Origin of the sequence: Romboutsia sp. 1001713B170207_170306_H8 (assembly GCF_015550495.1) — a bacterium.
In the GTDB taxonomy this organism is placed as follows: domain Bacteria; phylum Bacillota; class Clostridia; order Peptostreptococcales; family Peptostreptococcaceae; genus Romboutsia_E.
Genome location: NZ_JADNAX010000009.1, coordinates 1 through 92,205, shown reverse-complemented (window position 1 = coordinate 92,205; position 92,205 = coordinate 1). Strand labels below are relative to the sequence as shown.

Annotated in this window: 89 protein-coding genes, 2 rRNA genes, 2 riboswitches and 1 other annotated feature; of the genes, 6 read left to right on the top strand and 85 right to left on the bottom strand. The window is 28.6% G+C overall.

The window, feature by feature from the left end; translation table 11 throughout:
* Window positions 1–245: ribosomal RNA gene (locus tag I2A66_RS13950) — 16S ribosomal RNA — on the bottom strand; the annotation flags it as partial.
* A 334-nt stretch (window positions 246–579) separates the two neighbouring features.
* Between I2A66_RS13950 and I2A66_RS13945 the strand changes: the two genes are divergently transcribed.
* The gene (locus I2A66_RS13945) at window positions 580–771 is read left to right on the top strand and encodes a hypothetical protein (protein WP_122640575.1); all 192 of its coding nucleotides are present in this window, start codon (window positions 580–582) and stop codon (window positions 769–771) included.
* Between the two features lie 453 nt (window positions 772–1,224).
* On the opposite strand, the gene I2A66_RS13940 is transcribed toward I2A66_RS13945, so the two are convergent.
* Window positions 1,225–2,376 (bottom strand): S41 family peptidase, encoded by a 1,152-nt coding sequence (locus I2A66_RS13940; RefSeq protein ID WP_195251887.1) that lies wholly within the window; start codon window positions 2,374–2,376, stop codon window positions 1,225–1,227.
* 172 nt (window positions 2,377–2,548) lie between these two features.
* Between I2A66_RS13940 and I2A66_RS13935 the strand changes: the two genes are divergently transcribed.
* Complete coding sequence (locus I2A66_RS13935) at window positions 2,549–3,121, top strand: 5-formyltetrahydrofolate cyclo-ligase (protein WP_122640577.1); 573 nt, start codon at window positions 2,549–2,551, stop codon at window positions 3,119–3,121.
* Window positions 3,122–3,180: 59 nt separating this feature from the next.
* On the opposite strand, the gene I2A66_RS13930 is transcribed toward I2A66_RS13935, so the two are convergent.
* The 64 genes from I2A66_RS13930 to purR form a co-directional block, all read right to left on the bottom strand.
* A complete protein-coding gene (locus I2A66_RS13930) occupies window positions 3,181–5,625 on the bottom strand; it encodes an AAA family ATPase (protein ID WP_195251886.1) in 2,445 nt (814 codons plus the stop codon).
* A gap of 150 nt (window positions 5,626–5,775) precedes the next feature.
* Window positions 5,776–6,204, bottom strand: a complete 429-nt coding sequence (locus I2A66_RS13925; RefSeq protein ID WP_195251885.1) for a hypothetical protein — start codon at window positions 6,202–6,204, stop codon at window positions 5,776–5,778.
* A gap of 119 nt (window positions 6,205–6,323) precedes the next feature.
* Complete coding sequence (locus I2A66_RS13920; protein WP_122640580.1) at window positions 6,324–7,253, bottom strand: transketolase family protein; 930 nt, start codon at window positions 7,251–7,253, stop codon at window positions 6,324–6,326.
* On the bottom strand, window positions 7,246–8,073 hold the full coding sequence (locus tag I2A66_RS13915) for a transketolase (protein WP_122640581.1): 828 nt from the start codon (window positions 8,071–8,073) through the stop codon (window positions 7,246–7,248). Before I2A66_RS13915 ends, I2A66_RS13920 begins: the two co-directional genes overlap by 8 nt.
* 195 nt (window positions 8,074–8,268) lie before the next feature.
* The gene (locus I2A66_RS13910; RefSeq protein WP_122640582.1) at window positions 8,269–8,634 is read right to left on the bottom strand and encodes a type II toxin-antitoxin system PemK/MazF family toxin; all 366 of its coding nucleotides are present in this window, start codon (window positions 8,632–8,634) and stop codon (window positions 8,269–8,271) included.
* On the bottom strand, window positions 8,627–8,908 hold the full coding sequence (locus I2A66_RS13905; protein WP_122640583.1) for a ribbon-helix-helix protein, CopG family: 282 nt from the start codon (window positions 8,906–8,908) through the stop codon (window positions 8,627–8,629). Before I2A66_RS13905 ends, I2A66_RS13910 begins: the two co-directional genes overlap by 8 nt.
* 30 nt (window positions 8,909–8,938) lie before the next feature.
* Window positions 8,939–10,099: an alanine racemase gene (alr, locus tag I2A66_RS13900; RefSeq protein ID WP_122640584.1), complete on the bottom strand. Its 1,161-nt coding sequence runs from the start codon at window positions 10,097–10,099 to the stop codon at window positions 8,939–8,941.
* 12 nt (window positions 10,100–10,111) lie between these two features.
* The gene (gerS, locus tag I2A66_RS13895) at window positions 10,112–10,711 is read right to left on the bottom strand and encodes a germination lipoprotein GerS (protein ID WP_122640585.1); all 600 of its coding nucleotides are present in this window, start codon (window positions 10,709–10,711) and stop codon (window positions 10,112–10,114) included.
* 20 nt (window positions 10,712–10,731) lie between these two features.
* The gene (locus tag I2A66_RS13890) at window positions 10,732–11,193 is read right to left on the bottom strand and encodes a CBS domain-containing protein (RefSeq protein ID WP_122640587.1); all 462 of its coding nucleotides are present in this window, start codon (window positions 11,191–11,193) and stop codon (window positions 10,732–10,734) included.
* A gap of 4 nt (window positions 11,194–11,197) precedes the next feature.
* A complete protein-coding gene (acpS, locus tag I2A66_RS13885) occupies window positions 11,198–11,578 on the bottom strand; it encodes a holo-ACP synthase (protein ID WP_122640588.1) in 381 nt (126 codons plus the stop codon).
* 266 nt (window positions 11,579–11,844) lie between these two features.
* Window positions 11,845–12,105 (bottom strand): ATP synthase F1 subunit epsilon, encoded by a 261-nt coding sequence (gene atpC / locus I2A66_RS13880; protein WP_122640589.1) that lies wholly within the window; start codon window positions 12,103–12,105, stop codon window positions 11,845–11,847.
* Between the two features lie 2 nt (window positions 12,106–12,107).
* Window positions 12,108–13,502, bottom strand: coding sequence for a F0F1 ATP synthase subunit beta (gene atpD, locus I2A66_RS13875; RefSeq protein ID WP_122640590.1), 1,395 nt, complete (start codon window positions 13,500–13,502; stop codon window positions 12,108–12,110).
* Window positions 13,503–13,514: 12 nt separating this feature from the next.
* The gene (atpG, locus tag I2A66_RS13870) at window positions 13,515–14,378 is read right to left on the bottom strand and encodes an ATP synthase F1 subunit gamma (protein ID WP_122640592.1); all 864 of its coding nucleotides are present in this window, start codon (window positions 14,376–14,378) and stop codon (window positions 13,515–13,517) included.
* 26 nt (window positions 14,379–14,404) lie between these two features.
* Window positions 14,405–15,907: a F0F1 ATP synthase subunit alpha gene (gene atpA, locus I2A66_RS13865; protein WP_122640593.1), complete on the bottom strand. Its 1,503-nt coding sequence runs from the start codon at window positions 15,905–15,907 to the stop codon at window positions 14,405–14,407.
* Between the two features lie 15 nt (window positions 15,908–15,922).
* A complete protein-coding gene (locus I2A66_RS13860; RefSeq protein WP_122640595.1) occupies window positions 15,923–16,465 on the bottom strand; it encodes a F0F1 ATP synthase subunit delta in 543 nt (180 codons plus the stop codon).
* Window positions 16,462–16,962, bottom strand: a complete 501-nt coding sequence (atpF, locus tag I2A66_RS13855) for a F0F1 ATP synthase subunit B (RefSeq protein WP_147516787.1) — start codon at window positions 16,960–16,962, stop codon at window positions 16,462–16,464. The genes I2A66_RS13860 and atpF overlap by 4 nt, the downstream gene beginning before the upstream one ends.
* Window positions 16,963–17,065: 103 nt before the next feature.
* Entirely contained in the window at window positions 17,066–17,311 is a 246-nt protein-coding gene (gene atpE / locus I2A66_RS13850; RefSeq protein ID WP_122640707.1) for an ATP synthase F0 subunit C, read from the bottom strand.
* A gap of 94 nt (window positions 17,312–17,405) precedes the next feature.
* On the bottom strand, window positions 17,406–18,107 hold the full coding sequence (gene atpB, locus I2A66_RS13845) for a F0F1 ATP synthase subunit A (protein ID WP_122640599.1): 702 nt from the start codon (window positions 18,105–18,107) through the stop codon (window positions 17,406–17,408).
* 1 nt (window position 18,108) lies between these two features.
* A complete protein-coding gene (locus I2A66_RS13840) occupies window positions 18,109–18,498 on the bottom strand; it encodes an ATP synthase subunit I (RefSeq protein ID WP_122640601.1) in 390 nt (129 codons plus the stop codon).
* 4 nt (window positions 18,499–18,502) lie between these two features.
* The gene (locus I2A66_RS13835; protein ID WP_122640603.1) at window positions 18,503–18,730 is read right to left on the bottom strand and encodes an AtpZ/AtpI family protein; all 228 of its coding nucleotides are present in this window, start codon (window positions 18,728–18,730) and stop codon (window positions 18,503–18,505) included.
* A 417-nt stretch (window positions 18,731–19,147) separates the two neighbouring features.
* Window positions 19,148–19,777, bottom strand: coding sequence for a uracil phosphoribosyltransferase (upp, locus tag I2A66_RS13830; protein WP_122640605.1), 630 nt, complete (start codon window positions 19,775–19,777; stop codon window positions 19,148–19,150).
* Between the two features lie 13 nt (window positions 19,778–19,790).
* The gene (gene rpiB, locus I2A66_RS13825; protein WP_122640607.1) at window positions 19,791–20,243 is read right to left on the bottom strand and encodes a ribose 5-phosphate isomerase B; all 453 of its coding nucleotides are present in this window, start codon (window positions 20,241–20,243) and stop codon (window positions 19,791–19,793) included.
* Window positions 20,244–20,412: 169 nt separating this feature from the next.
* Window positions 20,413–21,453: an L-threonylcarbamoyladenylate synthase gene (locus tag I2A66_RS13820; RefSeq protein ID WP_122640609.1), complete on the bottom strand. Its 1,041-nt coding sequence runs from the start codon at window positions 21,451–21,453 to the stop codon at window positions 20,413–20,415.
* Between the two features lie 25 nt (window positions 21,454–21,478).
* Entirely contained in the window at window positions 21,479–22,159 is a 681-nt protein-coding gene (locus I2A66_RS13815; protein ID WP_122640611.1) for a ZIP family metal transporter, read from the bottom strand.
* Between the two features lie 98 nt (window positions 22,160–22,257).
* Window positions 22,258–23,322: a peptide chain release factor 1 gene (gene prfA / locus I2A66_RS13810; protein WP_122640613.1), complete on the bottom strand. Its 1,065-nt coding sequence runs from the start codon at window positions 23,320–23,322 to the stop codon at window positions 22,258–22,260.
* A 42-nt stretch (window positions 23,323–23,364) separates the two neighbouring features.
* Window positions 23,365–24,216, bottom strand: coding sequence for a peptide chain release factor N(5)-glutamine methyltransferase (gene prmC, locus I2A66_RS13805; protein ID WP_122640615.1), 852 nt, complete (start codon window positions 24,214–24,216; stop codon window positions 23,365–23,367).
* 12 nt (window positions 24,217–24,228) lie between these two features.
* Window positions 24,229–25,131 (bottom strand): DUF1385 domain-containing protein, encoded by a 903-nt coding sequence (locus I2A66_RS13800; protein ID WP_122640617.1) that lies wholly within the window; start codon window positions 25,129–25,131, stop codon window positions 24,229–24,231.
* A 112-nt stretch (window positions 25,132–25,243) separates the two neighbouring features.
* A complete protein-coding gene (locus tag I2A66_RS13795) occupies window positions 25,244–25,819 on the bottom strand; it encodes a thymidine kinase (RefSeq protein ID WP_122640618.1) in 576 nt (191 codons plus the stop codon).
* 63 nt (window positions 25,820–25,882) lie between these two features.
* Window positions 25,883–26,083 carry a 50S ribosomal protein L31 gene (gene rpmE, locus I2A66_RS13790; RefSeq protein WP_122640708.1) on the bottom strand — a complete coding sequence of 67 codons (201 nt, stop codon included), beginning with the start codon at window positions 26,081–26,083 and terminating at the stop codon, window positions 25,883–25,885.
* Between the two features lie 116 nt (window positions 26,084–26,199).
* Window positions 26,200–27,765 (bottom strand): transcription termination factor Rho, encoded by a 1,566-nt coding sequence (gene rho, locus I2A66_RS13785; protein WP_122640620.1) that lies wholly within the window; start codon window positions 27,763–27,765, stop codon window positions 26,200–26,202.
* A gap of 296 nt (window positions 27,766–28,061) precedes the next feature.
* Window positions 28,062–29,063 (bottom strand): class II fructose-bisphosphatase, encoded by a 1,002-nt coding sequence (gene glpX / locus I2A66_RS13780; RefSeq protein WP_122640622.1) that lies wholly within the window; start codon window positions 29,061–29,063, stop codon window positions 28,062–28,064.
* Window positions 29,064–29,435: 372 nt separating this feature from the next.
* Window positions 29,436–30,329, bottom strand: coding sequence for a UTP--glucose-1-phosphate uridylyltransferase GalU (gene galU, locus I2A66_RS13775; RefSeq protein WP_147516789.1), 894 nt, complete (start codon window positions 30,327–30,329; stop codon window positions 29,436–29,438).
* Window positions 30,330–30,403: 74 nt separating this feature from the next.
* On the bottom strand, window positions 30,404–32,305 hold the full coding sequence (pepF, locus tag I2A66_RS13770) for an oligoendopeptidase F (protein WP_122640626.1): 1,902 nt from the start codon (window positions 32,303–32,305) through the stop codon (window positions 30,404–30,406).
* A 437-nt stretch (window positions 32,306–32,742) separates the two neighbouring features.
* On the bottom strand, window positions 32,743–35,106 hold the full coding sequence (gene spoIIE, locus I2A66_RS13765; RefSeq protein WP_147516790.1) for a stage II sporulation protein E: 2,364 nt from the start codon (window positions 35,104–35,106) through the stop codon (window positions 32,743–32,745).
* An 89-nt stretch (window positions 35,107–35,195) separates the two neighbouring features.
* Window positions 35,196–36,116, bottom strand: coding sequence for a Ppx/GppA phosphatase family protein (locus I2A66_RS13760; RefSeq protein ID WP_122640630.1), 921 nt, complete (start codon window positions 36,114–36,116; stop codon window positions 35,196–35,198).
* Between the two features lie 119 nt (window positions 36,117–36,235).
* A complete protein-coding gene (locus I2A66_RS13755; protein WP_147516792.1) occupies window positions 36,236–36,535 on the bottom strand; it encodes an FtsB family cell division protein in 300 nt (99 codons plus the stop codon).
* 4 nt (window positions 36,536–36,539) lie between these two features.
* Window positions 36,540–37,034 carry a spore cortex biosynthesis protein YabQ gene (gene yabQ / locus I2A66_RS13750; RefSeq protein WP_195251884.1) on the bottom strand — a complete coding sequence of 165 codons (495 nt, stop codon included), beginning with the start codon at window positions 37,032–37,034 and terminating at the stop codon, window positions 36,540–36,542.
* Window positions 37,035–37,289, bottom strand: a complete 255-nt coding sequence (gene yabP / locus I2A66_RS13745; protein ID WP_122640633.1) for a sporulation protein YabP — start codon at window positions 37,287–37,289, stop codon at window positions 37,035–37,037.
* Between the two features lie 61 nt (window positions 37,290–37,350).
* Entirely contained in the window at window positions 37,351–37,593 is a 243-nt protein-coding gene (locus tag I2A66_RS13740; RefSeq protein WP_122640634.1) for an RNA-binding S4 domain-containing protein, read from the bottom strand.
* A gap of 113 nt (window positions 37,594–37,706) precedes the next feature.
* Window positions 37,707–37,985, bottom strand: a complete 279-nt coding sequence (locus I2A66_RS13735) for an HU family DNA-binding protein (RefSeq protein WP_122640635.1) — start codon at window positions 37,983–37,985, stop codon at window positions 37,707–37,709.
* An 89-nt stretch (window positions 37,986–38,074) separates the two neighbouring features.
* A complete protein-coding gene (gene mazG, locus I2A66_RS13730) occupies window positions 38,075–39,523 on the bottom strand; it encodes a nucleoside triphosphate pyrophosphohydrolase (protein WP_147516794.1) in 1,449 nt (482 codons plus the stop codon).
* Window positions 39,524–39,589: 66 nt separating this feature from the next.
* The gene (locus I2A66_RS13725) at window positions 39,590–41,209 is read right to left on the bottom strand and encodes a putative polysaccharide biosynthesis protein (protein ID WP_147516795.1); all 1,620 of its coding nucleotides are present in this window, start codon (window positions 41,207–41,209) and stop codon (window positions 39,590–39,592) included.
* Window positions 41,210–41,336: 127 nt separating this feature from the next.
* Complete coding sequence (locus I2A66_RS13720; RefSeq protein ID WP_122640641.1) at window positions 41,337–41,876, bottom strand: stage V sporulation T C-terminal domain-containing protein; 540 nt, start codon at window positions 41,874–41,876, stop codon at window positions 41,337–41,339.
* Between the two features lie 156 nt (window positions 41,877–42,032).
* Window positions 42,033–43,025 (bottom strand): peptidylprolyl isomerase, encoded by a 993-nt coding sequence (locus I2A66_RS13715; RefSeq protein ID WP_279265929.1) that lies wholly within the window; start codon window positions 43,023–43,025, stop codon window positions 42,033–42,035.
* Between the two features lie 39 nt (window positions 43,026–43,064).
* Entirely contained in the window at window positions 43,065–46,463 is a 3,399-nt protein-coding gene (mfd, locus tag I2A66_RS13710; protein ID WP_195251883.1) for a transcription-repair coupling factor, read from the bottom strand.
* A gap of 17 nt (window positions 46,464–46,480) precedes the next feature.
* Window positions 46,481–47,041: an aminoacyl-tRNA hydrolase gene (pth, locus tag I2A66_RS13705; RefSeq protein WP_195251882.1), complete on the bottom strand. Its 561-nt coding sequence runs from the start codon at window positions 47,039–47,041 to the stop codon at window positions 46,481–46,483.
* Between the two features lie 14 nt (window positions 47,042–47,055).
* Window positions 47,056–47,694, bottom strand: a complete 639-nt coding sequence (locus tag I2A66_RS13700) for a prepilin peptidase (RefSeq protein WP_195251881.1) — start codon at window positions 47,692–47,694, stop codon at window positions 47,056–47,058.
* A gap of 111 nt (window positions 47,695–47,805) precedes the next feature.
* Window positions 47,806–49,137 carry a glycosyltransferase family 2 protein gene (locus tag I2A66_RS13695; protein ID WP_195251880.1) on the bottom strand — a complete coding sequence of 444 codons (1,332 nt, stop codon included), beginning with the start codon at window positions 49,135–49,137 and terminating at the stop codon, window positions 47,806–47,808.
* A 197-nt stretch (window positions 49,138–49,334) separates the two neighbouring features.
* Complete coding sequence (locus tag I2A66_RS13690; RefSeq protein ID WP_147516799.1) at window positions 49,335–50,114, bottom strand: prepilin peptidase; 780 nt, start codon at window positions 50,112–50,114, stop codon at window positions 49,335–49,337.
* Window positions 50,115–50,141: 27 nt separating this feature from the next.
* Complete coding sequence (locus I2A66_RS13685) at window positions 50,142–51,203, bottom strand: type IV pilus twitching motility protein PilT (protein WP_147516800.1); 1,062 nt, start codon at window positions 51,201–51,203, stop codon at window positions 50,142–50,144.
* A gap of 143 nt (window positions 51,204–51,346) precedes the next feature.
* Window positions 51,347–51,856 carry a type II secretion system protein gene (locus tag I2A66_RS13680; RefSeq protein ID WP_122640653.1) on the bottom strand — a complete coding sequence of 170 codons (510 nt, stop codon included), beginning with the start codon at window positions 51,854–51,856 and terminating at the stop codon, window positions 51,347–51,349.
* An 89-nt stretch (window positions 51,857–51,945) separates the two neighbouring features.
* A riboswitch (cyclic di-GMP riboswitch) is annotated at window positions 51,946–52,029 on the bottom strand.
* 161 nt (window positions 52,030–52,190) lie between these two features.
* On the bottom strand, window positions 52,191–56,957 hold the full coding sequence (locus I2A66_RS13675; protein WP_195251879.1) for a DUF5057 domain-containing protein: 4,767 nt from the start codon (window positions 56,955–56,957) through the stop codon (window positions 52,191–52,193).
* Between the two features lie 73 nt (window positions 56,958–57,030).
* Window positions 57,031–57,576: a prepilin-type N-terminal cleavage/methylation domain-containing protein gene (locus I2A66_RS13670; protein ID WP_122640656.1), complete on the bottom strand. Its 546-nt coding sequence runs from the start codon at window positions 57,574–57,576 to the stop codon at window positions 57,031–57,033.
* Between the two features lie 12 nt (window positions 57,577–57,588).
* The gene (locus tag I2A66_RS13665; RefSeq protein WP_122640658.1) at window positions 57,589–59,739 is read right to left on the bottom strand and encodes a DUF2572 family protein; all 2,151 of its coding nucleotides are present in this window, start codon (window positions 59,737–59,739) and stop codon (window positions 57,589–57,591) included.
* A gap of 20 nt (window positions 59,740–59,759) precedes the next feature.
* Window positions 59,760–60,590: a type IV pilus modification PilV family protein gene (locus I2A66_RS13660; RefSeq protein WP_147516803.1), complete on the bottom strand. Its 831-nt coding sequence runs from the start codon at window positions 60,588–60,590 to the stop codon at window positions 59,760–59,762.
* A gap of 6 nt (window positions 60,591–60,596) precedes the next feature.
* Window positions 60,597–61,859, bottom strand: coding sequence for a hypothetical protein (locus tag I2A66_RS13655; RefSeq protein WP_147516804.1), 1,263 nt, complete (start codon window positions 61,857–61,859; stop codon window positions 60,597–60,599).
* Window positions 61,860–61,861: 2 nt separating this feature from the next.
* Window positions 61,862–62,413 (bottom strand): PilN domain-containing protein, encoded by a 552-nt coding sequence (locus I2A66_RS13650; protein ID WP_122640661.1) that lies wholly within the window; start codon window positions 62,411–62,413, stop codon window positions 61,862–61,864.
* Between the two features lie 12 nt (window positions 62,414–62,425).
* Window positions 62,426–63,466, bottom strand: coding sequence for a type IV pilus biogenesis protein PilM (gene pilM, locus I2A66_RS13645; protein WP_122640663.1), 1,041 nt, complete (start codon window positions 63,464–63,466; stop codon window positions 62,426–62,428).
* Window positions 63,467–63,493: 27 nt separating this feature from the next.
* On the bottom strand, window positions 63,494–64,696 hold the full coding sequence (locus tag I2A66_RS13640; protein ID WP_147516806.1) for a type II secretion system F family protein: 1,203 nt from the start codon (window positions 64,694–64,696) through the stop codon (window positions 63,494–63,496).
* A gap of 17 nt (window positions 64,697–64,713) precedes the next feature.
* Window positions 64,714–66,405, bottom strand: a complete 1,692-nt coding sequence (locus I2A66_RS13635; RefSeq protein ID WP_122640666.1) for a GspE/PulE family protein — start codon at window positions 66,403–66,405, stop codon at window positions 64,714–64,716.
* A 149-nt stretch (window positions 66,406–66,554) separates the two neighbouring features.
* Window positions 66,555–66,639, bottom strand: a riboswitch (cyclic di-GMP riboswitch).
* Window positions 66,640–66,792: 153 nt separating this feature from the next.
* Window positions 66,793–67,743, bottom strand: coding sequence for a ribose-phosphate diphosphokinase (locus I2A66_RS13630; protein ID WP_122640667.1), 951 nt, complete (start codon window positions 67,741–67,743; stop codon window positions 66,793–66,795).
* A 90-nt stretch (window positions 67,744–67,833) separates the two neighbouring features.
* A complete protein-coding gene (gene glmU, locus I2A66_RS13625) occupies window positions 67,834–69,207 on the bottom strand; it encodes a bifunctional UDP-N-acetylglucosamine diphosphorylase/glucosamine-1-phosphate N-acetyltransferase GlmU (protein WP_122640669.1) in 1,374 nt (457 codons plus the stop codon).
* 204 nt (window positions 69,208–69,411) lie between these two features.
* Window positions 69,412–69,690, bottom strand: coding sequence for a septation regulator SpoVG (gene spoVG / locus I2A66_RS13620; protein WP_122640671.1), 279 nt, complete (start codon window positions 69,688–69,690; stop codon window positions 69,412–69,414).
* 136 nt (window positions 69,691–69,826) lie between these two features.
* A complete protein-coding gene (gene purR, locus I2A66_RS13615) occupies window positions 69,827–70,708 on the bottom strand; it encodes a pur operon repressor (RefSeq protein ID WP_122640673.1) in 882 nt (293 codons plus the stop codon).
* Window positions 70,709–70,929: 221 nt separating this feature from the next.
* Here purR and murC point away from each other — a divergent pair, with 221 nt between their 5' ends.
* Entirely contained in the window at window positions 70,930–72,285 is a 1,356-nt protein-coding gene (gene murC, locus I2A66_RS13610; protein WP_122640675.1) for a UDP-N-acetylmuramate--L-alanine ligase, read from the top strand.
* A 63-nt stretch (window positions 72,286–72,348) separates the two neighbouring features.
* Here murC and I2A66_RS13605 read toward each other — a convergent pair whose 3' ends face one another.
* The 6 genes from I2A66_RS13605 to rnmV all read right to left on the bottom strand — a co-directional run bounded on the left by I2A66_RS13605 (window position 72,349) and on the right by rnmV (window position 78,212).
* A complete protein-coding gene (locus tag I2A66_RS13605) occupies window positions 72,349–73,149 on the bottom strand; it encodes a hypothetical protein (protein ID WP_122640677.1) in 801 nt (266 codons plus the stop codon).
* Between the two features lie 70 nt (window positions 73,150–73,219).
* On the bottom strand, window positions 73,220–74,116 hold the full coding sequence (locus I2A66_RS13600) for a cation diffusion facilitator family transporter (RefSeq protein WP_195251878.1): 897 nt from the start codon (window positions 74,114–74,116) through the stop codon (window positions 73,220–73,222).
* Between the two features lie 170 nt (window positions 74,117–74,286).
* Window positions 74,287–75,402, bottom strand: a complete 1,116-nt coding sequence (locus I2A66_RS13595) for a M20/M25/M40 family metallo-hydrolase (RefSeq protein ID WP_195251877.1) — start codon at window positions 75,400–75,402, stop codon at window positions 74,287–74,289.
* Between the two features lie 82 nt (window positions 75,403–75,484).
* Window positions 75,485–76,678 carry a hypothetical protein gene (locus tag I2A66_RS13590; RefSeq protein WP_195251876.1) on the bottom strand — a complete coding sequence of 398 codons (1,194 nt, stop codon included), beginning with the start codon at window positions 76,676–76,678 and terminating at the stop codon, window positions 75,485–75,487.
* 68 nt (window positions 76,679–76,746) lie between these two features.
* Entirely contained in the window at window positions 76,747–77,616 is an 870-nt protein-coding gene (gene rsmA, locus I2A66_RS13585; RefSeq protein WP_147516809.1) for a 16S rRNA (adenine(1518)-N(6)/adenine(1519)-N(6))-dimethyltransferase RsmA, read from the bottom strand.
* Between the two features lie 53 nt (window positions 77,617–77,669).
* On the bottom strand, window positions 77,670–78,212 hold the full coding sequence (rnmV, locus tag I2A66_RS13580) for a ribonuclease M5 (RefSeq protein WP_122640685.1): 543 nt from the start codon (window positions 78,210–78,212) through the stop codon (window positions 77,670–77,672).
* A gap of 214 nt (window positions 78,213–78,426) precedes the next feature.
* Here rnmV and I2A66_RS13575 point away from each other — a divergent pair, with 214 nt between their 5' ends.
* On the top strand, window positions 78,427–78,807 hold the full coding sequence (locus I2A66_RS13575; RefSeq protein ID WP_147516810.1) for a VOC family protein: 381 nt from the start codon (window positions 78,427–78,429) through the stop codon (window positions 78,805–78,807).
* A 93-nt stretch (window positions 78,808–78,900) separates the two neighbouring features.
* On the opposite strand, the gene I2A66_RS13570 is transcribed toward I2A66_RS13575, so the two are convergent.
* The 4 genes from I2A66_RS13570 to I2A66_RS13555 all read right to left on the bottom strand — a co-directional run bounded on the left by I2A66_RS13570 (window position 78,901) and on the right by I2A66_RS13555 (window position 83,117).
* On the bottom strand, window positions 78,901–79,671 hold the full coding sequence (locus tag I2A66_RS13570) for a TatD family hydrolase (protein WP_147516811.1): 771 nt from the start codon (window positions 79,669–79,671) through the stop codon (window positions 78,901–78,903).
* 13 nt (window positions 79,672–79,684) lie between these two features.
* The gene (metG, locus tag I2A66_RS13565; protein WP_122640689.1) at window positions 79,685–81,634 is read right to left on the bottom strand and encodes a methionine--tRNA ligase; all 1,950 of its coding nucleotides are present in this window, start codon (window positions 81,632–81,634) and stop codon (window positions 79,685–79,687) included.
* 59 nt (window positions 81,635–81,693) lie between these two features.
* Window positions 81,694–81,907: a binding site (T-box leader), on the bottom strand.
* A gap of 128 nt (window positions 81,908–82,035) precedes the next feature.
* Window positions 82,036–82,560 carry a spore maturation protein gene (locus tag I2A66_RS13560; RefSeq protein WP_243113407.1) on the bottom strand — a complete coding sequence of 175 codons (525 nt, stop codon included), beginning with the start codon at window positions 82,558–82,560 and terminating at the stop codon, window positions 82,036–82,038.
* On the bottom strand, window positions 82,560–83,117 hold the full coding sequence (locus tag I2A66_RS13555) for a nucleoside recognition domain-containing protein (protein WP_122640691.1): 558 nt from the start codon (window positions 83,115–83,117) through the stop codon (window positions 82,560–82,562). The genes I2A66_RS13560 and I2A66_RS13555 overlap by 1 nt, the downstream gene beginning before the upstream one ends.
* 153 nt (window positions 83,118–83,270) lie before the next feature.
* Here I2A66_RS13555 and I2A66_RS13550 point away from each other — a divergent pair, with 153 nt between their 5' ends.
* Window positions 83,271–84,704 (top strand): nicotinate phosphoribosyltransferase, encoded by a 1,434-nt coding sequence (locus I2A66_RS13550; protein WP_122640692.1) that lies wholly within the window; start codon window positions 83,271–83,273, stop codon window positions 84,702–84,704.
* Between the two features lie 26 nt (window positions 84,705–84,730).
* A complete protein-coding gene (locus I2A66_RS13545; protein ID WP_122640693.1) occupies window positions 84,731–85,162 on the top strand; it encodes an Lrp/AsnC family transcriptional regulator in 432 nt (143 codons plus the stop codon).
* Window positions 85,163–85,220: 58 nt separating this feature from the next.
* Here I2A66_RS13545 and I2A66_RS13540 read toward each other — a convergent pair whose 3' ends face one another.
* The 9 genes from I2A66_RS13540 to rrf all read right to left on the bottom strand — a co-directional run bounded on the left by I2A66_RS13540 (window position 85,221) and on the right by rrf (window position 92,102).
* Entirely contained in the window at window positions 85,221–85,919 is a 699-nt protein-coding gene (locus I2A66_RS13540; RefSeq protein ID WP_122640695.1) for an HD domain-containing protein, read from the bottom strand.
* A 25-nt stretch (window positions 85,920–85,944) separates the two neighbouring features.
* Entirely contained in the window at window positions 85,945–86,778 is an 834-nt protein-coding gene (rsmI, locus tag I2A66_RS13535; protein ID WP_122640697.1) for a 16S rRNA (cytidine(1402)-2'-O)-methyltransferase, read from the bottom strand.
* 5 nt (window positions 86,779–86,783) lie between these two features.
* Window positions 86,784–87,533: a tRNA1(Val) (adenine(37)-N6)-methyltransferase gene (locus tag I2A66_RS13530; protein ID WP_164489076.1), complete on the bottom strand. Its 750-nt coding sequence runs from the start codon at window positions 87,531–87,533 to the stop codon at window positions 86,784–86,786.
* A gap of 46 nt (window positions 87,534–87,579) precedes the next feature.
* Complete coding sequence (locus I2A66_RS13525) at window positions 87,580–88,467, bottom strand: PSP1 domain-containing protein (RefSeq protein ID WP_147516813.1); 888 nt, start codon at window positions 88,465–88,467, stop codon at window positions 87,580–87,582.
* Window positions 88,464–89,399: a DNA polymerase III subunit gene (locus I2A66_RS13520; RefSeq protein ID WP_122640700.1), complete on the bottom strand. Its 936-nt coding sequence runs from the start codon at window positions 89,397–89,399 to the stop codon at window positions 88,464–88,466. Before I2A66_RS13520 ends, I2A66_RS13525 begins: the two co-directional genes overlap by 4 nt.
* Window positions 89,400–89,418: 19 nt before the next feature.
* Window positions 89,419–90,093, bottom strand: coding sequence for a dTMP kinase (locus I2A66_RS13515; protein ID WP_147516814.1), 675 nt, complete (start codon window positions 90,091–90,093; stop codon window positions 89,419–89,421).
* Window positions 90,094–90,113: 20 nt separating this feature from the next.
* On the bottom strand, window positions 90,114–91,523 hold the full coding sequence (locus tag I2A66_RS13510) for an aminotransferase class I/II-fold pyridoxal phosphate-dependent enzyme (protein WP_195251875.1): 1,410 nt from the start codon (window positions 91,521–91,523) through the stop codon (window positions 90,114–90,116).
* 155 nt (window positions 91,524–91,678) lie between these two features.
* A complete protein-coding gene (locus I2A66_RS13505) occupies window positions 91,679–91,885 on the bottom strand; it encodes a DUF378 domain-containing protein (protein WP_306666835.1) in 207 nt (68 codons plus the stop codon).
* Between the two features lie 100 nt (window positions 91,886–91,985).
* Window positions 91,986–92,102: ribosomal RNA gene (gene rrf / locus I2A66_RS13500) — 5S ribosomal RNA — on the bottom strand.
* Window positions 92,103–92,205 lie beyond the last annotated feature (103 nt).

The window sequence follows — 92,205 nt, the reverse complement described above, 5'->3', positions numbered from 1 at the left end:
TTACCAACTAGCTAATCAGACGCGGGTCCATCCTATACCGCCGGAGCTTTGATATTTCTACCATGCGATAAAAATATGTTATCTCGTATTAGCGTACCTTTCGGTACGTTATCCGTGTGTATAGGGCAGGTTACCCACGCGTTACTCACCCGTCCGCCGCTCACTTCCGAAGAAGTTCGCTCGACTTGCATGTGTTAGGCACGCCGCCAGCGTTCATCCTGAGCCAGGATCAAACTCTCAAATAAAAGTTGTCCATCGCTCAGCTAATCATTATCTGAATATCTGGCTTGGTTGTTTGTGTTTAATTCTTAAATAAGAATTAGTTATATAAATTAACCTACTGTTTAATTTTCAAAGTTCATTGTTTCGACTTACTTATCTTAACAAGTTATTTCAATCTTGTCAACATTTTCTTTCGTTTTATTTTTCGTCCCTATCTCTTGGACAAGTAATACTTTACCATCATATCCTTTATTGGTCAATACCTTTTTTTATTTTCTATGTTAAATAATAAAAATTTGAATACTTAAAGATATATTTTGTAAAAATATATATAAGTATTTTAAGGAGATGAATAATATGGCCAAATTCAATCATATTAAAGATTTATACGAAGACGGATATAGATGTATATACTACGACTGTGCCCAAAATAATCATACCGTCTATTTAAAAAACTTTGATACAGAGAGTTCTGAAGTAATTGAATTAGATGATGATCAAGATTTTTCTGAATTTAAAAGCTATATTGGTGGCCTTAGAATGTCTTAAAAATAAAATAGAGAGCTAAGTGCTCTCTATTTTGTCATTACAATTTGCTTTATAAGTTTCAAAAGTTCTACTCTATTAATCTCAGAATTTGATTTTTTATTTTTATACTCTACAAAATCGATAACCTTACCTATGTTTTCTTTCATAAACTCACATCCCATTAATATTACTCACTTAATTTTAATCTAAATAATAATTCTATATATTTTCTGCTTTTCCTTCTAAATTTAATACAAATTTTGTTAAATATATTCACTATTCTATTATTACTTATCAAAATAGCATAAAATATTTCATATATATTTTTTTTTAAAATTAAATTTTAATTTATTTTATATATATTTTTACCTCTAATAAAAATTATTATCATAGATTATAAGTTTATACATAATTTATAAAATTCTTATGAAAAAATGGCATAATCTATATAAATAAATTATGCCATTCTCACTTTTACTTAAGTTGTTGTTTTATCCACTCCACTGCTACATCTAATTGTTTTCTTTCATCTTCTTCTACTATTTTAGGCTCAATTCCTTTTCCATTTATATAATCTCCATTTGGAGTAAAATATTGAGCTGTTGTTAACTTATATCCTGTTCCATCTTTTAGTTCTCTAACACTTTGAACTAATCCTTTACCAAATGTAGTAGTTCCTATAGCTATACCTTCATTATTATCAACTATTGCTGCTGTAAGTATCTCTGATGCAGATGCACTTCCTCCATTAACCAATACAGCTATTGGTAAACCTAGTTTATTTTTATCAGATTTCAAATATTCTTTATCATCTTTATTATCTTTTGTATATACTATTGTTCCTTCTCCAATTAGATCATCTGCTATATCAGCACATATGTCTAATAATCCTCCTGGGTTGTTTCTAAGATCAAGAACTAATCCTTTTATATTTTTTTCTTTTAATGATTCTAAATCTTCTTTAAATTCATCATAAGTATTTTCATTAAATGATGTTATCTTTAAATATCCCATATTATCATCTAACACTTTACTTTCAACACTCTTAGAAACTATTTCTTCTCTTTTAATTGTTAATTCGAACTCTTCTTCTCCTCTTTTCACAGTCAATTTAACACTAGTTCCAGCTTTCCCTTTTATCATACTAATAGCTTTATCAGACTCATTAGCATATACATTTTGGTCATCAACCTTTATAATTTTATCTCCTGACTTAATTCCACCCTTTTCTGCCGGAGAACCTTCAATAGGAGCTATTATTGTTATGTAATCATCATCAGATGTAGCACTTATGTAAACACCTATTCCAACAAATGACCCACTTGTCTGCTCTTTTAATTGTTCGAATTCCTCTTTCGTATAATATTGAGAGTATATATCGTCTAAACCTGAAAACATACCCTTTATAGCACCTTGTACTAAATCATCTTCTGAAACTTCTTGATAAAAGTCTTCTCCTACTATTTGTTGCAATCCAATCAACTTATTGTACTTTTTGTAACTTTCATATAAATCTTTAGATATTACAACCTTATTTCCTAATGCCAACTGAACCGTAGATGTAAGTATAGCCGTAACCACAACTAGTACAATAGAACCTATAATGGCCTTTTTTTTAGATATCATTCAACGCATCTCCTTTAAATAATCTACTATTTATTATATGACTAGCTATCCATTTTATTACCCATTTATCAATTATGTTGCCCACACCATATCTATATACTAGAATTTATGTAGGCATACAATATTAATTTGTATATCCACATTATACCATAATATAAAGGGGTAGATTTTAATGAAAAAAGATTTTCGAAAAAAGGTTATATTAGATAGAAAAAATCAAACAAAAGAATTCATTTCAAAAAACTCATCAATTATAACAGAAAAAGTATTGCAAATGGAATGTATAAAGGAAGCTAAGACTATTATGCTTTACTTAGACTTTAATAACGAAGTACAAACAGATGACTTAATCAATAAGTTAATAACTTTAAGAAAAACAGTAGCTTCTCCTATAACATTAAAAGAAGAACGAAAATTAATTCCTGCTCAAATTACAGATTTAAAAAATGGAATTAAATTTGGTGCTTATAATATAAGAGAACCTAAACCAGAATATTCCCCTACTATAGATATTAAAAACTTAGATATTGTTATAGTCCCAGCTGTTGCTTATGATAAAAACTGTTATAGACTCGGATATGGAGGTGGATTTTATGATAGATTTTTAGAAAATTTAAGACCAGATGCAAAAACAATAGGTATTGCATTTGATATGCAGATTTTTGATGAAATACCCAGAGAGCCACATGATGCTCAACTAGATTTTATAGTAACAGAATCTAAGATAATAACAGCTTATAACTAATTTATACTTAAAAATAGTAAAGCTGTAGCGATATATATAACTACAGCTTTACTAAATAACTAAATACCATTTACTTTATCTCGTTTTATATTATCTTTTTCACTTTTTAGATACTTACGTTCCTTATTATTCTCTTCTTCCTTATCTAATTTTCTATACTTATCCAAAACTTTATTAACTTCTAAATCTATTTCTTCTTTATTTTTATTTGTAAGTATTTCTAACCCTTCATCAATACTTGAAATAGCATATATATTAAATACACCTTCTTTTACAGCTTCTACTACTTCATCTTTTAATACTAAATTTCTTACATTTTGTATAGGTATTATTACCCCTTGTTTTCCTGTAAGACCTTTTATTTTACAAACATCAAAAAAACCTTCTATTTTTTCATTAACCCCACCTATAGGCTGTATCTCACCTTTTTGACTAACTGATCCAGTTACGGCTATATACTGTTTTATTGGTATATTTGCTATACTCGATATTACAGAATAGAGTTCTGTACTAGATGCACTATCTCCATCTATTCCGTTATAGTTTTGTTCAAATGTTATAGATGTTGATATTGATAACGGTCTTTCTTTTCCATATCTAGCACCTAAATAACCACTTAAAATTAATACACCTTTATCATGTATACTTCCGCTTTTCTTTATTTCTCTCTCTATATTTATAATACCTCTTCTACCTCTATATGTAGAAGCTGTTATTTTAGAAGGTTTTCCAAATGAATATTCTCCAGTACCCATTACTGCAAGTCCATTTATCTGACCAATCTTTTCACCTTCTAAGTCAATTAATAATGTTCCTTCTTTAAACATCTCATTTAATTTTTCTTCATATTTATTGTTTCTATATCTTCTTTGATTTATAGCTTTATCTACATCATCTCTTGTTACATATGGTTTATCATCATCTGTAACGGCATCTGATTCATATATCATATCTATTATTTTATTAAACCTAGCACTTAGTTTTTCTTTATCATCACTTATCCTTGTACTATATTCTATCAATCTCTCTACAGCTGATTTATCAAAATGTTTTAAATTTGATTCCTTGCATATATTTGATATAAGTTGAATAGTCTTATAAATATTTTCTTTATTTTTATATATTTCAACATCAAAATCGGCCATTATTTTAAATAAATTTCTAAAATCATCCTCATATGAATAAAGCATACTATAGTAATAATAATTTCCAATCAATATTACTTTTAAGTCTAAATCTATAGGTTCTGGTTTCAATGTTGATGTAACTAAATATCCATACTGTTTATTTAAAGATTCTATAGTTATCTTTCCTGTTTTAAGTGTTCTCTTTAAGCACTCCCAAGAAAAAGCATTAGATAATAAATCTCTTGCATTTATTATTAAAAATCCACCATTAGCTTTATGTAATGCTCCTGGTTTTATCTCCATAAAGCTGGTAGTTAGTGATCCCATTTCATTTTTATACTCTATAGAACCAGTTAAATTATAATAAGTCGGATTACTTTCTACTATAATTTTACAATCTTTACACTCACTATTATCTATAAATAAATTAACCTTATACTTATTTAAAAATTTCTCATCCTTTTTACTTGATACTATGCCAAATAAAGCCATAGCATTTTTCTTTTCATCTTCAGGCTCCTTTTTAAATTTAGATATATTATTTACAATATCATTACATAAAGCATTTATATAATTACTTACCTTTTCATCATCTCCATATTTTTCTAACAAATATTGACCATAAAATCCAACTAAGCTTCTCCCAACATTTCTATCTAGTTCATTACATTTATTTTTATACATATCTTCAGATAACTTTATTTTATCTATATATTCTTTACTATCCTGATTTAATTTTAATCCTCGCTCTCTTAAATCTCGTACTTGTGATGCTGTAAGGTTTCCTAGTTCAGATTCATCTAAAACACTCCCATCTTCTTTAGTAGGAATACTCATTAAACCTCTTTCTGTTATTTGAAATTTAAATCCTCTCGGTTTTGCAAATTCATTTAATTCTTCAACTATATTATGTATATTATTTTCAAGCTCTGTCATTAGAAGCCTATTATGGCTTTCATATTCTTTAGAATCAAATATTTTAGGTATCTCAACTTTTAATTTATCAATAATATCATCCACATCATTCTTAAATTCTCTTCCTATACCAGCTTTAAAAGATAATGCTACTGGTTCATTCGCATTTTTAAAATTATTTACATATATCCAATCTTTAAGATTGTCATTAAGTTTAACATTTTTTTTTATTAAAGATTTTGCATAACTCGTTCTTCCTATTCCACTATCTCCTGCTATATATATGTTATATCCCTTATGTTTCATTTTTAGTCCAAATTCGATAGAACTAACAGCTCTTTCTTGTCCTATAATACCACCTATTGGTTGTACATCTTCTGTCGTGTTAAAATCCATATCATCTAAGCAACATTTATACTTTAATTTATCTATATCTACTTTATATTTATCTATATTTATCATATGTTCACCTCAAAGTTATATTTGAAATATATTTTTCCCTACTTCTTATTAAATAACCAAAATAAGCGATTGTTTTCATATAATTTTCACTAAAAACAATCGCTTATTAATATTCCATATTATTTAATTCATAAACTATGTAAGTAATATTTACTTTTCTTCTTCAAGAGAGTTTAATTCTATTCTATCTGGCAAGTCAGTTAAGTTCGTCTCAGCTATAACAAAAGGATATGATTTCATCTTGTCTTTATAAGTTGCACTAACCTTCATTATATTTTTATCTTCTTCTTTAACTATACTTATTTTATCTATCTGTATTCCCTCTTCTTTCCCTTGTGTTCTAGTTACTATAACATATATTTTATTGTCCAATTTTACCGCTAAAGCTCTTTCTTCATTTGTATATTTATCCATTATATTTAATATTTTTTCTGGAATAGCATCCCTTTGTAGCATAGTATAGTCTACTGGTGTAGAATCTTCCATGAACATTTTAGGTAAAACTAAAAAGCCTCCAATAACTAAAAATAATAATACTACCCCTATAATTACACCCTTCATGTTAAACTTTATATTCACAATATCACCCCCATATATTTTAATATATGAAAGTAATCCAAGCATTAGAAGATTATTATTATAATAAATTTACAATAAAAAAGACTTTGCATATAATTTTATATACAAAGTCTTTTTTATTATTTTAAAGAATCCTTTACTGATTCTACTATATCTTTTGATGTTAATCCATATTTCTTTAATAATTCAGATGGTGTTCCAGACTCTCCAAATACATCTTTAACCCCAACTCTTTTTACCTTAACTGGATATTCTTCAGATACTACCTCACTTACTGCAGACCCTAATCCACCCATTATACTATGTTCTTCAGCAGTTATTATCGCCTTAGTTTCTTTAGCTGCTGATATTATCAATTCTTTATCTATAGGTTTAATTGTAGACATATTTATTACTCTAACATTTATACCTTCAGACTTTAGCTCTTCATGAGCTAATATCGCTTCATTAACCATAATACCGCAAGCTATTATTGTAGCATCATTTCCTTCTCTAAGAACTGTTCCTTTTCCTATTTCAAACTTATAATCCTCATTGAATAAAGTTGGAACTGCACTTCTTCCAAGACGAACATACATTGGTCCATTAAACTTAGCCGCTTCTAATATAACCTTCTCTGTTTCTATTCCATCAGCAGGAACAACTACAGTCATATTAGGTATTGCTCTCATTATAGCTATATCTTCTATACTTTCATGAGATGCTCCATCTTCTCCTACTGTTATACCAGCATGAGTAGCACATATTTTCACGTTTAATTTAGGATAGCATACTGAGTTTCTTATAACTTCAAATGCTCTACCTGTAGCAAACATTGCAAATGTACTTGCAAAAGGAATTTTTCCAGCTGTAGCTAAACCACAAGCTGCTCCTATTAAATTTTGCTCTGCTATCCCCATGTTGAAAAATCTATTTGGGAATGTTTTAGAAAAATCATTTGTCTTTGTTGATTTAGATAAATCAGCATCTAAAACAACAACATTATCATATATTTCCCCTAACTTTAATAATGTTTTTCCATATGCATCTCTAGTAGCAATCTTACTCATGGAAAGCACCTCCTAATTCCTCTAAAGCAATTCTTAAATGTTCATCACTAGGAGCATTTCCATGCCATCCAGCTTGGTTCTCCATAAATGATACACCTTTTCCTTTTATAGTTTTAGCAACTATCATAGTCGGTTGACCTACAGTTGATTTAGCCATATCAAGTGCAGCAAATATTTGATCAAAATCGTGTCCATCTATTTCTATAACATTCCATCCAAAAGCTTTGAACTTGTCTACTATAGATCCTAGACTCATTACATTATCAGTGTTTCCATCTATTTGAAGTCCATTATAATCTAAAAAGGCTACCATATTATCTAATTTATAATGAGCAGCACTCATTGCAGCTTCCCAAATTATCCCTTCTTGACACTCCCCATCTCCAAGTAATGCATATACTCTCCATGGAGCATTGTCTAATTTAGATGCCATAGCCATTCCACATGCTACTGAGAATCCTTGACCTAATGATCCTGTTGACATTTCAATACCTGGAGTTCCCTTCATATCTGGATGTCCTTGTAACATTCTTCCTGTTTTTCTTAAACCCTTTAACTCTTCTCTATCAAAATATCCTTTTTGAGCTAAAGTTGCATATAAAACTGGAGCAGCGTGTCCTTTAGATAAAACAAATCTATCTCTATCTTCCATCTTTGGATTCGTTGAATCTATATTCATTTCATCAAAGTAAAGTGCAGTCAATATTTCAACTGCTGATAAAGATCCTCCTGGATGTCCTGATTTTGCTCCGTGTATCATAGAGACTATATCTGTTCTTATTCTACGCGTAATTTCATTTAATCCTTTATGGTCTCTCATGTAATTACCTCCCTGGTTTGTAAACATTTTTATACCAATCTCATATTATTATACCACTTCTCACCAATTTTTTACTCTATTTTTAAAATAAAATCTATGTTTATATAATAAATTTATTTTTTACTTGGTGCTAAAAAACTAATTATCTCATATAAATAAAAAAAATTATTGATATTTAAACTAATATCAATAATTTTAAATATTAAATAGCCCTAAACTTATTTGAAGACCATTATCTACTTTTAACATTACGTTATTATCTAGACAACCTATTTTTTCTCTTATTCTCTTTTTATCAATAGTTCTTATTTGTTCTAAGAGAATTACAGAGTCCTTGTTAAGCCCATATTCATTGGCACTTATCTCTATATGAGTCGGTAATTTAGCTTTATTGATTTGAGATGTAATTGCAGCTATAATAACTGTCGGGCTATATTTATTCCCTATATCATTTTGTATTATCAAAACCGGCCTCACTCCGCCTTGTTCTGAACCTACAACTGGGCTTAAATCTGCATAATACAAGTCTCCTCTTTTTATTTCTAAGTTTGAATTACTCAACTTTAGCTATATTCCCTTCAGAATCGACATCAGAAGATACTTCATTCGTCATACCTAGTTCAGCTAATGATAAGTTTATTTGACCCATTTCTTTATAACCCTTAATCATACACTCTTTTAAGTCAATTTTTTTCTTTTGAGTTATATAGAATTGAAAAGCAGCTTTTGCAAAATCTTCTCTATTACTATTTTCCATCTGAACAATATGATCTACTTCAGATATAAGAGAGTCAGGTAAAGTAAACACAATTTTTTCCTTGCTCTTATTATGCACAAAATCGCCTCCCAGAGTATCCTATCCCTTTTATTTTACCAAATAACTGGTTGAATGTAAAATTGCATTTCTTTCCATATATACACGTTCAATACGCCTTGATATCATACATAGAATCTCATAATTTATGGTATCTATATCTTTCGCAATTGCTTCTACCGTTGCATCGCCTTCTCCAAATATTATAACCTCATCACCAATTTTTATGTCTATATCTTTATCTATTTTTACCATACATTGATCCATACATATTCTTCCTACTACATCAAAAGCAATATTTTTTATATATACCTTAGGATTTCTTTGTATTCTAGTAAACCCGTCGGCATATCCAATAGGTATAGTTGCTATTTTTTCTTTTCCATTGGTTTTATATTTCCATCCGTAACTTATTCCAACTCCAGAATCCACTTCTTTCAAATATGCAATTCTAGATTTTAACTTCATAGATGGTTTAAGTTCTATATTTTTTTTATTAACTTCATCAGATGGGTAATGTCCATATAGTATTATTCCACATCTAACCATATTAAATTCTAAATCAAGCAACTCCATTATAGCGGCACTATTAGAAGTATGTTTTATAGGTATATTTACATTCCTTTTATCAAGCTCATTTACAATATAGTTATATCTTTTTGCTTGAAGATAAGTATACTCTTTATCTTCTTCATCAGCTTTTGCAAAGTGAGTATATATTCCTTCTATTCTTATATACCTCATCTTACTAATAGATTCGATTTCACTAATAGATATTTCATCAGGTTTAAATCCTATACGCGACATACCCGTATCTATCTTTATATGAATGTTCGCTTGTATATCCATACTTTTAGCTATCTCATTTATTTTTTTAGCCATATCTAAGGAATACACAGTCATATAGATTTTATTTTTTAAAGCAAAATCTATACACTCTTCTGGAATATATCCTAAGCAAAGTATAGGTAGCTTTATATCATTTTGTCTAAGCTCTATACCTTCTTCTAATCTAGCAACCGCTAAGTAATCTACCTTCTCTCTTTGTAATAATTTTGCAACTTCCACTGCACCATGACCATATGCATTAGCTTTAACTACTCCACAAATTTTAGTATCTTCATTTAATATTTTTTTTATATTATTTAAGTTAAATTTTATGTTATCTAGATTTATCTCCGCCCATGTAGGGGCAATAGTTTGTTTACTCATACCTTCGTCCCCTTATTTTTTATATTCGAAATTTTTATACTCAACTGTAAATCTAATATTTCCTTCTTTGTCTATAATTTCCATTTTATCAGGGTTTTTATCCTTTAAATTTATATAAAGTTTTTGTTTATTAAAGTATTTATCGTCTCCTTTTATTTTACTTTCTAACTCTAAATACTCATTTGACATATTAATAGCTAACTCTTCATTATTTTCAGATTGTAAATAACTTTTTATAAAATCACCTATAAATAAATATTGCATATTTTTACTTTTGTTTGGAAAATCTATAGAATCATTAACATCTACATTTTTAATAGTAATTTTTTTATCGTTATATTCTATAGTTTGGCCTTTCAAATTTTTAGGAGATATTATTTCTAACCTATAATTATCTGGTTTATTATAACTTTCCTTTATAGTATAACTACTCTCACCTTTGTTTCCTACAACTTTAAGTTCAGCTGTACATGTATAAGATTCTATCTTTAAAACTTGCTCTTGAAACTTCTCATAGATTTCTTCCTTTGTATACTCTTTATCTTGGCAACCTATGCAACTTATAAGTACACAACCTGTTAATAAAATTAATGTCATCCATTTGCGTCTCACAAAATCACTCCTATTAAAGTTTATTCATTATACATGGCTCTTATTATATCGTATCTGCAAATTATTCCTTTTAATTTATTTTCTTTATCAACTACAGGCACTCTATTGATAGATTTATTTATCATTAGATTTGCTATATTATCGAAAGTATCATCCTCATTTACAGTTATTATATTAGTAGACATTAAATCTTCTACTTTATATGCTGAAATTTCCTTTAAATCTTTTTCCATCTTATTAAAATTATCTAAAAAGATGATACCTTCTAATACGTTTATAAAAGGAGTAGAGTGTGCCTTTTTCTCTTTTTTAATTATATCTGTCTCAGAAATAACACCGATTACTTTGTTATCATCATCAACTACTGGCATTCCTCCAATTTTACCCGATATAAGTATATTTGCCACTTTAGATATAGTATCACCCTTTTTTGCAACAATTACATCAGTTGTCATAATATCTTTTGCTTTTTTATTATTCATCTTATCACTCCTTAGCTATAACAATAGCATTTGCCACTGCATATTTTTCACTATGAGATATTGATACTTTTATTTCTAAAACATTATAATCTATGCAAATCTGCTGTAAATTATTATATGTTTTTACTATAGGTTTTCCTAAAGAATCTCTAACTATTTCAATATCTTTAAATTTAAAATTTCTAATTCCAGTACCTATAGATTTACTTACTGCTTCCTTAGCTGAAAAATTGCCAGCAATAGTTTCCATCTTTAAATTTTTACTTTTGAAATACTCTATTTCTTTATCTGTAAATAATCTATCTAAGAATTTATCATTCTTATCGATAGCTTCTTTAATTCTATCTATTTCAACTATATCCACACCAATACCTAATATGTTCATAATGTCCTCCAAACCTCATCTTAATATTATTGTATTACGATTATATTATTATATACAAATACTTATATTAAAAATTTAAATCCGTTCATTCATTATACGATAAATTATATTTGTTTTATTTATAAATAAAAAGAACCACAGTATATAAGTTTTATTATTAGTGTGGTTCAAGATTATATACTTTTATAAAAACAAAAAACTACTACTGATTATGAGAATTTAACTTACTGGGGTGTAATAATTCTCATGTCAGTAGTAGCTTTATATTATAACCACTCGGCCGATTCAGTTAATATAGTAGTTTTTTCTTTATCTACTGTAATAAATCCACCTGATATTTTAGCTTCTTTAAAATTTCCATTCTTCTTAACACGAAGAGTACCTTCAACTAATCCTGCTACAAATGGTCTATGATTTTTTAATATCCCTCTATCACCTTGTGTAGTTCTTGTTATAACCATTTCTACATTATCATGATAGAATATTTTCTCAGGAGTTACAACTTCTAGTGAAAATTCACTTGCCATAGTTATCTACTCTCCTTCGCCTTTGCAACAGCCTCTTCTATAGTTCCTACGAATAAGAATGCTGATTCTGGTAAATTATCATGCTTACCTTCAAGTATCTCCTTGAAACCTCTAACAGTTTCTTTTACTGGTACATAAGTACCTGGTATACCTGTAAATTGCTCTGCAACCGTAAATGATTGAGAAAGGAATCTTTGTATCTTTCTAGCACGAGCAACTATTACCTTATCTTCATCAGATAATTCATCCATACCAAGTATCGCTATTATATCTTGAAGTTCATTGTATCTTTGAAGTATTGATTGTACTCCTCTTGCAACTTCATAATGATCTTTACCTACTATACCTGGATCAAGAACTCTTGAAGTAGACTCTAATGGATCAACTGCTGGATATATACCAAGTGATGCTATTTGTCTTGATAAAACTGTCTTAGCATCTAAGTGTGTGAATGTTGTAGCTGGTGCTGGGTCAGTTAAGTCATCCGCTGGTACATAAACTGCTTGAACAGATGTTATAGACCCCTTCTTAGTTGATGTTATTCTTTCTTGTAAGTTACCCATTTCTGTAGCAAGTGTTGGTTGATATCCAACTGCTGATGGCATACGTCCAAGAAGTGCTGAAACTTCTGAACCTGCTTGTGTGAAACGGAATATATTATCTACGAATAATAAAACATCTTGACCTTGCTCATCTCTAAAGTGTTCAGCCATTGTAAGACCACTAAGTGCAACCCTCATTCTTGCTCCTGGTGGCTCATTCATTTGTCCGAATACTAGAGCTGTTTTATTTATAACCCCAGAGTCAGCCATTTCATGGTAAAGGTCATTACCTTCTCTTGTTCTTTCTCCAACACCTGCGAATACTGATATACCACCGTGTTGCTTAGCTATATTGTTGATAAGCTCTTGTATAAGAACTGTTTTACCAACTCCAGCTCCTCCGAACAGACCTATTTTACCACCTTTTAAGTATGGGCATAATAAGTCAACAACTTTTATACCTGTTTCAAGTATTTCTGCACTACTTTCTATTTCATCAAAGCTTGGCGCTTGTCTATGTATAGGAAGCTCCGGTGCATCTTTTGGTGCCGGTTTATTATCAACTGGTTGACCTAAAACATTGAATATTCTTCCTAAAGTAGCATCTCCAACAGGAACACTTATAGGTTTTCCTGTATCTACAGCTTCCATACCTCTTACTAATCCATCTGTAGCACTCATGGCAATACATCTAACTGTATCATCACCTATATGTTGTGCAACTTCTGCAACTATTTCTTTATCTCCTAACTTTATAACTAACGCGTTTAATAAGTTAGGTAGGCTATTTTCACTATCAAACTTAACATCAAGTACAACCCCTACGATTGATACTATTTTACCTACATTTGCCATTTCCTAACCTCCTTATTTTAGAGCTTCAACTCCACCTACTATCTCTGTTATTTCTTGAGTTACTGCTGATTGTCTCGCTCTGTTGTATTTCAACTCTAAATCAGATAGCATTTCATCTGCATTGTCTGTAGCTGATTCCATTGCCGTTCTTCTAGCACCATTTTCAGATGCAAAAGATTCTATAACTCCACCATATATCGTTCCAGAGATATACTTAGGTATTATATAGCCTAAAACAGCTTCTGCTGATGGCAAATACTGTACACTACCTTTTCTTACAGTTTTTTCTTTGTCATTTGTTTCATTATCAAATACTAATGGCAGTAATTTTACTATCTTTACATTTTGAACTAAAGGAGATACAAATTCTGTATAAGACATATATACTTCATCAATTTCTCCTTTTTGATATAATTCCATTACATTATTTGATATTTTTAAAGCGTCTTCATATTCACAATGTTCAACACTTCCTACTGATGAAACTAAATCATATCCTCTTTTTTCAAAGAATTCATGTGATTTTTTTCCTATAGAAATAACTTTTTCTTGTTTGCCATCCATATGAGCAACTGTAGCCTTTAATACATTTGAATTGTATCCTCCAGCTAATCCTCTATCTCCTGCAACAACTATATAACATCTATTTTTAACGTCTCTTTGTTTTAAAAAGTCACTTTTTATACCTCTACTACCTTGAGATATATCTTTTACAGTATTATATAATGTTGTAAAGTACGGTCTTGAACTTTCAGCTCTTTCCTTAGCTTTTCTTAACTTAGACGATGCAACAAGTTCCATCGCCTTAGTTATTTGCTTAGTACTTCCAACACTAATCATACGAGTCTTGATTTCTTTAATACCTGCTCCTGCCAATTAAATTACCTCCTTTTAAAAAAGGATTACGCTTCAACTACAAACTTTTTCTTAAATTGATTTATAGCGTTTGTTAAGTCAGAAGAGAAATCTTCTCCAGCTAATATCTTTGTAGAAACATCTGGGTAGTTATTATCTACGAAAGAATATAGTTCTTTTTCAAATCTAGATATATTATTTACTGGTATATCTTCTAAGAAGTTATTTATAACAGCAAATATTATCATAACTTGATGTTCAACCTTTATCGGATCATGTTCTCCTTGTTTTAGAACTTCAACGATTCTTTCACCTTGAGCAAGTCTCTTTTTAGTATCTTCATCTAAGTCAGAACCAAATTGAGAGAATGCTGCAAGTTCTCTATATTGAGAGTATGCAAGTTTTAATGTACCTGCAACTTTTTTCATTGCTTTTATTTGTGCACTACCACCAACCCTTGAAACAGATATACCAGGGTCAACTGCTGGTCTTATTCCTGAGTAGAATAATTCAGGTTGTAAGTATATTTGTCCATCTGTTATAGATATAACGTTAGTTGGTATATATGCAGAAACGTCTCCTGCTTGAGTTTCTATAACTGGTAAAGCAGTCATAGATCCTCCACCTAAATCATCAGAAAGCTTAGCTGCTCTTTCAAGTAGTCTTGAATGTAAGTAGAATACATCCCCTGGATAAGCTTCACGACCTGGTGGTCTTCTAAGTAATAATGACATTTCTCTATATGCAACTGCTTGCTTACTTAAGTCATCATATACTATAAGTACATGTTTTCCATTGAACATGAACTCTTCACCCATTGCAGCTCCTGCATAAGGTGCTAAGTATTGAAGTGGTGCAGATTCAGATGCTGTAGCTGAAACTACTATTGTATAATCCATAGCTCCACCTTTTTCAAGAGTAGAAACTAATTGAGCAACTGTAGAACGTTTTTGTCCTATTGCTACGTATATACATATAACATCTTTACCTTTTTGATTTAATATTGTATCTATAAGTATAGAAGTTTTACCTGTTTGTCTATCTCCTATTACAAGCTCTCTTTGACCTCTACCTATTGGTATCATTGAGTCTATAGCTTTTATACCAGTTTGTAATGGTTCACAAACTGATTTTCTTTCCATTATACCAGGAGCTGGAGATTCAACAGGTCTAGTTTTATTAGTGTTTATAGGTCCTTTACCATCTATAGGTAATCCTAATGGACTTACAACTCTACCTATCATAGCTTCACCAACTGGAACTTCAACTATTTTTCCAGTTCTCTTAACTATGTCACCTTCTTTTATTCCTGTATCATCACCAAATATAACGGCACCAACTACACCTTCTTCAAGGTTAAGAGCCATACCATATACTTGACCTGGGAACTCTAAAAGTTCACTTGACATAACTTTATCTAATCCATATACAGTTGCGATACCATCTCCTACTTTTAATACGCTACCTGTATCTGTTAATTCAATTTTATTTTCATAATTTTTTATTTGTTGCTTTATTATAGAACTTATTTCTTCGGGTCTTAAGTTCATGGGTTCACCGCCCTCCTAAGATATTACTTGAGATAGTTGTTCTTTAACTTTATTTAAACGAGTTTTTACAGTTCCATCTATTTCTTCATTTCCAAGTCTTACTAAGACTCCACCTAAAATAGATTTATCAACTTGATTCTCTAAAGTAACATTTTTATTATATTTTTGAGAAAGCTTTTCTTCTAGCTTTTTAATTTCTTCTTTACTCATTTGAATTGCAGTTATTGCAACTCCCTCTAACACGTTATTCTTTTCATTTAATAGCTCTTTATACGAAGAAGCTATATCTTTTACAAATGAAATTCTATTTTTTTCTACAAGTATCTTTAAAAAGTTTTTAACATTGATATTTATTTTATTTTCAAATATATTTTCAATAATACTTATCTTTTCATTCTTTGAAATTACAGGAGATTTTAAAATTGAAAATAATTCAGAGTTACTTTCAAATAAATTCACAATTTCGCTTAATTCTGTATAAAGCTTATCTGTTAATTTTTCTTCTTCTCCTACTTGAAATAAGGCTTCAGCATATCTACTTGCTATTACATTTATCATTTAGATTCGCCCACCTCTTTTATAAAATCATTGATTAACTCTTCATGCTTATTTTTATCTATATCTTTTTCAATAACTTTAGATGCAGCAAGTAAAGCTATGTTAGAGATATCATCTTTAATTTCATTCATAACTTTTTGTCTTTCTTGTTCAATATCCTTAGTAGCCTTCTCTTTTATGCTAGTCGCTTCAGATTTAGCTTCAGATATTATTTCTGTAGACTTTTGCTCTGCTCTTAAAGTTGCTTGTCTTATTATTTCTTGACCTTCATCTTTGGCACGACTTACTTTTTCTTCGTACTCTGTTTTTAAAGCTATACCTTGATTTTTAGCTAATTCACCTTTTGCTAAATTATCTTGTATATCTTTTTCTCTCGCCTCAATTATTCCTAATACAGGCTTAAATAATAGTTTTCTTAATAAGATGAATACTAAACCTGTATTTATAAGTTGAAATACAAGGTCACTCGTTATTCCTATCAAGTCCTTATCTGCCATTTTTCAATTCCTCCTTTCTGCTAATCAGAATTTTTAATTAGGAGATGGTTAACCATCTCCTAATTAAAAATGTAAAATCATATCTTCTGCTTGAAGATTTACCTTATAACCATGGATTAGCAAATATAAGAATTATAGCTATAACTAGCCCATATATACCTGTAGACTCTGCTACCGCACATCCTAAAAGCATTGTAGACATTATGTCACCTTTTGCTTCTGGTTGATTTCCTACTGCTTCAGTACCTTTACCAGCTGCGAATCCTTGTCCTATCCCTGGTCCTATCCCTGCTATAGCAGCTAAACCTGCACCTACTGCACACCCTGCTGCTATTATTGCTTGTGCCATTGTATAATCTTGCATTATAAATACCTCCTAAAATTATCCTTTATTATTTTTTATTTTTAAATAAAACTTTTTAATAAAACTTTATTGTTGTTAATTAAGCTTCTGCTGCATTTCCAACAAATACCATAGTTAACATTACAAATATGAATGCTTGTAATACACCTGAGAATAAATCAAAGTACAGATGTAGTGGAACTGGTATAGCAAATTGGAACACTGATATTGTTATACCAGGTATTAAACCTGATAAAAATCCTAAGAATTGATATACAAGAGACATTATAACTGCCCCACCTAATATATTACCGAATGGACGGAATGATAATGAAATAGGTCTTGCTATTTCACTGACAATGTTCATAGGTAACATTATAGCAACCGGCTCAGCTAATCCCTTGAAATATGCTATTCCTTTTGCCTTAACTCCACTATAGTAAATTAGAAATACTGTTATTAATGAAAATGCTATTGTTGTGTCTAAATCAGTTGTAGGTGATCTAAATCCTAGCAAACCTATTAGATTCGAACATACAAAAAATATAAACAAACTTCCTATGTAAGGAACCATATTAGGCATCTTTCTAACTGCTTCTTCACCCATAGTAGACTTTACTAAGTTTAAAAGAGTTGTAACGGCATACTCTAGAAATATTTGTACTTTACTAGTTGGAACTTTTTTAAGATTTCTAGTTAAAAAATATGATGTTATAGCTAATAATACTATTATTAACCAACTAGTTGTAACTGTAGTACTTATTCTGAAGTTACCAAACTCTATCCATCTTGCATAATTCATCCTATAACTCCTTTCTTTTTAATTTATTAAATAGTATATTCCTTGATAAGATTACTATCTTTGGTCCTATTAGACCTAACAGAACACCTATTAAATGTAATTTTTGAGACTTTACTGTTACAAATAGCACTATTGCTATTATAATCATTCTCACAAAATACTGACTTGATGCATAAAGTTTAGCACCATTAGGAGACATCTCAACTGACTTTTCAATAGTTTTTGCTAACATTGTAAAGTTCATCAATGCCACTATAGTACCTAGTATCAAACCAAGCATCATACTACCATTAAGCATAGACGTCAGTATTAACCCTATAGTTATTACAACATCATATATAATAACTCCTTTATTTATGTTTTTTATTTCTTCTTGTAACCTAATATCCAAATGATCACTTCCTTTTTGTGTATCCAATAACTGTTTTGTATACAGATAAAAACGCTCCACCAACACCTATCACTAAAAATATTAATGTAAATATTGGTTTGGTATTAATTAAGTTATCTATAAATCTACCAACAAAAAAAGTACCCAATATAGATATTATCATCATAATACCTAACTGACTTATTAAGGATAGCATTTTTGCAACTTCTATATATGTATTTTTCTTACCCATTAAATCTTCCTCTTTCTAATACACATTTCCATTGACTTTATCAACATTATACGACAATTATTGACATCATCAACATACTATTGCAATTCTACTATTTCTTTAACAATTTGTATCAAATTTCATCAATTGACTCAGTCAATTAAAATCGCTTTTAAAGATTTAATAGATTTTTAATTGTATAATTATCATTTTGTTAATTTTTTTGCAAATGTTTTCGTTAAATTAATTTTACCATATTTTTTACAAAATACAATTCTTTTTGCAAATTAACTATTTTTTTATAGCAATTTGTTTTATTTGTTTTATTTTTAAAACTCTTATATCCATTGTACTTAATATAATACAAGTACACATAAAAAACACTATAAAAAGGGCAGGTTTAAATTTAATTTATACCTCCCCCCTATATTAAAATTATTATTTAGTACCGAATAATCTATCCCCAGCATCACCTAATCCTGGAACTATATATCCATGATCATTTAACTTTTCATCTATAGCTGCTACATATATGTCTACATCAGGATGATATTTTTTAACTTCTTCTATACCTTCTGGAGCTGCAACTAAGTTAACTAACTTTATATTATTTGCACCTTTTGCTTTTAATACATCTATAGCCGCAACAGCAGAACCACCTGTAGCTAGCATAGGATCTACAACTAACATTTCCCTCTCATTTATATCTTGAGGAAGTTTACAGTAGTACTCAACTGGCTGTAAAGTTTCAGGATCTCTGTATAACCCAACATGACCTATCTTAGCTGCTGGCATTAAACTTACTAATCCATCTACCATCCCAAGTCCTGCTCTTAGTATAGGCACTATTCCCAACTTCTTACCTTGTAAAGATTTAAATGTAGCTTTAGTTACTGGAGTTTCTACTTCTACATCTTCTAATGGTAAGTTTCTTGTTATTTCATATCCCATTAGCATTGTTATTTCTGTTAGAAGTTGTCTAAAATCCTTTGACCCTGTGTTTACATCTCTCATTAAAGTTAATTTATGTTGTATTAATGGATGATCTGTTACTATTACTTTACTCATTTTATAATGCCTCCTATTTATTATGCTTTTCTTCTATCTTATTTATCATATCAACTCTTCTAGAGTGTCTATCACCTTCAAACTCTGTATTAATCCAAGCATCTACTATTTCTATAGCAAGTCCCCTACCTAAAACTCTTTCACCTAAAGATAACATATTTGCATTGTTATGAGCTTTTGACATTTTTGCTGAAAATACATCTGATACAACTGCACATCTTATACCAGGAACTTTGTTTGCCGCTAGTGATATTCCTATACCTGTACCACAACAAACTATTCCATAATCTACATCTTTATTTACTACTGCATTGGCAACTTCTTCTCCATAGAATGGATAGTCTACTGATTCAGTGTCATTATTTGTGCCATAGTCTATACATTCTATCCCTTTTGATTCTAAATGATTCTTAATTTCTATTTTTAGGTTATATCCTCCATGATCACACCCTAATCCAATTTTCATGTTATATTATCCTCCGCATTATGTATTATGTATATTTTGTATTATGTATCAAAATAGCGAATTTATTTTTATTCAAAATTTAAAACATTCACCATTTTTTGTTCTTATGATATTATATTAAATAAAGCTAAATTTTACTAGTATTTTTCATATAGTTTTAATATTGAAACTATACTTTTATAACTTTATATCCGGCTGATTTAAGCAACCTGTTCATGATAGCTCTTCCTACCCCGCTATTAGGAAATTCTTCAGAATAAATTTTATCTACATTATTCTTATCCATTTCTATTAAAGTACTAAATAAGTTAGTTCCAACCTCATCTAAGTTATCACCTAAACCTATCACTATTCCTCTATATTTAGACTTATTTTTATTTAAACACATGACTCCAGTTCTTAATTCATTATTCGTGTTTTCTTCAATTAAATCGTTAATTTTTTTTACTACATCTTCTTCTTTTCCTGACACTATATAAACATCTGCATTAGGAGAGTAATGAGTATACTTCATTCCTGGAGCTTTCGCTTTATCATTATCTTCTTTCTTTTCTAAAGATGGATCTAAATCTACTTCTCCAATTAATTTTTCCAATTCTTCTTTTGTTATACTTCCAGGTCTAAGAATCATAGGTATTCTTTCAGTCATATCTAAAACAGTAGATTCTAGTCCAAAATCACAATCTCCTCCTAATATTATCCCACTTACTCTACCATACATCTCCTCTTTTACATGATTTCCTTTTGTAGGAGATGGTCTACCTGATATATTAGCTGAAGGTGCTGCTATCGGTACTCCAGCTTCTTTTATTATAGCTTGAGCTATTTTATGAGATGGCATCCTTATAGCAACAGTTTCTAATCCACCACTAGTAGTTTTAGGTACTATATCCTTCTTATTTAAAACTATAGTTATTGGACCTGGCCAAAAAGCATCCATTACTATTTTAGCTTTCTCACTTACATTATCCGCTAAATCATATACATCTTTCTTATCACAAATATGTACTATAAGAGGATTATCACTAGGTCTTCCTTTTGCTTCATATATTTTTTTTACAGCACTATCGTCTAATGCATTTGCTCCTAGACCATAAACTGTCTCTGTAGGAAATATTACTGTTTTTCCTTGTTTTAAAAATTTTGCTTGTTTTCTTATTTCATTAATATCTATATTATTTTCGTCAATTTCACTTATGATAGTTTTCATTTAGCATACCTACCTTTGTCTTAATTTAGATGCAATATACAATTAGTGTACCTACTAAAAATCCAATTATACAATACAGGCTTCTTGATTTAGGAAATATCTCTTCTAAAACAACATACATCATTGTACCTGCTGCTGTTGCAAGAAACACACCTATAAGAGAACTAAATATTCCTCCAAAATAAGCACCTAAAAAACTTCCTACCCCCATAGGTATTCCGGCTATTACAGTAAATAAAATCACCTTTGTAATTTTCATTTTACTTCCAACCAAACTCAATGCTGTAGCTAATCCTTCTGGTACATTATGTATTCCAATAACAATCGCTAGTGTCATTCCAAGAGATTCTTTTGACATAAATGAAGAACCTATTGCTAACCCTTCCGGTAAGTTATGTAGTAATATACTAAAAAAGATTAAATAACCAGACTTCATATCACTAGATACATCTAATTTAGATTTAATTATCATAGTTATTATTACACCTAAGAATGTAAAAATAACAGTTTGAATAACCCCCATAACTTCCATAGATTCTTTCATAAGGTCAAATACAACAACAGCAAGCATTATTCCACCAGATAACCCCATAAAAAAATCTATATATTTGTCCACTTTTTTCTTAAAAATCGCCGAGATTAAACCACCAAGGCCAGTCCCCATAACTCCTGCAAGTAAACCAATTAAAGTTATTTTTAATATCAATTCTCTATCCCCCTTGTACTGTTATATAATAATTATATACAGTACACCCCTATAACATAACTAAAGTAGCTATAGAAAAATCCCTAAATATTAGGGATTTATATTGCAGACATTTTTTCAGTTTGATCAACTGTTATAAGAGCATCTATCATTTCATCTATGTCTCCATCTAAGAATTGATCTAACTTATATAATGTTAAATTTATTCTATGATCACTTACTCTACCTTGAGGGAAGTTGTAAGTTCTTATTCTTTCAGATCTGTCTCCTGTACCTACCTGACTCTTTCTTTCAGCTGATATTTCTTTATTTTGTTCAGCTATTGCTTTATCATTAAGTCTTGCGACTAATATTTTTAAAGCTTGTTCTTTATTCTTTAATTGTGACTTACCATCTTGACAAGATACTACTTCACCTGTAGGTATATGAGTTATTCTAACTGCAGAGTCAGTAGTATTAACACTTTGCCCACCATTTCCTGATGAACGGAACACGTCTATTCTTAAATCATTTGGATTTATATTTACTTCTACTGTTTCAACCTCTGGTAATACAGCAACAGTTGCTGTTGATGTATGTATTCTTCCTCCAGATTCAGTTGCAGGTATTCTTTGAACTCTATGAACTCCTGATTCATATTTTAATCTTGAATATGCTCCTTTACCTTTTATTAAGAAAGATACTTCTTTATATCCACCAACACCAGTATCACTAGCACTTAATAATTCAATTTTCCATCTTCTTCTTTCAGCGTATCTTGAATACATTCTGAATAAATCTCCAGCAAATAGAGCTGCCTCATCTCCACCTGCTCCACCTCTAACCTCAACTATAACGTTCTTTTCATCATTAGGGTCCTTAGGTAATAATAATATTTTTAATTCAGCTTCTAATGGTTCTACTTGAGCTTCCATCTCTGATAATTCCATTTTAGCTAATTCTCTTAATTCTTCATCTGATTCTTCTTGTAATATTTCCTTAGACTCTTTTATAGTGTTTAAAACTGATTGGTACTCTCTGAATTTCATTATAATCGGCTCTAAGTCTGAATGTTCCTTCATATACTTTTGCCAAACTTTTTGATCATTGATTATCTCTGGATCACTTATCTTTTCAGTTAATTCTTTATATTTATCTTCTAGTACTGCTAATTTCTGTAACATACTTTCACCTCTTTAATTGTAGCATATCAATTTTTCATTATATCATAGTTTATAACCTATAACAACTCTCTCGATACCTTGTAAGTCTTTCTTTGTATATATTTTATTATACCCATTATCTCTCATAATTTCTGAAACAGCCTGAGCTTGATCATGCCCTACCTCATATGCAAGGATCCCATTTTCTTTTAAATACTTTCTTGACTGCTCTGTTATTTCTCTATAAAAATCTAAACCATCTTCTCCTCCTTCTAGGGCAGTATATGGTTCATAGTCTTTTACTTGTATATGTAGAGTTTCTATATCCTTCTTTGGTATATATGGTGGATTTGATACGATTACATCAAACTGAGTATCTGTATTTTCTATAGCGCTAAATAAATCTGATTTAATAAATGTTACTCTATCATCAACATTATTATTTATAGCATTTATCTTTCCAACCTCTAATGGTACATCATACATATCAAATGATGTGACATTTGAACTAGGCAAGTATTTAGCTAAACTTATAGTTATTGCACCAGATCCAGTCCCTATATCCAATATGTTTAATTGTTTTTCATCACTACAAAGCTCTATTAACTCTTCTACTAATGGTTCTGTATCTGGTCTAGGTATTAACACTCCTTCTTTTACATAAAAGTCTAATCCCATAAACTCTCTATTCCCAACTATATAAGCAATCGGTCTTCCTTTTATTCTATCTTCTACAAGATTTTTAAATAATTCTTCTTCGTCTTTAGTAACTTCTTTATTTAAATTTAATCTTATATAAAGATTATCTACATTACCAAGTGCTTTTTCTAATAATATTTCGACATCTAGTCTAGGTGTATCACTTATAGTTTCTAATTCCTTTGAGTACTTTATAATTATATCTTTTATTGTCATAACTGCTCCCTCTTACTTTACAACAGCTTTTAATGCCGCAAGTGCAACCTCTAGTTGTAAATCATCTGGTTCTTTTGTTGTAAATTTTTGTAACATCATTCCTGGATAAGCAACAAATTTAGTTAATTTATTATTATATTTCCCAAGAAATCTTATTATTTCATAAGATATTCCTGCTACTATTGGTATACATATTATTCTCATAATCACTCTTATTAATGGATTTGGCCATCCAAAAAATGAAAATAAAATTATCGATGTAGACATCACTATAAATAAAAAGTTAGTTCCACACCTAGGATGTAATGTTGTAAATTTTCTTGCATTTTCTACTGTAAGTTCTAAGTTATTCTCATAACAATATACAGCCTTATGTTCTGCTCCATGATACTGAAAAGTTCTTTCTATATCCTTATTTTTTGAAATTATAACAATATAAGCAAACAGTATCAGTATTCTAATTATTCCCTCTATTAAATTTAAAATAACCTTATTCGAAATAATATTGGAAAATAACCCTCCTAAAAATGTAGGAGTTAATACAAATAACCCTACTGATAATATTAGTGCTAATATCATAGATATTCCTACAATTACATCATTTACTTTATCCTTAAATATTCTTTTTAAAAATAAATCAAATTTATCTTCCTCTTCATCTTCATCTTCATCCATAAAAAATTCAGAAGAATAATTTAAACTATTTATACCTTCAATCATATTTTCAATCAATATAAATGTACCTCTAATAAATGGAATTTTATCTATTTTTTTTTCACTTATCCAACTTTTTATTTTATTTTTCTTTATTACAATTTCTCCATCTGCTTTTCTAACAGCTATAGCTCTTTTTTGTTTTGATTGCATCATTACGCCTTCAATTAAAGCTTGACCCCCAACAGTCTGATTACTCATAGTTCACCTCTTAACTAATTTAAAGTTTTTTCTTATAATTTATTATAATATAAAAACACCCTTTAAAGTAAATTTTATATTACTCTAAAGGGATATATTGTTAAATTAGTATTTACTTATATACTACGTGACACTTTCTACATCTAGCCTCATAACTTTCAACTGCTCCAACTTGAATGATTGGATCATCATACTTAGCAGGCTCTCCATTTATTAATCTTTGAGATCTAGTGGCTGGTTGGCCACAAACTGAGCATACAGCTTGTATCTTATCAACAAATTCAGCTACAGCTAATAATCTTGGAGTCGGTCCAAAAGGCTCACCTTTGAAATCCATATCTAAGCCAGCTGCTATAACTCTAATACCTTTATTAGCTAAATCTACAGCTATATTTACTATTTCTGCATCAAAGAACTGAACTTCATCAATTCCTACAACTTGAACTTTATCATCTATATAATCATAAATTTCACTAGCTTTATTTATAGGTGTTGCATCTATACTTTCTCCACTATGCGAAACTACGTCTTCTTTGCTATATCTATCATCTATTTTAGGTTTAAATACTAAAACATTTTGTTTTGCTATTCTAGCTCTTTTTAATCTTCTTATAAGCTCTTCACTTTTCCCGCTGTACATTGGTCCAATTACAGCTTCTATATAACCATGATTTATCGGTCTATACATTCTTAGAACCCCCTATTACAATAAAATAGGAGTTGGCTATTCCCAACTCCATTTTTATAAAAATTAGTCCATTTTGAATCTCTTCTTGAATTTGTCGATTCTTCCACCTTTTTCTATATTCTTTTGCTTTCCTGTATAGAATGGATGGCATTCTGAACATATTTCAACTTTTATTTCATCGTTAGTTGAACCAGCCATGAACTTGTTTCCACATGCACAGCTTACTTCGATAACATCGTATTTTGGTTGTATATCTTTTTGCATCATTGTCACCTCTTCTCTTAATTTTTAAAATTAATTATATTAATTTTTCATTTACATTATCAACTACACCATTATAACACAAGTTTTTTTGTGGTACAAGGAGTTTTTGAATTACTTTAAAGTGCTTTTATTGATTTAACAAACTCATCATTATTCTTTGTTCTTTTTAGTAATTCTATAACTTTATCTGTAACTTCCATAACAGAATTATTACTCATTTCTCTTCTTAATCTCCAAAGAGCTGTCTTTTCTTCTTCTGTAAGTAATAAGTCTTCTCTTCTAGTTCCTGACTTGTATATATCCACTGCTGGGAATATTCTCTTCTCAGCAAGTTTTCTATCTAAATGTAGTTCCATATTACCCGTACCTTTGAATTCTTCAAATATTACATCATCCATTCTAGATCCAGTTTCTACTAAAGCAGTTGCAAGTATTGTCAATGAACCACCTTGTCTTATATTTCTTGCTGCACCAAAGAATTTTTTCGGACCATGTAATGCTCCAGGGTCAATACCTCCTGATAAAGTTCTTCCTGTAGGAGATATTGTTAAGTTATATGCTCTAGCAAGTCTAGTTATACTATCTAGTAATATTACAACATCTTTTCCATGCTCGACTAATCTTTGTGCTCTATTTAATACCATTTCTGCAACCTTAACATGATGACTTGATACTTGATCAAAAGTAGAATAAATAACATCCCCATTAATTGATTCCTTCATGTCTGTAACTTCTTCAGGCCTTTCATCTATAAGAAGAACTATTAACTCTACATTTGGATGATTTTTAACTATGCTATTTGCTACATTTTTAAGAAGCATAGTTTTACCAGCCTTTGGTGGAGCAACTATTAATCCTCTTTGTCCTTTACCTATTGGTGATATTAAATCTATAAGTCTTGTTGCTATTTCACTTTGGCTTTTTTCTAAAGTTAGCTTTTCTTCAGGATATATTGGAGTTAGAGTTTCGAAAGACTTTCTTTGTATAGCAGTCTCTGGTTTTTCATCATTTATTTTTTGAACATATAAAAGAGCTCTAAACTTTTCACCGCTTTTAGGATGTCTAGTTATTCCCTTTACTTTATCTCCCGTTTTCATATTAAATCTTCTTATCTGAGATGGTGAAACATAAACATCATCTTCTGTAGATAAATAGTTTGAACCCCTTAAGAATCCAAATCCATCTGGTAATATTTCAAGTACTCCCATTACTTCGTCTTCCTTAGATGTATTGAATTCATCTATTATCTTTGATTCTTCAACTACTTTAGGAGTATAGTAAGACTTATTATTGCTATAACTTCTAGATTGTCTATTATCAACACCTTGAACTCTAGTATACTCATTATTTTGAGTTCTATTTTCCGTTCTTAGATTTTTAGAATCTACATATCTTCCACTACTTTGATTTTCAACTTTAGTATATGGCTTAACATAAGTTTTTTCAGATTTGTTTGCTATTTCAGAAGTATCTTGACTCTTTACATTTGTATATTTATATTCAGACTTAATTTCATCCTTTTTTTCACTCTTGATTGTATCTTTTATTACATTTTCATTTATAATTTCAACTAATTCACCTTTTTTGTATTTACTAACTGATTTTATATCTAGTTCTTTAGCTATCTCTCTTAATTGTGTTAGAGTTTTACTATTTAATTCTTCTATCGTTAAATTATTCAAGTTAAAAAAATCCTCCTCATGTATAACTTATATTTCATTTTGTTTTTTTAATTTATATTCAATCGGAAATTAAAGGTGTGAAAAAGAAAAGTTCATTAAAATAATTAAATTAATAATATCATTATTGTTATATTATGGTCAATAAATAATATTAGAATACCTATTTTAATAAATTTTATTATTTATTTACCTTCATGTTAAAATTAATACATAATAATATTATATTCTATTTTTCTTAAATATGCTACAAATTAAAAAGGTTAAGATATCTATATAAGACATCCTAACCTATAATTTTAGTCCATATTATATTTTTTCATTAAATCAACTAGTATATCATTTTTATCTAAGTTATGAATTGCATCTACAAACCTTATAGTACCTGTTTTTCCTCTCATAACTACAGATTGAGTTTTAGCTTTATTATTACCTATAGGAGTTACTCCCTTTAATAAATCTCCTTGAGTAATACCTGTAGCAGCGAAGAATAAATCATCTCCCTTTGCTAAATCATCTATATATAATACTCTATTTATATCATCATCAGAGAATCCCATCTCATAACATCTATTTATTTCTTGATCACTTAGAGGATATATTTGCCCTTGCATATCTCCTCCCATACATTTAACAGCAGCTGCTGTTATTACACCTTCTGGACCTCCACCGATTCCCATAAGCATATCTATTCCTGTATCTTCAAAACAAGTTGCTATTCCTGCTGCAACATCACCATCACTAAATACCTTTATTCTTGCTCCTAACTTTCTAGCTGCTTGAACTATATAATCATGTCTTTCTCTATCTTGAGTTATTATAGTCATTTCAGAAGTCTTCTTACCTAAAGCATTTGCAACAGATATTATATTTTCCTCTGCACTTTTATTTAAGTCTATAGCTCCTTTTGCTCTTGGCCCAACTATAATCTTTTTCATATACGTATCAGGTGCATTTAGTAAACTGCCTTTCGCACCCATAGCTATTACCGATATTGCATTAGGAAGCCCCTTAGCTATTAGAGTTGTTCCCTCCAATGGATCAACAGCTATATCTACTTCCTTACAGTCGTCAGTTTGTAAACCAACTTTCTCCCCTATATAAAGCATAGGTGCTTCATCGAGCTCACCTTCACCTATAACAACTTCACCACTTATTTTTATAGATTCAAAAGCTCTTCTCATAGCTTCAACAGCTGCACCATCTGCACCATTTTTGTCTCCTCTTCCCATAAATTTAGAAGAAACTAAAGCCGCAGCTTCTGTTACTCTTACTAACTCCAACGCCAAATTTCTATCCATAATACGACACTCCTTAGTTATATTCACTAAAAATTATACATTATATTCATATTTTAGTAAATATACATCATTTTTTCTTTGTTTTTGTCATACTATTGTTAAAATTTTTTAAAATATATAACACACTAATCATTTTTATCAAACTAAAAGTAGCTATATATATAATTTAAATAAAATTATATATATATAGCTACTTTTAGTTATTTATAACACTAATGCTAGAATCCAGCTATCATACCTATTACACTTACTACACTCGTAGATACTAAAGCCACTACTATTGTTATTGCTATTATTTTATTTCTTTTTTTAGTTTTTTGTGCTGACATCTATAAACCACCTCTCTAACTAAAAACTATATTTTATAGAGTTCTACTTACTTTTATTTTTTTCTACACTTAATTTATCGCTTAAGTATTTCATAAATTCATTTTTAAGTTCAGGTCTTTTTAAAGCAAAATCTACAGTAGCCTCTAAAAAACCTAACTTATCTCCAACATCATATCTTTTACCTTCAAAAACATACGCATACATAGCTTCTTTTTTACTTAATACTTTTAAAGCATCAGTTAATTGCACTTCTCCGTTTTTACCTGGAGGTAACATCTCTAATATGGTAAAAATTTCTGGAGTTATTATATATCTACCTAAAATCCCAATATTTGATGGAGCTTTATCTTTTTCTGGCTTTTCTACCAAATCCTTAACTTTATAAACTCTATCCTCAATATGTTTCGCAGATATTATACCATATTTATTAACTTCTTGTTCATCAACTTTTTGAACGCCAATTACAGTAGTTCTATATTCATTATAAATATCTATAATTTGCTTTAAACACGGAACTTTACTATCTACGATATCATCACCAAGCATTACAGCAAAAGGCTCATTTCCAATAAAACTTTTCGCACAATAAATAGCATCTCCTAGTCCTTTTGGCTCTTTTTGTCTAATATAATAAATATTACTCATATTAGATATATTTTGAACAACATCTAATAATTCTGTTTTACCTTTTTTCTCTAAATCTAGTTCAAGCTCAACAGATTTATCAAAGTGATCTTCTATAGATTTTTTATTTTTACCTGTTATAATTAAAATTTCTTCTATTCCTGAACTCACAGCTTCTTCTATTATATATTGTAACGTTGGCTTATCTACTATAGGTAGCATTTCTTTAGGTTGTGCCTTTGTTGCTGGCAAAAACCTAGTTCCTAATCCCGCTGCTGGTATTATAGCTTTTCTTATTTTTTGGGCAGACATTATATATACCTCCATATTAAAATGGGCTGTTTTAATATTAATAAAACAAGCCCTTTGTATTTTTAAATAAAATTTTATTGTTTAGCTAAGATATCTTCTAATTCTCCTACTAAGTCATCAAATCTTTTAATAGTACTTTGTATTGGTTTTGTACTAGTTAAATTTACTCCACTATCTTTTAATATGTTTATAGGATAGTCTGAACTTCCTCTCTTTAAGAAATACATATAGTTTTCAGCTCCATTTTCATTTAAAATGGATTGAGCAAATGTAACACCTGCACAACATCCTGTTGCATACTTATATACATAAAAACTATTATAAAAATGTGGTATTCTAGACCATCCAACCATAGATAGCGGATCTACCTCATAACTATTTCCATAGTATTTTTTAAGAAGTTGTCCCCATATATCGTTTAATACTAAAGCATTTACACTTTTATTATCTTCTACCATTTCATGTATAGTCTTTTCAAATTCGGCATACATAGTTTGAGTATATAAAGTGTTCTTTATCAAATCTAAGTATTCTGAAATATAATAAGCTTTTTCTTTATCATCTCTTGCACCTTTTATTAATCCCTCATAAAGTAATGCTTCATTTGTAGTTGAGGCCACCTCATGGGTAAATATAGATGGACTTGAGTTAAAGTAATTTTGATTTTTAGAGCTTAGATATTCATATATAGCATGTCCTAATTCATGAGATAATGTCGACACTGCTCCTAATGAGTTATTATAATTTAGTAAAACATAAGGATGATTGTCATATACAGATAAGCAATACCCTCCACTTACCTTGTTATCATTAGAGTAAACATCTACCCATCTTTCATTAAATGCTTTGTATACTATATCAGCGTACTCCTCACCTAATGGTGACATTGCTGAATATACCATAGTTTGTGCTTTATCATAAGTTATATTACCATCTACAGGCTCTACTATAGGAACAAACATATCATAATAGTATACCTTATCTAGGTTTAATACTTTTTTTCTTAAGTCTATATACTTATGTAAACTCTTAGTATTTTTACTTACTGTATCTATTAAACTATCATATACCTTTGTATCTATATCATCTGACTTTAAATACATATCCAATGATGATTTATATCCTCTTGCTGATGAATAAAAAATGTTTTTCTTAACTTGTCCTATTAGCAATGCTGATAGTGTATTTACATTATCATTATAAGGAATAAACTCACTTTTATATGCAGACTTTCTTTCTTCTCTATTAATAGAACCTATTTCAGTTGCATATTGACCTGGAGTAAGATTAGTTTTTTTATCCATATTTTTGAAAAGCTCATACGCATTACCTGGTAAACTCGCAAGAGCAGATGCATTATTTAATAAATTTTCCTCTTTATCTTCTAAATAATGATCTTTATTTCTTCTAATATCATTTATATACATTCCATATTTTTTATTTATCTTATTATTCCTCATAAATTTATCATAATCTTTATCTGATAACTTTAATATTTCAAGCTCTAAATCAGAGCATATAGATGAATATTCTTTATACGCTTTATTTACTTCTTCATTCATATCAAGATATTTATATGAGTTCTTATTAGTATCTTGTTTTAATTTAGGGTAAGCGCATAATTTATTTAATCTTATATCTAACTTTTCTTTTATATCTAAAGCAAAGGCTAGATGCGTTTCTGATTTCGTTACTTTGCCTATATAGTTTTTAAGTTCTTTTATATCTTTTCTAAAAGATTTTAACTCACTTTTCCACTGCTCATCGTTTTTGAATAATGATTCTAAATTCCATGTTACCTTTGTGTAATCAATCTTAGTTTTATCTGATTCAGATTCATTATCTTTTTCATCTTTTGTATACATAACAGTAAGATAGTTATCTTCTTGTGATTGCGCGGCTTCACTAGTTATGAATACACTGGAAAAAATCATCAATAAAGACATTAAAATTATTTTTGTAAACTTTATCCCCATAAAAATCCATCCTTTCACTAAGTATACTTAATATTAGGATGGCTTCTTTTAGCTATATTATTCAAAGTTTACCATTTATTCAAATTTATCTACAAAACTTATCCACATACTTATCAACATATTAACAGTTAATGATTTATTCTATAAGTTAGTTATTTCAGTTATTTATACTTATAGTTAATTATTTTATTTATTCTTTTCTACTTATTTATTCACACTTTTTAAATATTTATCAACAAATTACAACGAAAAATCGTGCAATTTTGTTGATAATTGTCCAAAATTCATAGTTAATGAAACTAAATATTTTTATTTTAATTTTGTTGAAGTTTGTCGAAGTTTGGAATTTCAACATTTATATATATTTACACTTACTTTTATAAGTTATCCACATTTTATTAACATTTACTTAACTTAATATATTTTTACTTTAATTTCTACGAAATTACCCTTGTAACTAAAACTGTCATATCATCTTCCACTTCTCCTAACTGTAATTCTAACGCTCTATCTAATATTTTATTAGCTATTTCTTTTGGATTCGTAGAATCAATTTTTTGTAAGAAGTATATTAACCAGTTATCACCAAAATTATTACTCTTACCTGCATCAATAATTCCATCTGAAACCATAATTATATAATCGCCATTATTAATTTTGGTTCTATGTCTATCCATTTTTACATCTGATAATATCCCTACAGGTAGAGATGAAGATGAAATTAAGTCAACATCACCGTTATCTCGTTTTATATAAGAAGGGCAAGCTCCCATTTTTACAGTTTCCATTACACCTTTTTTCAAATCAATCATACCTAAATCTAAAGTTGAAAACATCTCATCTGAAGATTTAAGTAATAGCATATTATTTATTGTATTTATTACTATTTCATTCTCAATTCTGGCTTCAATCATTTTTTCTAATATGTCTATAGTAACCGATGATTCATCATATGCTCTCTTTCCTTTTCCCATACCATCACTAATAGCCATTATATATTTTCCATCACTAACTTCCATATATGTATAATTATCACCAGAAAGAACATACCCATCTCTAGACATATATGCAACTTCAGTTATTGCTTTATAGACTTGAGCTTTAGTTAATTTAATTGTACAGTTTGAACCTAAAGTATGACATCCAACCTTTTGAATGGATAACTTCTCATCTAAACAATTTTCTACTATACTTTTTAGTTTTTTATCACAAAGATATCCATTACTACAAGTTCTTTTCTCTATAGTTATTTCAAAATCATCACCTTTAGTTAAATAATTTATTTTATTTATATCAATATTATTTCTTTCAAACTCATCACAAAGTCCTTTTTCTTTTTCTAAATCTATACTTATATTAGTTTCCAAATCCTTAGATAAATTCTCTATTGATTTTGATATATTCCTAATTTGATTAGCTATTAATTTTCTACTTTCTGCAAACTTAGCATTCCAATCATAATCTAATGCAAATAATTTATAATAATAATTAGCAACTTTAGCTATTACTTCAGGTTTCATGCACTCTTTTCTAAATGCATCTGGTATAACTTGAGGTGTTGCCTCACCATAATCCTCTATATTTTCAATTAACCTATACATTAATTTATAAGTATGATTAAATCTAGTTTCCCAACACATTCTTTTCATACTACAGTTTGCACATTCATCATTATGTATCATATCTATTAAGTTAGTTATATCTTTTTCTTCTATAACTTTATCTCTTTCTCTTATCTTATCGAATGTATTAGCAAGCTCACTATAAGTCTTTTGAATATCCATAAGTCTACTATTAGTAAGTTTCTTACTTCTATTTATATAATCATAAACTATTTCATTTGAACTTATATTACTTTTTACAAGCTTATCTATTTTATCAAAGAATGATTTCGGTAATAAAATTACTATTAGAGATGAAATTAATATGTCTCTTATTTCCATGATATTTGAACTTATTCCAGAAGTATAAGAGTACATAATTATCCAACTTAATATATATCCTAAAATACAAAAATATTTATTTAACCTAGTAAAAGCTCCTCCTACTAATCCTGCAAAAGAATATATCCCCATGTATACTGCTGAGGTTATATTATTTATTATAAAAGCAACTCCTACTACTACCCCACTAGTAGCACCCATAGCTGATCCTCCAACTATAGCTGCTATTAAAATTAACATGGTAGAAAGAACTGATCTAATTGATACACCGAATGCTGATATACTACCAATCCCCATTATACTAAATGTGACTAATAGACTTATAGATATTGCTTCCTCAAGTCTCACGGACGCCCGATTATTACAATTAATAATAAGAGAAACACCAAATGTAAATGTATATATAAAAATAAATAATAGAACAGCTTCCATACCTATTAGCAACAAGTCATAAATATATTTGCTACCGATTAAAGCTTGTCCAATAGAAATTGCTAGAAGTATAAACATTCCTACTATGCTTACTTTTAAAATAGACGGAACTTTTTTTAACTGGCTACTTATAAGTAACACCGTTACTAAGGCAATCGAATATTTAAATATACTTCCTGTATCATTTCCTGATGATATTATTCCTAATAATGTAGACACAAAAACTGGATATTTATATCTATCAAACTTACTTATACATATGAAAAATGCTAAACCTAAAGGAGCTATCGAATCGATTAATATCGAACGACTTAGTAAAAACCCCATTATTATAAATACAATTGTATTAGCATCAACGAATCTACTTATTCCTAGATTATTCAAACTCATATGTTTTCGCTTTAAAGAACTTAAAGTTTTTTCCATAACAAAACCTCCTCATTTGTTTATACAAGAAATTGTAACAAAGAGGAGTTTTCTTTTTTGTCATATTAAGTTATCAGTCAATGAAAAAATTAAGACATCTTTTTTGATTTTAGACATATTAGGCCTTCCAAATTATCGTATTCACTTACCATAATCTCACTTAATTCTAATTTTTTCATTATTATATGTAAAATTTCTACACCTGCTGTTATAATATCAGCACGCTTACTTTGTAGCCCTTTTAAAGTTTTTTTATCATTTAATGTCATCTTTTTTAATTTTTGTAGAATATTTTCTATATCATTAATATTCACTATACTATTATGTATTTTTTCCATAGAATACACTTCTAATTCTTGATTCATAGCAGATAAAGATGTTATTGTTCCACCAATACCAACAAGCTTATTTATATCTTTAGATTTTAGAATACTTATAGTTCCGTTAATTTCTTTTTCAATAAACTCAATCATCATATCATATTCATAATCATCAATTACATCTGTTGTTAAAAACTTCTCAGTCATTCTTAGTGCTCCTACATTTTCACTTTTTGCAAAATCAATACCATTATCATTTCCAAGAATAAATTCTGTAGATCCTCCACCTATATCAATAACTAATGTATTATTCTCTGCATTTGCTCCCTTAATAACTCCCAAGAATCCTAAATTAGATTCCTCATTCCCACTTATAATCTCAACATCTACCCCAGCTTCTACTTTTGCTCTTTTTATAAAGTCATCACTATTTTTGCTATCTCTAAGAGCTGATGTTCCTATACAATAAATATGTTCACACAATTCTTCATCACTTATACTCTTAAATTCTTTCAAAGCATCTATATTTCTTTTCATTGCCTCTTCAGTAATAAATCCATTTTCATCAACACCCTTTCCTATTCTTGTAGTGTTAACGAACTTCTTTCTATTAAAAAGTTCTCCATCTATATAATCACAAACTAAAAGTCTCATAGAATTAGTTCCAATATCAATAGCTGATAATCTCATAAAATCCCTAACCTCCTAAAATATATTCTAAATATAAAGATATTATTCCATACTTATCGTATATATTATACACTCTATAGTAACCTATAAACATATAAAAATAGACTGATGATAAATTTCTATTTATCATCAGTCTCAGCTTCTGTCATGTATACAATTTCATTAGGCTTAACCATGTTTAATCTTCTTCTTGCTACATCTTCTAAATCACTTTCATCTTGACTAGATGAGATTGCTTTAAGATTATTAATTTCTCTATCAGCATCTTCTAACTTTTTATTAAGAGTTGATATTTTTAAGCTATACTCCTTATATTTTACAAGTTGAAATCCAAATCCACCTATCATTGTAAGACCTATAAATCCTAAAAATATACATAATCCTAAGTATTGTCCAGAAAATCTCTTTTGTATTTTCATATCCTTACACCCTTTTTTTCTTCTTTAATCTACCTACAGACTTTCTCTTTACAAATTTTCTAGTAGCTAAAAACATATTAGGTATATAAAATATGATATCAAATAATAGATGTACTGAATAGATTATAACGTAATACAAATTACTCAATATATCGACTATGTAATGCACTGTTTTTTTGATTAAATTTGTTATAAAATATATTACCTTATTTAATCCTGTTAAAATAAACTTACTTATAGTTCCATAGTATATAAAAAAACCTATAAATAAGGCTACAATATGATAATATCTTAAATCAAAATTCTCTACAGCATTTATTGTTATAAATGTTAGCATTGTAACAATAAGCCAAAATAAAGTATCAAAAAACAAGGATAGAGTTCTTACTATTTTAAAATTATGTCTAAGGCTTCTATAAATATCGAATAATATTCCTACGGCAATTCCACCGTAAATGGTTGCGTAAAAGGCGCTTACATCTTGTGTGAAAGGTAACATCTATTTAAATACCTTCTTAAATATATTTTCTTGAGGTTTTTTAGGTTTTGCATATACTATTGAATTTATAGTTCCATCAATACTTATTATACTTTCCTCTAAGTTTAACTTACTCATATCCAGTTCTTCGCCTTCTATAACCATCTCACCAGCAGAAGTCTTTATTTCTACTTTCTTGTCATTAAAAGAGTATATATGCTCTACCCCAGAAATAACTAAATTACTTCTATCTTTCAAGCTTATACTATGTTCCATATTATCCCCCCAGTAATATTTCAATTCATACTACTATAAATATACTTAAGGGGATGAGATTTTATTCTATTATATCGTACATTTCTTTAGCATCATTTTTTAAAACATGCTCTTTAATCTCATTTATCTTAAATTTCATTTTCTTTTCACCGAATTGTATTTCTAATATATCACCTATATTAACTTCTGAAGAAGATTTTGCAGATTTTCCATTTATAGTTACGATACCTTTATCACAAGCTTCCTTTGCAACAGTTCTTCTTTTTATTATTCTAGATACCTTTAAGTATTTATCTAATCTCATATTATACCTCCTTTGTTTCTAACCTTCTGAAACGATTTATATTTATTTTAAAAAATGCCTACAGTTATATAACTATAGGCACCTTCTATGTAATTCATATTTCTATGTATTTATTACTTGTTTATAACTTCTTTTAAAGATTTTCCAGCTTTGAATACTGGAGCTTTAGAAGCTGGTATTTCTATAACTTCTTCTGGGTTTCTTGGGTTTCTACCTTGTCTAGCAGCTCTTTCTCTAGTTTCGAAAGTACCAAATCCTACTAATTGAACTTTGTCACCTTCAACTAAAGCTTCTTCTACTGATTGCATAAATGCGTTTAATGCAGCTTCTGCTTCTTTCTTAGTTAATTCACTTTTTTCTGCCATTTTTGTTACTAATTCAGCTTTGTTCACGGTTCTTACCTCCTAAAATGTTTATAATATAGAATATTTATTATTATATTTTTACTATTCTATATATTTGGCGATTTTCCTTCTTTAAACTACTGTAATTTAGCTTTTTCCCAAAGTTTATCCATTTCTTCTAGTGTCATATCCTCTAGATTTTTATCTAAATTTATTGCACTATCTTCAATGAATTTAAATCTCTTTATAAATTTATTATTCGTAAGATTCAAAGACTCTTCTGGATCTACCTTTAAAAATCTTGCTAAGTTTACAATAGAGAACAGCAAATCTCCTAGTTCTTCCTTTATGTATTTTATATTTCCTTCTTTACATTCGTCAAGTAATTCTTTATATTCTTCTTCAATTTTTTTATATACATTGCTTATATCATCCCAATCAAAGCCTACAAGTGCCGCTTTTTTTTGTATTTTTTCAGCTTTTATAAGTGCTGGAAGATGATTTGGAATTCTAGATAAACCTTCAGTTACTGTCGATTCGCCTTTTTCTTTCTTTTTCAAATCTTCCCAAGTTTTATCAAAATTATTCATATCTACTTCAATATTTTTAAAAACATGTGGATGTCTATATATAAGCTTATTACATATACCATTTACTACTTCTGATAGATCAAAGAATCCAGTTTCTTTACCTATTTGACAATGGAAAATAACTTGTAGAAGAATGTCTCCTAATTCTTCAATAATTTCATCTATATCATCATTATCTATAGCTTGACAAAGTTCATAAGCTTCTTCAATGATATATTTTTTTAAAGTTTCATGATTTTGTTTCTTATCCCAATCACAACCATTAGGACCTCTAAGTTCTGACATTATTTCTTCTAAATCATGTACTGTATTATACATTTTTTTAGAACTTTTCGGTATGTATACACTAGTTAAGTAATTAAATAAATTATCTCCTCTGTCTAATTCATGTAATGGTACATACTTCTTACTCTCTAGAGTCTTAACACCTGCGCCATTTACTATACATACTTCTTGATCATAATCATAACATTCCATTAATCTCAACTTAACATTAGATGCTATAAATTGATCATAGACTTGAGTTATTATCATACTCGTATTTGTATCAATATATGAATTTTCTATTTCAAAAGCATCTACTAACTTAAATCCATCAGCTGGATCTATTGCTAAGTAATTAAACATTGCATCTACAAAACTCATAGAAGCTATTACTTCAACTTCTATATTTTTTATCTTTGCAATTTCTTCTATTTGACTCACTGTTCTTTCTGCAACTCTTGGATGACCTGGCACTGCATATACTAAGTCACCTTCGTTAGATTTTTCTATAATAAACTCTGCAATTTCTCTATATACATTTTCAAAATTATCTTCATTTTCATAAAAATAATCTAAGTTGGTATATGTTATATTTTCTTTTAGTTTATCTACAGTTGGATGTTTTTCAGTTCTTAGATAAATTCTAGAACTTGATTTTAAAATATCTAATGCACCTTGGCTGATAAGAGATATATCTCCTGGTCCAAGCCCTACGATACTTATCTTGCCCATAATACCACTCCTATAGCACTTTTTATGTTTTAAGTATTTCCTTGTATTTTCAGATCTATACTTTTATTATCTTATAAGATGAAGTTTTCTTAAAACTTTATAAAGTTTTTCACCTTTTGGCATAATTAAAATTTCTTCTTTAGTTATTCCGCCTATACCTAATAATACTAGTACATATACAACTGCACCTATAACTATTGATATTACTGTAGCTAAAGAGTTTCCTAATCCAACACTATTAGTTATAAGACCATATGATAATTTAACCGCTGCGAACATAGTTACAACAGTTATTAATGGCTTTATTACAAATTCATTTATACCGAATTTTACGCCCATATATTTTTTTACAAAATGTATTTCTATTAATGAAGCTACTGCATATGCTGTAACTGTTCCTAACCCAGAACCTAATACATTAATATCAGGGTCTACAGTTAACGTATAACTTATTGCTATTTTAAATATCATACCTACACTTAGAGCTAGTACTGGTACCATTGGTTTTCCCATACCTTGAAGAATCCCATTTAAACTGAATATTAACCCTAAGAATATAATGGCTGGTGATATTGTAAATAATATAGTTCCTAAAGATGCTGGTTCTTTAGGATATAATAATTGCATTATAGGTCCAGCTAAAGATGCTATACCAAATGCACAAGGCAGTACAACTAATAAAGTAACCTTTATAGCACTTCTAGTTTCTTTTCTAGCTTTCTCTACTTTACCTAAGGCAAATGATTCTGATATAGATGGAACTAAACTCATTCCTATAGCAGAAGTTATAACCGATGGTAAGTTTACTATAGCCATTGCCATACCTGTTAATTGACCAAATAGCGATACTGCCTCTGTTCTTGTAAATCCACCTTCTACAAGTCGTCTTATAACTACTATATTATCTATCATGTTTACTAAAGGCATTACAGAAGCACCTATTGTAATAGGTATAGCTACTAATAATATTTTCTTTAATATTTTAGATACACTTTCATCTTTAAATCTTTTACTAGCTTTTATATCAGCCTTACGTTGTTTACTTTCTTTTAGGTAAACAATTATTAAATATGTAATTGATCCTATTGATCCTATTGTGGCACCTACTATAGCACCTGCTGCTCCCATTTTAGGTCCACTTTGTTGCATAAAGTAATAAGCCATTGCTATACCTAATATAACTCTGAAAAACTGTTCAGTAACTTGAGAAATAGCAATCTTACTCATATCTCTTTTTCCTTGGAAGTATCCTCTATAAGAAGACATTGCTGGAACAAATAATAATGCAGGTGCTATTGCTAGCATTGCATAATATGCATCTGGATTTTTCATTAAATCAGTTACTATATAATCTGCTCCAAAGAATAATAAACAGAATGATAGCACACCTGTTATTAATAGAACTGTGTATGCTACTTTAAATATTTTATTGGCTCCTTTATGGTCACCTATTGCTGTTTTTTCTGATACTAGTTTAGCTAATGCTGTTGGGAAACCCGCTGTTGCTAGTGTCAAAAATAAAGTATAAACTGGATATGCTGCTTGGTAATATCCCATACCCTTTGACCCTATTAAGTTTCCAAGAGGTATTCTAAAAAATGCACCCATTATTTTAACAACTATACCTGCAACTCCAAGTATAATTGCCCCCTTTAGGAAAGAGTCTTTACTTTTGTTACTTTCCATAACTCAACCTCCATAAATTTTATAACAAATTTTAATATATCATATATTTATTAATGTATTCAAGATTTTAGTCATTAATAATTCCCACAAAGTAGAAAAGATCCTAATATTAGGATCTTTTTCTCTTTTATTGAACTTGTTTTCCTAAGAAATTAGAAGCAATCTTTAAGATTTTTTCTATTCCTTCCGGAAGTGTTTCATTATCTTTAGAAACTACTGTTATAGATCCGATACAATCCCCAGAAGTACTTACTATAGGCATTATTATCTGATTTGTATAATCTAGTGAATCATCTTTATATAGCGGTAATATTTTATTATCTTTAAGAGACTTAGTTTCTCTATTTTCTATTAATTGCTCTAATTCTTTACTTATACTTTTTTCTTTATAATCTTTTTTAGGTAATTTACATACAGCAATTATTGAGTCTAAATCCGTTACTACTATACCACAACCAAGTACTTCTCCTAAAGTCTCCGAATACTCTTGTGAAAATTCACTTAATTCTCCTATTGGAGAGTATTTTTTTAATATTACTTCTCCATCTTTTGCAGTAAATATTTCTAATGGATCTCCTTCTCTTATTCTTAATGTCTTTCTTATTTCTTTTGGAATAACTACTCTTCCAAGATCATCTATTCTTCTAACTATTCCTGTAGCTCTCATTATATTTTTAATCCCTCCATTGATAACTTTTAAGTTTATTTTTACCAATCATAAGAAAAATATGCAAAAAAGGATACGATGATAGTTTTTTGTACCTTCGATACAAATCCCTTATTAACGTATCCTTTTAGGATGGATAAAATAAATTCTAAAACTTTATATTTCTATTTTACCTAATATATCTTTGTTTATTTCTACTTTTGAATCTGATTTTAGTTTTTCAACTTGTTCATTATACTTTTCACTAATTAAGTTTGTTTTTATCGTATCTTTTACATCTTCAAACGGTTGTTGTTCATCTACTTTGTCTGTAACTTTTATTATGTGATACCCATAACTTGTTTCTACTATATCCGATATCTCTCCAACATTTAATTTCCATGCTGCATCTTCAAATTCTTTTACCATTTTTCCTTTTGCAAAGAATCCTAATTCTCCTCCATTTTCTGCAGTTCCTGCATCTTGTGAGTATTCTTTAGCTAATGCTGAGAACTCTTCTCCAGATTTTAATTTCTCCAATACTTCTTCAGCCTTTTTCTTAGCCTCAGCTTTCTTTTTATCACTTAAAGCATTTCCCTGATCATCCATTGTTTTTATTAGTATATGTGATGCTTCTACCTCATCAGTATGGAATTCTTCTTTATTTTCGTCGTAGTATGTTTTCATTTCATCTTCTGTTATATCAATATTTTTTTCAAAGTTTGCTTTATAATTTTCACTTGCTAAATCTCTTTCAAACTGATATTTTAAGAAATTATCATCTACTCCCAATTCATCTAATTCTTTTTGATAATCTTCATTTTCTTTTATGCTTGTTTTGAAATCTTCGATTGCTTTATTTACTTCATCTTCTGTTGCAAGTAATTTTTCATCTTTAGCTTTTTGATATATTGATTCTGTATATACCATTTGGTCTAATATCATTTCTTTGAATTTTTCTCTGTATGTAACTCCATCTTCAACTTCTTGATCCCAAATAGTATCTCCATAATAAGCTTGTATAGATTGCTTATTTAATTCTAATACTATTTGATAATTTCCTACAGTTATTCCATTTCCATTTACAGTGGCTATATTCTCCTCTTTATCAATTTTACTACTGCTACACCCTATCATGCTCAATCCTAAGATTGACGACATAATTAACATCCCTAGTTTTTTCAAAATACAACATCCTCTCTTTTTGTTTTATTGTTCCTCTTTCACATCACACATTTTTTCTAAAAGTTCCTCTAGCTCTGTAACAATTTTATATCCAACCTTTTCTTTAGTTTTATATTTTGTTAGAGGAAGTAACCATATTTCATCTTTGACTTGTCTTACTTTTTCTATTTTCATTTTTTTACATAGAGATTTTATATATGATATTTTTAGTAAAGTTTGTACAGATTTTGGTAAGTCTGAGAATCTATCTTCTAACTCTTCTTCAACTTCGTGCATATCTTCTTTACTTTCAATAGATGCTATTTTTTTATACATCTCTATCTTAGTAAGCTCATCTTGTATATAAGTGTCTGGTATATATGCATTAACACTTAAATCTATTTCTACATCTATTTCTTCTACTATAGGTTCACCCTTTACTTTTCTTATAGCATCATTTAACATTTTCACGTATAAATCATACCCTATAACAGCCATATGTCCATGTTGCTGTGAACCTAATATGTTACCAGCACCTCTTATTTCAAGGTCCCTCATAGCTATTTTAAACCCTGATCCAAATTCTGTAAACTCTCTTATGGCTTTTAATCTTTTTTCTGCTATTTCACTTAATACCTTGTCCTTTTCATACATAAGATATGCATAACCTTGTCTAGAACTCCTTCCAACTCTACCTCTTAACTGATAAAGCTGAGCAAGTCCCATCTTATCTGCATCATATACTATCATAGTATTTGCATTGGATATATCCATTCCTGTCTCAATAATTGTGGTGCAAACTAAAACATCATATTCTTTATTCAAGAAACCTAGAATTATATCTTCTAAAACTTTAGATGTCATTCTACCATGTGCCACAGCTACATTTGCATCTGGTACTAATCTTTTTATTCTACTAGCCATTTCATCTATATGTTCAACTCTGTTATATACAAAGAATACTTGACCACCCCTAGCTAATTCTCTTTCAATTTCATCTTGAATTACACTATCTTTGGATTCTGTTACGTAAGTAATAACAGGATGTCTCTCTTGTGGTGGTTCTTCTATTACACTCATATCTCTTATTCCACTTAGTGACATATGAAGCGTTCTTGGTATTGGAGTTGCAGATAATGTAAGTACATCAACTGTTGATTTAATTTGCTTTAAAGATTCTTTGTGCTTAACTCCAAATCTTTGTTCTTCATCTATAACCACTAGACCTAAATTAGGTAAATTTATGTCCTTGGAAATAATTCTATGAGTTCCTATTAAAACATCTACTAATCCTTTTTTAGCATCATTTATTATTTCCTTTTGTTGTTTAGCTGTTTTAAATCTACTAAGAACTTCTACCCTTATTGGATAATTTTCAAATCTTTCCTTAAATGTATTGTAATGTTGTTGTGCAAGTATTGTTGTAGGAACAAGAACTGCAACTTGCTTTTGATCCATACAAGCTTTAAATACGGCCCTTATAGCTACCTCTGTTTTTCCATAACCAACATCACCACATATAAGTCTATCCATTACCTTACTTGATTCCATATCTTTTTTAGTTTCTTTAATAGCTTTTAGTTGATCTTCTGTCTCCTCATGAGGGAATAATGATTCAAACTCATGTTGCCATGGAGTATCTTTAGAGAATTTATATCCTTTTACTTGTTCTCTTTTAGCATAAAGCTCTATAAGGTCTTTAGTCATATCTTCAATTTCTTTTTTAACCTTTGCTTTAGCTTTGGTCCATTCGCTAGATCCAAGTTTATTAAGCTTAACTTTTTCTGCATCAGCACCTATATATTTTTGTACCTTATCCATCTGGTCTATTGGTACATATAGGTTGTCTCCACCTTGGTAGATTATCTTCATATAATCTTTCTTTATTCCATTTATAGATATTTGCTCAATGCCAGTATATCTACCTATACCACTATTTTCATGAACAACATAATCACCTACATTCAAATCTAAGAATGATTCTATCTTTTGACCTTTTTTCTTCTTCTTTTTATTCTTAGAACTTGATACCCTTTTGTGAACTCCTATCATCTCGTTATCTGTAACTACTACAAATTTTATAGATTTATATTCAAACCCGCTGCTAATTTGTGCTGGAGTTATAATAACTTGAGAAGACTTAATTTCAATATCTCTACTTTTAGATACAGTGGTTTCTAAACCTAAATCTAATAGTTCCTTATTTAACTTCTTAGCCCTATCTAAAGTGTTAGTGGCTAGTATTATCTTAAATCCATTATACTTTAATCTATTTAATTCTTCTGCTAGTACATCTAATTTCGCATTAAATGTTGGAACTTCTCTAGATTCAAAATTTATTATATTACTTATCTTAAAATCATTGACAGGCTTTGGTAATAAAGTATTTAATATTAATTTTTTATCACCCTTTATAAAATCTAAATCATTATAGTGATATAATAAATTACCTTGGCTTTTAAGAGCTAATCCTCTTTCAAGGTTTAATTTATAATTTTCTTTAAATTCATCAATATAATTTTCACATCTTTCCTTAAGCCTTGAGATATCATTTACGAAAATGACAGCATTATCATTTAGGTAAGTGAATATACTCTTGTTTTCCTCAGGATAAATATAATCTATATAATTTTCTATTCCTTCAAAATAAGTTTTAGTCTCTATATTATCTATGTTAGAAAAAACATCTTCATTAGTTAATTCACTAGTTTCTTTTTTTAATTTTTCAACAGCATTGTTAACATTCTCAGGATAAATAAATTCTCTAGAAGGTGTTATTGAAAATTTCTTAATTTTATCTATAGATTTTTGTGAAAAAACATCAAAAGTTCGTATAGAATCTATTTCATCATCAAATAGTTCCATACGAATAGGATTATTATATTCTAATGAAAATATATCTACTATTCCACCTCTTATACTAAACTGCCCAAATCCTTCAATTTTAGATACTCTTTCATAACCTAGAGATACTAATTTTTCACTTAATTCATCTAGGTTTACTCTATCCCCTATTTTAAAAGTTGATGTGTTATTAAGTAAAACTTCTTTTGGAATATACTTTCTAAGTATAGCTTCTGTAGAAGTTACTACTACTATTTTTTCTCCTTTAGCTAATCTCAATAATGTTTTAAGTTTTTTAGCTTCTTCATTTCTATCCTTTGCATCTAAGTGATAAAAATAGATATCTTGATGATTAAGATAAACTACTTTATCTTTCATATAAAAACTTAAATCCTCATAAGCTTTTTTTGCCTCTAAATCTGTACTTGCTACAAATACCGTAGGCTTATTTAATTCTTTATATATAGAGTAAGTTATATGAGGTTTTTGCACTGACAAAAGGCCATTAATTAATAATGAGCCTTTGTTATTGTTTATGCAATTTATTACATCTTTATATTCATTGGAATTTTGCAAAGGGTAAATTAGTACGTCATTCATATATGATCCTCCCTTTTTTATCCATTATATTTATTCATAGCTAAATCAATATTTTCTCTTATCATTACATCTATTGCTTTAGCTGCTTTTTCTAGTCCTAATTCTACATCATCATTTTCTTCTTTTCTAAATCTTGAAAGAACAAAGTCTGCTAAATCTTGACCTGGTCTAGGTTTTGATACACCCACTCTTACTCTTGGGAAATCATTAGAACCTAAACACTTTGTAATAGATCTCATTCCATTATGAGTTCCACCACTTCCTTTTTTTCTTATTCTTATTTTACCAACATCTAAATCTATGTCATCATATACTACTATTATATTTTCCATATCTACTTTATAGTAATTATAGATGTCTATTAAAGTTTCTCCACTTAAATTCATATATGTTTGTGGTTTTACTAGAAGAACTTTTTCATTTCCAACTCTTCCTTCTCCTATTAATGCCTTATGTTTTATTTTCGATACACTTATGCCATATTCCTTCGCTAAACTATCTATAACATCAAATCCTACGTTATGTCTTGTTCTCTCATATTGTTTTCCTGGATTTCCTAATCCTACTACTACATACATATTTTATCCTCCTTTTATAATACTCTATTTATTATATTAAAATAGCTTATTAATAAGCTATTTCCTGTAAGTATTATTAATATTGTTGCTAATGATATAAATGGTGCAAATGGTATATTTTCTTTTATTGATTTCTTTTTTGTCAAAATCATGTATATACAATATATAAATGCTACTATGTAAGATAAAAATATCAAATATACGCTATAATTATGACCTAATGTAAGAGAGCATAATACAAATAGGCCTATATCTCCATCGCCTAGACCTTTGGTTATTTTAGCTAAAATAAATGAAATTATGAACCCTATTAATGGTGCACTTATATGTGTATTAAAATCTTTTTCCATATTCATTGAGCTTATTAAAATTACACCTTGAATAATTATACCACTAAGTACGCTTATATCATATATATAACTATTCTGATAGTCAATTATTGATATAACTAATAAAAAAGGAATTATGAATATGTATCTTATAGCATCTGGCGTTAATCCGTATTTTTGGTAAATTAATATAGATAGTGATATAGTGAGAAAATATATTATAGATGTATTATATGTAATTTTATTTATTTCTTTGCTTTTTATGTGTAAATATTTATTTGTAAAATAGGCTAAAATTGTTGATATCGTTATAGTATAAATCATACATTATTTTTTATGTATTAGTAAGTAGGATTTAGTTTTATATTTTAATTTTTAATTAATATTGATTTTTTTATACTATAAATAAAAAGAATCTCAAGTTTGAGATTCTTTTTATTTCCATACCCTTTTTGCACCAAATAACTCTTGAACATACCCATATAAAGAAACTGGTGACATTATCATTTGATAACATAATATAAATAATGCAAATCCTATGAAGTTTTTCCTTACTCTTAGATTTAAATTTTTAAATACGACATTGGCTTGATAATGATATAAAATCCAAAAACTAACTAATGTTAAAGGTAAAACTAACAACATCATAGGTCCTACAATATAATACTTTTTAAAGAATAATGCTAATATTAATCCTGGTATCCAAAAGAAAGTATAACTAAAATCCATATATGGAATAATTAAATCTATTCCAGTTAAAAACTTATAAAACATCGATGGCTGTTGCCAAGGTTTAACTTCTCTAAGACCTTCTATCATGCCTCTCGCCCATCTAGATCGTTGCTTAACAAAGTGAGATAATTTAACTGGAACATCTGTAAAAGCTACTGCCATAGGCTCAAAATATACTCTATTTCCTTCACTTAATATTTTCCAAGTTAATACAATATCTTCACCTATAGCATCTGACCATCCACCTACATTTTTTACTACTTCTGTTTTATATAATGAAAAAGCACCTTGTGCTACTAAAGTACCTTGATATAATCCCTGCATTCTTTTTACTGATGCTATACTTAAAAAGTAATCCCATTCCTGTATTCTCGCTAATAAATTTTCCCTACTATTTCTAACTAACATAGAACCTGCTACTGCACAAACATCATCTGGTGATGTTTTAACTCTAGAAACTAGATATTTTATTGCGCTTTTATGAATTATAGTATCAGCATCTAATGTCATTACATATTTTGTTTTCACATATTTTAATCCATAATTAAGAGCATTAAATTTACCTGGTTTTGATTCATGTAGTAGCATAATATCCATATTTAATTCTTTTTTAGCTCTTTCAACTTCTTTACTTGTGTTATCTGAAGAATTATTATCTATAACTATCGTATGAATTTTCCCCTTATAATCTTGATTTTTTACATATCTTAAAGTTTCAAATATTCCAATTTCTTCGTTATAAGCTGAAATTAGCAAGGTTACTTCATCTCTAGGGTCTAGTACTTTTAATTTGGGTTGTTTGTCTAATATTAAACTTCCAACTAGAAATGCGTTCATGAATCCTGGTACATATGCTACCCCTGCTATTATTATAAATGCTATAAGTGGTGTTGTTATTGATGATAATTCATTTAACCATAATTTTGATACTTCATAAGAAAATATAACCCAAAGTATACTTATTAATATACTTATAAAGAATTTAGTTTTTACACTTAAATAAAAACCGTTATTTTTATTTATCGTATTATTCATCTGTATCCTCCGTTGTAAAAAATATATTTGTCTGAAATCCCCCTTGATACAGATAGCAATTTATCTAAGCAGTTTGTCTTTATTTCATATATAAAACATTTATCCTTAAATAAAACCATTATATATTTTAAGTTAACATATATCTATATGTAATTTTAACCATAAAAAAATAAGGTACCTTTATAGATACCTTATAACTATATAAATAAACTCGAATACCAATTTAATATATGATTCCCGTATAACATTGTTATTAATGCTCCTACTGAAATAAATGGACCATATGGTATCATCGAGTTATATTCTTTATTTTTTATTTTGCTATGTAGTATTGTTATTATCCCATAAATAGCACCTACATATACACTTAGTAACACTGTCAGTAATCCACCTTTTAGTCCTAGGAAAAATCCTGTCATGGCAAAGAATTTTATATCTCCTCCACCCATAACTTCTTTTTTAGCTATAAATTCTATTATATATATTATTAATAACATTCCACCTCCAGATACTATAGCCCCTACTATACTATCTTTTAAAGGTACTCCTATTCCAAATAACTTTAATACTAATGCTGATATTATTCCAAATATTATTATCTCATCTGGTATTATGTAATGGTCTATATCTATGAATGTTATTATTATTAATATTGATGCTAGTACTAAATAATATATAGTTTCTAGTGATATTGAAAATGTATTAAATACTACTAAGAATAAAATTCCAGTTAAAAATTCTACATATGCATATCTAGATGATATTTCTTTTTTGCAATATCTACATTTTCTACCTGATATTAAGTAGCTTAATATTGGTATTAAGTCTATAGGTTTTAGTCTTGTGTTGCACGTGGGACATTTTGATGGTGGATTTACTATTGATTCATTTTCTGGAATTCTGTATATGCATACGTTAAAAAAACTTCCAAAAACTATTCCAATTATAAATATATAAAGTTGTAGTATCAATTCCATATTTTTCTCCATTTTTAAATATATTAATTAGTATATCATACCAATTGATTTACTAGTAAAATCATAATCATTGCATCTACTAAGAGCCATTTCTCTTGATATTTTTCCACTTTTATATAACTTAATTAAATCTTGATCCATAGTTTGCATTCCAAATTTCATACCTGTTTGTATAGAGCTTTGAATTTGATGGTTTTTTCCTTCTCTTATAAGATTTCTTATTGCAGGTGTTACTGTCATCACTTCAAGAGCTGCTACTCTTCCTTCACCATCTGATGTTGGTATTAATTGTTGTGAAACAACTCCTTCTATTACAGTTGATAATTGCATTCTAATTTGTTGCTGTTGTTCTGATGGAAAACTGTCTATTATTCTATCTATAGTTTTTGCTGCCCCTATTGTATGTAGTGTTGAGAATACTAAATGTCCTGTCTCTGCTGCTGTAAGGGCTATTGATATTGTTTCCGGATCACGCATTTCTCCTATTAATATTACATCTGGATCTTGACGAAGTATTGCTCTAAGTGCCGAATTAAATGATTTTGTATCATTTCCTATTTCTCTTTGATTTACTATGCTGTTTTTGTGGTTGTGTACGTATTCTATTGGATCTTCTATTGTTATTATATGTGATTGTCTATTTGTGTTTATTATATCTAGAAGGCTTGCTAGTGTTGTAGATTTACCACTTCCTGTTGGGCCTGTTACTAATACCAATCCTTTTTGTTTTTCTGTGAATGTTTTTAATGTTTGAGGTAATCCTAGTGTGTTAAAGTTTGGTATTTCTGAACTTATTGTTCTTAGTGCTATTGCGTAGTTTCCTTTTTGTTTGTAGGCATTTACTCTGAATCGTTCTCCACTTTCTAGTGATATTGAAAAATCACATTCGCCTTCTTCTTCTATTTTTCTGAAGTTTTTTTCTGAAGTAATTTGTTGTACCATGTTTTTTGTATCTTCTGATGTTAATGTGTATTCAGATAACTTTATAAATTTTCCTTTACTTCTTACAGTTGGAACGCTCCCTACTGTTATGTGTATATCTGATGATCTTAATTGTATTGATTTATTTAATAAGTCAAATATATTCATTTATTACTCCTTATTATCTTATCAAAGTATCTATTGGTTATTCTTCTCCTAATAAATAATTTTTTAATCAAAATATTAAAATTTAGTTCATATTAATTAATAAAGAACCGAAGGTAAAATATAAACCTTCGGTTCTTTATTAATTATTTATCTATTCCATTTTGATTATAGTCAATTAAAACTATTTTTATTGGCTTCGCTGTAGTCCCATCTGCTGTTCCTACTTCTGCATTTGTTAAGTTTCCAAAATCAGACTTTAACTTTTCTATTCCTGCTGCATTTATTTTGCTCGTAGTAGTTATAGAAAGAACTAAATCGCTTGGTGTAGCTGATGCACCTGATAAAACATATGAAGCTCCTAGTGGCTTTCCTAAATCATCTATTAATCCAGCAAATGCATCTGTAGATGTATTCGTTCCCACTGTAGTCTTCGGTGAGTTTCCATCAGTTGGATACGCTCCTGTATCAGCATAACTTGTTGCTGCTGCTGATTTTATAGCACTTATATCTGATTCTAATTCTGAAATTCTTGCCTTTTGTATATTATTGAATAATGCTGGTACTGCTACTACTGCTAATATACCTATAATAGCTATTACTACTAATAATTCCACTAATGTGAAACCTTTATTATTTTTCTTTTTGTTTAACATAATTTCCCTCCAAAATTTATCATAATTTTCTCACTGGAATAACCCCTTTGAAAACATAAAAAATGACTATTATGCTTTGTCTAAAACAAAATCTTAATAGCCGGTTGCACCACTTACTCTACATATTCCAGGTGCCCAAATAAAGAATATGTTTCTCCGTATCTCATTCCATTTTATACCAAAATTGTATCATTTATTCCATTCTTTAGCAAGCATTTTTATACTTATTATTAAGTCGAAATTATACTTTTGTATTATTTATAATTTTACAAAATAAAATAAGATAACTTTTAAAATTAAAAGTTACCTTATCAATAAAAATTAATTTATATTTTTAAAATAAGTCAGGTAATTCCTGTGATTGTAAATTTAATTTAACATCTTTACTATTTATAATATTCCCGCTTGAATTAAATAAACTAGCTCGAATAGTTCCATCAGATATTGACTTTACACTATATGTAACTATATATTTGCCAGGATTAAAGTTTTTAAGTTCAATGTATCCAGAATCTTGATCTATAGTTATACTCACATTATTATCTCTACCTTGTATTTCGCCATTTTCATTACATTTATATACAAGCACGCTACTACTATTAACATCTATATCATTATCAAGTAATATATTTAGAATATTATTTTCATTCCTTATATCTATACTTATACCCAGTGTATAATACATATTTTTCATTATATTAACTTGCTGGCTTCCTATTGTAGAATTATTTTCATATTTACCATGAGCTATTATTTCACTGGAATCTATGACACTTACTGTCGTTCCATTAAAATAATCCTTTTTCCATAAATATCCTGATGTTTCATCTAGTGTTACATCTCCATAATTAATATATCCACTATTTTCTTCAAATACAATCTCTTGTATTGTCTTGGCTTTAACCGACACATTTATATTTACAACATCAGCTTCATACTTCCATTCACTTTTTGATCCAGTTTTATTCAACCTGTAATTAATACTAAATACGCCACCTAAATCTTCATTACTATTTATATATTCTAGTCCATCTGGAAGCACATCACTTAATCTAATATCCTTTATAGTTAATGATTCTGGTATATTACCTTTATTTTTTAATTCATTTCCGCTTATCTTGTATAGCTCTCTAAGAGTTATATCCTTAGGATCTAATTCATAATTAATATTAAGATTATCCCCCACGCTGACTTGATATACATCAGTACTCTTAGTTAAGTTAAATCTATTTTCTATAGCAAACTCTCCAAACGAGCCTGTTCTTAATATATTAAATTTATCAGACTCACTATTTTTAGTTCCAACTCTATACTCAATAGTATATGTTCCTGTAACTTCCGGAAAGTTTACATTTTGTGCACCCGTAAATGTATTATTTCCTCCTTGTATAGGGTTTTTACTATTCGATGGATAGAACCAATCTGATGGTATATTAGTGTATGAGCTTGCTCCATCTTTTTTATATTTTATTTCTAAAGCTGCGCTTCCTCCCCAGTTAAAATATTCTATATATATAGGATAATATTTATCCTTTTCTAAATAAATACTTTCATTACTATATATAGACCATGCTCCTCTTGGGGTAAAGTCATTTGCAATAACTTTTGTATTTCCATTCACAGTTAACATTGCATATATTCCATCATCTGAAATAGTTTCAAAGCTATAGTTTCCACTTTCAGGTACTTTTATATATCCCCAAGTTTTTCTTGCTTCTTTATAATTATTTGCATATGCACCTACATTATGATCTTTTACAAAATAAGTTTTAGGTTGCCATCTTATAAATTGTCCATTTACTTCTACTCTGCTAACATATGGATTTATTGCACTTCCATTTTCGAACACTTCCATGCTTATATTCGCCGTATCTGAATTAAATGCATTATTAGTATTGAAAACTAGATCTCTATTACTCCATATGCTGTTACCACTTAATGTTGGTAAGTCAGATACATCATAAGGCATCTGTGTTAGATTACCTGGTTGATCTAGTACATCACTATCAGCATACATACCAACCCAATCTGTAGTCCCTTGATTGTTATCTTTATTTACAAATCTATATTCTAAGTAGTTAAATGCTTGTCCCTCGAAGTTTATTTCTACGCTCGATCTTCCATAAAGTTTATATGTTTCATCATATCCATCATGGTCATATTTAATATTGTAGTTACTTGAATTTTGTGATGAATCATATACCTTATTTATAGTTCCAGATGAATCTTTAACTGTCATCGCAACCTTATTGCCTGAGTTTAAATTCACTATAAACACCTTAGTATGTTCATTATTATCATAATTAAGATTTACATTTTTATCATCACAGTTGATATCAAATCCTGCTAGAGAGCTTATATCTACTTCATAGTTTCCAGTTTTTAGATTTCTAAATTCAGCTTTTCCAGATTCAGATATACTTGTATGACTTAAAGTATTTCCATTCTGTCTAATATATGCTTCTAAATTTGATAATGATATACGCCTTAATGATTTTGTAATTAAGTTGTTATCTTCATTAATTAAAGACTTTAAATAACTTAAGGTAAGTGTTTCTCCACTTTCATCTCTAACTTCAATATTGACTTTTCCTTCCTTACTACTCACATATATATATGTTGAAATATCCTTATATTCATTAAGTCCAACATTATATGATATATTAACTTTAATAGGTTCATTTTCAAGTATATATTTAGAAGTTATTTTAATACTAACTTGTGCATTATTATTAGAAAAACTAATATTATTAATTTCACTCTCTACTTGTAGCAATTCCTCATTATAATCTATTTTTTTTATAGATACACTATTTATTTTATTATTATCATCATATAGTTTTTGTATATTAACTGTTCCATCTATTTGATCTCCAATTAATCCATTTACTACATCTCCACTTAACTCTAGCTGAGGTGTTTTAGAAGGCTTAAAAGTATATGTTTTTGATTCTGCTTGAGCATCTTGTGTATCCTTAGCTTTAACTGTTACTATTACATTTTTACCTGTTGAAAAATAACTTGCTGGTATAGTTACATCTATTAACTCACCTTGATTAATTAACTTTTCATTTATATTATCTATTATATTTCCATTAATTTTTACAGTAACTCTCACCTTATCATTATCTAAGTCCCTAGCGGTAGTTTTAAATTGATAATCTTGAGCTTCTGGAACTTCTATAATTATTCCATCATCTATACTACTTTCTATTTCTGGATTATGATTAGCTCCTCTTTCAGCTTTTACGATTGTATTTATAAATAATCTTAATTCATCATCTGTATATCCACTACTATGGCCTGCTCCAGAAAATGTGATATTCCCTTTTGAATATGTATAATAGTTATTTCTTACATCATACTCATCTACTGCATTATTTGATGAACTTGTTGAAATAGTATACCAAGGAACCACATCTTCATCTTCTAGATTTAATTGATAATATTGATTATGAGTTTGAGCTACTTTTATATTCTCTATACTAAATGGATAGCTTGTTATTAGTGATTTATTTATTAATCTTACAGATGTTGATCTTTTCATTCCTTGTAGTCTATGATCATATCGTGTATATCCCTTTATATCTGCATTACTACTTAAATAATAATGAGGAATATTTTTTTCAACATATTTACCTGTTACCGAATCATATTCTTTGTATATATCTATTTCACTAGAGTTATATATATCTTTGAATCTAGATTGTCCTAAGTAATCCCTAAAATTATTTAAAAGACTATATGAAGCATATTGTTGATTGTTAGCATTTTTATATCCTGGTATGGTATCATGTGTAAACATTACACTTTGTCCTGTTTGAATAAATGATTTTAATTTTTCTATTGCCTTGTTATTCATATCTACTTTTCCATAACCATTATCCCTAAATCCAAGTATGATCATATTATATACACCGTTTAGCTGTATAGAATCAATCTGTGAATTAAATTGATTAATTGTTTTTTTCTCTACGGTTATATTATAATCATTTACATCTTTTAGTAAATTTTTAAAATTTGTATTTGAAGTCAAATCTAAATTACTACCTTCGTTTGGGATTATTTGTAAAACTTTAATGTTTTTTGCAGTTCCACTTAGTGATTTTAGATATACATTGCCTTTAACATATGACTTTATACCACTACTTTTTATTACCTCTATCTTCCACTCTAACAAACCAACAAAATTAGAATTCATATTATATGTAATATTATAAGAACTTCCTATATATATATTTGATTCACTTTTTACTAATTCTTGCTCTTTAAATAACCCATCTCCATCTATATCTAAATATAAATTTATACTTACTTTTTCATTGTCATTAATATTACTTTTAGATTTTATATTAAATTTCATGTTTCTATTATCTACGTTACCAACTGTAGCATTACTAGAATCACTGCTCGTATTTATAACCTCTATACCAGCTCTCTTATCTGCATCATTCTCTAAGTATTTTTTTAATATATCACTTAATCCAATACTATTTTTAAAGTTTATAAAATTAGATTTAGATTTTAAGTATGAGTTATTATTATTGTTAGTATTGAATTTTTTATACAGCATACTATTCTTTATATTGGAATTACTTTTTACTATATTGGAGTTAATATATACCAATTGTCCTTTATTAATAAAATCTATAATTTCATCTGCCTTTCTAGATGTTATATCATTTTCTGAATAATTAAGGTTAGTTCCAAGTTCACTTCCATCATCATTAATTTGTGTATAATCTCTATATGGATTTGATAATCCACTACTATTTCTACCTATGACAATCACATCGTAATATCCATTTAATTCATCTATTTTCCCAATGAACTCAGGCATTGGAATATGATCAATTAGCACATTATACGTATTTCCATCTACATTTACACTTGATTCTATATCTAATCCTGCATTGCTACTCCCTAAAGTAAATTTGTTCCCAGGCTGTACTTCAAGGATCCTAATTTTTTCATTTGAAATTCTTTCTTGAGTATTTATAATCTTCTCCAAAGCATCTGCAACATTGCCAACAAACGGTATAGTGATTATTACCAATAGTGCGACTATAAACCATTTGTATTTATAAAAACTCTTTTTCATTTAATTTTCTCCCCTCTAAATTTGTCAATATATATACATATATTTTTATCTTTATATCTGTATAATAGGGCTCTTATCTTTTATTTCTAAAATTTATAATTGTAGATATAGGATAGGTTATATCACTAAATCCACGCTTTTTATTTAATACTATATTTATTTCTATAGATTTAGATTCTTTAATGATATCTTCAATAGATTTATTATTCAATTCAGATTCTTCTACTTTAATACTAAATTCATCTATATTAGAAGATAAATTATAAATTTTATCATTTACTAATAAATTTAGCTCTTTATTATTAACCTCAAATATATAATTATTAGTATCTATACCTTCAAATGATATTGAAGATATTTTAATAAAATCATTGTCAGTATTACCATTTTCTAAGTTATCTAATTCTATTGAGTTAACACCTTTAGATTCCATAGCTAAAGGTGTTAACTTATACTGTATCATCTGAGCTTCACTTTGAAGCATTGTTTTTATCTCTGTCTTTGATATAGATTTTGTACTAGATATATATATTCCAAATGTTATACTTAAAACAATGGTAAATATAGCTAAAGCTACTAAAACTTCTACTAATGTCATTCCTCTTGAATTATGTTTCACTTCACTCCTCCATTATTTCTCTAACTTCCAATTTCTTGAACTTATATATCTTTTTATATCATAAGCATACTCAATATTTGTTTCAGTTGTACTATCTTGAGAATTTGTAGCTTCTAAGACTCCGCTACTTTCAAAAGCACTATAATTGTCTGAAATGATTTTATCTACAATATTCTTATCATAAACTATATTTGTTTTACTAGTTTTTCCTTTATTAAAAGTTATATCTGAAGTACTAATTATAGTTCCTTTAAAATTAACTTCACCTTTTATTTCAATTGGTGAATCTGTCACTATAACAGCATTAATATTTTCATCTTTATAATAATAACTATTACTATTATCTATAGTTATTTTTCCTTTTCCGCCCTCAGTAGTTATAACTATATTTTTATTAGACTCATTAGACCATAAATCTATTATTGCTATATCCTCTAATCCTTGATTGTCTTCTTCCTCAACAGAAACATAACTTTTATCATGATTCTTAATCAATCCTTCTACAGTTTTCTGGGTTCCTATACTATAATCTACTTCACTTCCTATCCCAAATACATTTTTAGCATAGTCAGCTTTTTTAGAATCAATTATATGCTTATCCTCTAAGGCATAACTTGCTTTTAGTACTTCCACTTCATTCCCTTTATTATATACTATAGCTCCTATAGCACTTACTTTATTAGGATTTAAAAAGTTTATACCTCCATGAGTAAGCAAAGCTTTATTATTTTTTGCAAATTTTTCAAAGTATTCACTTTTTTGTGTTCCACTTAATTTTGAATCACTTCCACTATATCTCTCTACTAGTTGTAAAATATCATAATATTCAAACTCAACATTATTAAACTTTTCATTATCTAGTGGTATTGTATAAGCTACATAGTTACCCTTAACTGCTGTAGACTCTCCAGTTTGATAGTAATCTTCTCCATTTTTAACATTAATATATGCTGTTCCCATTATATACGCTTCGTTATTGATTGTCAGATTTGAATACTCAGTTGTTTCATTCGGATTATTATTAACAATAATACTACTAGACGTTTTTATTGCATTGCTATCAGTTTTATCAGTTAAATCATTTATTCCATAAAAATTATCTATACTTATCTCACTACCGGTTGAATTTATAACTAAATCATTATTCGTTATAACTTGGTTTGATAAAGTTGAACTTACAATTTTAAGATTGTTATTATGTCCTTCAAAAACATTTGATTCACCATTGCCAATATAGATATTTCCTGCATATAAATTTCCATCAATATTAACATTTGTGTTTTTTACTAAATTAAATGTTTTCGCTGTAGAAATATCACCTTTAATACTTACTGTATTTGAATCATTCTTATACTCATTTGATACTTTTATTCCACCGATATACTTTTTACTTAACTCCAAATCATTAGATTCTTTACTTCCAAGAGCAAATATATTCCCTTGTATAGATACTCCACTATTAAATACTATATTCCCATCAGTAACTATAGATTTATCTTGAAGTTCAACTTTTAAAGACTCTTTATCACTTATGCTTGGTACTACATCATCATACTCTGGAATTTTTACATCATATGTTAATTTAATTATTCTCTTATTCTCTCCAGTAGAATCATTTGTGTAAAATTCAGATACAACATCTAAAGTATATTTATTATTTTTATCATCTAAGTTAGATGTATCTTCTACGATTAATATCGGTTTATTTAGCTCGCTATTACTTTTATAGAAATCAAATATTACCTCTTCGTACTGTCTAATTCCGTCTGAATTTATAGATTTAATATACCTAGTATTTGTTATGTTATTTTTAAATTCATCATACATACTTGAATTATCTGAATTAGAATTATATTTATTTGATATAAATGCTTTAAATTCTTCTTTAAACTTTTCATTTTTTTGTTCTTCACTTATATCAATATCGCTTTGAACTTTTTTATATGCTTCATCTACTGCGTATTCAAAAGTATTTGCAATTATGTTATATGTTACATCTATACCAGCCTCTGAAGCATATAAGTTTTGAAGTCTTCTATTTTCTTTTACTCTTATTCTATAATTAACATTTAATAGACCGATTATTGCTGTTCCCATTGTAAATATAACAGCTAGTACGATTACTACTGTTATTAAACTTGAACCTTTATTGTTTTTTTTCACTTAATCACCCTTATTAACATCTAAATTTGATTAGATATATTTTTATTTATATATCCTTCAAATAAAAGCTTTCCATTTTTCTTAATACTCACAGTTATATTGTATAAATATCCAATACTATCATATATAGGATTATTATGGATGCTTACTATTCCCAATATAGATTTTAATTTTATATTTGGGTTATCTGGTTTTTGTGCGTATACTGTGAATTCAGATTCTATATAATTGTATATATATACATCTAAATTTCCATTAAAATTGTAATTTGAAAAATCTATGAAAACTTCATCCTCTAAATTAATTGATAGCGTATTATCTATCTTACCTTTGTTATTTAACTCTGTGCGTCTTTCTATAATTAACTTTGGTGTTTCATTTGTATTTAAACTTAATTTAGCTACTTCATTATTATTTTCATCTTTAATTATTAATACCTCATTAATAACTTCAGACTTAAATTTTATTGCATTTTCTATATTAACTTTTTCATTATTTTTATTCATACCTTGATTTTCATAATTTAAAGTTAATGCAACATCATATGTCTTAGATAAATTATTTCTATCAGTTAATATTCCTTTATATTCATTACTATTTTCTACTCTATTTAAAATTAAATCATCACTTATTTTAATTAATGAAGAGCTTATATTAGAGCTATCTAAGTTTTTTATTTCTTCAACTATTTGTTGCCCTACAAGTGTTGTTTGTTGTCTATCTTCACTTTTTTTATTAAACTTGACCATATTTATAATAAGCTGCGTTATAGATAATACTATAATCGATGCAATAGCAAGACTTACTAAAATCTCAATTAAGCTGAATCCTTTTTTATCCTTTTTTATCATATTTACCTACTTTTTAATAACACTTATATTAGAGCCTTCACCGGCTACAGTTACTCTTGGCCTCTCTTTATCATCACTATTTATATTTACATTTATTTTTTTATTTGTGTTGTTTTTTACAGTTAATTTTATACCTGACTTATCATTACTATTAAGCCTTGGTTCACTATTTATATCGATATTTATATTTTCTGAGTTTGGCTTAAACTCAGCCACCTTATTTTCCCCTGGATATAAATTTTTTGAAGTTCTATATGTATAGTAATATTTGTTTCCTTCATTTTTTAATGTTATTTCAATAGTTTCTATTCCAACATTATCAGCTTCTATATATGTGCTTCTTTGAGAATCATTTGACTTACCAATTGTCACAGTTGGTAAGTCTGATGACTCTGGGTTAACTTCTATTATAAAATCACTTTTACTATATGCATTGCTTGTCCCCGAAAATCCTACTGATGTATTCATTGAATTAAATGGAATTTCTTTTCCTGATAACTCTGATATATCCCAGTTTTCATAATAAGATTTTATATCACCTAAGTTTGGTATTGCATAAAATTCTAAATTTATACTACCTGAAACCTTGTCATCTGCATCAGTTGTAATACTACAATTTGTTATAACTATTTTTTTAGTACTTTTTTCTATTTTACTTATAAATGTTTTTAACTGAGAAAAAGTACCTTTATAAGTTAATGTTGCTGACATCTGTTCAACTGTAATTTCTGAGCTATCTTCTTGATTTTCCGTACTTTCATTTTGAACATTGTTTTCATCAGTAGAAGTATCTATACTAACTTCTTCATCTATATTTGAATTAATTACTTCTTGTGTTGAATTCTCAGCATTTTCATACCTTTCTACTAACTGATGGATGCTACTATTTTGTTTCATTATATTTGAAAAGGTACTAGATTCCACACTTTTAACTTCTAGCTCTGTAAAACTTAAGTCACCAGTAAGCTCACTATCTAATAGCATACTGTTTAAATCAAGAATTAAATTTTCTTGAATTATATAAGAGTAATACTTAGATGCTTTTACATCTAAAGTTGAGTACATAGAGTTTATTCTATCTTGTTTTTGTTCTAAACTTCTAATAGTATCTATAACCTCATTATATTTATCTTCTACTTCATTTCGTTGAATCTCTAGAGCTTCTACTTTTTGAGTTTGCTTTGAGTATACAAACTGATAGTAAATTGCCCCTACTAATACAATGCCTAAGGAGCTTAACATAATTTTTTCTCTTTTGCTTATTTTCATAATTAGTTACCTCCATTTAATGTACATTTTATATTAAATGCATACACACCTTCTAATGATGTATTTTCTGATATTGTACCTATATGTACATCCTGAAGTATATCTAACTTTTTCAATCTATTTTCAATTTCACCTATAGATGTTCTTGTATTTGATATTGCTTCTATATTTATTAAATTATCATTAATATTCATACTTTCAAATGATACGTCTGATGGTAAAGTTGAACTAATACTATCAATTACATTTATAGTTACAATATCTCTTGAACTTATAGCTTCAGTTACTTCATTTATTTGTTTTTCATATTTATACAATATATCTAACTTTGTATTAACGTCCTCTGAAATTTTTATTTTGCTTTTAATTTCTTCTGACTCTAATTTAGCATTATATAACTCTATTTCTTTGTTATATAAATATATTTTTGCCATATTTATAGATGCACTACCTATTATTAATGCTCCTACTAACCCGGCTGTAATGTAAATATATTTATCTGATGTATCTTTTTTTAGATTCTCATAATGTTTAAAAAAGTTTATATCTGCCATAATTCCCCCTTGTTATCTAATCAAAGATCCAATTGCATTTAAATAATTATCTATATTGTCAATATCTATAGTAAATTCATTAAATTTTATATTTTTTATTTTTCTAATCGGAACCTCAATTTTTTCTTTTAAATATCCGTGAATATCATATAAGCTAGAAACTCCACCTAGAATATAAACATTATCTACTGTATTTCCAATATGCTTATTATTATAGAATCTAATTATTCTTTCTATTTCATCTGATAAGTTTTGTATAAATATCATTTCATCATACGATATATCTGTATAGTTACTTCTAATTATCCTTGTAAAATCTAGTACACCATTTCTATAAACATGTATTGATGTAAAGCTAGATCCTATATCAATGAATACATTTGTTAAAGAAGAGTCGTAGGATTCTTCATTGATTAAATCTGTTCGAGTAATTAATTTACTTAAAGAGTTAAATGTTACATCTAAAGATACAGGCTTTAACTTTAAACTTTTTAACAAATCATAATACCCTCTAGCCATTTTTTCAGGATATGCTATAACATACACTTTTATCTTTATATTATCATCTTGTTTAATTTCATCTTGCTCTATATACTGAACAATATAGTCATTTAAATTTATTGGAAGGTACTGCTCCATTTCAAACTTTATTACACTCTCAACTTCATCTTCTTCTACTTTTGGTATTAGGATTTCTCTATTTATAATAGTTGTTGAGTTTGTTGTGAAACTTGCATATTTTGATTTTATTTTATTTTCATTAAATAATATTTGAATTTTATCAGTTAATATCTTTTCATTTATAATTAATCCATCTTTCACACAATTTTTTGGTGTCTCAAATTCTAGACACTTATTTATAATTAATTTTCCTTTATAATATTTGCCTACTACTAATTTTGTGTACTCACTTCCAATATCAAATGAAACTACCTCATTTTTTATTTCTTTTTCTTTTTGTTGCTTACTTTTAACTTTTTTTCTTTTCTTTTTTGTTAAATCTTTTATATCCATACTCATAAGCTCTTTTAGACTTATTTTCTTAGCTTCCAATATCTCCACCTCTTTACTTATTAATTACTATATACTATCGTACATGCTTGTCATAGGTAACATAATAGATACAACTATAAATCCTACTACAATTCCCATTACTACTATAAGTAAGGGCTCTATCATTGCTGAAGTAGCTTGTATTTGACTTTCTAATTCATCATCATAAAAGTCTGCTGTTTTATACATTATGTCATCTAATGTACCTGACTCTTCTCCTATTTTTACCATCGTAGCCATCATTTTAGGAAATATATTACTGTTACTAATAGGTTTATATATTCCTTCACCTCTAACTACAGATTCTCTCATTTTTAATATAACTTCTTCTGCAATTTTATTTCCAACTATATCCGCTATTAGCTCTAACGCTCTTATCATTGGTATTCCACTAGACATTAAAAGGGACATCGTTCTTGTAAACCTAGAAACTATTATTTTCTCATTTAATTTGTCTATTATCGGTATATTTAGCTTCAAGTAACTCACAGTATGCATACCATGATCTGTTTTAGCATAAATCTTAAATAATACTGAAAGTGTAACTATTACTAATGTAATAAATATTATATTACTACTTATAAATCCACTTATAGACATTAATAATTTTGTTATTGCTGGTAATTCTGTACCCATAGATTCAAATGTTTCAATAAATGAAGGCATTACAAATATCATTAATATAGCTACTACTAATGCTGCCACTATAGCTAGTATTGCTGGATATATCATAGCTACCCTAACTTTATTATTTATTTTATTATCTTTTTCATATTGGTCTGACATTCGAAGCATTATTGTATCTAGATTTCCACTTTCTTCGCCAACTTCAATCATATTTATTAATAAATTTGGAAATGCATCTAAATGTTTTCCCATTGCATATGACAATGTTTCCCCCCTCTTAACATCATCTTCTACGATTTTTATAATATCTTTAAGTTTTTTATTTGTAGTTTGTTGAGCTAATATTTCTAATGCAGAGTTTACTGTTAATCCAGCATCTAACATTGTATAAAACTGTCTACAAAATATAGCTATATCTTTTATAGTTATTTTTTGAAAGATATTTATCTCTATATTTTTACTTTCTATTTTTTCTTCTATTTTTAGTGGGTAATACCCATTCGAACGCAACATATCCGTTACTTCAAATTTAGATTTTGATTCATGTATACCAGTTATCTTTTCTCCTGAAGGGCTTATAGCTCTATATTCAAATTTAGGCACTTTATATCATCCCTTTCTTATATATTTTTTATCATAGTTATCGAAGCAAGTTCATTAACTGTTGTTATTCCATTAAGAACTAGTTTTTTACAATTCTCTTCCAATGTCTCCATGCCATTTTTAATTGCTATATCTTTAAGACCATTTGGATCTCTACTTATATTTATATAATCTCTATGTTCTCTTGATATCTCCATAATTTCATAAATACCAGTTCTCCCTAGATATCCTGTATAATTGCAATTTCCACAACCTAATCCTCTATATAGTAAAAGTTCCTCATCATCATTCTTACCTAGTATTCTTTTTTCATATGTAGTTGAACTATATTGTGATTTACAATGCGGGCATATCTTTTTTACAAGTCTTTGAGCAATTACCCCAGAAATAGCTGTAGATACTAAGTATGGTTCTATATTCATATCAATTAATCTAGTTATTGTAGATGGCGCATCATTAGTATGCAATGTGCTTAAAACTAAATGTCCTGTTATGGCCGCTTTTGTTGCAACTTGAGCTGTTTCCTCATCTCTTATTTCCCCTATCATAACTATATCTGGATCTTGTCTTAATATACTTCTTAATCCACTAGCAAAAGTAAGGTTTGTTTTATTATTTACATTTACTTGATTTATTCCATTTAATGTATACTCTACAGGGTCCTCTATTGTAACAATATTTACTTCTGATGAATTTAATTCACTTAAAATAGTGTATAATGTAGTAGATTTACCACTTCCAGTCGGACCTGTAACTAATACAATTCCATGCGGACTTGATATAATTCTCTCTAATCTTTTAATATTTTCATCATCCATTCCTAGGTATTCTTTTCCCACCTTAAAATTACTTCTATCTAATACCCTTATAACTACTTTTTCTCCATTTACAACTGGAAGTATAGATATTCTTAAATCAACCTTTTTTCCAGATATTTTGGCTATTACTCTACCATCTTGAGGTATTCTTTTTTCAGTTATGTTTAAATTTGATAATATTTTAATTCTAGTAACTAATGGACCTAAACTTTCTTTTGGAAGTGTATTTATATTACGTAACTGACCATCAATTCTATATCTTATTCTTATTTCATTTTCAAAAGGTTCAATATGTATATCTGAAGCTCTCATTTCAACTGCATTGGCAAATAAGTACTCTACCATTTTTACAGCCGGAGCACTTTTTACATCATCTAAATCTTCTACATTAATAGATATATATTGTGATTCTAAACTTTCTCTTGATAATTCTTCTGCTGCTAAGTTCATTTTTTCTGAACTATAGTGAACTTGAATAAATTTGCTTATACTCGCTTTATCACTTATATATGATTCAACTTCAAATCCTGTAGATATAGATATGTCATCTACTGCATATATATTAAGTGGATCTGAAAAAGCAATTTTTAATTTATTTTCTTCAATCCCAAAAGGGATTAATGTATATTTTTCACATAATCCTTGAGAAAGTAACTTAATAACCCTTTTATCAAATTCTATCTCATTCAAATTAACTTTTTTTATACCTGTTTGTTTCTCTATAGCATCAATAATATCTTTTTCTTCTAATATATTAAGCTCGACTATAATCTCACCTAATTTTTTACCCATAGTTTTTTGAGCTTTTAAAACTTGAGCTAGTTGATATGATGTTATCTTTTCTGCTTCTACTAAAATATCACCTAAACGCCTTTTAGTGTAACTAACCATATATTCACCTCTTTTGTAAAATACTATATTTATATACTACTTTCGTACCATTAAAATTATTCTTTTGCATGATACATTATACCATTTTTTCCCTATGTCTATCTATTTATGTAATAAAAAAGGCCATATTATAATCAAAACAAAATTTGTTATAATATAGCCGGTTGCACTACTATCTCAGTATACCTAAAGTGCCCATATATAAGATATACTTCTTTGATTTCTACTCTTTATTAACTTCTTTCTATAAAAAATATATACCATTTTCCACTTTTTAACAATATATATTTATACTTTAGTATAAATATTACTAAATTCTAAATAATAATTTATATAAAAAAAGACTCGCTCCAAAATAACTTTGGATACAAGCCTTTTTTAATTTAATTAAAATAAAACACTTATAGATTCGTTAGAGAATATCTTCTTTATAGCATCTCCAAATAAAGGAGCTACAGTAAGTTCTTTTATCTTATCTATTTTCTTTTCTTCAGGAAGTTGTATAGTATCTAATACTATTAACTCACTTATAGCAGAATTTTCTATTCTTTCTATAGCCGGTCCTGATAATACTCCGTGAGTACAACAAGCATATATATCTTTCGCTCCAAATTCTTTAAGAGCATTAGCTGCATTAGTTATTGTTCCAGCTGTATCTATCATATCATCTAACAGGATAACATTCTTTCCTTTAATATCTCCTATTATATTCATAACTTCACAGACATTAGCCTTTGGTCTTCTCTTATCGATTATAGCTAATGGAACATCTCCGTCTAATGTTGTTGCAAATTTTCTAGATCTTGTAACACTTCCTAAATCAGGTGAAACTACTACTAAATCTTCTATTTTCTTCTCATTAAAGTAGTTAGCTAATATGCTTCCACCTAATAAGTGATCTAGTGGTATATCAAAGTATCCTTGTATCTGTGCTGCATGTAAATCCATTGTTAATACTCTATCTGCACCTGCAGCTGTTATTAAGTTCGCAACTAACTTAGCTGTGATTGGATCTCTAGATTTCGCTTTTCTATCTTGTCTTGCATATCCGTAGTAAGGGATTACTGCTGTTATTCTACCTGCTGATGCTCTTCTAAGCGCATCTATCATTATTAATAATTCCATTAAGTTGTCATTAACTGGACTGTTAGTTGATTGAACTACGAAAACATCGCATCCTCTCACCGTCTCATTCATGTTTACAGATATTTCTCCATCACTGAATGTTCCTACTTGACAGTCTGATACAGGTACTCCTATATAATCAGCTATCTTTTGTGCTAACTCTTTAGACGAGTTTCCTGAAATTATTTTAATTTCACTTCCGCTAGTATTCATTGCCTATCCTCCCGAAAAATTTAAACTATTGATATATATTGTGTATTTATATTTAAAATTTTTAGACTAAACTAAAAATAATAATCAAACTTATTTGTTGTCTCTAGCTCTTTTCTTTTCTACCCAACCTTCTTTAACAACTTGTCTTTCTCTTGCAATTGCTAAAGCTCCATTTGGCACATCATTAGTTATTGTTGAACCTGTAGCTATGTAACCATCTTCTTCAACTGTTACTGGAGCTACTAAGTTTGAATTTGAACCAACAAATGCTCCATCTTTTACTACAGATTTAAATTTATTTTTCCCATCATAGTTAACAAATACTACTCCACATCCTATATTTACATTTTTACCTACATGTGCATCTCCTATGTAAGATAAATGTGAAGCCTTTGAGTGATCTTCTATAGTAGCATTTTTCACTTCTACGAAATCACCTATTTTTACATGGTTCCCTATATTACTCTTTGGTCTAAGATAAGCATATGGTCCAACTGTTGTATTTTCTCCAACTATACTATCAACTATTGTTGAGTTTTTTACTTCTGTATTATCTCCAATTGTTGAATTTTCTATAGATGAATTCATCTCTATTGTACAGTTGCATCCTATTTTAGTGTTTCCTTTTAACATTACCCCTGGATAAATAATAGTGTCATTTCCTATTTCTACATCAGACTCTATGTATGTAGAGTTAGTATCTATTATAGTTACACCATTAACCATATGAGCTTCATTTATTCTTTTTCTCATTATTGCTTCTGCTTTTGATAATTCAACTCTAGAGTTTACTCCCATAAGCTCTTCTATTGTAGAACCATTGTAAGCTCCTACTTTTTGACCTTTATCTCTCATTATATATATTGTATCTGTTAAGTAGTATTCGCCTTGAGCATTATTATTATCTATTAAATCTAAAGCTTCTCTTAAAGATTTTCCATTGAAGCAGTAGATTCCTGAATTTATTTCATTAACTGCTTTTTCATCTTCATTAGCATCTTTTTGTTCTACTATTTTTAATAAATCTTCATTGCTATCTCTTATTATTCTTCCATACCCAGTTGGATTGTCTACCTTAGTTGTTAAAACTGTTGCATGATATCCATTTTCTAAGTGATATGAGAATAATCTATTTAATGTATCTTCCTTTATTAGTGGAGTATCTCCACATAAAACTACTATAGTATCTTCATCTTTTATATATTCTTTAGCCATCTTAACAGCATGTCCAGTACCTAGTTGCTCTGTTTGCATTGCTATCATAGTATCTTTTGGTAATCTTTCTTTTACAACTTCACTTTCGTGACCTAAGATAGCAACTATGTCATTTACTCCTGATTTTTTAGAGACATTTATAACGTGGTTTACCATTTCTTTTCCACATACTTTATGTATTACCTTAGGATATTTAGACTTCATTCTAGTCCCTTTTCCTGCAGCAAGAATTATAGCTTTAAAATTCATAAGCTCGGCTCCTTTTATATTAAAATTAATCTATCTATCTTTATATCTTATGTTCTTGTTTTGTATACAATTTCACTTTTTCTCTAATTAATATACCACTTTTTATGTTAAAAGTATAGCATTTAAGTGTTTTTTCCAATAAAAAAGAACCGAATTGTTCGGCTCTTTCATACTATTTTAATAATACATTAAGTTATTTGTTTATTATTCTGCTGCTACTTCTAATTGAGCAACTGCTTCATGGTAAGCTTTAAGTACTGCTTCTTCTAAAACTTGTCTCATTTCAGCATTTATTGGATGAGCTATATCTCTAAAGTTTCCTTCTCCAACTTTTCTACTTGGCATTGCTATGAATAACCCGTTGTGACCTTCGATAACTTTTATATCATGAACAACAAATAAATTATCGAAAGTTATAGAAACTATACACTTCATTTTCCCCTCATCAGTTATTTTTCTTACTCTTACGTCAGTAATGTTCATACCTCAATATCCCCCTTTTAATTTTGACAAAATTATTTTACATTTATAAATTATCTTTCTTATCTAGTAATTCTATATTATGTAAAAATTTCCTTCTTTATTTTTTTAAATATTTCTGCAAAATCTTAAATATTTATTATTCTTCATCTAAAAAGCTTTCGCCTTCTTCGATGTTACCCTCTAATTCTTCTATATCTATATTTCTATATTCATCTTTGAAAGTTTTTAAATTTGGTTCTACAGTTATTTTATCTCCATCTACATCTAATTGGATTAAAGATATGTAATCCCCTACCATCTTATCTTCTGGTGTAGTAGTTGATATAAATACTCCTGAACCTATTACTTCTGCCCCAAATTCATTCATAAGGTTCATCATACCTTTTATAGTACCTCCACCTCTCATAAAGTCATCAATTAAAATAACCTTACTATTTGGCTTTAGTGCTTTTCTTGGTAAACTCATACTTTCAACTTTAGATTTACCACTTACATATGTCATACTTAGTGTTGGACCTTCTGATACTTTTATGTCCTTTCTTATTATAACTAATGGTAAATTCATAGCTTTAGCTGTCATAAGTGCCATAGGTATTCCCTTAGTTTCCATAGTTACTACATAGTCAGCTTCTGAGTAGTCTATATTCGATGCAAATATTTTACCTATTTTGGATGCTATTGTTGGGTCATATATTAAATCTATTAAATATAAGAAACCTCCAGAAAGTAATCTTGATGGATCACTTATTTTTTTACATAAATCCATTAAAAATTCTTCATTTTCTGATTTTGAAGTTTTTGGTATGTACTTAACTCCTCCAGCAGCTCCTGAAATAGTTATAACTCTACCTAATTCTAGCTTTTCAAAAACATTCTTTACAACTAATAAGTCTTCACTTATTGTAGACTTTGCAGCGTTAAATTTTTCTGTAAAATAACTTAATGTATATATTTTATTTGGGTTATCAGATAGTATTTTAACTATAGCCCCAATTCTTTCCGTTCTCTTGAATTTCACTCGGGTTACCTCCTCTAGTGTTTGTAATTTATATATAAACTAAATAATGCATAACATTTCTTAGTATGGTATAATAGTTGTTATGTTTTATAACATTTTTTAATATATTATTATAAATATAGTATATGTACATTATTAATAAAATATTGAACATTGTATTATTATACCACATAAATAGTTCATATTGTAGAACTTAATTTTTAAAGGAAGGTGGTTTTGTTATGAATATACATTTCATTGGAATTGGTGGCATAAGTATGAGTGCATTAGCAGAAATATGCCTTAACAAAGGATATACGGTATCTGGGTCGGACATGAATGAATCTTATCTTTTAGATAAACTAAGAGGTCAAGGGGCTAATATACATGTTGGCCAATGTAGAGAAAATATATCTAACAACATAGATATGGTGGTTTATACAGCAGCTATACACCCTGAAAATCCAGAATTAATAGCTGCTAAAGAAAAAAATATACTTACTATGGATAGAGCAGCTTTCTTAGGACAAGTAATGAGAGAATACAAAAACCCTATAGCGGTTTCTGGAACTCATGGTAAGACTTCTACTACATCTATGCTTTCTACTATATTTGAGTATGCTAATTTAGATCCAACAATATTAGTTGGTGGTAACCTAAACATAATAGGTGGTAACGTTAAGATTGGTGCTTCAGATCACTTTATAACAGAAGCTTGTGAGTACGTTGATAGCTTCCTTAACTTTAACCCTAAAATTTCTATAGTTTTAAATATAGAAGAAGATCATCTTGATTACTTCTCTGGGCTGGATGAAATAAAAGCTTCTTTCAACAAGTTTGGTAAGCTTTTACCTCCTGATGGTTATTTTATAATCAATGGTGATGATTCTAATACTAATGATATTTTACATGAAGTGAAAGCTAATGTTATAAAATATGGTAGAAATACATCTAATGATGTAATCATAAAGAATATAAACTTTAATGATAATGGTTATGGAGTATTTGAATTAGAATACAAAGGTAAAGATTTAGGTAAGTTTGAATTATCTGTGCCTGGACTTCACAATATATATAATGCAACTGCTGCTATAATGACTGCTTTCGTCTCTGATATATCTTTAGACACTATAAGAGAAAATATAACTCTTTACAAAGGTGTTGGTAGAAGGTTTGAAACTAAAGGTTATTACAAAGATGTTTTAGTTATAGATGACTATGCTCATCACCCAACTGAATTAAAAGCTACTTTATCTGCAGCAAAAAAATTAAATAAAGCTAATTTATGGTGTGTATTCCAACCACATACTTATACTAGAACTAAATCTCTTCTAGATAGCTTTGCTGAAGCTTTCTATTCTGCTGATAAAGTTATAATAACTGACATATATGCAGCAAGAGAAGATGATCCAGGAGATATACATGCTAAAGATTTAGTCGAAAAACTATATCATAACAATGTAGATGCTATCTACATAAGTAAATTTGAAGATATTGTTGAGTACCTTCGTGAGAATCTAGAACATAATGATCTAGTAATAACTGCCGGTGCTGGTACTGTGTATCAAGTTGCAGATTTACTAGTTGAAAAAAAATAAATACAAACAAAAAATCCATGATATACAGATAAATATACTTCTAAAATCATGGATTTTTTTATTCTACTTTATTTTAAATATATCTTCCTTAATATATTCATATAAGGCATTGTGTACTTCATAGTATGATTGTAAATTATGGGATGTTATTTTTACATAATCGTCTCCCATAGTTTCTATTACAACTTCCTGTCCTTCTATTGTTATATTAATAGTAAAGTTGTATTCACTTCTTTCTTTACTTTTTTGTGGCTGAACTTTCCCTACGATTCTTTTCGATGCCATTTTATATGATAAGTCATCAAATTTCCACTTATTAATTTTTTTAGTTTTATCACCATATGTTATTTTAACACTGTCCCAGTTTTTATACTGACTTACAAATCCAAATGATGTATATATACTTTTCTTAAGTACATTTTCAAATTCTTCCTTTGAGTCTACTGGAATTTTATAATATGCTTCTTGGCTTACTGTATAAATTCTTAAATAATTTAAATCTGTTGAAAATTTAATACCATCATCTGAATTTCCACTATAAACTTCATTGTATGATTCTGGAGTTCTTACTTCTTTTAACTCTGAAAGAATATAATCTAGTTCATCCCAGTAATCTTCTTCGATTCTTATGTTACTTACCGTCCCATCTGAAAGATAAATTTTATTTTTATATCTTAATTGAGTTAGTAGCGATCTATTATCTGATTGTTGACTTTGTGTATTTACTTCTACCTCTTGAGACTTTGCTTGCTCTCTAGAAAACAACCAGAATGATAAGAAGTAAACTATAAAAAATATAATTAGACAAATTGGTAAAATTGCACTTTTTTTGATTTTCCTTTTTTTTCTACCTGTCTTAGCCACGTATTTCACCCCCACTATTTCTAGTTATAGGTTTATTATATACCTTTTTTATATTTTTTTTAATATATAATTATCTAAAACAGTTATTTCCTCGGCAATAATTACAAGGTTCCACGTGTACAGTTATTCCTTTTACAAATTCCATGTCCCTTATTATATCTTTTTCTAGTTGATTAGCTATATCATGACCTTCTGTTACTGTAATCTTTCCATCTACACAAATAACTAAGTCTATATATGCCATAGCCCCATGTTTTCTACTTCTTATTTCTCCTAAGTTCATTACACCATTTGTATTTTTGGCTATTGTTTTTATCTGATTTTCTTGTTCTATATCTATTGAAACATCCATCAGTTCATTGGCAGATCCAACTAAAATTTCAACTCCAACCTTTGCTACAAATACTGCAACTACTAATGATGCTATTGGGTCCAGTACCTTGAAGCCTAACATTGATCCAGCTATACCAATAAATGCAGCTACTGATGAAAGAGCGTCTGATCTATGGTGCCAAGCATCTGCCTTTAAAGCTGGTGAATTTATTTTATTTGCTATTTTTATAGTTATTCTATATTGATACTCCTTTATTAATATTGATATAATTGATACCACTAATGGCAATTCTGTTGGAATTTGAATTTTATCTATTTTTCCTATAGATTTAAGTGCTTCTATTCCAATTGATATTGAAACTACTATTAATAATATTGATAATAAAAATGATACCAGTGTTTCTGCTTTTTCATGTCCATAATTATGCTCTTTATCTACAGGAGTTGCTGAAATATAGTTTCCTAATAAAACACCTACAGAACTTATTATATCCGATGCTGAGTGTACTCCATCAGCTACCATTGCACTTGATTTACCAAATATACCTGCAATTATTTTTATAAATGTTAAAAATATGTTCCAAACAATTGATTGTTTAGTTATCTTATTTGATTCTTCGTATCTAGTTTCCATAAATCCCTCCATTAATCAATATTCTTTAATCATAACTTTTATATGATATTGCATACTCTTTACGTTCAAGATTAATTATCAATTTCCAAAAATATAAAAATGGGCATATCTCAAGATGAATTTTTAATATTCATTTTGAGATAGCCCAAAATTATATAAACTTTATTTTGTTATGCTTGCTTAATTATCTCAACAACTGCTTTTGCAGAGTTAATTAAATCTTCTATTGCTATATATTCATCTAGTGTATGAGCTTTCTTCATTCCTATACCCAGATTAACTGCCTTTATACCATTTTTATTTAAAATATTAGTATCACTTCCACCACCTGTAGAAGCTGTTTTACCTTCTATATTTATATTAGCAAATGCTCTTTTTGTAAATTCAACTATATCATCATTATCATCTATATTAAGTGGAGAGTACATTCTCTTAGTATCAACCTCAATTTTAGCTCCAAATTCTTCAGCTGCATTTTTAAAAGTATCTATCATATGCTTAGTTTGAGCATCTAATTTTGATTCATCTAAACTTCTAGCTTCTGCTATTATCTCCATCTCTGGCATAACTATATTTGTAGCTACTCCACCCTTAACTATTCCTATATTTGCAGTAGTTTCTTCATCTATTCTTAATAAGTTCATATTATTTATAGCTTTTGATGCTACCATCATTGCACTTATTCCATCTTCAGGTTGAAGTCCTGCATGTGCTGGTTTTCCTATTATTTTAACTTCTATTCTATCTTGTCCTGGAGCCTTTACTATTATTTCTCCTGGTGATCCACCACTATCTAATACAAATCCATAGTCTACATCTAATTTAGAGTAGTCTAAAGATTTAGCTCCAAATAATCCGCCTTCTTCCCATATAGAAAATACTACAGTTATATCTGTATGATCTATGTTATTTTCTTTTATATATCTTAATCCTTCTAATATAGCTGCTATCCCTGCCTTATCATCTGAACCTAATATTGTAGTTCCATCACTTTTTATTATTCCTGTGTCTTCATCTATTATAGGTTTTACCCCTATCCCTGGACTAACAGTATCCATGTGAGAACTGAATAATATTTTTTTTCCTTCTTTAGTTCCTTTTAATCTTGCTATAACATTTCCAGTTTCTGATCCAGTTTTTGCAGCTGCATCGTCTATTTCTACAGTTAATCCGATTTCTTCTAATTTGTTAACTAAAACCTTAGCAATTTTACCTTCTTTAGAAGTTGGACTGTCTATTTGCACTAATTCAAGAAATTCATCTATAAGTCTTTTATTATTTGTCATCTTTACTCCTCCAAAATTTATAATCTTAAATTATATTTTAGAGCATTATTAGATTATTATCAATAGATTCTAAATTTAATGACTATTTTAGAATTCTTCTACTTCTTGAATCTATATAACATAGCCAGTATCCCAAATTATCATTTTCATCATCACATGGTTGATAAACACTAAAACCTGTATGTCCTTGGTCTGGTTGTTCTTCTTTTCTTCCTGGCACTGCATAAATATAATTCTTTCTCTTATTATATTCATCATATTGAACTCCAAATAAATAATGTCTATATTTATATGCTTGCATTGTACAATCACTATACATTGTATAATTTAAAGTATTAAGATATCCTAGATAAGGCATTGTGTAACCACATAGAGTTGTAGGAGTAATATCTATTTTCCACCATCTTGCATTTTCTATATAATCATTTACAAATGGCTTTGTTTCTCTAAAATATTTTAAACCTTTTTTGATTTGTCTAGGCATTAATAGAGTTCCAGGAACTTTATTATTATGTTCTTGATAGGTATTTTGTTGAGTTTGTTTTCTATCTATTTCTGTATTTTTCTTTGTAGCTGTTTGAACATTTCTACTTCGTCTATGTGGTTTAGCTTTCTTGTCAGATTCTAGAGTCTTATAATCATTTATATTATCTTCGTATTGACTATTTCTAATATAAGTTTCTTGGATTGGCTTTACTTCTTCTATTTCTTCTACTCCATTTATATTCTCTATTTCCTCTATTTCTTCATAGGTATTATCTTCATCATCTTCTTCTATTTCAATATACTCAATTTCTTCATACTCTTCATATACATCATCATCGTCGTCTACTTCTATATACTCTACTTCTTCATATACATCATCTTCTTCTGTATTAGGATATTCATCTTCATCTCCCATAAATAAGATTTCTTCATAATTTTCTATCTTACTTCCCTTAAATCCTATAAGTGGTACAGTTTTTTCATATAATAAAGCTATTCCTTTAATCTCTGCAGTTGGGTCATCTAAATTTAATACAAATTCTCCCTTTCCTTGCTCACTTAAAGTAATTTTACCTAAGTCTATAGTTTCGTAGTCACTTCTTATAGCTATAACCCTGTATCCGTCCTTCATATATTTAAGGTTCTCTACATATAGTGCTACAATTGATTTATCATCATTTATTTCTATCTTTGCAAAAGCCTTTGGCAAAATACGTTCTTTATATCTGAAGTTCATGTCTTTTGATTCTAGAATTATATAATCCCTTTTAAATTTTTTATTAGAAGACACTTCATTCCCCTCCCCTTTACATAAGTTCTCTAGATAGTATATGTTTAAGGCATAAAAAAAAGTACCTTCTATTTTGAAGGTACCATTGAGTTTATAACATTTGAAAGTGTTGCAAACTCTTCTATTGTAAGAGTTTCTCCTCTTCTTTTTTCATCTATATTTGCATTTAATAATGCTTCCTTTATTTGTTCTTTAGTTAAAAATCCTAATGTCCCTAATGCATTAAGAAGAGTTTTTCTTCTTTGCCCAAAGGATGCTTTAACTGTTTTAAAGAATATCTCTTCGCTATCTACTGGATACTTTCTTTCTTCTCTAACATGAAGACCTATAACTGTAGAATCTACATTTGGTTGAGGAACAAACATATGTCTAGGTGCTTTTGCTACTATTTCTGTATCACAGTAATATTGTACAGCCACTGATAATGCTCCATAATCTTTTGTTCCTGGTCCTGCATTCATTCTATCTGCAACTTCCTTTTGAACCATAACAACTATATCAGTTACTGGTATATTTTCTTCTAAGAATTTCATTACTATCGGTGTAGTTATATAATATGGAAGGTTAGCTACTAATTTAACTGGTCCTCCCGATAGTTTTTCTTTTACTAATTCTTCTACATCTACCTTTAATATATCTTGATTAATTACTTCTACATTATCTAAGTCTGATAAAGTTTCTTCAAGTATTGGTATTAATGTTTTATCTATTTCTATAGCTATAACTTGATCAGCTACTTTACCCATTTCACGTGTAAGTGTACCTATTCCTGGTCCAACTTCTATTATTTTATCACCTTCTGATAATCTAGCTCCTGATAATATTCTGTCTATAACATTATCATCTATTAAAAAGTTTTGACCTAATGATTTTGAAAATTTAAAATTATGCTTTTGAACTACTTCTTTGGTAGCTTTATGAGATGAAAGTCTATCCATATTCTTTCTCCTTTATTGTCTTTTAATATTATTTTATTACTATAATTAAAAAATTACTTAGCACTATCAATAGTGTCTACTGCTTTAAGAAACTCTTCTCTACTTACGCCATAGTTATTTAATCTACTTAAAAATTGCTTTGCATTTCCGTATCCAATTCCAAGTATTTTCCCTATTTCATCTCTTCTATAAGATGCATCCTCATTTCCAATAAGCTGATTTCTTATTAAATCAACTTGTGTAAATTCAGTTCTTTTTTCTACGCTTTCCGTTCTAACTTTATTTAAAGCTACTAATATACTTTGTGGAGAGGCATTTTCTATTCCTATGTCTCCATCTTTTTTAGCTTCTTCCCTTGGTAAAAATGCATGTTTGCATCCTGGTACTTCTGCTGCTATTTTTTTTCTTATTTTTTCTCCAGCAAAATCTGGATCAGTGAATATTATTACTCCACGTCTTTTTTGAGCAGCTTTTATACGTTCCATAACACCTTTAGGAAATCCAAATCCTCCTGTAGTTATAAGTTCTGCATCTAATGCTCTTTTTACTGCAGTAACATCATCTCTACCTTCTACTACTATTACTTCTTTTATCATTATAATTTCACCTTTTATCTATTTTAATCTCGTATCTTAGCTTACATCTTTATATTTTACGTTTTTTACAATATTTTATCAAGAAAAATAAAACCTTGAAATTATTAAAATAATTTAACTTCGATCTTTAGATTTTGCACTAGTATGAGTTTATATGATATTATTATATTAGTCAAAATGTAAATAAACTAATCAATTAAGTAGGAGACATAGCATGATAAATAAAATAGCAAAAGTAACAATTTATGTAAATAATCAAGATGACGCAAAAAAATTCTGGACTGAAAAGTTAAACTTTGTAACAAAAATAGATGAAACTGAAGGAGCATTAAGATGGATAGAAGTTGCTCCAAAGGAAAGTGAATGGGTTACTATAGTTCTATATGATAAAAATCTTATGAAGAGTCAATATCCAACGGCTAATACAGATTATAAAACTGTTATATTAAGTACTGAAGATTTAGAAAATGCGCATAAAGAAATGAAGTCTAAAGGTGTAGAGGTAACAGATATAGTTACTATGCCGTATGCTAAATTATTTACATTCAAAGATCAAGATAATAATGAATACCTTTTACGTGAAGATAAATTCTAATAAATAGTACATAAAAAGCTACCATAAAATAAATTCAAGTCACTTTAATTTATTTTCATGGTAGCTCTTTTATTTCTAATATTATATAAGTAATTATTTTATATTAAACAATCTCTTAGCATTTTCCTTAGTTGCATTACAAACAGCTTCATAAGATATTCCTTTTTCTTGAGCTATCTTATCCGCTACAAAAGCTACTAATGATGGATCATTTCTTTTACCTCTATGTGGCTCTGGTGCCATATATGGTGAATCAGTTTCTATTAATAAATATTCTAGTGGAATTTCTTTTGCAACTTCTCTAGTTTTTTTATTATTTTTGAAAGTAACTGTTCCTGGTATAGAAATATAACATCCCATCTTAACATATTCTCTTGCTAATTCTACATTACCACTATAACAATGAAGTACACACCCTATTTCAGGACTCTTAGTGTTTTTTATAATCTCAAAAGTATCACCATGTGCATCTCTATCATGTATTATTATTGGTAATTTTAATTCATTAGCAAGCTCTATTTGCTTTTTATACCACTCTTTTTGTACTTCTCTTGGAGAATTATCATAATAGTAATCTAATCCTATTTCTCCTATAGCAACTACTTTTTCATTTTCAGTAGCTAACTTTCTTAAAGTATCTATTGCAGTATCATCAAGTTCTCCTACATCATGTGGGTGAACTCCAACTGCTGCATATATAAAATCATATTTATTAGCAAGTTCAACACTACTAATAGATGTTTTTATATCTGCTCCTGGGTTTACAACTAAATCAACTTTATTTTCTTTAAGAGAAGCTATTAAAGCTTCTCTATCTTCATCAAATCTTTCATCATTTAGATGTGCATGCGAATCAAATAACATATTTATTATCTCCTTATCTAACTTCGCATCCGTCTTTAGCACCTGTAGTTGTTGGTATTAATAAATCATCTCCATCATCTCCAGCAGCTAGTATCATTCCTTGAGATTCTACTCCTCTTAACTTAACTGGCTTTAAGTTACATACAACTATAACTTCTTTTCCAACCATTTCTTCTGGCTTGTACCATTTAGCTATTCCTGATACTATTTGTCTAGTTTCTGGTCCTAATTTAACTTGAGATACTAATAATCTGTCAGCTTTTGGATGCTTTTCACAACTTACTATTTTACCTACTCTTAACTCTACTTTATCTAAGTCATCTATTGTTATTTCTTCTTTATGAGTTAAAGTTTCTTCTTTAACTTCTTCCACTGTTTCTACTTTTCCTGAGAATAATTCTTCCAATTCTGTTACCTCTTTCTCTATGTCTAATCTTGGGAATAAACTTTCACCTTTGTGTACTTTAGTATTTTCTCCTATAAGTCCAAAGGTATTTGTACTTTCCCAGTTTGTTAATTCTTCTTGTCCTGCTATTCCTAATTGATCATATATTTTGTTAGCAGTTGTTTCCATCATTGGTCTTATTAAAGTTGATACTATTCTTATAGACTCACATAAATTATATAAAACTGTATCTAACTCATCTTTTTTAGCTTCATCTTTAGCTAAAGCCCATGGCATAGTTTCATCTATGTACTTGTTAGTTCTTCTTATTAACTTCCATACATTTTCTAATGCTTCATGGAATTGCATTTTATCCATTTCAGCTTCAAAGTTTTCTCTAGATGCTTTTGCTTGTAATTTTAACTCTTCATCAAATGCAGTTGCTACTTTTGGCATTGGTATTATACCACCATTATATTTCTCAACCATAGCTACTGTTCTACTTACTAAGTTACCTAAATCATTTGCAAGGTCTGAGTTTATTCTAGTTACAAAGTTTCTATGTGTATAGCTTCCATCTTGACCGAAAGCAAATTCTCTTAATAAGAAGTATTTTAATGCATCTATTCCATATCTTTCTATCATAGGCTCTGGATAAACTATATTTCCTTTTGATTTACTCATTTTATCATTAGCAAATAATATCCATCCATGTCCATAAACTTGCTCTGGAACTGGTAAATCTAAAGCCATTAATAATGCTGGCCATATTATAGTGTGGAATCTTACAATCTCTTTACCTACTATTTGTACATTTGCTGGCCAATATTTTTTAAATTCTTCTTCATTTTCACTCATGTATCCTAATGCAGTTATATAGTTGCATAAAGCATCTACCCAAACGTATATTACATGTTTCTCATCAAATGGAACTTTTATACCCCAGTCGAAAGTAGTTCTAGTTACACATAAATCTTCTAAACCTTTTTCTAAGAAGTTTGCAACCATTTCATTCTTTCTTGCTGCTGGGAAGCAGAATTTATCATTTTTAAATAATTCTTTTAATCTGTCTTCATATTTAGATAATTTGAAGAAGTAAGCTTCTTCTTTAGCTAAGTATGTTTCTCTTCCACAGTCTGGGCACTTATCTCCATCAACTAACTGAGACTCTGTCCAGAAACTTTCACATGGAGTACAATATCTACCTTCATATGCACCTTTGTATATATCACCTTGCTCATATAACTTAGTGAATATCTTTTGTATAATATCTTTATGTCTATCTTGAGTTGTTCTTATAAAATCGTCATAAGATATATCCATTGTGTTCCATAAATCTTTTATTCCTGCTATCATTCCATCTAAGTATTCCATTTCTGTCATACCTTTTTCTCTAGCAGTTTTTTGTATTTTTTCTCCGTGCTCATCAGTACCTGTTAAAAATTTTACATCAAATCCTGAAAAACGTTTAAACCTAGCTATTGCGTCTGCTGCTACAGTTGTGTAAGTATGTCCTATATGTAAATTTCCACTTGGATAATATATAGGCGTTGTAACATAAAAAGTTGGTTTGCTCATTTGTGTTGCCTCCTTTTAAAGTTGTTTTTAATTAAAAAACTCGCCTCCTATGATTATTACATAGGGGCGAGATTATATACGCGGTACCACCCTAATTTATCTATGACTAATAGATATCTTAGTAGACTATAACGCATCCATCCGTTTTATCTTACTTTAGTTCAGATAAAAAGCTCCAAGGCCATCTTCAATAAATCTTTTAACGCTAGCTTTCACCTAATCTAGCTCTCTGTAGAAAAAATCATTATTTACTCTTCTTTTCATAGCTTTTATAAATACTATATTTATATTATTAACTTCTATATACACTATTATACATGTCTTGTACTACAAGTAATAATTTTTAAATCATTATTATTTTTTATTCTATTAAAATTATGTATTATTGTCAACTAGTGTTTCTATGTGAATATCAAATAACATATAAATACAGATGCTATTACACCTGCTATATGGCTTAACATTGAACAAAGCAGTGTATGTCTTGTATTTTTTATTTTTAAGCTTCCATAATATATTGCCATTGTATAAAATATTGTTTCTGATGCTCCAACAATAGTTGATCCCATCTTCTCTACTAATGAATCTATACCTACCCTTTGTATTAGCTCGTTGTACATTCCAAGGGCTCCACTTCCTGATAAAGGTTTTATTATTATTAACCCAATTAATTCCTTTGGTATACTCATAATATTTGCTATTGGTTCAAATATAAACTCTAACATTTCAATACCTCTTCCTGCCTTAAATATACCTATCGCTAAAAATATGCCTATTATATATGGAAGTATTGACCATGCTGTTTTTAGTCCATCTATTGCACCCTTTACAAAACTTTCATATATATCTATCTTTTGTCTTTTACCATAAATAACTATATATAATATTATTATAGGTATTATCAAGTTAGAAAATATGTCCAACATTATCTTTTATTCCTCCCTTGAAAAACTTTACATGTTATTATTCCAATAAAAGTAGAAATCATAGTTGCAAATAGTGTAGAAATTATTATCTCATTAGGAAATTGTGAACCTGCATCTGCTCTTATCTTTAACATGGTAAAAGGTATTATTTGAATAGAAGATATATTTATAACTAAAAACATAATCATATCATTACTTGCCGTATCTTTGTTTCTATTTAAATTTTGTAACTCGTTCATTGCTTTGAGTCCAAATGCTGTTGCTCCATTTCCAGCTCCAAGCATATTTAATGCCATATTCATAACCATATAAGACATTGCTTTATGTCCTTTTGGCACAGAAGGAAATAATTTTTTCATTATGGGACTTAATTTTTCACCTATCTTTTCTATTAAGCCAGAGTCTCTCGCTATGTTCATTATCCCCATCCAAAATGCCATAACCCCTGCAAGACTTATTGCAAATTCTATTGCCTTAGATGACTCATTTAAAAGAACTGTATTTAACTCACCTAGATTTTGAAAATATACACTTCCTACTATTCCTATTACAATCATATAGAACCATATCTTTCCTATTTTAATCCCCCCCCCTCTATAAATAATTTTATGTATAATAGGGACTAGTTTATACTTGAAAGTTGAGTTGTATTGTGTTTTAGTATAGGTATAGGGTTTTTTATAATATTTAGTACTATAAGGAGAAAAATAATGAGAAATTTAACACTTCTTACAGACTTATATCAACTTACTATGTTAAATGGGTATTTTGAAAAAAATATACATGAAGATATAGTTGTGTTCGATATGTTCTTTAGAAAAAATGCATGCAAGGGTGGATACACAATAGTATGTGGAATTGAGCAATTAGTTGAATATATAAATAATCTCCATTTCTCAGAAGAAGATTTAAAGTACTTAAAAAGTTTAAACTTATTCTCAGATAAATTCTTAGATTTTTTAAGGGATTTTAAATTTACTGGTGATATTTATTCAGTTGAAGAAGGGACTATTATGTTCCCAAATGAGCCAATCGTAACAGTTAAAGCACCTCTATATCAAGCTCAACTTATAGAAACTGCTCTACTTACTATAGTAAACTTCCAATCACTTATAGCAACGAAAGCATCTAAGGTATGCTATGCTGCACAAGGTGATCCTGTATTAGAATTTGGACTTCGTCGTGCACAAGGACCAGATGCTGGTATCTATGGTGCAAGAGCTGCAGTAATAGGGGGCTGCAAAGCTACAGCTAATGTATTAGCTGGGAAAATGTTTAATATACCAGTTGCTGGTACCCAAGCTCATAGCTGGATTCAAAAATTTGACACGGAACTAGAAGCCTTTGAAGCTTATGCTGATGTTTATCCAGATAAATGTTTACTTCTAGTTGATACTTATGATGTATTAAATAGCGGTGTTCCAAATGCTATAAAAGTATTTAAAAAATTAAGAGAAAATGGTCATAAGCCAGTTGGTATACGTATAGATTCTGGTGATTTAGAATACTTGTCTGTTGAAGCTAAAAAAATGCTAAATGATGCAGGATTTTCTGATATAACTATAACTGCATCTAATGATTTAGATGAACATACTATATCAGCCTTAAAATCTGGTGACTGTGCAGTTAACTCCTGGGGAGTTGGAACTAAATTAATAACTTCTGCTGATTCACCTTCTCTTGGTGGGGTATATAAATTAGCTGCTTCATTTGATGGTGATAAAATGGTTCCTAAGATAAAAATATCTGAAGATGCAGAAAAAATAAACAATCCAGGGTATAAAAAAGTTGTTAGAATATACAATAAAGAAAATAAAGCTGAAGCAGATTTAATAATGCTTCACGAAGAACAAATAGATACATCTAAACCTTTAAAAATATTCCATCCTACATATACTTGGAAAGAAACTATATTTAAAGAATATACAGTTAAAGAACTTCATAAACCTTTATTTGTAAATGGAGAGTGCAAATTTAAACCTAAATCAATTTCACAAATCCAAAAATATGTAGAATCAGAACTAGATACTTTATGGGATACATATAAAAGGCTTACATGTCCAAAAACATATAAGGTAGACTTATCTGAGTGTCTTTGGAACTTAAAAACTAGTTTATTAGAAGAGAAAGTACTTCAAAAATAATAACATAAAATTAAAGGGGATTACATATGGATATTACTGATTACAGAATTATAGAAATACTTCAAGATGACGGTAGAATTTCAATGAAAGATCTAGGTAAAATAGTTGGATTAACTTCTCCAGCTGTTTCTGAAAGAGTCAAAAGACTAGAGGAGTCAGGGGTAATCGAAGGATATAAAGCAATAGTTAACCCCGACGCTTTAGGCCGAGTTATAAAGGCATTTATACATATATCTCTTCCAAGTGGAATTGCTTATGAGCAATTTTTAGAAGTCGCTAGAAAAGATGATAGAATTGTTGAGTGTCATCATATAACTGGTGATGACTGTTCTCTTTTAAAAGTTATTGTAAAAGACATGTATGAATTAGAGAATGTAATTGATACTATAAAAACAATAGGTTCTACTAAGACTTCCGTAATATTATCAACTCCAATACAATCGAAGTCTATACTATAATATAAAAAGACTATCATAAAATTAGTTCAAATAAACTTAATTCTATGATAGTCTTATTTTACTTTCTTTTATAACGATATTCATAATTAGTTAATATAAATTCCATATAAGTTTTTATTGTTCCAACCTTTTCATCTGGATTTAATAATTTTCTTGTAGATACTATATCTGCATATCCTAGAAGCATTATCCCAATTATATCTTCTCCTATTTTATCAAATACTTCAAATAAATTTTCCTTTGTTAAATTATTTTTTTTATAAAATACTAATAATATCATATGATATCTTACATAGTTAAATAATGTATCTATTGATTTTTCACTTAATGATAATCTTTTTCCTAACTTTATCGCTATATCTCCCCCAATTTTTTCATGGCCTTTAAAGTGTACTCTCCCTGTTTCGTCTACTGTTTTAGCATCGGGTTTTCCAATATCATGTATAAATATCCCTAATTTTAATATTTCTAATCTACTAATATTTGACTCTATTTTAGTGTTTAAATAGTCCCACACTAAATCTTTTAAATGTTCTGGAAAGAAGTTTTCATTATTTATCATATCTTCAAATTCTCTTAATGCATTTATAGAATGATCAAAGCAATTTACTACATGATATTTACATTCTCCTACTTCTTTCATTTCATTTATTTTAGGAACTATCTTTTCTAATTCTTTATTTTTGTCTAAAATTTTAAATTCTTTACTAGTATTTTTAAGACTTAAACTTTTTAATATACTTTCTTTTAGTTCCATATATATCACCCCGAATGTTTCTAATTTACAAGTCTAAAACTTGTTTATATACTACATCTTTTTTAAGTTTTCTTTCTTTACATACTGTTTTTATAGCGTCTTTTTTGTCAATTCCATTTTTAATTAATTCTATGACATATTCTCTTTCTGTTAGCTCATCATAGTTATTTTTTTGAGTTTTTTCACCCTTAAAACCATCTACTATTAATACGAACTCACCTTTAACTTCCCTTTCATTAAATATCTCTATTGCTTTGTCTATATCTTCTCTTATTATTTCTTGATATTTTTTTGTAAGCTCTCTATTAATAGAAATTTTTCTATTACCTAATACTTTACTCATATCTTTTAATGTATCTTTTAATCTATGAGGAGATTCGTAAAATATCATGGTTCTAGTTTCCTCTTTTACATTCTCTAATTGCTCTCTTCTAGTTTTTTTATCTCTATCTAAAAATCCTTCAAAAGCAAACTTTCTAGTATTTAATCCAGAACCCACTAATGCAGTTACAAATGCTGTTGCTCCTGGCAAAACTTCTATTTCTATATTATTTTCAATAGCTTCCCTTATTATATCTTCTCCTGGATCAGATATTCCTGGCATTCCTGCATCACTTATCAGTGCTATATTTTCACCTTCAAGTAATTTATTAATTAAATATCCACCTTTAGAATCTTTATTATGTTCATGATAGCTTGTTAATGGTTTTGTAATATCAAAATGATTTAAAAGTCTTATACTATGTCTTGTATCCTCTGCAGCTATCAAATCTACTTCATTTAAAACTCTTAAAGTTCTATAAGTTATGTCCTCTAAATTGCCTATTGGTGTTGGACATATATATAATTTACCACTCATATATCTTACTCTCCTATATCTTCATTTGCGTATATATCATTTATTTCTTTTGTATATTTCCCATCTTCTCCATAAACATATAAAGGATCTAATATTTTAAGTTCTGGCTTTCCATCTTTTATAAATTCAACTAAAAGTAAATTAGGAGCTTTATTTGCTCTTGGATGAACAAATTGTACTACCTTCGGCTCTAGTCTGTACTTTCTTCCAAGTTCTATTATATCTACTAGTCTAGTTGGTCTATGTATCATATAAAACTTACCTCTAGGCATTACTAATCTTGATGCTGCTCTTATAACGTCCTCTAAATTGCATTTTACTTCATGTCTAGATATTGCTTTTTTATCATTAGGATTTTTTATACCATCCATATGCATATACGGAGGGTTAGATGTAACCACATGGAATTCATGAACTCCTAATTCTTTATCTATAGTCTTTATATCTGCATTTACTATTTGAACTCTATCTTCTAAGTTATTTAATTTTACAGAACGAGTAGCCATTTCATATACTTCTTCTTGTATTTCAACACCTACTATTTTTTTTGCCTTACTTTTTCCTGCTATAAGTATTGGTATTATGCCTGTTCCAGTTCCTAAATCAGCTACATTAGCATCTTTTTTTACCTTTGCAAAATTAGCTAAAAGTACTGCGTCTATTCCAAAACAAAATCCAGTTGTATCTTGTATTAATTTTAATCCTTTTAATTGTAAATCATCTATTCTTTCAGTGTCTTTTAATTTTATGTCCATATATATCTCCTTATTTTTAAAGGGTAGGAAAATCCTACCCCTCATTTTAATCTTCTAATTTCTTTAACTCTCTTAATGTTGCTGCATCTATCTGGTCATCTCTGTTTTTGCAGCATCCCCCACACTTCTTAGCTTCTTGTAGTACTTTTATTTCTTCTCTCATACATATTTTTATAGTTTTGTCATTAAATTCAATCTTAGCTTGTTCTAATAAAGGATTTACTTCTATTACTTTACCTTTATTTCCACTTACCTTTACTAAATCTCCTACGCTAGGCATTTTTTCTATCGCTTCTACATATACATCATGTTCATACTTTAAGCAACAGAATAATCTTCCGCATATACCAGATATTTTAGTAGGATTTAGTGATAAACTTTGATCTTTTGCCATTTTTATAGAAACAGGTTGGAAATCTCCAAGCCATGTAGAACAGCATAAACTTCTTCCACATGGTCCAAGTCCTCCAATTGATTTTGCTTCATCTCTAACTCCAATTTGTCTTAATTCAATTCTTGTTTTAAATATTGATGCTAAATCTTTTACAAGTTCTCTAAAATCTATTCTTCCTTCTGCTGTAAAATAAAATATTAATTTATTTCTATCGAAAGTATATTCGCAATCTATTAAGAACATAGTAAGGTCATGCTCTTTTATTTTTTGCTGACATAACTCAAAAGTTTCTTTAGATTTTTCTTTATTTTCCTGATATATATTAGTATCTTCAGGAGTAGCAATTCTTATTATAGGTTTTAATGGTGATACTAATTTACTTTCATCTATTTCTTTCGGTCCAACTATAACTGTACCATATTCCAAACCTCTTGCTGTTTCTACTACTACATCTGTATTTTGCTCTATCTCAAAATCTACAGGATCAAAATAGTAAATTTTACCTGCATTTTTGAACCTAACACCCACTATTTTTATCATTTTATCACCTCATATATGTTTAAAGCCATAACCTGTATACTTACACTAAAGTTACAATTGCTTCTCATCTTTCTTTTAGTTTCCTCTATTATATCAATAATTTTAGAGACTTGCGAATAAGTAATTCTTTTACTCATATTTTGTATAAAGGTAATTCTATCTCCATTGATGATCATATCTTTATCAACTCTTCCCATACACATCATTATATCTCTAAAGTAATTAATCATCATATCAAGTACAACAATAACTTTATCCTTATATTTGTCCATGTCAGTTGATATATTTAAAATCTCAACCATATTTTTATCTAGTATGTCTTGTATGTACTTTTGTATATCATCTCTCATTATAGAAAAATCAGCTGACTCTGATAACTCTAAAGCTTTTTCTATGCTTCCTCTAGAAAAATTAGATAACAGTATCGCTCTATTCTCTTCTATTCCTTTATCCATTAAATATTGTTTTAAATCTATAATAGATATTGGTAAAAACTTTATTATCTCACATCTAGACTTTATAGTTGGTAATAAAGACTCTTTATTATTAGTAATCAAAATTATTATAGCATACTCTGGTGGTTCTTCTAATGTTTTTAACAATGCATTCTGAGACTCTATCGTCATCTTTTCAGCATGATTAATTATATACATTTTATATTTGCTATGCGGTTTTATAATTATATCTGATTGTATCTCTCTTATTTGAGCTATTTTTATACTATTTCCTGTTGGCTCTATTTTTATATAATCAGGACTATTTTCTGCATTTTCTACATTAATAAGTATATTTCCAAATTCCTTAGCAAACAAATACTTACCTATTCCATCGATACCTTCAAACATGTATGCATGGTTAACTTTATCATTTTTTATAGAGTTTGTTATATATTTTTTTGCAAACTCCTGACCTATTATATTTTTAAAATACATATTTACCTCTCCAAATAGGTTATATATTTTCCTTAACTATATTATATATTTCTTCATGTATATCTTCTATTGTTCTTAGTTCTCCATCTTTAACACAATTTATTTTCTTCCAATCATATTTGTCTGCTATATATAATGAATTATTATAACATTTTATTAAATAATCTATATCACTTTCATGTATATCTTTTTTATCTTCACCTGTTATCTTATTTTTTCTATTTTCCATTAGTTTTTGACTAAACTCTATTGGAACATCTAAGAATATAACACAATCTGGTTTTGGTATTTTATATATGTTAAATTCATAATCAACCAACCAATCTAGGTATTTATCTCTACTATCTTCACCCATTTTAGAAGCCTGGTGTACCATATTAGATGTTGTATATCTATCTGCTATAATTATTCCACCATTATTATAGAAATCTTCCCATTCTGTTTTAAATGATGCATATCTATCTGCTGCATAAAATGTAGATGCTATATAAGGATCTACATCTGAAGGATTTTTCCCAAAATCTCCTCTTAAATACATCTTTACTAAAGCTGATGATTCACCATCATAATTAGGATATTCTACTTTTCTTACATTACTACATTCTCTTGATAATCTATCAAATAACTTTTTCGTTTGAGTTGCCTTTCCACTAGCATCAGAACCACTCTCTATGATTATTAATTTACCTTTCATACTCTGTCCTCCATAGATAATTACTCTATAATCTGAATTTGTCCCAAAGTTGAATCTTTTAATCCACTTACGTTCATTCCTTTTTTACTACAGAACAATATATAGTCAATTATTTCTTTTGTTATTACTTCTCCAGGTGATGTTAAACTTATTCCTGGAGGATATGGTATTATATATTCACCGCATACCTTATCTATACTTTCATATATTTTAACACTTTTTTTATCTTTATAGAATGCTTCTCTTGGTGTTAATTTTTGTACTGGTATATCGTTAGGATAGTCAATTCTACCAATTTGTTTATTACTTTTGTATTTATTAATTATATCGTTTAAAGCCATTTCTAAACATTTGAAATCTTTATCTTCATTTCCTATAGTACATACTAGTAGTGATCCATAATAATTAGATAACTCTACCTGTATATTATACTCCTCTCTAAGTATAGTTTCCAGCTCATAACCTATTAATCCCATACCTGTGGTTGATATAAATATTTTAGTTACATCACTTGTATTATAAATCTCTATACTTTTACTGTCTTTAAATGAATTTTTAAATTTATTAATATTGTCAATTAAATTAGACATCAAGTCTTTTCCATATTTATCATATATATCTACTGCTAATTCTAAAGATGACATTAGTAAATATGATGGGCTTGATGATTCTATTATTTTTAAAATTGACATTAATTTATTATCATCTACCCTATGACCTTTAGTATGTATCATAGATGACTGTGTGAATGCTGGTAAAGTTTTATGTGTACTTTGAATCACTATATCAGCACCTTGCTCTAAAGCAGTTTTAGGCAATTTATCACTTAATCCTAAATGTGCACCATGAGCCTCATCAATAATTACAGCAATATTATAACTATGTGCATAATCACATATTGTTTTTAAATCATATGTCATACCATAATATGTTGGGTATGTGAGTATTAGCGCTTTAGCGTCTTTATTATTATCTATAACCTTTATAACATCATTTATATCTACACCTTTAAGTATGTTTGTATCTCTATCAATACTAGATTTTATATATACTGGATTTATATCCCCTAATATACAAGAATTTATTACTGACTGATGACAATCCCTATTAACAATTATTTTGCTCTTAGGAGGGCATAATGCCATTATGGCGGCTTGTATTCCACATGTGCTTCCATTTATCAAGAAATATGTTTTATCGCTTTTAAACGCTTGTGACGCCCTTTCTTGTGATTTTTTTATTATATCTTCTGGTGAATGTAAATTATCTGTTCCTGGGATTTCTGTTGTATCCATTTTGTATAATTTTTTTAATATCTCTGTATAATTTAATTTATCATATAACTTACCTAATTTATGACCTGGTACATGAAATGAAACTAAATCATTATATACAATCTTGCTTAATTCATCTATTATAAAGTTACTCATTCTATCTCCTCTAATCTCTATTTAATTGAAATAACTTATTATTTTATATAAATCTATATTAACATATACTTCATATATTATTATAATTCTACATAAAATAAAAGACCGCCACTCAATATAGTTACGGTCTTTTATTTATCCTATTATATACATTATTATCCAGCATCAATTTTGTTATTTTCAAATATTCCATTCATCATTAAATATATAGCAGCTAAACCTACTATAAAATATAATATTCTACTTATAACTTCATAAGTTCCACCAAATATATTGCCTAGTAAATCAACTCCAAATGCTCCTATTGCACCCCAGTTCAGCGCACCTATTATAACTAAAATCATTGCGAGTTTTTTCAACATAACCACTCCTATTAATTTATCTTAATATCCAACTATTAATAGTATTTGTATGTTTTCTAAAAGTAAGCATTTTTATTATTTAAATATAATAAAAAAGATTACGTGGCTACGTCTTACTCTCCCGGGAGGTTGCCCTCCGAGTACCATCAGCGCTAAAGAGCTTAACTTCTGTGTTCGGAATGGGAACAGGTGTATCCTCTTTGCTATAATAACCACATAATCTTTCGATTAACTTATATTAAGTTTTAGAGTTAATACTCTAAAAACTGCATATCATTTATTGATTTATCATTTAAATTTATTGGTCAAGTCCTCGACCT

What these genes read in the sequence shown, in the direction of transcription:
- spoIIE (WP_147516790.1), bottom strand. Translation starts at nt 35,106, where the DNA reads ATGGAAAAAACTTTAAGTTCTTTAAAGCGAAAACATATGAGTTTGAAT.
- I2A66_RS13540 (WP_122640695.1), bottom strand. Translation starts at nt 85,919, where the DNA reads ATGGAACTAAAAGAAAGTATATTAAAAAGTTTAAGTCTTAAAAATACT.
- I2A66_RS13740 (WP_122640634.1), bottom strand. Translation starts at nt 37,593, where the DNA reads ATGAGATTAGATAAATACTTAAAGGTATCTAGAATAATAAAAAGAAGA.
- galU (WP_147516789.1), bottom strand. Translation starts at nt 30,329, where the DNA reads ATGTCTGCCCAAAAAATAAGAAAAGCTATAATACCAGCAGCGGGATTA.
- atpE (WP_122640707.1), bottom strand. Translation starts at nt 17,311, where the DNA reads ATGGCACAAGCAATAATAGCAGCAGGGTGTGCAGTAGGTGCAGGTTTA.
- I2A66_RS13915 (WP_122640581.1), bottom strand. Translation starts at nt 8,073, where the DNA reads ATGAGAGACCATAAAGGATTAAATGAAATTACGCGTAGAATAAGAACA.
- I2A66_RS13760 (WP_122640630.1), bottom strand. Translation starts at nt 36,116, where the DNA reads ATGAGATTATCAGCTATTGATATTGGAACTAATTCTATGAGACTTTTA.
- spoVG (WP_122640671.1), bottom strand. Translation starts at nt 69,690, where the DNA reads ATGAACATTACTGACGTAAGAGTAAGAAAAATAACTGATGAGGGGAAA.
- I2A66_RS13595 (WP_195251877.1), bottom strand. Translation starts at nt 75,402, where the DNA reads ATGACAAATAATAAAAGACTTATAGATGAATTTCTTGAATTAGTGCAA.
- I2A66_RS13690 (WP_147516799.1), bottom strand. Translation starts at nt 50,114, where the DNA reads ATGGAATTGATACTACAACTTTATATATTTATAATTGGAATAGTTTTT.
- yabP (WP_122640633.1), bottom strand. Translation starts at nt 37,289, where the DNA reads ATGGAACATAGTATAAGCTTGAAAGATAGAAGTAATTTAGTTATTTCT.
- I2A66_RS13630 (WP_122640667.1), bottom strand. Translation starts at nt 67,743, where the DNA reads ATGAATACTAGCGGAAGTGAAATTAAAATAATTTCAGGAAACTCGTCT.
- prfA (WP_122640613.1), bottom strand. Translation starts at nt 23,322, where the DNA reads ATGTTACAGAAATTAGCAGTACTAGAAGATAAATATAAAGAATTAACT.
- I2A66_RS13635 (WP_122640666.1), bottom strand. Translation starts at nt 66,405, where the DNA reads ATGGTTAGTTACACTAAAAGGCGTTTAGGTGATATTTTAGTAGAAGCA.
- I2A66_RS13525 (WP_147516813.1), bottom strand. Translation starts at nt 88,467, where the DNA reads ATGATAAAAATAGTGGGTGTTAGGTTCAAAAATGCAGGTAAAATTTAC.
- I2A66_RS13755 (WP_147516792.1), bottom strand. Translation starts at nt 36,535, where the DNA reads ATGAAAATACAAAAGAGATTTTCTGGACAATACTTAGGATTATGTATA.
- rnmV (WP_122640685.1), bottom strand. Translation starts at nt 78,212, where the DNA reads ATGATAAAAGAAGTAATAGTAGTAGAAGGTAGAGATGATGTTACTGCA.
- pth (WP_195251882.1), bottom strand. Translation starts at nt 47,041, where the DNA reads ATGTATGTAGTAGTAGGATTAGGAAATCCAGGAAAACAATATGAGAGA.
- I2A66_RS13930 (WP_195251886.1), bottom strand. Translation starts at nt 5,625, where the DNA reads ATGATAAATATAGATAAATATAAAGTAGATATAGATAAATTAAAGTAT.
- I2A66_RS13720 (WP_122640641.1), bottom strand. Translation starts at nt 41,876, where the DNA reads ATGAGAGCTACAGGAATAGTTAGAAGAATAGATGATCTTGGAAGAGTA.
- I2A66_RS13920 (WP_122640580.1), bottom strand. Translation starts at nt 7,253, where the DNA reads ATGAGTAAGATTGCTACTAGAGATGCATATGGAAAAACATTATTAAAG.
- I2A66_RS13575 (WP_147516810.1), top strand. Translation starts at nt 78,427, where the DNA reads ATGATAAATAAAATAGCAAAAGTAACAATTTATGTAAATAATCAAGAT.
- atpD (WP_122640590.1), bottom strand. Translation starts at nt 13,502, where the DNA reads ATGGCAAATGTAGGTAAAATAGTATCAATCGTAGGGGTTGTACTTGAT.
- I2A66_RS13545 (WP_122640693.1), top strand. Translation starts at nt 84,731, where the DNA reads ATGGATATTACTGATTACAGAATTATAGAAATACTTCAAGATGACGGT.
- acpS (WP_122640588.1), bottom strand. Translation starts at nt 11,578, where the DNA reads ATGAACATATTAGGTATTGGTGTGGATATAGTTGAAATAGATAGAATT.
- I2A66_RS13520 (WP_122640700.1), bottom strand. Translation starts at nt 89,399, where the DNA reads ATGTATTTTAAAAATATAATAGGTCAGGAGTTTGCAAAAAAATATATA.
- rpmE (WP_122640708.1), bottom strand. Translation starts at nt 26,083, where the DNA reads ATGCAAAAAGATATACAACCAAAATACGATGTTATCGAAGTAAGCTGT.
- atpC (WP_122640589.1), bottom strand. Translation starts at nt 12,105, where the DNA reads ATGGCAAGTGAATTTTCACTAGAAGTTGTAACTCCTGAGAAAATATTC.
- I2A66_RS13560 (WP_243113407.1), bottom strand. Translation starts at nt 82,560, where the DNA reads ATGTTGGACATATTTTCTAACTTGATAATACCTATAATAATATTATAT.
- I2A66_RS13700 (WP_195251881.1), bottom strand. Translation starts at nt 47,694, where the DNA reads ATGATTTATACTATAACGATATCAACAATTTTAGCCTATTTTACAAAT.
- glpX (WP_122640622.1), bottom strand. Translation starts at nt 29,063, where the DNA reads ATGGATAGAAATTTGGCGTTGGAGTTAGTAAGAGTAACAGAAGCTGCG.
- pepF (WP_122640626.1), bottom strand. Translation starts at nt 32,305, where the DNA reads ATGGGGATAAAGTTTACAAAAATAATTTTAATGTCTTTATTGATGATT.
- I2A66_RS13725 (WP_147516795.1), bottom strand. Translation starts at nt 41,209, where the DNA reads ATGGAAAGTAACAAAAGTAAAGACTCTTTCCTAAAGGGGGCAATTATA.
- I2A66_RS13685 (WP_147516800.1), bottom strand. Translation starts at nt 51,203, where the DNA reads ATGAATATATTTGACTTATTAAATAAATCAATACAATTAAGATCATCA.
- I2A66_RS13555 (WP_122640691.1), bottom strand. Translation starts at nt 83,117, where the DNA reads ATGATTGTAATAGGAATAGTAGGAAGTGTATATTTTCAAAATCTAGGT.
- I2A66_RS13940 (WP_195251887.1), bottom strand. Translation starts at nt 2,376, where the DNA reads ATGATATCTAAAAAAAAGGCCATTATAGGTTCTATTGTACTAGTTGTG.
- I2A66_RS13935 (WP_122640577.1), top strand. Translation starts at nt 2,549, where the DNA reads ATGAAAAAAGATTTTCGAAAAAAGGTTATATTAGATAGAAAAAATCAA.
- I2A66_RS13945 (WP_122640575.1), top strand. Translation starts at nt 580, where the DNA reads ATGGCCAAATTCAATCATATTAAAGATTTATACGAAGACGGATATAGA.
- I2A66_RS13695 (WP_195251880.1), bottom strand. Translation starts at nt 49,137, where the DNA reads ATGAATAATACGATAAATAAAAATAACGGTTTTTATTTAAGTGTAAAA.
- mazG (WP_147516794.1), bottom strand. Translation starts at nt 39,523, where the DNA reads ATGGGCAAGATAAGTATCGTAGGGCTTGGACCAGGAGATATATCTCTT.
- I2A66_RS13680 (WP_122640653.1), bottom strand. Translation starts at nt 51,856, where the DNA reads ATGTTAAACAAAAAGAAAAATAATAAAGGTTTCACATTAGTGGAATTA.
- I2A66_RS13550 (WP_122640692.1), top strand. Translation starts at nt 83,271, where the DNA reads ATGAGAAATTTAACACTTCTTACAGACTTATATCAACTTACTATGTTA.
- I2A66_RS13600 (WP_195251878.1), bottom strand. Translation starts at nt 74,116, where the DNA reads ATGGAAACTAGATACGAAGAATCAAATAAGATAACTAAACAATCAATT.
- yabQ (WP_195251884.1), bottom strand. Translation starts at nt 37,034, where the DNA reads ATGTTACCTTTCACACAAGATGTAAGCGCCTTTTACGCAACCATTTAC.
- I2A66_RS13820 (WP_122640609.1), bottom strand. Translation starts at nt 21,453, where the DNA reads ATGAAAACTATCATAAGTGAAATTGACGAAAATAATATAGATATTAAT.
- I2A66_RS13675 (WP_195251879.1), bottom strand. Translation starts at nt 56,957, where the DNA reads ATGAAAAAGAGTTTTTATAAATACAAATGGTTTATAGTCGCACTATTG.
- I2A66_RS13530 (WP_164489076.1), bottom strand. Translation starts at nt 87,533, where the DNA reads ATGGACATAAAATTAAAAGACACTGAAAGAATAGATGATTTACAATTA.
- murC (WP_122640675.1), top strand. Translation starts at nt 70,930, where the DNA reads ATGAATATACATTTCATTGGAATTGGTGGCATAAGTATGAGTGCATTA.
- metG (WP_122640689.1), bottom strand. Translation starts at nt 81,634, where the DNA reads ATGAGCAAACCAACTTTTTATGTTACAACGCCTATATATTATCCAAGT.
- atpA (WP_122640593.1), bottom strand. Translation starts at nt 15,907, where the DNA reads ATGAACTTAAGACCCGAAGAAATAAGTTCTATAATAAAGCAACAAATA.
- I2A66_RS13835 (WP_122640603.1), bottom strand. Translation starts at nt 18,730, where the DNA reads ATGGGTAAGAAAAATACATATATAGAAGTTGCAAAAATGCTATCCTTA.
- I2A66_RS13510 (WP_195251875.1), bottom strand. Translation starts at nt 91,523, where the DNA reads ATGAGTAACTTTATAATAGATGAATTAAGCAAGATTGTATATAATGAT.
- rpiB (WP_122640607.1), bottom strand. Translation starts at nt 20,243, where the DNA reads ATGAAAATTGGATTAGGGTGTGATCATGGAGGATATAACCTAAAAATA.
- rsmA (WP_147516809.1), bottom strand. Translation starts at nt 77,616, where the DNA reads ATGGATAGACTTTCATCTCATAAAGCTACCAAAGAAGTAGTTCAAAAG.
- I2A66_RS13800 (WP_122640617.1), bottom strand. Translation starts at nt 25,131, where the DNA reads ATGAGTAATCAGACTGTTGGGGGTCAAGCTTTAATTGAAGGCGTAATG.
- alr (WP_122640584.1), bottom strand. Translation starts at nt 10,099, where the DNA reads ATGAGTAAACAAACTATTGCCCCTACATGGGCGGAGATAAATCTAGAT.
- I2A66_RS13795 (WP_122640618.1), bottom strand. Translation starts at nt 25,819, where the DNA reads ATGTATAGACCGATAAATCATGGTTATATAGAAGCTGTAATTGGACCA.
- I2A66_RS13890 (WP_122640587.1), bottom strand. Translation starts at nt 11,193, where the DNA reads ATGAATAATAAAAAAGCAAAAGATATTATGACAACTGATGTAATTGTT.
- I2A66_RS13570 (WP_147516811.1), bottom strand. Translation starts at nt 79,671, where the DNA reads ATGTTATTTGATTCGCATGCACATCTAAATGATGAAAGATTTGATGAA.
- I2A66_RS13660 (WP_147516803.1), bottom strand. Translation starts at nt 60,590, where the DNA reads ATGATAAAAAAGGATAAAAAAGGATTCAGCTTAATTGAGATTTTAGTA.
- prmC (WP_122640615.1), bottom strand. Translation starts at nt 24,216, where the DNA reads ATGACAATAAAAGATATAATTATAAAGTACTCAAAGGAATTAGAAACT.
- I2A66_RS13505 (WP_306666835.1), bottom strand. Translation starts at nt 91,885, where the DNA reads ATGTTGAAAAAACTCGCAATGATTTTAGTTATAATAGGTGCGCTGAAC.
- I2A66_RS13715 (WP_279265929.1), bottom strand. Translation starts at nt 43,025, where the DNA reads ATGTTAATTATGTCGTCAATCTTAGGATTGAGCATGATAGGGTGTAGC.
- atpB (WP_122640599.1), bottom strand. Translation starts at nt 18,107, where the DNA reads ATGAATTATGCAAGATGGATAGAGTTTGGTAACTTCAGAATAAGTACT.
- rsmI (WP_122640697.1), bottom strand. Translation starts at nt 86,778, where the DNA reads ATGAGTGGTAAATTATATATATGTCCAACACCAATAGGCAATTTAGAG.
- I2A66_RS13650 (WP_122640661.1), bottom strand. Translation starts at nt 62,413, where the DNA reads ATGGCAGATATAAACTTTTTTAAACATTATGAGAATCTAAAAAAAGAT.
- atpF (WP_147516787.1), bottom strand. Translation starts at nt 16,962, where the DNA reads ATGGCAGATAAGGACTTGATAGGAATAACGAGTGACCTTGTATTTCAA.
- mfd (WP_195251883.1), bottom strand. Translation starts at nt 46,463, where the DNA reads ATGAATGACGTACTAATTTACCCTTTGCAAAATTCCAATGAATATAAA.
- upp (WP_122640605.1), bottom strand. Translation starts at nt 19,777, where the DNA reads ATGAGTAAAGTAATAGTAACAGATCATCCATTAATACAACATAAATTA.
- I2A66_RS13655 (WP_147516804.1), bottom strand. Translation starts at nt 61,859, where the DNA reads ATGAAAATAAGCAAAAGAGAAAAAATTATGTTAAGCTCCTTAGGCATT.
- glmU (WP_122640669.1), bottom strand. Translation starts at nt 69,207, where the DNA reads ATGAATTTTAAAGCTATAATTCTTGCTGCAGGAAAAGGGACTAGAATG.
- I2A66_RS13515 (WP_147516814.1), bottom strand. Translation starts at nt 90,093, where the DNA reads ATGAAAGGTAAATTAATAATCATAGAGAGTGGTTCTGATGCTAGTGGA.
- I2A66_RS13860 (WP_122640595.1), bottom strand. Translation starts at nt 16,465, where the DNA reads ATGATAAATGTAATAGCAAGTAGATATGCTGAAGCCTTATTTCAAGTA.